This is a genomic window from Rhizobium sp. OAE497 (assembly GCF_040546565.1).
Classification (GTDB): Bacteria; Pseudomonadota; Alphaproteobacteria; order Rhizobiales; family Rhizobiaceae; genus Rhizobium.
In genome coordinates this window covers 3,306,220-3,418,239 of sequence record NZ_JBEPOA010000001.1, presented here as the reverse complement: position 1 = coordinate 3,418,239, position 112,020 = coordinate 3,306,220, and the positions used below count along the sequence as shown (strand labels likewise).

102 protein-coding genes and 2 pseudogenes (1 of these 104 only partly in view) are annotated in these 112,020 nt (G+C 61.7%); 61 read left to right on the top strand and 43 right to left on the bottom strand.

Features of this window, described 5'->3' with window-relative positions; genetic code table 11:
* Window positions 1–50: 50 nt before the first annotated feature.
* Window positions 51–1,238 (bottom strand): phytanoyl-CoA dioxygenase family protein, encoded by a 1,188-nt coding sequence (locus tag ABIE40_RS17115; protein ID WP_199628901.1) that lies wholly within the window; start codon window positions 1,236–1,238, stop codon window positions 51–53.
* Between the two features lie 94 nt (window positions 1,239–1,332).
* Here ABIE40_RS17115 and ABIE40_RS17110 point away from each other — a divergent pair, with 94 nt between their 5' ends.
* The 3 genes from ABIE40_RS17110 (at window position 1,333) to ABIE40_RS17100 (ending at window position 4,404) form a co-directional block, all read left to right on the top strand.
* On the top strand, window positions 1,333–2,394 hold the full coding sequence (locus ABIE40_RS17110; protein WP_199628902.1) for a LacI family DNA-binding transcriptional regulator: 1,062 nt from the start codon (window positions 1,333–1,335) through the stop codon (window positions 2,392–2,394).
* A 15-nt stretch (window positions 2,395–2,409) separates the two neighbouring features.
* Window positions 2,410–3,633, top strand: a complete 1,224-nt coding sequence (locus ABIE40_RS17105) for an adenylate/guanylate cyclase domain-containing protein (protein ID WP_199628903.1) — start codon at window positions 2,410–2,412, stop codon at window positions 3,631–3,633.
* Between the two features lie 105 nt (window positions 3,634–3,738).
* Window positions 3,739–4,404, top strand: a complete 666-nt coding sequence (locus ABIE40_RS17100) for a methyltransferase family protein (protein ID WP_199628904.1) — start codon at window positions 3,739–3,741, stop codon at window positions 4,402–4,404.
* A gap of 28 nt (window positions 4,405–4,432) precedes the next feature.
* Here ABIE40_RS17100 and dgoD read toward each other — a convergent pair whose 3' ends face one another.
* Both dgoD and ABIE40_RS17090 read right to left on the bottom strand, forming a co-directional pair.
* Complete coding sequence (dgoD, locus tag ABIE40_RS17095) at window positions 4,433–5,581, bottom strand: galactonate dehydratase (protein WP_130282319.1); 1,149 nt, start codon at window positions 5,579–5,581, stop codon at window positions 4,433–4,435.
* Between the two features lie 55 nt (window positions 5,582–5,636).
* On the bottom strand, window positions 5,637–6,392 hold the full coding sequence (locus ABIE40_RS17090; RefSeq protein ID WP_112719816.1) for a FadR/GntR family transcriptional regulator: 756 nt from the start codon (window positions 6,390–6,392) through the stop codon (window positions 5,637–5,639).
* Between the two features lie 212 nt (window positions 6,393–6,604).
* Between ABIE40_RS17090 and ABIE40_RS17085 the strand changes: the two genes are divergently transcribed.
* From ABIE40_RS17085 to ABIE40_RS17045, 9 genes are all read left to right on the top strand, one after another.
* Window positions 6,605–7,588, top strand: coding sequence for an arabinose ABC transporter substrate-binding protein (locus ABIE40_RS17085; RefSeq protein WP_112719815.1), 984 nt, complete (start codon window positions 6,605–6,607; stop codon window positions 7,586–7,588).
* 69 nt (window positions 7,589–7,657) lie between these two features.
* Complete coding sequence (gene araG, locus ABIE40_RS17080) at window positions 7,658–9,163, top strand: L-arabinose ABC transporter ATP-binding protein AraG (protein ID WP_199628905.1); 1,506 nt, start codon at window positions 7,658–7,660, stop codon at window positions 9,161–9,163.
* A 16-nt stretch (window positions 9,164–9,179) separates the two neighbouring features.
* A complete protein-coding gene (gene araH, locus ABIE40_RS17075; RefSeq protein WP_199628906.1) occupies window positions 9,180–10,130 on the top strand; it encodes an L-arabinose ABC transporter permease AraH in 951 nt (316 codons plus the stop codon).
* Window positions 10,127–10,996 (top strand): aldose 1-epimerase, encoded by an 870-nt coding sequence (locus ABIE40_RS17070; RefSeq protein WP_199628907.1) that lies wholly within the window; start codon window positions 10,127–10,129, stop codon window positions 10,994–10,996. The genes araH and ABIE40_RS17070 overlap by 4 nt, the downstream gene beginning before the upstream one ends.
* A 10-nt stretch (window positions 10,997–11,006) precedes the next feature.
* Window positions 11,007–11,786, top strand: a complete 780-nt coding sequence (locus ABIE40_RS17065; RefSeq protein WP_199628908.1) for an SDR family oxidoreductase — start codon at window positions 11,007–11,009, stop codon at window positions 11,784–11,786.
* Window positions 11,787–11,907: 121 nt separating this feature from the next.
* A complete protein-coding gene (locus ABIE40_RS17060; RefSeq protein ID WP_199628909.1) occupies window positions 11,908–12,339 on the top strand; it encodes an OsmC family protein in 432 nt (143 codons plus the stop codon).
* A 143-nt stretch (window positions 12,340–12,482) separates the two neighbouring features.
* Window positions 12,483–13,088 (top strand): TetR/AcrR family transcriptional regulator, encoded by a 606-nt coding sequence (locus tag ABIE40_RS17055; protein WP_130282311.1) that lies wholly within the window; start codon window positions 12,483–12,485, stop codon window positions 13,086–13,088.
* Between the two features lie 49 nt (window positions 13,089–13,137).
* Window positions 13,138–14,274 carry an efflux RND transporter periplasmic adaptor subunit gene (locus ABIE40_RS17050; protein WP_112719808.1) on the top strand — a complete coding sequence of 379 codons (1,137 nt, stop codon included), beginning with the start codon at window positions 13,138–13,140 and terminating at the stop codon, window positions 14,272–14,274.
* 24 nt (window positions 14,275–14,298) lie between these two features.
* Window positions 14,299–17,439: an efflux RND transporter permease subunit gene (locus ABIE40_RS17045; protein WP_199628910.1), complete on the top strand. Its 3,141-nt coding sequence runs from the start codon at window positions 14,299–14,301 to the stop codon at window positions 17,437–17,439.
* Between the two features lie 41 nt (window positions 17,440–17,480).
* On the opposite strand, the gene ABIE40_RS17040 is transcribed toward ABIE40_RS17045, so the two are convergent.
* The 3 genes from ABIE40_RS17040 to ABIE40_RS17030 are packed head-to-tail and all read right to left on the bottom strand — an operon-like array spanning window position 17,481 to window position 20,442.
* Window positions 17,481–18,392: an ROK family protein gene (locus ABIE40_RS17040; protein WP_199628911.1), complete on the bottom strand. Its 912-nt coding sequence runs from the start codon at window positions 18,390–18,392 to the stop codon at window positions 17,481–17,483.
* 59 nt (window positions 18,393–18,451) lie between these two features.
* On the bottom strand, window positions 18,452–19,786 hold the full coding sequence (locus ABIE40_RS17035) for a sensor histidine kinase (RefSeq protein WP_199628912.1): 1,335 nt from the start codon (window positions 19,784–19,786) through the stop codon (window positions 18,452–18,454).
* Window positions 19,783–20,442: a response regulator gene (locus tag ABIE40_RS17030; RefSeq protein WP_130282305.1), complete on the bottom strand. Its 660-nt coding sequence runs from the start codon at window positions 20,440–20,442 to the stop codon at window positions 19,783–19,785. The genes ABIE40_RS17035 and ABIE40_RS17030 overlap by 4 nt, the downstream gene beginning before the upstream one ends.
* 267 nt (window positions 20,443–20,709) lie before the next feature.
* On the opposite strand from ABIE40_RS17030, the gene ABIE40_RS17025 reads away from it, so the two are divergent.
* The 9 genes from ABIE40_RS17025 (at window position 20,710) to ABIE40_RS16985 (ending at window position 30,642) form a co-directional block, all read left to right on the top strand.
* Window positions 20,710–21,279, top strand: coding sequence for an exopolysaccharide biosynthesis protein (locus ABIE40_RS17025; RefSeq protein ID WP_354541084.1), 570 nt, complete (start codon window positions 20,710–20,712; stop codon window positions 21,277–21,279).
* Between the two features lie 148 nt (window positions 21,280–21,427).
* Window positions 21,428–22,381: a sugar-binding transcriptional regulator gene (locus tag ABIE40_RS17020; protein ID WP_130282301.1), complete on the top strand. Its 954-nt coding sequence runs from the start codon at window positions 21,428–21,430 to the stop codon at window positions 22,379–22,381.
* Between the two features lie 145 nt (window positions 22,382–22,526).
* Window positions 22,527–23,837, top strand: coding sequence for an ABC transporter substrate-binding protein (locus ABIE40_RS17015; protein ID WP_199628914.1), 1,311 nt, complete (start codon window positions 22,527–22,529; stop codon window positions 23,835–23,837).
* 139 nt (window positions 23,838–23,976) lie between these two features.
* Complete coding sequence (locus ABIE40_RS17010; RefSeq protein ID WP_112719801.1) at window positions 23,977–24,849, top strand: carbohydrate ABC transporter permease; 873 nt, start codon at window positions 23,977–23,979, stop codon at window positions 24,847–24,849.
* Window position 24,850: 1 nt separating this feature from the next.
* Entirely contained in the window at window positions 24,851–25,681 is an 831-nt protein-coding gene (locus ABIE40_RS17005) for a carbohydrate ABC transporter permease (RefSeq protein ID WP_112719800.1), read from the top strand.
* Between the two features lie 18 nt (window positions 25,682–25,699).
* A complete protein-coding gene (locus ABIE40_RS17000; protein WP_199628915.1) occupies window positions 25,700–26,728 on the top strand; it encodes an ABC transporter ATP-binding protein in 1,029 nt (342 codons plus the stop codon).
* A gap of 73 nt (window positions 26,729–26,801) precedes the next feature.
* Window positions 26,802–28,283 (top strand): mannitol dehydrogenase family protein, encoded by a 1,482-nt coding sequence (locus ABIE40_RS16995; protein ID WP_199628916.1) that lies wholly within the window; start codon window positions 26,802–26,804, stop codon window positions 28,281–28,283.
* Between the two features lie 89 nt (window positions 28,284–28,372).
* On the top strand, window positions 28,373–29,056 hold the full coding sequence (locus ABIE40_RS16990) for an HAD family hydrolase (protein WP_199628917.1): 684 nt from the start codon (window positions 28,373–28,375) through the stop codon (window positions 29,054–29,056).
* The gene (locus ABIE40_RS16985; protein WP_199628918.1) at window positions 29,056–30,642 is read left to right on the top strand and encodes an FGGY-family carbohydrate kinase; all 1,587 of its coding nucleotides are present in this window, start codon (window positions 29,056–29,058) and stop codon (window positions 30,640–30,642) included. Before ABIE40_RS16990 ends, ABIE40_RS16985 begins: the two co-directional genes overlap by 1 nt.
* Here the strand turns inward: ABIE40_RS16985 and ABIE40_RS16980 are convergent.
* Window positions 30,639–31,496: a MurR/RpiR family transcriptional regulator gene (locus ABIE40_RS16980; RefSeq protein ID WP_130282295.1), complete on the bottom strand. Its 858-nt coding sequence runs from the start codon at window positions 31,494–31,496 to the stop codon at window positions 30,639–30,641. The two genes, ABIE40_RS16985 and ABIE40_RS16980, sit on opposite strands and share 4 nt — an antisense overlap.
* A gap of 237 nt (window positions 31,497–31,733) precedes the next feature.
* Here ABIE40_RS16980 and ABIE40_RS16975 point away from each other — a divergent pair, with 237 nt between their 5' ends.
* Entirely contained in the window at window positions 31,734–32,447 is a 714-nt protein-coding gene (locus ABIE40_RS16975) for a sulfate transporter family protein (RefSeq protein WP_199628919.1), read from the top strand.
* Between the two features lies 1 nt (window position 32,448).
* Here the strand turns inward: ABIE40_RS16975 and ABIE40_RS16970 are convergent, their stop codons facing one another.
* Complete coding sequence (locus ABIE40_RS16970; RefSeq protein ID WP_199628920.1) at window positions 32,449–32,874, bottom strand: VOC family protein; 426 nt, start codon at window positions 32,872–32,874, stop codon at window positions 32,449–32,451.
* 81 nt (window positions 32,875–32,955) lie between these two features.
* Here ABIE40_RS16970 and ABIE40_RS16965 point away from each other — a divergent pair, with 81 nt between their 5' ends.
* The gene (locus ABIE40_RS16965; RefSeq protein WP_199628921.1) at window positions 32,956–33,531 is read left to right on the top strand and encodes a TetR/AcrR family transcriptional regulator; all 576 of its coding nucleotides are present in this window, start codon (window positions 32,956–32,958) and stop codon (window positions 33,529–33,531) included.
* On the opposite strand, the gene nth is transcribed toward ABIE40_RS16965, so the two are convergent.
* Window positions 33,496–34,299: an endonuclease III gene (gene nth / locus ABIE40_RS16960; RefSeq protein WP_199628922.1), complete on the bottom strand. Its 804-nt coding sequence runs from the start codon at window positions 34,297–34,299 to the stop codon at window positions 33,496–33,498. The genes ABIE40_RS16965 and nth overlap by 36 nt on opposite strands.
* Here nth and ABIE40_RS16955 point away from each other — a divergent pair.
* Both ABIE40_RS16955 and ABIE40_RS16950 read left to right on the top strand, forming a co-directional pair.
* Window positions 34,298–34,795 carry a DUF2244 domain-containing protein gene (locus ABIE40_RS16955; protein ID WP_130282387.1) on the top strand — a complete coding sequence of 166 codons (498 nt, stop codon included), beginning with the start codon at window positions 34,298–34,300 and terminating at the stop codon, window positions 34,793–34,795. The genes nth and ABIE40_RS16955 overlap by 2 nt on opposite strands.
* 69 nt (window positions 34,796–34,864) lie before the next feature.
* Window positions 34,865–35,737: a methylated-DNA--[protein]-cysteine S-methyltransferase gene (locus ABIE40_RS16950; RefSeq protein ID WP_112719790.1), complete on the top strand. Its 873-nt coding sequence runs from the start codon at window positions 34,865–34,867 to the stop codon at window positions 35,735–35,737.
* Between the two features lie 122 nt (window positions 35,738–35,859).
* Here ABIE40_RS16950 and ABIE40_RS16945 read toward each other — a convergent pair whose 3' ends face one another.
* Window positions 35,860–36,840, bottom strand: coding sequence for a sugar-binding transcriptional regulator (locus ABIE40_RS16945; protein WP_199628923.1), 981 nt, complete (start codon window positions 36,838–36,840; stop codon window positions 35,860–35,862).
* A gap of 435 nt (window positions 36,841–37,275) precedes the next feature.
* Here ABIE40_RS16945 and tal point away from each other — a divergent pair, with 435 nt between their 5' ends.
* Both tal and ABIE40_RS16935 read left to right on the top strand, forming a co-directional pair.
* Window positions 37,276–38,241, top strand: coding sequence for a transaldolase (gene tal / locus ABIE40_RS16940; protein ID WP_112719788.1), 966 nt, complete (start codon window positions 37,276–37,278; stop codon window positions 38,239–38,241).
* 92 nt (window positions 38,242–38,333) lie between these two features.
* Window positions 38,334–38,999, top strand: a complete 666-nt coding sequence (locus ABIE40_RS16935) for a DUF1345 domain-containing protein (protein WP_112719787.1) — start codon at window positions 38,334–38,336, stop codon at window positions 38,997–38,999.
* A gap of 25 nt (window positions 39,000–39,024) precedes the next feature.
* Here the strand turns inward: ABIE40_RS16935 and ABIE40_RS16930 are convergent, their stop codons facing one another.
* Window positions 39,025–39,198, bottom strand: a complete 174-nt coding sequence (locus ABIE40_RS16930; RefSeq protein WP_112719786.1) for a DUF1328 domain-containing protein — start codon at window positions 39,196–39,198, stop codon at window positions 39,025–39,027.
* Between the two features lie 276 nt (window positions 39,199–39,474).
* On the opposite strand from ABIE40_RS16930, the gene ABIE40_RS16925 reads away from it, so the two are divergent.
* On the top strand, window positions 39,475–40,107 hold the full coding sequence (locus ABIE40_RS16925) for a YjbE family putative metal transport protein (RefSeq protein ID WP_199628924.1): 633 nt from the start codon (window positions 39,475–39,477) through the stop codon (window positions 40,105–40,107).
* Here the strand turns inward: ABIE40_RS16925 and ABIE40_RS16920 are convergent.
* The 7 genes from ABIE40_RS16920 to ABIE40_RS16890 all read right to left on the bottom strand — a co-directional run bounded on the left by ABIE40_RS16920 (window position 40,104) and on the right by ABIE40_RS16890 (window position 47,987).
* A complete protein-coding gene (locus tag ABIE40_RS16920) occupies window positions 40,104–41,201 on the bottom strand; it encodes a helix-turn-helix transcriptional regulator (RefSeq protein ID WP_130282283.1) in 1,098 nt (365 codons plus the stop codon). The two genes, ABIE40_RS16925 and ABIE40_RS16920, sit on opposite strands and share 4 nt — an antisense overlap.
* A 172-nt stretch (window positions 41,202–41,373) precedes the next feature.
* Window positions 41,374–42,801, bottom strand: a complete 1,428-nt coding sequence (locus ABIE40_RS16915; protein WP_112719852.1) for a gamma-aminobutyraldehyde dehydrogenase — start codon at window positions 42,799–42,801, stop codon at window positions 41,374–41,376.
* Window positions 42,802–42,850: 49 nt separating this feature from the next.
* Window positions 42,851–43,666: an ABC transporter permease gene (locus ABIE40_RS16910; protein ID WP_199628925.1), complete on the bottom strand. Its 816-nt coding sequence runs from the start codon at window positions 43,664–43,666 to the stop codon at window positions 42,851–42,853.
* Window positions 43,656–44,618, bottom strand: coding sequence for an ABC transporter permease (locus ABIE40_RS16905; RefSeq protein ID WP_130282279.1), 963 nt, complete (start codon window positions 44,616–44,618; stop codon window positions 43,656–43,658). Before ABIE40_RS16905 ends, ABIE40_RS16910 begins: the two co-directional genes overlap by 11 nt.
* A complete protein-coding gene (locus ABIE40_RS16900) occupies window positions 44,615–45,598 on the bottom strand; it encodes an ABC transporter ATP-binding protein (protein ID WP_199628926.1) in 984 nt (327 codons plus the stop codon). The genes ABIE40_RS16905 and ABIE40_RS16900 overlap by 4 nt, the downstream gene beginning before the upstream one ends.
* A 197-nt stretch (window positions 45,599–45,795) precedes the next feature.
* Entirely contained in the window at window positions 45,796–46,956 is a 1,161-nt protein-coding gene (locus ABIE40_RS16895; protein WP_199628927.1) for an ABC transporter substrate-binding protein, read from the bottom strand.
* Window positions 46,957–47,075: 119 nt separating this feature from the next.
* Window positions 47,076–47,987: a LysR family transcriptional regulator gene (locus tag ABIE40_RS16890; RefSeq protein ID WP_112719779.1), complete on the bottom strand. Its 912-nt coding sequence runs from the start codon at window positions 47,985–47,987 to the stop codon at window positions 47,076–47,078.
* Between the two features lie 179 nt (window positions 47,988–48,166).
* On the opposite strand from ABIE40_RS16890, the gene ABIE40_RS16885 reads away from it, so the two are divergent.
* Window positions 48,167–48,967: a hypothetical protein gene (locus ABIE40_RS16885; RefSeq protein WP_199628928.1), complete on the top strand. Its 801-nt coding sequence runs from the start codon at window positions 48,167–48,169 to the stop codon at window positions 48,965–48,967.
* A 73-nt stretch (window positions 48,968–49,040) separates the two neighbouring features.
* Here ABIE40_RS16885 and lysS read toward each other — a convergent pair whose 3' ends face one another.
* The 4 genes and pseudogenes from lysS to ABIE40_RS16865 all read right to left on the bottom strand — a co-directional run bounded on the left by lysS (window position 49,041) and on the right by ABIE40_RS16865 (window position 54,822).
* Window positions 49,041–50,537: a lysine--tRNA ligase gene (gene lysS / locus ABIE40_RS16880; RefSeq protein ID WP_112719777.1), complete on the bottom strand. Its 1,497-nt coding sequence runs from the start codon at window positions 50,535–50,537 to the stop codon at window positions 49,041–49,043.
* 16 nt (window positions 50,538–50,553) lie between these two features.
* Entirely contained in the window at window positions 50,554–52,011 is a 1,458-nt protein-coding gene (gene gltX / locus ABIE40_RS16875) for a glutamate--tRNA ligase (protein ID WP_199628929.1), read from the bottom strand.
* Between the two features lie 191 nt (window positions 52,012–52,202).
* Window positions 52,203–53,974: pseudogene (locus tag ABIE40_RS16870) on the bottom strand (SLC13 family permease).
* A 92-nt stretch (window positions 53,975–54,066) separates the two neighbouring features.
* Window positions 54,067–54,822 carry a bestrophin-like domain gene (locus tag ABIE40_RS16865; RefSeq protein ID WP_162708769.1) on the bottom strand — a complete coding sequence of 252 codons (756 nt, stop codon included), beginning with the start codon at window positions 54,820–54,822 and terminating at the stop codon, window positions 54,067–54,069.
* Window positions 54,823–54,956: 134 nt separating this feature from the next.
* Here ABIE40_RS16865 and ABIE40_RS16860 point away from each other — a divergent pair, with 134 nt between their 5' ends.
* Complete coding sequence (locus ABIE40_RS16860) at window positions 54,957–55,502, top strand: glutathione peroxidase (protein WP_199628930.1); 546 nt, start codon at window positions 54,957–54,959, stop codon at window positions 55,500–55,502.
* Here the strand turns inward: ABIE40_RS16860 and ABIE40_RS16855 are convergent, their stop codons facing one another.
* Window positions 55,503–56,333 (bottom strand): helix-turn-helix domain-containing protein, encoded by an 831-nt coding sequence (locus tag ABIE40_RS16855; RefSeq protein ID WP_199628931.1) that lies wholly within the window; start codon window positions 56,331–56,333, stop codon window positions 55,503–55,505.
* A 93-nt stretch (window positions 56,334–56,426) separates the two neighbouring features.
* On the opposite strand from ABIE40_RS16855, the gene ABIE40_RS16850 reads away from it, so the two are divergent.
* Window positions 56,427–57,341, top strand: coding sequence for a phytanoyl-CoA dioxygenase family protein (locus ABIE40_RS16850; RefSeq protein ID WP_199628932.1), 915 nt, complete (start codon window positions 56,427–56,429; stop codon window positions 57,339–57,341).
* 30 nt (window positions 57,342–57,371) lie between these two features.
* Here ABIE40_RS16850 and ABIE40_RS16845 read toward each other — a convergent pair whose 3' ends face one another.
* Entirely contained in the window at window positions 57,372–58,121 is a 750-nt protein-coding gene (locus tag ABIE40_RS16845; protein WP_199628933.1) for a TerC family protein, read from the bottom strand.
* 150 nt (window positions 58,122–58,271) lie between these two features.
* Complete coding sequence (locus ABIE40_RS16840) at window positions 58,272–58,949, bottom strand: TetR/AcrR family transcriptional regulator (RefSeq protein ID WP_112719771.1); 678 nt, start codon at window positions 58,947–58,949, stop codon at window positions 58,272–58,274.
* A 155-nt stretch (window positions 58,950–59,104) separates the two neighbouring features.
* On the opposite strand from ABIE40_RS16840, the gene ABIE40_RS16835 reads away from it, so the two are divergent.
* From ABIE40_RS16835 to xylA, 6 genes and pseudogenes are all read left to right on the top strand, one after another.
* Window positions 59,105–60,325 carry an HlyD family secretion protein gene (locus ABIE40_RS16835; protein WP_112719770.1) on the top strand — a complete coding sequence of 407 codons (1,221 nt, stop codon included), beginning with the start codon at window positions 59,105–59,107 and terminating at the stop codon, window positions 60,323–60,325.
* A 22-nt stretch (window positions 60,326–60,347) separates the two neighbouring features.
* A pseudogene (locus tag ABIE40_RS16830) lies at window positions 60,348–61,938 on the top strand (DHA2 family efflux MFS transporter permease subunit).
* 91 nt (window positions 61,939–62,029) lie between these two features.
* Window positions 62,030–63,022, top strand: a complete 993-nt coding sequence (locus tag ABIE40_RS16825) for an alpha/beta fold hydrolase (protein ID WP_199628934.1) — start codon at window positions 62,030–62,032, stop codon at window positions 63,020–63,022.
* Between the two features lie 100 nt (window positions 63,023–63,122).
* Window positions 63,123–64,148, top strand: coding sequence for a LacI family DNA-binding transcriptional regulator (locus tag ABIE40_RS16820; RefSeq protein ID WP_199628935.1), 1,026 nt, complete (start codon window positions 63,123–63,125; stop codon window positions 64,146–64,148).
* Window positions 64,149–64,166: 18 nt separating this feature from the next.
* A complete protein-coding gene (xylB, locus tag ABIE40_RS16815) occupies window positions 64,167–65,621 on the top strand; it encodes a xylulokinase (RefSeq protein WP_199628936.1) in 1,455 nt (484 codons plus the stop codon).
* 180 nt (window positions 65,622–65,801) lie between these two features.
* Complete coding sequence (xylA, locus tag ABIE40_RS16810; RefSeq protein WP_199628937.1) at window positions 65,802–67,112, top strand: xylose isomerase; 1,311 nt, start codon at window positions 65,802–65,804, stop codon at window positions 67,110–67,112.
* Between the two features lie 66 nt (window positions 67,113–67,178).
* On the opposite strand, the gene ABIE40_RS16805 is transcribed toward xylA, so the two are convergent.
* The 3 genes from ABIE40_RS16805 to ABIE40_RS16795 form a co-directional block, all read right to left on the bottom strand.
* Entirely contained in the window at window positions 67,179–67,562 is a 384-nt protein-coding gene (locus ABIE40_RS16805) for a response regulator (protein WP_199628938.1), read from the bottom strand.
* A 1-nt stretch (window position 67,563) separates the two neighbouring features.
* A complete protein-coding gene (locus ABIE40_RS16800; protein ID WP_354541044.1) occupies window positions 67,564–69,570 on the bottom strand; it encodes a GAF domain-containing protein in 2,007 nt (668 codons plus the stop codon).
* Window positions 69,571–69,804: 234 nt separating this feature from the next.
* Window positions 69,805–70,836: a LacI family DNA-binding transcriptional regulator gene (locus ABIE40_RS16795; RefSeq protein WP_112719763.1), complete on the bottom strand. Its 1,032-nt coding sequence runs from the start codon at window positions 70,834–70,836 to the stop codon at window positions 69,805–69,807.
* A 168-nt stretch (window positions 70,837–71,004) separates the two neighbouring features.
* Here ABIE40_RS16795 and ABIE40_RS16790 point away from each other — a divergent pair, with 168 nt between their 5' ends.
* The 6 genes from ABIE40_RS16790 to ABIE40_RS16765 all read left to right on the top strand — a co-directional run bounded on the left by ABIE40_RS16790 (window position 71,005) and on the right by ABIE40_RS16765 (window position 77,791).
* Complete coding sequence (locus ABIE40_RS16790; protein ID WP_199628940.1) at window positions 71,005–72,528, top strand: sugar ABC transporter ATP-binding protein; 1,524 nt, start codon at window positions 71,005–71,007, stop codon at window positions 72,526–72,528.
* Between the two features lie 73 nt (window positions 72,529–72,601).
* Window positions 72,602–73,612: an ABC transporter permease gene (locus ABIE40_RS16785; RefSeq protein ID WP_199628941.1), complete on the top strand. Its 1,011-nt coding sequence runs from the start codon at window positions 72,602–72,604 to the stop codon at window positions 73,610–73,612.
* A gap of 87 nt (window positions 73,613–73,699) precedes the next feature.
* Window positions 73,700–74,647 carry a substrate-binding domain-containing protein gene (locus tag ABIE40_RS16780; protein ID WP_112385616.1) on the top strand — a complete coding sequence of 316 codons (948 nt, stop codon included), beginning with the start codon at window positions 73,700–73,702 and terminating at the stop codon, window positions 74,645–74,647.
* 248 nt (window positions 74,648–74,895) lie between these two features.
* Window positions 74,896–75,948, top strand: a complete 1,053-nt coding sequence (locus tag ABIE40_RS16775) for a sugar phosphate isomerase/epimerase family protein (protein ID WP_112719761.1) — start codon at window positions 74,896–74,898, stop codon at window positions 75,946–75,948.
* A gap of 174 nt (window positions 75,949–76,122) precedes the next feature.
* The gene (locus ABIE40_RS16770; protein ID WP_199628942.1) at window positions 76,123–77,310 is read left to right on the top strand and encodes a Gfo/Idh/MocA family protein; all 1,188 of its coding nucleotides are present in this window, start codon (window positions 76,123–76,125) and stop codon (window positions 77,308–77,310) included.
* 115 nt (window positions 77,311–77,425) lie between these two features.
* Window positions 77,426–77,791: a hypothetical protein gene (locus ABIE40_RS16765; RefSeq protein WP_199628943.1), complete on the top strand. Its 366-nt coding sequence runs from the start codon at window positions 77,426–77,428 to the stop codon at window positions 77,789–77,791.
* A gap of 45 nt (window positions 77,792–77,836) precedes the next feature.
* Here the strand turns inward: ABIE40_RS16765 and ABIE40_RS16760 are convergent, their stop codons facing one another.
* A complete protein-coding gene (locus ABIE40_RS16760; RefSeq protein ID WP_199629058.1) occupies window positions 77,837–78,244 on the bottom strand; it encodes a DoxX family protein in 408 nt (135 codons plus the stop codon).
* A 247-nt stretch (window positions 78,245–78,491) separates the two neighbouring features.
* Here ABIE40_RS16760 and ABIE40_RS16755 point away from each other — a divergent pair, with 247 nt between their 5' ends.
* The 3 genes from ABIE40_RS16755 to ABIE40_RS16745 all read left to right on the top strand — a co-directional run bounded on the left by ABIE40_RS16755 (window position 78,492) and on the right by ABIE40_RS16745 (window position 84,154).
* Window positions 78,492–80,090 (top strand): ABC-F family ATP-binding cassette domain-containing protein, encoded by a 1,599-nt coding sequence (locus ABIE40_RS16755; RefSeq protein WP_199628944.1) that lies wholly within the window; start codon window positions 78,492–78,494, stop codon window positions 80,088–80,090.
* Between the two features lie 162 nt (window positions 80,091–80,252).
* Entirely contained in the window at window positions 80,253–81,626 is a 1,374-nt protein-coding gene (locus tag ABIE40_RS16750) for a GH1 family beta-glucosidase (RefSeq protein ID WP_199628945.1), read from the top strand.
* Window positions 81,627–81,946: 320 nt separating this feature from the next.
* Entirely contained in the window at window positions 81,947–84,154 is a 2,208-nt protein-coding gene (locus ABIE40_RS16745) for a bifunctional diguanylate cyclase/phosphodiesterase (protein ID WP_199628946.1), read from the top strand.
* A gap of 19 nt (window positions 84,155–84,173) precedes the next feature.
* Here ABIE40_RS16745 and trhO read toward each other — a convergent pair whose 3' ends face one another.
* The 4 genes from trhO to ABIE40_RS16725 form a co-directional block, all read right to left on the bottom strand.
* Window positions 84,174–85,103: an oxygen-dependent tRNA uridine(34) hydroxylase TrhO gene (trhO, locus tag ABIE40_RS16740; protein ID WP_112719754.1), complete on the bottom strand. Its 930-nt coding sequence runs from the start codon at window positions 85,101–85,103 to the stop codon at window positions 84,174–84,176.
* A 75-nt stretch (window positions 85,104–85,178) separates the two neighbouring features.
* Complete coding sequence (locus ABIE40_RS16735) at window positions 85,179–85,673, bottom strand: VOC family protein (protein WP_199628947.1); 495 nt, start codon at window positions 85,671–85,673, stop codon at window positions 85,179–85,181.
* Between the two features lie 74 nt (window positions 85,674–85,747).
* Complete coding sequence (locus ABIE40_RS16730; protein ID WP_199628948.1) at window positions 85,748–86,656, bottom strand: CHAD domain-containing protein; 909 nt, start codon at window positions 86,654–86,656, stop codon at window positions 85,748–85,750.
* Window positions 86,634–87,122 carry a CYTH domain-containing protein gene (locus ABIE40_RS16725; protein ID WP_130282226.1) on the bottom strand — a complete coding sequence of 163 codons (489 nt, stop codon included), beginning with the start codon at window positions 87,120–87,122 and terminating at the stop codon, window positions 86,634–86,636. The genes ABIE40_RS16730 and ABIE40_RS16725 overlap by 23 nt, the downstream gene beginning before the upstream one ends.
* Window positions 87,123–87,273: 151 nt before the next feature.
* Here ABIE40_RS16725 and ABIE40_RS16720 point away from each other — a divergent pair, with 151 nt between their 5' ends.
* The 4 genes from ABIE40_RS16720 to ABIE40_RS16705 all read left to right on the top strand — a co-directional run bounded on the left by ABIE40_RS16720 (window position 87,274) and on the right by ABIE40_RS16705 (window position 89,712).
* Window positions 87,274–87,912, top strand: a complete 639-nt coding sequence (locus tag ABIE40_RS16720; protein WP_112719751.1) for a 2-dehydro-3-deoxy-phosphogluconate aldolase — start codon at window positions 87,274–87,276, stop codon at window positions 87,910–87,912.
* A gap of 104 nt (window positions 87,913–88,016) precedes the next feature.
* A complete protein-coding gene (locus ABIE40_RS16715; protein ID WP_199628949.1) occupies window positions 88,017–88,739 on the top strand; it encodes a tellurite resistance TerB family protein in 723 nt (240 codons plus the stop codon).
* Window positions 88,740–88,819: 80 nt separating this feature from the next.
* A complete protein-coding gene (locus ABIE40_RS16710; RefSeq protein ID WP_199628950.1) occupies window positions 88,820–89,509 on the top strand; it encodes a GNAT family N-acetyltransferase in 690 nt (229 codons plus the stop codon).
* Entirely contained in the window at window positions 89,506–89,712 is a 207-nt protein-coding gene (locus ABIE40_RS16705) for a hypothetical protein (protein ID WP_112719749.1), read from the top strand. The genes ABIE40_RS16710 and ABIE40_RS16705 overlap by 4 nt, the downstream gene beginning before the upstream one ends.
* A 3-nt stretch (window positions 89,713–89,715) precedes the next feature.
* On the opposite strand, the gene ABIE40_RS16700 is transcribed toward ABIE40_RS16705, so the two are convergent.
* From ABIE40_RS16700 to ABIE40_RS16690, 3 genes are all read right to left on the bottom strand, one after another.
* Window positions 89,716–90,795, bottom strand: a complete 1,080-nt coding sequence (locus ABIE40_RS16700; protein WP_199628951.1) for a nickel/cobalt transporter — start codon at window positions 90,793–90,795, stop codon at window positions 89,716–89,718.
* Complete coding sequence (locus ABIE40_RS16695; protein WP_112719747.1) at window positions 90,789–91,430, bottom strand: DUF1007 family protein; 642 nt, start codon at window positions 91,428–91,430, stop codon at window positions 90,789–90,791. Before ABIE40_RS16695 ends, ABIE40_RS16700 begins: the two co-directional genes overlap by 7 nt.
* Window positions 91,431–91,532: 102 nt before the next feature.
* A complete protein-coding gene (locus ABIE40_RS16690) occupies window positions 91,533–92,426 on the bottom strand; it encodes a LysR family transcriptional regulator (protein WP_112719746.1) in 894 nt (297 codons plus the stop codon).
* A gap of 526 nt (window positions 92,427–92,952) precedes the next feature.
* Here ABIE40_RS16690 and odc2 point away from each other — a divergent pair.
* Both odc2 and ABIE40_RS16680 read left to right on the top strand, forming a co-directional pair.
* Entirely contained in the window at window positions 92,953–94,086 is a 1,134-nt protein-coding gene (odc2, locus tag ABIE40_RS16685) for an ornithine/lysine decarboxylase (protein ID WP_112719745.1), read from the top strand.
* An 88-nt stretch (window positions 94,087–94,174) separates the two neighbouring features.
* Entirely contained in the window at window positions 94,175–94,765 is a 591-nt protein-coding gene (locus tag ABIE40_RS16680) for a GNAT family N-acetyltransferase (RefSeq protein ID WP_199628952.1), read from the top strand.
* 45 nt (window positions 94,766–94,810) lie between these two features.
* Here ABIE40_RS16680 and ABIE40_RS16675 read toward each other — a convergent pair whose 3' ends face one another.
* Window positions 94,811–95,767 (bottom strand): NAD-dependent epimerase/dehydratase family protein, encoded by a 957-nt coding sequence (locus ABIE40_RS16675; RefSeq protein ID WP_199628953.1) that lies wholly within the window; start codon window positions 95,765–95,767, stop codon window positions 94,811–94,813.
* Between the two features lie 175 nt (window positions 95,768–95,942).
* Here ABIE40_RS16675 and ABIE40_RS16670 point away from each other — a divergent pair, with 175 nt between their 5' ends.
* Window positions 95,943–96,908: a serine hydrolase domain-containing protein gene (locus tag ABIE40_RS16670; RefSeq protein ID WP_502944808.1), complete on the top strand. Its 966-nt coding sequence runs from the start codon at window positions 95,943–95,945 to the stop codon at window positions 96,906–96,908.
* Window positions 96,909–96,924: 16 nt separating this feature from the next.
* Here ABIE40_RS16670 and ABIE40_RS16665 read toward each other — a convergent pair whose 3' ends face one another.
* The 3 genes from ABIE40_RS16665 to ABIE40_RS16655 form a co-directional block, all read right to left on the bottom strand.
* A complete protein-coding gene (locus ABIE40_RS16665; protein WP_199628955.1) occupies window positions 96,925–97,914 on the bottom strand; it encodes a WD40 repeat domain-containing protein in 990 nt (329 codons plus the stop codon).
* Entirely contained in the window at window positions 97,914–99,023 is a 1,110-nt protein-coding gene (locus ABIE40_RS16660) for a CobW family GTP-binding protein (protein WP_199628956.1), read from the bottom strand. Before ABIE40_RS16660 ends, ABIE40_RS16665 begins: the two co-directional genes overlap by 1 nt.
* 127 nt (window positions 99,024–99,150) lie before the next feature.
* The gene (locus ABIE40_RS16655; protein ID WP_199628957.1) at window positions 99,151–99,942 is read right to left on the bottom strand and encodes a creatininase family protein; all 792 of its coding nucleotides are present in this window, start codon (window positions 99,940–99,942) and stop codon (window positions 99,151–99,153) included.
* A gap of 72 nt (window positions 99,943–100,014) precedes the next feature.
* Here ABIE40_RS16655 and ABIE40_RS16650 point away from each other — a divergent pair, with 72 nt between their 5' ends.
* From ABIE40_RS16650 to ABIE40_RS16640, 3 genes are all read left to right on the top strand, one after another.
* Window positions 100,015–100,527, top strand: a complete 513-nt coding sequence (locus ABIE40_RS16650) for a MarR family winged helix-turn-helix transcriptional regulator (protein WP_199628958.1) — start codon at window positions 100,015–100,017, stop codon at window positions 100,525–100,527.
* A 121-nt stretch (window positions 100,528–100,648) separates the two neighbouring features.
* A complete protein-coding gene (locus tag ABIE40_RS16645) occupies window positions 100,649–101,671 on the top strand; it encodes a LacI family DNA-binding transcriptional regulator (protein WP_112719739.1) in 1,023 nt (340 codons plus the stop codon).
* Between the two features lie 28 nt (window positions 101,672–101,699).
* Window positions 101,700–102,662 (top strand): 2-hydroxyacid dehydrogenase, encoded by a 963-nt coding sequence (locus ABIE40_RS16640; protein ID WP_199628959.1) that lies wholly within the window; start codon window positions 101,700–101,702, stop codon window positions 102,660–102,662.
* Here the strand turns inward: ABIE40_RS16640 and ABIE40_RS16635 are convergent.
* A complete protein-coding gene (locus tag ABIE40_RS16635) occupies window positions 102,659–103,429 on the bottom strand; it encodes a gamma-glutamyl-gamma-aminobutyrate hydrolase family protein (RefSeq protein ID WP_199628960.1) in 771 nt (256 codons plus the stop codon). The genes ABIE40_RS16640 and ABIE40_RS16635 overlap by 4 nt on opposite strands.
* 292 nt (window positions 103,430–103,721) lie before the next feature.
* On the opposite strand from ABIE40_RS16635, the gene ABIE40_RS16630 reads away from it, so the two are divergent.
* Window positions 103,722–104,828, top strand: coding sequence for a TRAP transporter substrate-binding protein (locus ABIE40_RS16630; protein WP_130282204.1), 1,107 nt, complete (start codon window positions 103,722–103,724; stop codon window positions 104,826–104,828).
* Window positions 104,829–104,885: 57 nt separating this feature from the next.
* Here the strand turns inward: ABIE40_RS16630 and ABIE40_RS16625 are convergent, their stop codons facing one another.
* Together ABIE40_RS16625 and ABIE40_RS16620 are read right to left on the bottom strand one after the other, a co-directional pair.
* Window positions 104,886–106,424 (bottom strand): TRAP transporter large permease, encoded by a 1,539-nt coding sequence (locus ABIE40_RS16625; RefSeq protein ID WP_112719735.1) that lies wholly within the window; start codon window positions 106,422–106,424, stop codon window positions 104,886–104,888.
* A 21-nt stretch (window positions 106,425–106,445) separates the two neighbouring features.
* Complete coding sequence (locus ABIE40_RS16620; RefSeq protein ID WP_112719734.1) at window positions 106,446–106,985, bottom strand: TRAP transporter small permease subunit; 540 nt, start codon at window positions 106,983–106,985, stop codon at window positions 106,446–106,448.
* A 323-nt stretch (window positions 106,986–107,308) separates the two neighbouring features.
* On the opposite strand from ABIE40_RS16620, the gene ABIE40_RS16615 reads away from it, so the two are divergent.
* The 4 genes from ABIE40_RS16615 to ABIE40_RS16600 form a co-directional block, all read left to right on the top strand.
* Window positions 107,309–109,606: a putative bifunctional diguanylate cyclase/phosphodiesterase gene (locus ABIE40_RS16615; RefSeq protein WP_199628961.1), complete on the top strand. Its 2,298-nt coding sequence runs from the start codon at window positions 107,309–107,311 to the stop codon at window positions 109,604–109,606.
* Between the two features lie 144 nt (window positions 109,607–109,750).
* Complete coding sequence (locus ABIE40_RS16610) at window positions 109,751–110,503, top strand: N-acyl amino acid synthase FeeM domain-containing protein (protein WP_112719844.1); 753 nt, start codon at window positions 109,751–109,753, stop codon at window positions 110,501–110,503.
* A 178-nt stretch (window positions 110,504–110,681) separates the two neighbouring features.
* Complete coding sequence (locus ABIE40_RS16605) at window positions 110,682–110,906, top strand: aa3-type cytochrome c oxidase subunit IV (RefSeq protein WP_112719732.1); 225 nt, start codon at window positions 110,682–110,684, stop codon at window positions 110,904–110,906.
* A gap of 97 nt (window positions 110,907–111,003) precedes the next feature.
* Window positions 111,004–112,020 carry the 5' portion of a Re/Si-specific NAD(P)(+) transhydrogenase subunit alpha gene (locus tag ABIE40_RS16600; protein WP_199628962.1) on the top strand. It continues 132 nt past the right edge of the window, so the window shows 1,017 of its 1,149 coding nt (coding positions 1–1,017); its start codon is at window positions 111,004–111,006; its stop codon lies off the right edge, out of view.

Genomic DNA, 112,020 nt, shown 5'->3' with positions numbered 1-112,020 from the left:
AGCCCCTCGTCGAAACGAGAGGCTTCAATGGTGTCGTTCTTATGAGCTGATCAGGTCAGCTTCTTCTCCGCCTGATCGGCGAGGGCCTTGGTGAAGGCCTCGTCGCTCCAGCCTTCCTTCAGCGCCTCATGCATCAACTGCGCCTGCGTCTTCGGCGCCAGGCCGCCGACCGGTGGGTCGCGGTCGAGGTTGGTGGGGAAGGAATAGCCTTCGGCGCAGGAGGCGACAGCGTTGGCGATGCCCGTTTCCGAGAGCTTACCTTTCAGCGTCTTCAGCGCCGGGAAGAGTTTCGCGCTCATCCGTTCGCGGTTGACCGTCTCCATGGCGCGGCCAAAGGCTGAGGATACCTGCAGCAGATTGGCGACGCGCTTGATGTCAGCCGAGCGGTTGGTGCCTGCGGCATGGAAGAGCGCCGGATTGAAGAACACGACGTCGCCCTTCTTCAGCGGCAGTTGGATGTGGTGCTTGTCGAAGTAGTCGCGGAACTCCTGGCGTTTGAGCGCGAGGTAGCCGGGCACATAGGTCTGGCTATGCGGCAGGAAGAGGGTCGGGCCGCTTTCGATCGGCATGTCGCAATGGGCGACGGCGCCTTGCAGCGTCAGCACCGGCGAGAGCTTGTGAACATGGGCGGGAAACTGCTCGATCACCTTGGAGGACTGGAAGCCCAGGTGGTAGTCGCGATGCGCCGATTGCGCGGCGCCGCCCGGATTGACCCGGTTCACCTGCGCCGTCATTTGATAGCTCGGGCCGAGCCAGGCTTCGCTGGCGATCGCGACGATCGGGTTGGCGTAATAGAGCGCGAAATTTTCGGGATCGGCAAGGCAGTGCTTTTCGAGCGAGTTCCATATGCGGTCATTGGCGCCGGGCTTGGCGAAATGGTCGCCGCCGCCAGTCGAGGTGCGGTGCTGCTCCTCGATGATCTCGTCGAAGATCTGGCTGGCGCGGTCGATGATCGAGGTATCCTCGTAGGCGCGCTTAAAGACGACGACGCCCGGGCCTTCGCCGAAGGCTTCGCAGATCTCGGCCAGCACGGCGCGGCGGCCTTCCGGATCGGAGATCGCCTTGGTAACCTTGCGGCTGTCGTAGATCAGAACGTTTTTCTCAACACTATCGGCCGTCGGGTAATCGGCCAGCGCCGTGGTCTTTTCGGCCAGGGCGCGGAAGTCGCCGAGATCGCAGGCATCTTCCGTCAGCCAGACGCGGTCGGCGCGCATTTTCTGCAGGTTGTCGGTTTTCATCAGGTGCTCCTCCAAATCTGATGAAGGAACTATACGCCGCAGGATTTGCTGATATAGATCAAAAATCCATCAAAAAACCATCAGAATGGCAGCCATGGCCCATCCCTTTCTCGTCAAGGACATCGCCTTTCAGGCCGGTCTCAGCACGGCAACCGTCGACCGGGTACTGAACGGACGGACAGGTGTGCGCCGCCAGACGGAGCAGCGGGTGAAGGCGGCGATTGCCGAGCTCGAGAAGCAGCAGGCCGGTGCCGAAGTGGCAGGACGAAAGCTGGCAATCGATATCGTCATGGAAACGCCGGTGCGGTTCAGCGATGCCGTGCGCGCCGCCTTCGAGGCGGAGGTCGCAACGCTGCTGCCGACCGTTTTCCGCTGCCGTTTCCATTTCGCTGAGGTGATGAAGCCCGCTGAGCTTGTGCAGCTGCTCGACCGCATCCGGCTGCGCGGCACGCATGGCATCGTCCTAAAGGCGCCCGATGTGCCGGAAGTGGTTGCCGCCGTCCGGCGCGCCGATGACGCCGGTATCCCCGTGGTAACGCTGGTGACCGATCTGCCGAACTCGCCGCGGGTCGCCTATACCGGTGCGGATAACAGGGCTGCGGGCGAGACGGCCGCCTATCTGATCGGCTCGGTATTCGGGGGCACTCCGGGCCATGTGCTGGTCACTCTCTCGAGTGGGCGGTTCCGCGGCGAGGAGGAGCGCGAGATCGGCTTTCGCCGTGTGATCCGAGAACATTATCCGGCTATCGGTGTTACCGAGATTAGCGAAGGGCATGGCACCGATGCGGCAACGGGCTCGCTGGCGGCCAGGGCACTGGCATCGGATGCGAGCATCGATGCCGTCTATTCGATTGGTGGCGGCAACCGCGCGGTGCTGGCGGCCTTCGAGGCGGCCAGCCGGAAGCTCCGCGTCTTCGTGGCGCATGATCTCGATGCCGATAACCGGTCACTGCTCGCATCCGGCAAGATCAATTTCGTGCTGCATCACGATCTGCGCAGCGATGCGCGATCGGCGTTTCGTGCCATTCTCGACCGCGTCTCGAAAGCGGCGCGGGGTGGGCCGGGGCCACTCTCCGCCGTCGAGATCATCACGCCGTTCAATATGCCGGACCACCATGCTTCCGCAAAGGATGAAATCGGGGTAGTGGTGGGCTGAAGCGAGGTGGACGGGATGGAATATAGCGACATCGGAACCATTGCGACCTGGTTGACGGAGCAGGGGCTCAAGGGCGCGACCGAGTCCGAGCTGCTCGACGGCTTCTGCATCGCCTGCCGCGAGAAGGGCCTGCAGATCGACCGCGGCATGGCGCTGATGGATACCCTGCATCCCGTTCACGAAGGCCGCGCCTTTCGCTTCGACAGCGAGCAGGAGGTCGAATCCGAATTCGAATATGGCCCGACCGGCGAAGGCGAGGCGCTGGAGAGCTGGAAGCGCTCGGCCTTCTATTATCTCTGGGCCGGTACGGAAAATGAGGTCCGCCGCCGTCTCGGTTTTGGTGATCCCGCCGATTTCCAGATGCTCGAGAAGATGGCCGAGCTGGGCCATACCGACTATGTCGCGATGATCCACCGCTTCGAGAAGCAGGGCACGATCGGCGAGATGGATTGCTTCTTCTCGCATTTTTCGACACGCCATCCCGAAGGCTTTTCGGACCACGATCTTGTCATCCTGCGCAAGCTGGTGCCGGTGCTCGGTCTTGCCATCAAATGCATCGGGCTCGGCCGCATCGCCCGCACGATTGCCGAGGTCTATCTCGGCGAGGATGCGGCCCGGCAGGTCATGGAGGGGAAGATCAGCCGCGGTAAATCGGAACGGATTTCGGCGGCGCTGTGGTTCTCAGACCTCTTGAATTACACCAAGATTTCGGACAACGCCTCGCCCGAGGAAATCCTGCCCTTCCTCAACGAATATAGCGAAGTCGTGATTTCGGCGATCCATGAGGCGGGTGGCAACGTCTTGAAGCTGATCGGCGACGGCGTGCTGGCGATCTTCAAAGCGGATGATCCATCGGACGCCTGCTGTGCGGCGCTGGAGGCGGAGCGGCTATTGCGCGGCAAGCTCGCGACGCTGAACGCGGCGCGCCAGATCGATGACCGCCCGACGACCGATGTCTATCTCGGCCTGCATATCGGCGATGTCTTCTACGGCAATATCGGCAGCCAGGAACGGCTGGATTTCACCGTCATCGGTCCGGCGGTCAACGAAGTCAGCCGCATTGCATCAATGTGCCGGTCGGTGGATTTCAACGTGCTGATCTCCTCGGAATTCGCCGAGACCATTCCGCAGGCGGATCGCGACGTGCTCGCCTGCATCGGCCGCTACGCGCTGCGCGGCGTCAAGCGGGCGCAGGCGCTCTATACGCTGGAGACGGCGCGGCTCGGCGGCGATCTCTGAGCGATCGCCATTCTGCCCATGCCTGCCCGCTTTTCCCTGGCGGCGAGAGGGAACAATCCGGTGCGGCGAATTGTTCGGTGTCCGTGATCATCGCATAGCAGAACCATGGAAAAGTCATCCGCATTGACACTGACGCTTCTGTCGCTGTTCGGCACGTCAGTCTTTCTCATCCTTGCCATCACGGGGCTCGGAGGCTTTGGACCGTTCTTCAGCCACCCGCCGCTCGTGGTGCTGACGGTGGTGACCATCGCGCTGGCGGTCGCGGCCGGTTTCAGCAAGGGCAATCTCAGTGGTGGCGAGCGGGAGGACAGATCGAACCGCTGGGTGCTTGTGGCATTCGCTATCCTCGGTTTTCTGCTCGGCTACCTGCCTGCCTACACGGACAGGCTGGATTTCTGGACATTCGGCGGAGACGGCGTGCGTTGGGCCGGCGTCATCATCTATGCCGCCGGCGGCTCGTTGCGGCTCTGGCCGGTCTTTGTGCTTGGCCGCAGGTTCAGCGGCCTTGTGGCCATCCAGCCAGGGCATGAACTGGTGACGGCAGGGCCTTACCGGTTTATCCGGCATCCAAGCTATGTCGGGCTGCTGGTCACATCGCTCGGCTGGGCGCTGGCCTTCCGTTCGATGGTTGGGGTGATCCTGGTGCTTGTGACACTATGGCCGGTGATCGCGCGGATCCGTGCGGAAGAAGCCTTTCTGAAATCGCAGTTCGGTGCAGAGTATGAAGCCTATCGCGGCCACACCTGGCGGCTCATCCCCGGCATCTACTGAAAAGGGCCGCTTTCGCGGCCCTTCTATCTCACCATTCGGCGAAGCTGCCATCTTCGTGGCGCCAGATCGGGTTGCGCCAGCGGTGGCCTTCCTTGGCGCGCTCGATGACATAGGCTTCGTCCACTTCGACGCCGAGGCCGGGGCCCTGCGGGATCGAGACGAAACCGTCGGCATACTGGAACACCTCCTTGTTGGAGATGTAGTCGAGGATGTCGTTGCCCTTGTTGTAGTGGATGCCGAGGCTCTGTTCCTGGATGAAGGCGTTGTAGCTGATCGCGTCGACCTGCAGGCAGGCGGCAAGCGCGATCGGGCCGAGCGGGCAATGCGGGGCGAGCGCCACGTCATAGGCTTCCGCCATCGACGCGATCTTGCGGCATTCGGTGATGCCGCCGGCATGACTGAGATCCGGCTGGATGATGTCGACATAGCCGTCAGCCAGGACCGACTTGAAGTCCCAGCGCGAATAGAGCCGCTCGCCGAGCGCGATCGGCGTCGAGCAATGATTGGCGATTTCCTTCAGCGTCTCGCGGTTCTCGGAGAGGACGGGCTCTTCGATGAACATCAGCTTGTAGGGCTCGAGCTCCTTGGCGAGCACCTTGGCCATCGGCTTGTGGACGCGACCGTGGAAATCGACGCCGATGCCGACATGCGGGCCGATTGCCTCGCGGATGGTGGCGATGGTCTCGACCGCCTTGTCGATCTTCTCGTTGGTATCGACGATCTGCATTTCTTCGCAGCCGTTGAGCTTGATCGCCTTGAAGCCGCGGGCGACGACTTCCTTGGCGTTGCGGGCGACATCGGAAGGGCGATCGCCGCCGATCCAGCTGTAAACCTTGATGCGGTCGCGCACCTGGCCGCCGAGCAGCGAGTGGATCGGCTGGCCGAGCGCCTTGCCCTTGATATCCCAGAGCGCCTGGTCGATGCCCGAGAGAGCCGACATGTGGATCGCGCCGCCGCGGTAGAATCCGCCGCGATACATCACCGTCCAGTGGTCTTCGATCAGGAAGGGGTCCTTGCCGATCAGGTAGTCGGCGAGTTCATGGACGGCGGCCTCGACTGTCAGCGCACGGCCCTCGACGACAGGCTCGCCCCAGCCGACTACGCCCTCATCGGTTTCGATCTTCAGAAACAGCCAGCGCGGCGGAACGATGTAGGTCGTGAGCTTGGTGATCTTCATGAGATGGGGCTTTCGCTATTGTCGTGTTGCGTCTGCGGCGGTGCCGCCTGTCTGTCTATTTGGTCCGGCCGATCGCCTTTTCGGCAGCCGCGAGGTCGCGCACGGCAAGGTCCAGCATGCGGTTGGCGCATTCGCGGGCCTTGGCGCGGTTGCGCAGCCGCAGCGCCTCGACGAGCTCGCCGTGGACGGCGACGGCATCCTCGCGGCTCTCGACGGCGATGTTCGAGGCGTGGAGCGCATATTTGAGTGCGGCGTGGATGGCGCTCAGAAGCCGGCGGAAGACCTGGTTGTGGCTCGCCTTCAGGAGCACGGCGTGGAACATCACGTCGGCATCGGTGAAGGCTTCGGGATCGCCGGCGGAATCGCGCATCTGGCGCCAGGCGCTGTCGAGATCGGCGATCTCCTGGGTGGAGGCGCGCTCGGCGGCATATTCGGCAGCGGCGGGTTCAATGGTGCGACGTGCCTCGAGGATGCAGCCGAGCAGGTCGAAGTCCTTGATATAGGGGCCCATCCATTCGAGCACCTCGGCATCGAGGATGTTCCAGTCGTCGCGGTCGCAGACCGAGGTGCCGATCCGCGGCTTGCCGCGCACCAGGCCCTTCGATTCCAGGACCTTTAGAGACTCGCGGATGACGGTGCGGCTGACACCATAGATCTCGCAGAGATCGTTCTCGCGCGGCAGCGGCGAGCCGGCCGGATAGCGCTCCGAGAAGATGTCTTCGGCAATGGCCGCCGTTACGCTTTTGCGCACGCGCGGACGGCTTCCCGTGCGTGGATTTGCATCCCCACTCTGCCGTTCGATGGAATCCAAAATGAACCTCTCCGCTTTCTCTGCCCGCGAAGCAAACCGAACCCTCTTAGCTGAATTCGATTGCCTTTGCGACGCCTCCTCCTGGCAGGCTTGATATTATCTTATTATTCCAATCATCATACAAAGGCAATTGACTGGTATGATGATTTAACTTAATTCTAGCGCACTGCCTGGGAGGCAGATGCTCATTTTTGAGAGTTAGGGAGAGAGACATGCGCTTGTTCAAAGCAGCCATCCTGGCTGGCACGTTTGCCATTCTGGCCGCCGGCTCCGCCTTCGCCGAGGACGTCAAGATCGGCTTCATCGTCAAGCAGCCGGAAGAGCCGTGGTTCCAGGACGAATGGAAGTTCGCCGACCAGGCCGCCAAGGAAAAGGGTTTTACCCTCGTCAAGATCGGCGCTGAGGACGGCGAAAAGGTTCAGTCGGCGATCGACAACCTCGGCGCCCAGGGCGCGCAGGGCTTCATCGTCTGCACGCCGGACGTCAAGCTCGGCCCCGGCATCGTCGCCAAGGCCGCTGCCAACCAGCTGAAGCTGATGACCGTCGACGACCGTCTCGTCGATGCAGAAGGCAAGCCGCTGGAAGACGTTCCGCATATGGGTATCTCCGCCACCAAGATCGGCGAAACCGTCGGTCAGGCGCTTGTCGACGAAATCAAGAAGCGTGGCTGGGACATGAAGAATGTCGGCGCCATCCGCATCTCCTACGATCAGCTTCCGACCGCCGTCGACCGCGTCGAAGGCGCGATCTCCGTGCTGAAGGCTGCCGGCTTCCCGGCCGAGAACATCTATGACGCGCCGCAGGCAAAGACCGATACGGAAGCCGCCCTCAACGCTGCGACCACCGTTCTCAACAAGCATGCCGACGTGAAGTACTGGGTTGCCTTCGGTCTCAACGACGAAGCCGTTCTCGGCGCCGTCCGCGCCTCGGAATCGGTCGGCATCGCCGCCGACAACATGATTGGCGTTGGCATCGGTGGCGCAGACTCGGCGATCAACGAGTTCAAGAAGCCTTCGGCTACCGGCTTCTTCGGCACCGTCATCATCTCGCCGAAGCGTCACGGCTACGAAACCGCGCTCAACATGTACGACTGGATCGCTAACGACAAGGAACCGGCAAAGCTGACGCTGACCTCCGGCTCGCTGGCGCTGCGCGGCGACTATGAAAAGGTTCGCAAGGACCTCGGCATCCAGTAATCATCCTCCCAAGGTGATTTCACCCCGGCGGCCTTGAAAGCCGCCGGGCTCTTTCTCCATGGAGCTGGCATGGCCTTCCTCGAATTCAACAACATCTCCAAAGGCTATCCCGGGGTCCGGGCGCTTTCCAATGTCTCCTTCGACGTTGAGAAAGGTGCCGTCCACGGGCTGATGGGCGAGAACGGCGCGGGCAAGTCGACGCTGATCCGCGTGCTCTCCGGCGACCAGTCCGCGGACGAGGGCAGCATCGTCATCGATGGCGAGGAGCAGAAATACGGTTCGGTGCGCGATGCCTTCCATGCCGGCGTCATCGTCATTCACCAGGAACTGCAGCTGGTTCCGGAACTGACCGTCGCCGAAAATCTCTGGCTCGGCCGCTTCCCCGGCAAGGGCGGCGTCATCAACAGCAAGACGCTGATCGAGACCGTTCGCGCCAAGCTGGACGAGATCGGTATCGATGTCGATCCGTCGGCCAAGGTCGCGACGCTGTCGATCGGTGCGCGGCAGATGGTCGAGATCGCCAAGGCCGTCATGCTCGACGCGCGGGTCATAGCGCTTGATGAGCCGACGTCGTCGCTGTCGTCGCGGGAGAGCGAAATCCTCTTCTCGCTGATCGAGAAGCTGAAGGCCAAGGGCACCGTTATTCTCTATGTCTCGCATCGCCTGGAGGAGATCTTCCGGCTTTGCGACAGCCTCACCGTTCTTCGCGACGGCAAGCTTGCGGCGCATCATCCCAAGGTCGCTGATACGACACGCGACCAGATCATCGCCGAGATGGTTGGGCGAGAGATCAGCAATATCTGGGGCTGGCGCGAGCGGCCGGTCGGCGAAATCAGGCTGGAGGTCAAAAACCTTTCCGGCTCGAAGCTGCGCAATCCGATCAGCTTCTCCGTCCGCAAGGGCGAAATTCTCGGCTTCTTCGGCCTGATCGGTGCCGGGCGCAGCGAAATGGCCCGGCTGCTCTATGGAGCGGATCATCGCCATCAGGGCACGGTCGAGATCGACGGCGTCGCCGTTTCTGCCGACAATCCGAAAGCAGCGATCAATGCCGGCATGGTGCTCTGCCCCGAAGACCGCAAGTTCGACGGCATCATTCAGGGGCGGTCGATCGAGGAGAATATCGCGATCTCGTCGCGCCGCCATTTCTCGCCCTTCGGCATTCTGAGCCCGAAGAAGGAAGCGTCGGTCGCCGACCAGTTCATCGCCAAGCTTCGGGTTCGCACGCCCTCGCGCAAGCAGGACATCATCAATCTCTCCGGCGGCAACCAGCAGAAGGTCATTCTCGGCCGCTGGCTTTCGGAGCAGGGCGTCAAGCTGCTCGTCATCGACGAGCCGACGCGCGGCATCGATGTCGGCGCCAAGTCGGAGATCTACGAGATCCTCTATGAGCTCGCGGCAGGGGGGATGGCGATCGTCGTCATTTCCAGCGAACTGCCCGAGGTGATGGGCATTTCCGATCGCATCATGGTCATGTGCCAGGGCCGCGTCGCCGCCAATGTGGCGCGCGCCGATTTCGACGAACGCAGCATTCTGACCGCGGCTCTGCCCGACAAGAATGCCGCCGGCATACTCTAATTCGGGAACGGTAGTGATGAACTCGTTGAAAAAAATCCTTCTCGGCGAACAGGGCCTCGTGGTGATCTTCGCGATCGCCTTCGTCATCGTCTCGCTGACCGTTCCGAGCTTCCTGACGGAACGCAACATGCTGGGCCTGCTGCAGTCCGTCGTGACAATCGGCATCGTCGCCTGCACGATGATGTTCTGCCTTGCCTCGCGCGACTTCGACCTCTCGGTCGGTTCGACCGTCGCCTTCTCCGGCATGATCGCCGTCATGGTGTCGAACTCGACGGGATCGATCCCGCTCGGGCTGCTGGCCGCGCTGATCTGCGGCAGCATCGTCGGCGTCGTCAATGGCGTGGTCATCGCCAAGTTCCGCATCAACGCGCTGATCACGACGCTGGCGACCATGCAGATCGTTCGCGGCCTGGCGCTAATCGCCTCGGATGGCCGTGCCGTCGGCATCAACGATCCGGCTTTCTATCAGCTGGCGCTGTCGCGCTTCCTGACAGTGCCGACGCCGATCTGGATCATGATCGCGCTGTTCATCGTCTTCGGCTTCGTGCTGAACCGCACCGTCTTCGGCAAGAACACGCTGGCGATCGGCGGTAATCCGGAGGCCTCGCGTCTGGCCGGCGTCAATGTCGTCAACATGCGCATCTGGATATTCGCCCTGCAGGGCCTTGTCTGCGCCATCGCCGGCATCCTGCTTGCCTCGCGCATCACGTCCGGCCAGCCGAATGCGGCGACCGGCCTCGAGCTCTCGGTCATCTCGGCCTGCGTTCTCGGCGGTGTATCGCTCGCCGGCGGGCGCGCGGCGATGACCGGCGTCATCGTCGGCGTGCTGATCATGGGCATTGCCGAAAACGTCATGAATCTGCTGAACATCCAGGCCTTCTACCAGTATGTCGTGCGCGGCTTGATTCTGCTGATCGCGGTGTTGCTCGACAATCTCCGCTCTTCGGCAGCGGGCCGGCGCGGGTGAGCGAGGTCGCGGATATCGACGAGATCAGGATCGCCGATGGCGGTCTCGAAATCTCCGTGTCCCGGCAGGGCGGCGCGATACGCAGCGCTACATTCCACGGCCGCGCCTTCCTACAGCCGCGGGGCGGACCGGATGACGGCATGGCGAGCTTCCCACTGGTGCCCTTCGGCAATCGCGTCGAATACAACGTCATGACCGTTCATGGGCGCGACTATTCGTTCCAGCCGAATACCGATGATCCGCTTTACCTGCATGGTGATGGGTGGCTTGGGCTCTGGAATATCGAGATGCACGATGAACGGTCTCTGACACTGAGCTACGAGCAGGAGGCGGGGCGTTCGCCCTATCGCTATTCGGCATCCCAGGGCTTTTCGGTTTCTGACCGTCGTCTCGAGAATGTCCTGTCCGTCACCAATCGCGGTGTCTCACCGATGCCCTTCGGGCTCGGCTTTCACCCGTTCTTTCCGCTGACGCCGAACGCGACGCTGCTCGCTCCGGCATCACGGCTCTGGACGGAGCGGCAGGGCTATCTGCCGGATGCGCCAGTCACCATTCCTGAAGAGCTTGACTTCTCGACCCCGCGACCGGTTCCCGATCGATGGATCAACAATGCCTTCGAAGGTTCGAGTGGTGCGGCTTCCATCCGGTGGCCGGAGCTTGATCTCGTCGCTAAAATCGAGATGGACGGCATCTTCGGCAACTACATGATCTATACGCCGGGCAATGCGGACTTCTTCTGCTTAGAGCCGATGAGCCACTTGCCGAACGGCCATCATATGCGGGATTTTGGCGGGATGATTATGCTGGCGCCCGGCGAGAGCCTTGCGGGGCGAATGACGATCAGCCTTTCGGCTGCGGGAATTTGAGGAGAGAGCTTTGGTAGAACGTCTGGCAGGCAAGCGCGTGTTCATCACCGGTGCGGCACAGGGCATCGGCCTGGCGATTGCCGAGGCTTTCGTTCGCGAAGCGGCGGCCGTCTTCCTTATCGATATGGATGGCGCCCTCCTTGCGGCTGAGGCTGAAAGGCTTCGGGCACAGGGCGCTGCAGTCGGCCATATGGCGGCTGATATCACCGATGCGAAGGCGATCGGCGACGCAGTTGCCCAAGCCGAACGCGAGATCGGGCGGATCAATGCGCTGGTTAACAATGCCGGTGTCAACGTCTTTGCCGAGCCGCTGGAAACCAGCGACGAAGAATGGAACCGCTGCTTTGATATCAATCTGAAGGGCGCCTGGAACTGCTCGAAGGCCGTTCTGCCGGGACTGATCGGGGAGGGGGGCGGCGTCATCCTGAACATCGCTTCGACCCATGCCTTCACGATTATCCCGCATACCTTCCCCTATCCGCTCGCCAAGCATGCGCTTCTCGGGATGACCAAGTCCCTCGGTCTCGAATATGCGCCGAAGAATGTTCGCGTGAATGCGCTGGCGCCGGGTTATGTCGCGACGCAGAAGGTCATCGATTACTGGAATGGCTTTGCCGATCCGGAAGCGGCGAGGGCCGAGACGATGAAGCTGCATCCCGGCGGGCGGATCGCGACACCGCAGGAAATCGCCATGGCGGCGGTGTTCATGATCTCCGACGAGTGCCCGTTCATGAACGCGACCTGCCTGACAGTCGACGGCGGCCTCAGCGTCCAGCAGCATCCGGCCTGAATGATTTTCGTATAGCTGTGTTCAACACGCGATAGAGCCTTATATTGCCGGGCAGGAAGGTTTCGCCTTCCCAGGGTGGCGGCGTTGACCGCCTTAAGCTTCAATCGCAACGGAGGACGGCATGCAGATCAATCGTACAGCTTCAGCCCAATGGTCCGGCGGGCTCAAGGACGGCAAGGGCAAGATTTCGACGCAGAGCGGCGCGCTCAAGGAGCAGCCCTATGGCTTCGCGACCCGCTTCGAAGGCGTTCCCGGCACCAACCCGGAAGAGCTGATCGGCGCGGCCCATGCGGGATGCTTCACCATGGCGCTGTCGCTGATCCTCGGCGAAGCCGGGCTGACGGCGGAAAGCATGGAAACCACGGCAAAGGTGACGCTTGAAAGCGTCGAGGGCGGCTTCGCGATCACTGCGATCCATCTGACTCTCACCGGAAAGGTACCCGGTGCCGACCAGGCGAAATTCACCGAGCTTGCCAACAAGGCAAAGGCCGGTTGCCCGGTCTCCAAGGCGCTGTCGGCGGTTCCGATCACGCTCGACGTCACGCTCTCCTGACCGCTTCAAAACCGCCTGTTGAATGCCGCGCGCCTTTGGCCGCGGCATTTTTGTATTCGCCAATTCGGTTGACATCTGACGAATGATATCTTACGACTGACGAAATTCGAAAATCGTCAGTCGTAAGTGAGGCCGCCGAAAACATGGTCGAAACCGCCGAAAACGTATTGGACAGCACCCGCCAGGAGAATGTCACCCGCATTCTCGACTCGGCCGAAAAGCTGTTCCGGCACTACGGATATGCCAAGACGACGGTTGCCGACGTGGCGCGCGATCTCGGCATGTCGCCGGCCAATATCTATCGCTTCTTTGCCTCCAAGGTGGAGATCCACCAGGCGATCTGCGGCCGCATGCTGGCCGCCAGTTACAAGCAGGCCTACGACGTCTGCCACATGCCGGTCAGCGCTTCCGAGCGGCTGCGGCTCTTCGTACATGGCCAGTATCAGATGACCGTGGACACCATGCTCGACCGTGAAAAGGTTCACGAGATGGTCATCGTTGCGATCGAGCGCGACTGGCATGTCATCGACAAGCATATCGACAGCATTCAAGCATTGACCGCCGACGTGATCCGCGAGGGGATCGCCGCCGGTGAGTTTGCCGAACAGGACGCGGATGCGGCTTCGCGTTGTTTCGGTGCGGCGACGGTGACCCTGTGTCACCCGCAGATCGTGGCCCAGTGTCTTGCAAAGACCAATCGGGCGACGATCGACGAACTCGTCGAATTCTCTCTGAAAGCACTGAAATAACAGGCGGCTCAGCTGTCTGAGAACATCAAAAAAGATTGGGAGTGCGAACATGATTTCGCAAGAAAGCCGCCGCGTGCCGTCCATCCTCAGCATTGCGCTCGTTGGCGCGCTCGGCTTCGGGCTTGCCGCCTGCAGTGACGAGAAAAAAGCCGAGGCTCCGGAGATCATCCGTCCGGTCAAGGTCGTCGAGATCGCCAAGGCCGGTGACACGCGGGTCCTCGATTATTCCGGCGCCGTCAAGGCGCGCACCGAGATGAACCTCGGTTTCCGCGTTGCCGGCAAGATCACCGAGCGCCGCGTCAATATCGGCGACAGGGTGAAGCCCGGCGATATCCTCGCCACCATCGATTCCACCGATTACGAACTTGCCGTGAAGAGCGCCGAGGCCAATCTGGCCGCCGCCGAAAAGGGTGTGCAGACCGCCGATCTCGCCAACAAGCGTGCCGAGCAGCTCTTCGACAAGAGCGTCGCCTCCAAATCCCAGCTGGAACAGGCTTCGCTGAGCTACGACCAGTCGGTTTCGACGCGCGATGCGGCGCTCTCCTCTCTCGATCAGGCCAAGAACCAGGTCAGCTATTCGCAGCTGAAGGCCGACCAGAACGGCATCGTCACCACGATCAACGCCGATACCGGCCAGGTGGTCTCGGCCGGTACGCCCGTCGTGACCGTCGCGGTCGATGGCGAAAAGGAAGTGCAGATCGCGGTGCCGGAGAACGACATCGCTGAATTCAAGCCGGGCAAGAAGGTAAAGGCGAGCTTCTGGTCCGATGACAAGCTGGTTCTCCAGGGCAAGGTTCGCGAAGTCTCGGGCGCTGCCGATCCGCAGTCACGCACCTTCTCGGTCCGCGTCAGCCTGCCGAACGATCCCCGCGTGCTCTTGGGCATGACGGCGACTGTCGAAGCCAACGTCACCAACGCCAATCCCTACGTCGCCGTGCCGCTCAGCGCGCTGGCCGAGAAGGAAGGCAAGAAGATCGTCTGGATCGTCGACCGCCAGGCGGCGACGGTTCATGCCCGCGAGATCAAGGTTGCCGATTTCACCGGTGACGGCGTCAACGTCACGGAAGGCCTTTCGACCGGCGATATCGTCGTTGCGGCCGGCACGCAGTTCATGAGCGAAAACCTCAAGGTCAAGCTGCCGGAATTGCAGGCCGCCTCGGCCGATGTGACGAGCTCCGTCGAGTAGAGCGCCGGGAGAGGGATCAAGGTCATGGACACAAACACCACCGAGAAGCGCCCGTTCAACCTGTCGCGCTGGGCAATAGGCCATCCGAGCATCGCCCGCTTCCTCTTCGGCCTCATCCTGATCACCGGCGTGCTCGGGCTGATGCGCATGGGCCAGAAGGAAGACCCGGATTTCACCTTCCGCGTCATGGTCGTCCAGGCCGTCTGGCCGGGCTCCTCCATTCAGGAAATGGAAGACCAGGTCACCAACAAGATCGAGCGCAAGCTGCAGGAAACGCCGCATCTCGACTGGGTGAAGTCCTATACCCGCGCCGGCAGCTCGATCATCACCGTACAGGTGAAGGGCGATACCAATGCGGCCGACGTTGCCGACGCCTTCTACCAGGTGCGCAAGAAAGTCGGCGATATTTCCAGCGAGCTGCCGCAGGGTCTGCTCGGGCCGTATTTCAACGATGAGTTCGGCGATACGTTCATCACGCTGCATTCGATCAGCGGCGACGGCTATTCCTATCCGGAGCTGAAGAAATTCGCGATCCAGGCGCGTGACATGTTGCTGACGACGCCGGGCGTCGAGAAGGCGGTTATCATCGGCGACCAGCCGGAGAAGATCTATATCGACGTGTCCTCCAAGGCGCTGGCCGAGCGCGGCATGACGGTCGTCGACCTGCAGAACGCCATCAAGGGTCAGAACAGCGTCGATCCCGCCGGCTCCGTCGATACCGGTCTGCGGTCTGTGCGGATTTCCGTCGAGGGCGATGTGCGCAAGCTGGACGATATCCGCGAGCTGCGGCTGCGCTCCGGCAATCAGGTGACCCGCCTTGGCGATATCGCCACCGTCTATTCCGGTCTCGAAGATCCCTATCAACGCAAGTACCGCTTCAACGGCCACGAAAGCGTCCAGGTCGGCGTCGTCATGGCCAAGGGCTTCAAGGTCACCGATGTCGGCAAGGATGTCGAAGCGACCTATGAGCGCTTCGAGAAGTCGCTGCCTTACGGCGTGGCTGTCGACCAGATTTCCAACCAGCCAGATGTCGTGACCGATGCGATCAGCGAGTTCATGCATGCGCTCGGCGAGGCCCTGGTCATCGTTCTCATTGTCTCGTTCCTGTCGATCGGCTGGCGGTCGGGTCTGGTGATTGCGATCGCCATTCCCCTGGTGCTCGCCGCGACATTCGCGATCATGTACGAACTCGGCATCGATCTGCAGCGTATCTCGCTCGGCGCGCTGATCATTGCGCTCGGCCTTCTGGTCGATGACGCGATGATCGTGGTCGAGATGATGGAGCGAAAGCTTGAAGAAGGGCTCGTCAAGATCGAGGCGGCAAGCTTTGCCTATTCGTCGACCGCGTTCCCGATGCTGACCGGCACGCTGATCACCACGGCGGGCTTCATTCCCGTAGGCTTCGCGGCCTCGACGGCCGGTGAGTATGTGCGCTCGCTGTTCTATGTCGTCGGTATCGCGCTCATCGTTTCATGGTTCGTCGCGGTCTATTTCACGCCGTGGCTCGGCTACATGATCCTGAAGCAGCGCCACCATGCGGGTGAGCATCACGATGTCTTCGACACGCGCTTCTATCGCGGCCTGCGCAACAGCGTCGGCTGGGCGGTGCGCCATCGCGCAATCGTGCTCTTGATCACCGTCGGTGCCTTCGTCACCAGTCTCTGGAGCTTCCAGTTCATTCCGCAGAACTTCTTCCCGCAGTCCTCGCGGCCGGAAATCCTGGTCGATCTCTGGCTGCCAGAGGGTACCAGCATCAAGGATGTCGAGACCAAGGCGAAAGCCCTCGAGGCCAAGATGATGGACGACAAGGACAAGAAGTTCATCGCCACCTATATCGGCGAGGGCGCGCCGCGCTTCTTCCTGCCGCTCGACCAGCAGCTTGCCAATCCGAACTTCGCTCAGCTGCTGATCATGGCGAATGACGAACCGGCGCGCGAACGGCTGATCACCAAGCTGCGCACCATCCTGGCCGAAGACTTCCCGGATATCCGCGGCAAGGTCGATCGCCTGTTCCTGGGACCGCCGACCGGCTGGCCTGTGCAGATGCGCGTCATGGGTCCGGATCGCCAGGAAGTGCGGCGGATTGCCGATCAGGTGAAGGCGAAGTTTGCCGAGAACCCTGAGCTTGGCGCCATCCATGACGACTGGCTCGAGCCGGTGCCCGCCATGAAGCTGGTCATCGACCAGGATCGTGCCCGCTCGCTCGGTGTGACCTCGCAGCGCGTCCGCCAGATGCTGCAGACGGCAATGTCCGGTGCACCGCTCGACGATTTCCGCGATGGCGAGGAAACGGTCTCGATCGTTGCCCGCGAGCCGGATGCCAGCCGCTCGCTGCTGTCAGCCGTCAACTCGGTCTATGTGCCGACGGATTTCGGTGGCTTCGTGCCGGTCTCGCAGATCGCCAAGGTCGTGCCTGTGATGGAGCAGGGCGTCGAGTGGCGGCGTGACCGTCTGCCGACGATCACCGTGCGCGCCACGTTGCCCGACGGCGTTCAGCCGAACGACGTGGCGATGAAGATGTATGCCGACATGAAGGGCCTGCGTGACAGCCTTCCGGCCGGCTATCAGGTTCAGATCCAGGGCGGCGCGGAAGATGCGGCCGAGAGCCAGGATTCGATTGCCGCCAAGGCGCCGATCATGCTCGTCGTGATCATGATCCTGCTGATGGCGCAGCTGCAGCACTTCGGCAAGGCGATGCTGGTCTTTGCGACCGGTCCGCTCGGCATCATCGGTGCGGCAAGCGCGCTGCTGATCAGCGGTGCCCCCTTCGGCTTCGTGGCGATCCTCGGTGTCATCGCGCTGCTCGGCATCATCATCCGCAATTCGATCATCCTCGTCGACCAGATCGACCAGGATATCAAGGCGGGGATGCATCGCCAGGAAGCGATCGTCGGCGCTGCCGTCCGCCGCTTCCGGCCGATCATGCTGACGGCGCTGACGGCCGTGCTGGCGCTGATCCCGATCTCGCGCGGCGTATTCTGGGGTCCGCTTGCCTATGCAATGATGGGCGGCATTCTGGTTGCCACCCTGCTGACGATCTTCGTTCTGCCCGCAGGCTACGCACTGTTTTTCGGCCGCGAGCCGAAGGACGCGACGAGCGGGCAGGCCAGCGCCGACCAGGAAGACGCGGATGAGCATCATCCGCCGGCGATGGCTGCTGAGTGAAGATGGCGCGGTTTCGGCCGCGCCGTTTTCGCTTTTGGGCTTTAGGCGGCCTCGGCCTTCAGGCCGAGGATGGCCGCACCGATGAGGCCGGGCTCGACGCGGCATTCGCTGCGAACCACCAGCGGGCGGTCGAACTTGCGCAGGATCCGCTGGCGGACCGCTTTGTCGAGTTCGGCAAGCAGCTGCTCGACATTCGACAGACCGCCGCCGACGGGCACGATGGTCGCGCCGGTGATGTTGACCGTCAGCGCCAGCGGCGAGGCGACGAGGTCGGTATAGACGTCGATCGTGCGCGTCGCTTTCTCATCGCCCTGCTGCCATTGCGTGATGATCTCTTCGCTGGAGAAATCGAGATCGTGCAGCGTCTTGTGCAGGCGCTCGAGGCCGCGGGCGCCGCCGACCGTATCGACGCAGCCCTTCTGGCCGCAGCCGCAGGGATAGGCGGGGATCTTCGCAGGCGGGTTTCCGGCTTCCGACGCGATGATCGGGCCATGGCCCCATTCACCGGCAAAGCCGCCCGAGGCGTTGATCAGGCGGCCATCGGAGACCAGACCGCCGCCGACGCCGGTGCCGAGGATGGCGCCGAGAACGATGCGGTGGCCGCGACCGGCGCCGAGTTCGGCTTCGGCCATGGCAAAGCAATCCGCATCATTGGCGATCAGCACGGGCAGGCCGAGTTCGGCCTGAAGATCGGCAGCAAGATCGCGGCCATGGATGCAGGGAATGTTGGCGCAGGTCAGGCGCTGGGTATCGGGATCGACAACGCCGGCGATCGACAGCGCGACGCGCGAGGGCTGTTCGCCGCTTTCGTTGATGAAGCTGCGGATGATCTCGACGAAGGCGGCAAAATCATCCTTCGGGGTCGGCTTGCGGCCCATGGGAGTGATGTCCGCTTCCGAGCGGGCGATGCCGCCCTTGATAGCCGAGCCGCCGATATCGAAGGAAATGATCATGTCTTGCCGCCTCGCGATTACTGGCGTCTGCTCGCACCGTTTGATGTGATTTGCAAGTCCTATGCGGGCAGGGTGACGCGCGCTTCGAAGCCGGATCGGCTGCCGCTAGCGGGTGAGATCAGCTCCAGCGTGCCGCCCATCTGTGTGGTGATGCGGTCGGCGATCGCCAGGCCGAGGCCGGAGCCCGGCGCGTTGGTCGCGCCGCGGCGGAAGCGGCGCTTCAGATTTGCAAGATCGGCTGCGGCGATGACGGAGCTGTCGTTGACGACCCGGATCGTGCCATTGCCATCGATCGAGACCTCCACCGGCTGTTCGGGATCGCCATGAGAGAGCGCGTTCTCGACGAGATTGCGGATGACGATGCCGAAGGCGTCGATATCGGCATTGCGCACCATGGCAGCACCGGGTTCTGCCTGATAGGCGACGCGGCCTTCGGTGCGGCTGTCGCGGGCGTAGTCGACCATCAGCATGTCGAGGATCGCCTTGAGATCGGATGGCGTGTCGCTTCGGCCGATGCCGGCCTCAGCGCGGGAGAGCTGAAGCAGCTTTTCGGCAAGGCGGCCGAGATTGGTAAGCGATGCTTCTACCTGCTGCGCCCGCTGGCGGACGGGGCCTGCAGGCAGCTCCTGCGCAAGGCGCTGTGTCTGCGCCAGCGCACCGGCGATCGGGGTGCGCAGCTCGTGGGCGCTGTTGGCGGTGAATTCGCGCTCGGCTTCGAGGGCTGCGCGCAGCCGGGCAAGCAGCAGGTTGACGGAACGGGCGATCGGTTTGATCTCGCGCGGCAGGCGGCCGCTCTCGATCGGCGCCATGTTGCCGCCGTCCTTGGTGGCAATGTCCTGCCGCAGAGTCTCGATCGGTTTCAGCGCGCGGCCGACCACGAACCAGACGGCGAAGATGCTGGCGGGGATCAGGACGATCAGCGGCCAGAGAAGTGTCGCGGCACTTTCGCGCACCGCTTCGCGGCGATTGCCAAAGCGGTCGGCGACCTGCATGAACAGCGTGCCATCTGCTGTCGCCTCGGTGTAGATGCGGTGGGATTGCGTGTCGTGGAAGCCTTGGGTCAGCGGCGCGCTGAAGGGCTCGGACGGCGCGTCGTTGGAGCGCAGCACGACTTTCCCCGTCTTGTCGCGCAGCTGATAGGTCAGATATTCGCGGCTGGCGGCCGTGTTCAGCATGGCGATGCTGCGCGGGTCGCTGACGGTCCGTTCGCCGAGATCGTCGACGATCAGCGCCAGCAGGCGCTGCGTCGTTTCTTCCTGCGCGCTATCGAAAATCTCCGAGAATTCGTGTTGCATGACGCGGATGCTGAGGCCGATGGCGATCAGCCAGAAAAGCACGAGGATGCTCGTCAGCGCCAGGATCAGCGGCCGGGTGATGCTCGGTTCACGTCTCATGCTTCGCCCAGTGTGTAACCGATGCCGCGGGCGGTACGGATGCGGTCCTTGCCGATCTTCTTGCGCAGGCGGCTGACATAGACCTCGACCGTATTGCTCTCGATCTCTGAGCCGAAAGCATAGAGCGCCTCCTCGATCCGGTCCTTGGGAACGATGGCGCCCGGCCTTGCGATCAGGAGATCGAGAACGGCCCATTCGCGGCTCGTCAGTACGATCGGCTCGCCGGCGACCGCAAGCTTGTGCTGCGGGCGGTCGATCTCGATGTCGGCGATCTTGATGATCGGGTGCGGGTTGGCGCCATAGCGGCGCGCGACCGCCATGATGCGGGCCTCGAGCTCGCCGAGATTGAAGGGTTTGACGAGATAGTCGTCGGCGCCGGCGTTCAGCCCTTCGATGCGGTCGGAAATCTGGTCCCGGGCCGTCAGGATGATGACCGGAACCGATGAGCCGCGGCCGCGGATCTCCTTGAGGAAGGCGATGCCGGTGCCGTCAGGCAGCTGCAGGTCGAGCAGAATCAGGCCGTAGTCGACGGATTTCGCCGCCACATGCGCGTCGGTGATGGTGCGCATCCAGTCGATCGCGTGACCGGCGGCGGCCACATGGTCGCGCACCGCTTCGCCGATCATTCCGTCGTCTTCAACCAGCAAAATCCGCACGCAAATTTCTCCTTGGCGAATGAGTAGCGCCCGGTCGCTGCACGGGTCAAGCGGGGCGTGACGGCGAAAAATGGCCTTGCAATGGCCGTGATCGCGAACCCCTGCCGTCATGATGGCGGCACATTCAGCAGAGAAGCTTCATATTTGGATGGTATCAGTAAGCCGAAATTGAGAAGCTGGGGTTTTATGACGATCGATAGCATGGACATGGCGCGGGGGCGCCTGCCGCGTAATCCACGTCCGCGGGCGCGCCGCCTGTCGGCAATTTTGAGGCAGATGGCGAACGACCGTTCGCGCGAACGCATCTCCATCCGGGATATTTTCGAGACCATGGGTGACCGGGCAATCGGCGCTTTGATGCTGGTCTTCGCATTGCCCAATCTCGTGCCGACACCGCCGGGAACCTCGGCGATCCTCGGCGCGCCTCTGCTCTTTCTTGCCGCGCAGCTGACATTTGGCCTAAAGCCCTGGCTGCCGAAGGTGATTGCCGACCGTTCGATGCGGCGGGAGGATTTCGAGGCGATCATTTCGCGGATCCATCGCTGGCTGGCCTTTGCAGAGCGGATGCTGAAGCCGCGGCTTTCCGTGCTGGTCGAGCCTCCGGCGGAATATGTCGCGGGCTTCCTCTGTCTTGTCATGGCGATCATTCTGACGCTGCCGATCCCGCTCGGAAACATGCTGCCGGCGCTGGCGATCTGCCTGTTCTCCTTCGGCATTCTCGGGCGTGACGGGCTGTTCGTGATCCTCGGCGTAATTGCCACGGCGCTGTCGGCGACGATTGTCGGCGGCATGGTCTACGGGATCGTCAAGGCGGCGGCTTTCGTTATCGCGAACTAGTTTGCGTGACGGCTCAGACAACGAAATCTGTCACGCATTTCTTCAACGCACTCGACATTTGCCCATTTTTGTTTTGATCTGGCGCATTAGAGATTCATGGTCATTTCACCCGGTAAAGCACCGGCTTATTTTGCGCGGTAGAAGCTAGATGGCAAAGAGAACCGATACTCCTGGACGGCTGGACGACGCGGCGCGGGCGGGTTGGCTCTATTACGTTGCCGGCCGCACGCAGGACGAGATCGCCTCCACCATGGGGATTTCGCGCCAGTCGGCGCAGCGGCTGGTTTCGCTCGCCGTTGCCGAAAAGCTGATCAAGGTGCGGCTCGACCATCCGATCGCCGCCTGCCTCGAACTCGGCAACCAGCTGCGCAAGAAATTCGACCTGCGCTATGTCGAGGTCGTGCCCAGCGATCCGGGCTCCTCCTCGACGACGATCGGCATTGCCGAGGCGGCGGCGGCGGAAATCGAGCGCTGGCTGAAGCGGCCGGAGCCGATCGTGCTTGCCGTCGGCACCGGACGCACGCTGAAGGCCGCGGTCGATCAGCTGCCGCTGCTCGAATGTCCCGATCACCGCATCGTCTCGCTGACCGGCAACATCACGCCCGACGGGTCGGCGGCCTATTACAACGTCATCTTCAGCATGGCCGATGCCGTCAAGGCGCGGCATTTCCCGATGCCGCTGCCGGTTCTCGTCACCTCTTCGGAAGAGCGAGAGATGCTGCACAGCCAGCAGCTGGTGCGCTCGACGCTGGAGATCAGCTCGCAGTCGGATGTCACCTTCGTCGGTATCGGCGAGCTCGGCATCGACGGCCCGCTCTGCGTCGACGGTTTCCTCGAGAAGGACGAGATGATGGAGCTGATGCGCAACGGCGCCGTCGGCGAGATCTGCGGCTGGATTTTCGACGGTGACGGCAAGCTTCTGGATAATCCGATCAACGAGCGGGTGGCGTCTGCGCCGATCCCGCCGCGCGAGTCTTCGACGGTGATTGGAATCGCCAAGGGCAAGCGCAAGTTCAAGGCGATACGGGCGGCGATCGTTGGTCGGCAGATCAATGCTTTGATCACCGATGAGGCAACTGCCGAGTTTTTGCTCACAGGCTGAGCAAAAATTATTTTGTTTTAAATCATATAGTTAAGTGTGCCGTTCGCTGATGCAGCAACGAATGCGGATTGACATTTTGTAATGTTTTGTGAGTAATTGCCCATGAGCAAAGCGAATGCTCACACTCATCTTCTGGGAGGAAGATATGACATTGAGAACTCTCCTGCTGGGCGCCTGCTCGGCACTTGCGTTTGCGGGCATGGCTTCGGCTGAAACGCTCACGATCGCGACCGTGAACAACGGCGACATGATCCGGATGCAGAAGCTGACGGACGACTTCAAAAAATCCAACCCCGACATCGATCTGGAATGGGTCACGCTCGAAGAGAACGTGCTGCGCCAGAAGGTCACCACCGATATCGCGACCAAGGGCGGTCAGTATGACGTTCTGACCATCGGCACTTACGAAGTTCCGATCTGGGCAAAGCAGGGCTGGCTGATGCCGCTCGACAATCTCGGCGCCGACTACGATGCCGACGACCTGCTGCCGGCTATCCGCAGCGGTCTGACCGCAGACGGCAAGCTCTATGCAGCTCCGTTCTACGGCGAAAGCTCCATGGTCATGTACCGCAAGGATCTGTTCGACGCTGCCGGCCTGAAGATGCCCGACGCTCCGACCTGGGACTTCATCGCAGACGCTGCGAAGAAGATCACCAACAAGGACAAGGAAATCTACGGCATCTGCCTTCGCGGCAAGGCTGGCTGGGGCGAAAACATGGCCTTCCTGACGGCTATGTCGAACTCCTTCGGCGCTCGCTGGTTTGACGAAAAGTGGGCACCGCAGTTCGATCAGCCCGAGTGGAAGGACACGCTGAACTTCTACGTCAACCTGATGAAGGAAGCCGGCCCTCCCGGTGCTTCTTCGAACGGCTTCAACGAAAACCTGGCGCTCTTCCAGACCGGCAAGTGCGGCATGTGGATCGACGCGACCGTTGCTGCATCTTTCGTCAGCAACCCGAAGGAATCGCAGGTTGCCGACAAGGTCGGCTTCGCTCTGGCTCCGGATAAGGGCCTCGGCAAGCGCGGCAACTGGCTCTGGGCCTGGAACCTCGCCATCCCGGCAGGCTCGCAGAAGGTCGAAGCGGCTGAAAAGTTCGTCGCCTGGGCTACCAGCAAGCACTACACCGAGCTGGTCGCCGAGAAGGAAGGCTGGCTGAATGCACCTCCCGGTACGCGCTCTTCGCTCTATGCGAACGCCGATTACCAGAAGGCAGCTCCTTTCGCGAAGATGACGCTGGACTCGATCAACTCGGCTGACCCGACCAAGCCGACCGTAAAGCCGGTCCCCTATGTCGGCGTCCAGTTCGTGGCGATCCCGGAATTCCAGGGCATCGGTACGGCCGTTGGCCAGCAGTTCTCCGCAGCGCTTGCCGGCCAGATCTCGGTCGACCAGGCTCTCCAGAGCGCACAGCAGCTGACCACTCGCGAAATGACCAAGGCTGGTTACATCAAGTAATAACCTCCTGAGAACGGGTTGGAATGCTTGACATTCCACTCAACTGGGCCGCCGAATTGCCCGAACTGCATCGGCGGCCCCTTTTTTTCTTTGCTGCCCTGCAGCCGTTCGCCACTCCAAGACAAGATCGGTAATTGCCATGGCAACGTTACACACCCGCTCTGCGGCGCGCATGATGATGGCGCCTTCGGTCATCCTCCTGCTGCTCTGGTCGCTCATCCCGCTGGCGATGACGATCTACTTCTCGCTGCTGAACTACAATCTGCTCAGCCCGGGCATGGAAACCTTCGTCGGCTTCCTGAACTACAAGTACTTCCTCACGGATCCGGCCTTCTTCTCGGCGCTTGGCAATACGTTGCTGCTCGTGCTTGGGGTGCTGTTGATCACCGTCATCGGCGGCATTGCCTTCGCCATCCTGCTGAACCAGGACATCTACGGGCAGGGCATCGTGCGCATCCTGGTGATCGCGCCGTTCTTCGTCATGCCGACGGTCGCGGCGCTCGTCTGGAAGAACATGTTCATGAACCCGGTCAACGGGCTCTTCGCGCATCTCGCCAAGGCGCTCGGATTGCAGCCCTATGACTGGCTGGCGAACGCGCCGCTGTTCTCGATCATTCTGATCGTTGCCTGGCAGTGGCTGCCCTTCGCGACGCTCATCATGCTGACGGCCCTGCAGTCGCTCGACGAAGAGCAGCAGGAAGCCGCCGAAATGGACGGCGCAGGGGTTGTCTCGAAATTCATCTATATCGTGCTGCCGCACATGGCCCGCGCCATCACCGTGGTCATCCTGATCCAGACGATCTTCCTGTTGTCCGTCTTCGCCGAAATCCTGGTCACGACCAATGGCGGTCCCGGTACGCAGAGCACGAACCTGACCTACCTGGTCTATGTGCAGGCGCTTCTGCAGTTCGATATCGGCGGTGCTTCGGCAGGCGGTATCGTCGCTGTCATCCTCGCCAATATCGTCGCGATCTTCCTTGTCCGCCTCGTCGGCAAGAACCTGGAGGCGTAAGATGGCTCGCAAAGTCACAACACAGCGCAAGGTCATCATGACCGCGATTGCCTGGACGCTCGGGATCCTGATCTTCTTCCCGATCCTCTGGACCTTCCTGACGAGCTTCAAGTCGGAAGCCGATGCGATCGCCTCGCCGCCGCAGTTCCTGTTCTTCCACTGGACGACAGAGAATTATTCGGAAGTGCAGAGCCGGTCGAACTATCTCGGCCACTTCATGAACTCGGTGATCATCTCCTTCGGCTCGACGCTGCTTGGCCTGATCATCGCCATCCCGGCCGCCTGGGCCATGGCGTTCTCGCCGACCAAGCGCACCAAGGATGTCCTGATGTGGATGCTGTCGACGAAGATGATGCCGCCGGTCGGCGCGCTCATCCCGATCTACCTGATGTTCCGCAACAGCGGCCTGCTCGACAGCCGCTTCGGACTGGTGATCGTGCTGACGCTGATCAACCTGCCGATCATCGTCTGGATGCTCTACACCTACTTCAAGGAAATCCCCGGCGAGATCCTCGAAGCCGCCCGCATGGACGGCGCCTCGCTCGCCAAGGAAATCATCTATGTGCTGACGCCGATGGCCGTTCCCGGAATTGCCTCGACGCTGCTGCTCAACATCATCCTTGCCTGGAACGAAGCCTTCTGGACGCTCAACCTCTCTGCCTCAAAGGCGGCGCCGCTGACGGCCTTCATCGCTTCCTATTCCAGCCCCGAAGGCTTGTTCTACGCAAAGCTTTCGGCAGCATCGACAATGGCGATCGCCCCGATCCTTATCCTCGGCTGGTTCTCGCAGAAACAACTCGTCCGCGGCCTGACCTTCGGCGCGGTGAAATAAGACTACAGGGAGAGAAACATGGGCAGCATTACCCTTCAGAAAGTCTCGAAGGTCTTCGGCGAAGCCAAGGTCATCCCTTCGATCGATCTCGATATCAAGGACGGCGAGTTCGTCGTCTTCGTCGGCCCCTCCGGCTGCGGCAAGTCCACGCTGCTCCGGCTGATCGCCGGGCTTGAGGACGTCTCGGGCGGCAAGATCGTCATCGACGGCAAGGACGCGACCGAAAGGGCCCCGTCCGAACGCGGTCTGGCGATGGTCTTCCAGTCCTACGCGCTCTATCCGCATATGAGCGTGCGCAACAACATCGCCTTCCCGCTGAAGATGGCGGGCATGGACAAGGCCGAAATCGACAAGAAGGTCGCCGATGCGGCCCGGGTGCTGAACCTGACCGACTATCTGGAGCGCAAGCCGCGCCAGCTTTCGGGTGGTCAGCGCCAGCGCGTCGCCATCGGCCGCGCGATCGTCCGCCAGCCGTCGGCCTTCCTTTTCGACGAGCCGCTGTCGAACCTCGATGCCGCGCTGCGCGTCAACATGCGCATCGAGATCAGCGAGCTGCACCAGCAGCTGAAGACCACGATGATCTACGTCACCCACGACCAGGTGGAAGCCATGACCATGGCCGACAAGATCGTGGTGCTGAACAAGGGCAATATCGAGCAGGTCGGCTCGCCGCTGGAGCTCTACAAGAACCCGCGCAATCTCTTCGTCGCCGGCTTCATCGGCTCGCCGAAGATGAACTTCGTCAAGGGGCAGACGGCAGCACAGCTCGGCGCACACACGATCGGCATTCGTCCGGAGCATGTGATGCTGTCGAACGAGAGCGGTGAGTGGAAGGGCAGGGTCACGGTCGCCGAGCATCTCGGCTCCGATACGTTCCTGCATATCGACGTCGATGGCATTGGTCCGGTGACGGCGCGCGGCGGTGGCGAGTTCGCGGCCAAGGCCGGCGACACCGTCTACCTGACGCCGGACAAGACCCGCATCCATAAATTCAACGAGGGCGGCCTCGCCATCTCAGGCGACGACCGGGCCGGGGTGGCCATGTGAAGCGGGCAGGGTGTCCGCTTCACCGATACCCGGAGCGGCTGCCGTTCCGGAAGACCTCAAGAGGACTGAGATCATGACGTGCAAACTATCGCTGGCAACGCTTACCGAAGCGGCAAAGACCGCTGCAATTCCGGCCTATGACCGGGCGTCGCTCACGGCCGGCATCGTGCACTTCGGCGTCGGCAATTTTCATCGCGCCCACCAGGCGATCTATCTCGACGACCTGTTCAACCAGGGGCAGGATCACGACTGGGCGATCGTCGGCGCGGGCATGCTGCCGTCTGACGCGGCCATGCGCGAGAAGCTCGCGGCCCAGGATTTCCTGACGACCGTCGTCGAGCAGGACAACAACAAGACCGCGGCCCGGGTCACCGGACCGATGGCCGACATTCTGCCGATCGGCGACGCCAAGGCGATCATCGCCAAGCTCTCCGATCCCGCAATCCGCATCGTCTCGATGACGATCACCGAAGGCGGCTATTTCATCGACGCTTCCGGCAAGTTCAATCCGGAGCATCCGGCGATTGCCGCCGACGGCAAGAACCCGACGGAGCCGAAGACCGTCTTCGGCCTGATCGTTGCCGGTCTGAAGGCGCGCAAGGACAAGGGCATCGTGCCGTTCACGGTCATGTCCTGCGATAACATTCCACATAACGGCGTCGTCACCACCAATGCCGTCGTCGGCACCGCGAAGCTTTCTGATCCGGCGCTTGCCGACTGGATCAAGGCCAATGTCTCCTTTCCGAACGCCATGGTCGACCGCATTACGCCGGCAACCGGGCAGCGTGAAATCGATCTCCTCAAGGATCAGTTCGGCATCGAGGACAACTGGCCGGTCTACTGCGAAGAGTTCAAGCAGTGGGTGCTGGAAGACAAGTTTACTGCGGGCCGCCCGGCGCTCGAAAAGGTCGGCGTCACCTTCGTTCCCGATGTCACGCCTTACGAACATATGAAGATCCGCATCCTGAACGGCGGCCATGCGGCGATCGCCTATCCGGCGGCTCTGATGGACATTCACTTCGTGCACGACTCGATGGAAGATCCGCTGATCCGCGCCTTCCTGGCAAAGCTCGAAAAGGATGAGATCATCCCGATCGTTCCGCCGGTGCCGAACACTTCGCTGCAGGATTATTTCCAGCTGATCGAGCGGCGCCTGCTCAACCCGAAGATCGCCGATACCATTCCGCGCCTGGCGCAGGATGGTTCGAACCGTCAGCCGAAGTTCATCCTGCCCTCGACGCTCGACAATCTCAGCCAGGGCCGTGATGTCGTCGGCCTGTCGCTGGTCTCGGCGCTCTGGTGCCGCTATTTCGCCGGCAAGACCGACAGCGGCAAGGACATCGTCTTCAACGATGCCAGCGCCGACCGTCTGCATGCCGCGGCGCTGAAGGCCAAGGACGATCCGATGGCGTTCCTCGCCTTCGACGACATCTTCGGCGAAGTGGCGAAATCGGAAGTCTTCCGCAAGCGCTTCGCACATGCCCTGAAAACGCTGTGGGAAAAGGGCACCCGCGAGACGCTGAAGCTCTATCTCGACGGCAAGCTTGCAGTGTAAGCAATTGCGATGGCGGCGGATGACGCCGCCATCGACCCGCCTTGCGGCAAGCGGGCCGGCAACGCGTCCGAGAACATGGTTGGTCTTTCATGACTGAGACACGGCTTGTCATTTTCGATTGCGACGGCGTGCTCGTCGACAGCGAGCCGATATCCGTCAACGTTCTCGTCAAGGCGATGAACGATCTTGGTGTTCCGATCACGGAAGAAGAGGTCTATGGCCGGTTTCTCGGCAAGAGCCTCGCAACCGTCATCGAAACCATGAGAAACGACTATCACGTCCATGCCGGGGAAGAGTTTCTTGAGCGGATGCGGGTCGATCTCTACAGCCGGTTCCGCAACGAGCTGAAGCCGATCGAGGGGATCGGCGAGACGATCGACGCGCTGCATCTTCCCTGCTGCGTGGCCTCGTCCAGCCAAGTCGAGCGCATCAAACTTTCGCTTTCCGTCACTGGGCTGATCGACAAGCTGCCGAACATCTTTAGCGCCAGCATGGTCAAGAACGGCAAGCCGGCACCGGACCTTTTTCTGCATGCAGCGCGGGAAATGCATGTCGCGCCGGAGAACTGCGTCGTCATCGAAGACAGTCCCGCAGGCATCGAGGCCGCGAAGGCCGCAGGCATGCGCGTCTTTGCCTTCACCGGCGGCTCACACGCCAATTTCGAAGGCTATCGTGCTGAACTTGACCGGCTTTCGCCCGAAGCGGTGTTTGACGTGATGCCGGATTTGATACACCTTATCCAGAAACAAAAGCTGGATGGGATGCGCCCCTGATGCATGATCACGTGGTTGCGGTGGATGTCGGCACCGGCAGTGCGCGCGCCGGTGTCTTCGATGCCACCGGCCGGTTGCTTGGCAAGGCCGAGCATCCCATCATCATGAACAGACCGCGTGAAAACCACGCCGAGCACGATTCCGAAAATATCTGGTCCGCCGTCTGCATCTCGGTCCGCAAGGCCGTGGAGCAATCCGGCGTGGCGCCCGCCTCGATCGGCGCGATCGGCTTCGACGGGACCTGCTCGCTTGTCGTGCGCGATGTCGAGGGGCGGCAGATTTCCGTTTCGACCGGTGGCGAAAAGCGGTTCGACACGATCGTCTGGCTCGATCACCGGGCGCTACAGGAGGCTGATTTCTGCACGGCGACCGAACATGCGGTGCTGGAGCATTCCGGGCATTTCATGTCGCCCGAAATGGAAATGCCGAAACTGATGTGGCTGAAGAAGAAGCTGCCGGGCACCTGGATGAATGCCGGCTACTTCTTCGATCTGGCCGACTTCATGACCTGGAAAGCGACGGGATCGCTGAACCGCTCGCGCTGCACGCTGACGGCCAAGTGGAATTATCTCTCCCATGAGGAACAGGGCTGGCGGAAAGACTTCCTGGCGAGGATCGGCCTTGAGGACCTGCAGGAGCGCGGGCATCTGCCCGACGATACAATTCCGGTCGGCTCCAGCGTCGGCACGCTGACGCAGGAAGCGGCCTCGGCCCTCGGTCTGACGACGGCATGCCACGTCTCGGCGGGTATGATCGATGCCTATGCCGGTGCGCTCGGAACGCTCGGCGGCTTTGCCGATGACCCGCGTGCGCTCGAACGCCAGCTGGCGCTGATTGCCGGCACATCGAGCTGCATCGTCTCCTTTTCCCGCCAACGGCGGCCGAGCCATGGCATGTGGGGGCCGTATTACGAAGCGGTGTTTCCGCAGTCCTGGCTTGTCGAAGCCGGACAGTCGGCGACCGGCGCGCTTCTCGATCATATCGTGCGCATGCATGCTGCAGGCGGCGAGCCGACGGCAGCACTTCACCAGAAGATCGCCGCCCGCGTTGCGCAACTTCGCGCCGAGGAGGGCGATGACGCCTTCGGCGCCCGCATCTTCGTGCTGCCTGATTTCCACGGCAACCGCTCGCCGCTTGCCGATCCGCATGCCGTCGGTGTCGTCAGCGGATTGACGCTCGACACGTCCTTCGACGGTCTCTGCGCGCTCTATTGGCGCACGGCCGTCGGGATCGCGCTCGGCATCCGCCATATCCTCGAGAAGATGAAGGAATACGGCTATGTGCCGGATACGCTGCATGTGGCAGGTGGCCATGTGAAGAACCCGGTGCTGATGGAGCTCTATTCCGATGCGACGGGATGCAAGGTGGTGGTGCCGAAGATGAACGAGGCCGTGCTGCTCGGCACGGCAATCGCCGCATCCGTCGCCTGCGGCCTGCACCGCGATCTCGCAGCCGCCGGAACCGCCATGTATCCCGGCGGCGACGAGCGCAGCCCGAATGCCGGGAAGCGGGCGATGTACGATCGGGAATACCGCCGGCTGCTGGCGATGTATCGCCACCGCGCCGAGCTGGAGGCGATGGATTAACCTCCGCCGCGGCCCTCGCCCAGGATGGCGCCGAATTCGGCCATGCGGCGTTCGCGCTGCTGTGCTTCGTCGCCGGTGGCGGCGATCACCGTTTCCGAGAGGCAATCGAGCAAGGCCATCAGCGGCGGCAGGTTGTCGTCATCAGGGACGCGGGAGGGCGGCAGCGTCAGCATGATGTTGGATTGATCCGGCATCCAGTCATTGTTCTCGGCAGCGATCAGGACGACCTTGTATCCATAGCGCCGCGCCGTTCTGGCGAGCAGCCGGGCGCGGGCGAAGCGGCGGCTGTCGACGATGACGAGGAGCGCGCCTTCGCCGGTCTGGCGGGCAAATAATTCGGCGAAACGGCTGCCGGAGCCATCAAGGGCCCGGACACCATCGCGGGCGCGGGTCAGCCGCTGGGCGAAATGCGAGGCGAAGCCGGCCATGCGGGCATGCGTGGCGATGAAGACTTCGCGCGCGCCGGAGATCATCGCCACGGCTTCGGCCCATTGGGGCTGGGCGGTGAGATGGTAGATGTGGTGCAGGGCCTGGATTTGTTCGGTGACCAGCAGAGCCAGCGGCTTGCCGCTCGATGCGTCGGTCTGCAGTTCGGTGAGTGAGGTCTGCAATTGCACCGGCGAGGTGACCGCGGTTTCGCGGATGTGGATCTTGACGCTGTCGAGGCCTTGATAGCCAAGCGCCCGCAGAAAACGGCCGACGGTCATCGGGCTGAGGTCCAGCCGGTCGGCGACGGATGCCGCGGTTTCGAAGGGTAGATCGTTCAGATGCTCGGTAAAATATTTCGCGATCCGGCGCTCCGCTGGGGTGCCGGATTTCACGTAGTGCCTGAGCTTCTGGACGAAGTCTTCCACGCGGGCATCCCCTCACTGGCAGAGGCGCGGAGGCTTCCGATGCGCTTAGGCGAGACTTGCCGTTTGCAACTATTTCCGGAAGCTGCGTCTCAGGCTCAAGTTTAGATCGAATAGTTTGCAGTATATATTAGTGTCTAGTTGCAGACAAGTTTTCCATTGTTGCATGTAATTTTATTTCCGCTTGCCGTTCTGCGCGGGGATTCCTACATCCGGGACAACACATGGAGACGCCAAAGCATGATCCTTGACGCCGCTCGTCTGTCTTTCCGCAATCTTCTCGCCTCCGAGACCCGTTCGGTTTTCTGGAAGGTTCTCGGGCTTACGCTGTTGGTGCTGGTGGGGCTGTGGTTCGTGCTGCGCAGCCTGTTTGCCACGCTGCTGTTTCCCTGGGTCGCGGGCTTCTTTCCGCAGATGCCGGAATGGGCCGGATGGCTGAGCTTCGTCTTCGCCATCCTTGCCGGTCTCGGGCTGGCGCTCGGTCTCGCGCTGCTGCTATCGCCGGTCACGGCGCTGATCGCCGGACTGTTTCTCGACGATGTGGCCGAGGTTGTGGAAAAGCGGGACTATCCAAATGACCGGCCGGGCAGCGCCATGCCCTTCGGGCCGGCTCTCGCGAGCTCGATCAAGTTCCTCGGCGTGGTCATCCTCGGCAATATGATCGCGCTGTTCCTGCTCTTCATTCCCGGCGTCAACCTGATCGCCTTCTTTATGGTCAACGGCTATCTGCTGGGGCGGGAATTCTTCGAGTTTGCGGCGATGCGCTTCCGGCCGCCCGAGGAGGCCCGTGCGTTCCGGGCCAAGCACGGATCGACGGTCTTCCTGGGCGGCCTTGTCATCGCGGCCTTTCTTGCGGTGCCGTTCCTCAATCTCCTCACGCCGCTCTTTGCCGCCGGCATGATGGTGCACCTGCACAAGCTGGTGTCGCAGAAGGATCCGGCCTTCAGAGGCTAGGTCAGGCGGGCAGCGCCGAGGCTTCGTACATGGCGGCAAACTCGGCGCTCGGCGGGATCGGCTTGATGATGTCGATCAGCACGCCGTTCGGATCGGCGGTGATGAAATGCCGCTGGCCGAAATCCTCGTCGCGCAGATCGCGCATGATCGGCAGCCCGGCCGTCTTGCATGCGGTATAGATCGTATCGACATCCTCGACCTCGAAATTCAGAAGCAGGCCGGAGACCTTGCCGCGCGCCTGCTCGGGAATGGTCTCGTGGCTGCCGTCGAGGACTGCAAGGGTGACGTTCTCATTTTCCATGGACTGGAGATGGACGTACCAGTCGGCTTCAAATAGCGCCTGAAAGCGGAAATGCGTGATGTAGAAGGCTGCCGTGGCCGCTACGTCATCGGTCATGATCACCGGATAATAGCTCGTCGATTTCATTTCGTTGCTCCTCTTTAATTTGCGTACAGCTTGTATGTTTTTTCGTTTAACATACATGCAGCGTGTATGTAAATAGAGGATATGAGCAGGACCAATCGCGAACGAACCGAGCAGACACAGCAGGCGCTGATTGCGGCCGCGCGCCGCCTCTTCGTCGACAAGGGCTATGCCGAGACCGCGACGCCGGACATCGTTTCGGCGGCGGGTGTGACGCGCGGGGCGCTCTATCACCATTTCGAGGACAAGCGGGCGCTGTTCCGGGCGGTCATCGAACAGGAAGCGGAGAGGGTGGCCGAAGAGATCGAGAGCCGCTCTGCGGATGCGCAGTCGCCGCGCGATGCGCTGCTTTCGGGGGCTTCGGCCTATTTCGATGCCATGGCGGCGGAGGGGCGCACGCGGCTTCTTTTGCTGGAAGCACCGGCCGTTCTCGGCGCCGAAGCGTCGGCGATCGACCGCGAGAATGCCGAGGAAAGCCTGCGGCGGGGATTGGCGGCGATGCTGCCGGCCGCCGGGGCGCAGCTTGGAGCGCTGACATCACTCTTGTCAGCCGCCTTTGACCGCGCGGCGATCGAGATTGAGCAGGGCGGGGTGCGGAAGGACTACGAGAGGGCGATTGCCAGCCTACTCGACGGCCTCGCCGATCACCTGCGGCGGTAGCTCGACCAGCGGTGCCGGCATTTCCCAGGTCTTCTCCGCCGACTTACAGATATCGGCGATGATACAGTGTTCGCATTCCGGGCGTCTGGCCTTGCAGGTATAGCGCCCATGCAGGATCAGCCAGTGATGGGCGTGGTAGAGATACTGTTTCGGCACCACCTTCATCATCCGCTCTTCGACCTCATCCGGCGTCTTGCCGGGGGCGAGCCTGATGCGGTTGGCAATGCGGAAGATATGGGTATCGACGGCCATCGTCGCCTGGCCGAAGGCCATGGAGAGCACGACATTCGCGGTCTTGCGGCCGACGCCCGGCAGGCGAATGAGCTCTTCGAGCGTCTGTGGCACGACGCCGCCGAAATCATTGACCAGCATCTGCGACAGAGCCATGACGTTCTTCGCCTTGTTGCGATAGAGGCCGATGGTCTTGATGTAGTCGCGCACCCGGTCTTCACCGAGAGCCAGCATCTTCTCGGGGGTGTCTGCCGCCTTGAAGAGGGCGCGGGTCGCCTTGTTGACGCCGGCGTCGGTCGCCTGCGCCGAAAGCGCCACGGCGACCACGAGCGTGAAAGGATTGCTGTGCTCCAGTTCGCCCTTCGGCTCCGGCCGCTGGATCGAAAAGCGGCGGAAGATCTCTTCGCGCTCGGCCTCGGAATAGGCGGTGCGCACCGCGGTCTTCTTGCGGCGGACGATCACTTTTGAGTTTGCGGAAGTCCGGGAAGCGGATTTGAGTTTCGGTTCGGCCATGGACAATCTATACTCGCCAGCCATGACGGAAAGCAACGCCGACAGCGCGCGCGAACAGCCTGTTTTCGCAGCCGAACTTTTCCCTTACCGCTCTCTCGGCCGCAAGGGCTTCCGCATCCTGCTGGCGATATCCGGCGGTATCTGCTTCCTCTACGGCATGTTCTTTATCGTCACCGGCGCCTGGCCGATCGGCTTCTTCTTCGGGCTTGATTTCGCGCTGCTCTACGGCGCTTTCTGGCTGAACTACCGGTCGGGGCGGGCACGCGAGGAAGTGACGGTGTCGCGTACAGATGTGGCGATCCGCAAGTTCGCGCCGTCGGGCAAGATGGTCGAGCATCATTTCAATCCCTTCTGGACCCGCTTTCTCGTGCGGCGGCATGAAGAGATCGGCATTCTTTCGATGCATGTCTCGGGGCAGGGGCGGCGCACCGATATCGGCTCTTTCCTCAATCCTGACGATCGCGAGAGTTTTGCGAAGGCCTTCAAGGGGGCGCTCGCCACCGTCAAGCAGCGGTTATGAAAGTGGCGCAAGAAACGGGTGGCTTGCGAGATCGCCCTTGATTATCTCCTTGTTACAAGGAGAAATACGATGAACATGATCGCAAATCTGAACAGAGACATCACGCCTGACGGTCCCGACTACGAGACCGTGCGGCAGGTCATCGAATTGATCACCGAGGATTACCGCGACCAGCCTTCGCTGGACGATATCGCCGCGCGCCTCAACCAGTCGCCGACGCAGCTGCAGAAGACTTTTACGCGCTGGGCCGGGCTTTCGCCGAAAGCCTTCCTGCAGGCGGTGACGCTCGATCATGCCAAGCGGCTGCTGCGGCAGGAAGAGCTGCCGCTGCTGGAGACGTCGTTCGAAGTCGGCCTATCCGGGCCGAGCCGCTTGCACGATCTCTTCGTGACGCACGAGGCGATGTCGCCAGGGGAATGGAAGGCAAGGGGTGGCGGGCTGACAATCCGCTATGGCTTCCACCATTCGCCGTTCGGCGTGGCCTTGGTCATGGCCACCGATCGTGGTCTGGCGGGCCTTGCCTTCAGCGATCTCGGAGACGAGGCGGCCTGTTTCGACGATATGGCCTGCCGCTGGCCGAATGCCGAATATGTCGAGGACAATCAGGCGACGGCGCCCTATGCCGAACGCATCTTCCAGCCGGGCAAGTGGTCGTCAGAGCAGCCGCTGCGGGTGGTGCTGATCGGCACGGACTTCCAGGTGCGCGTCTGGGAAAGCCTGCTGAAGATCCCCTTCGGCAAGGCCGTCACCTATAGCGATATCGCCAATGACATCGGCAATCCGAAGGCGATGCGGGCTGTCGGGGCTGCTGTTGGCGCCAACCCGATTTCCTTCGTCGTGCCCTGCCATCGTGCGCTCGGCAAGAGTGGTGCGCTGACGGGCTATCATTGGGGTCTGACGCGCAAGCGTGCGATGCTTGGGTGGGAGTCGGCGCACGCCTGATAGTTTTGCGCGAGCAGCCCTCTATAACTTCGAGCGAGCAGCCCCCTCATCCGGCTGCCGCCACCTTCTCCCCTCGGGGAGAAGGTGCCCGAAGGGCGGATGAGGGGGCCAGATCCGCAGAGCTAGCCTTCCGTCAATTCCAGCAGCGCCTTCGCGGCACTCTCATCGGTGATCAACGTGTTGCAGCCGATGCGCTTGATCGTTGCGCGGATGGCGGTGGCGCGGTGGGCGCCGCCTGAGGAGAGCACGATGTGCTTGGCCTTCTTCAGCGTATCGAGATCGACCGACATGACGCGGCTGTTGATCGAGTGATCGATGGTGTTGCCGTCCTTGTCGAGGAAGTTGAACATCGTATCGCAGACGCAGCCGGCGTCGATCAGTTCCTGCAGTTCGGCCTTGGAGATCCAGCCCTCCGACAGGGAGGTGGAGTGCGGGCCGATATCGCCGCAGGAGACGATGGCGAGATCGAGATTTTCGGCGAGGCGGTAGATGGTTTCCAGCCCGCATTTGTCGATCAGGTTCCGCTTCGTCTCGGTGGAGTCGACGAGCAGTGGCGCCAGGAACATGTAGCATTCGGCGCCGAGCTGGTTTGCCAGGCGCCAGGTATAATCGATCGGGTTCGTCTGATGTACCGCGACGATGCCGCCGAGCAGCGACACCACCTTGCAATTGTCGCGTCGGGGCGGGCGGAAGCTTGAAAGCGATGCCGTCATTGTGCGGCCCCAGCCGACGCCGATCGTGTAGTCGTCGGGGATTGCCTCGGAGAGAAACTGGCCGAGCGCCAGGCCGACGCTTTTTGCCAGAGCATTGACGTCGTTGTTGACGGGCGAGGGAACGACGATTGCCTCGTCGAGGCCATAGGCGCGTTCCAGCTTGACCGAAAGCTCGACGCAGTCGCCGATGGAATCGTTGATCCAGATCTGCACTTCGCTGCGCTTCATCGCCTCGTCGAGGAGGCGGATCACAGTCGTGCGGCTGATGCCGAGCTGCTCGGCAACATCCTTCTGGGTCAGGCCCTGATTGTAATAGAGCCATGCCGCCCGCAGACGCAGCGACGAGGCTTCGGAATAGGCGGTATGCGTGCCGCGCTTCAGCTTGACCACATCTTCTCTCGCGAAAATTTCACCCTAGTTTGCTTCAGCAAGCGAAAGGGGTGCAGGCATTCCTTTGTTCCCCGGCGATAATGACGGGTGTGACACTTATGTCAATTGAAATGCACAAATGTCCTTGACTTTCGATGAACTGGATTGCCATATTATCGATGACAGAAGTCGTTCTTGTCCGTCCGAGGAGGACAGTGTGCGGGCATGCGGGAAGTCAGGACCGGCCATGGTGCCGCGGGCATTGCCTGCGCGGAATTATCGCGCCATTCTTTCCCTCCGCACCGGGAACACTGCGGGTGTTCCTCACGTTAGCCCAATAGCCGTGATGGAGCCGCGCCTTTTCGCCTGCAACACGAACGTCAGCATTCCGTAGATTACCTCTTTTCCGGGCGAAGATCGCGCCGGTCCGCAGCTCAGTCACAAAGGATTTTGACCATGACATCCAAGCTTGACCAACTCCGCGAGATAACCACGGTGGTTGCCGATACCGGCGACATCGAGGCTGTTGCCCGTCTGAAGCCGGTCGATTGCACCACGAACCCGAGCATCGTTCTGAAGGCATTGGGCACGCCGATGTTTGCCGATGCGATCAAGGAAGGCGTTGCCTGGGGCAAGAAGCAGGGCGGCAATGCCGAGGCCGTTTCGGCTGCCGTTGCCGATCGTCTGGCGATCTCCGTTGGTGCGGCTCTCGTGAAGCTCGTTCCGGGTCGCGTTTCGACGGAAGTCGATGCCGACCTTTCCTTCGACACCGAGGCATCGCTTGCCAAGGCTCGTTCGATCATCGCTGCCTACAAGGAGCGCGGCATCGAGCGTGACCGCATCCTGATCAAGCTCGCTTCCACCTGGGAAGGCATCCGCGCTGCCGAAGTGCTGCAGAAGGAAGGCATCGACTGCAACCTGACACTTCTCTTCTCGAAGGCCCAGGCCGTTGCCTGCGCCGACGCCAAGGTGTTCCTGATCTCGCCCTTCGTCGGCCGTATCCTCGACTGGTACAAGAAGTCGACCGGCAAGGAGTTCACCCCTGAGGAAGATCCGGGCGTCATCTCCGTTCGCGACATCTACAACTACTACAAGGCCAACGACATCAAGACGATCGTCATGGGCGCCTCGTTCCGCAGCGCCGGCGAAATCGAAGCGCTGGCCGGTTGCGACCGCCTGACGATCGCTCCGAACCTGCTCGACGAACTGTCCAACGACCAGGGCAAGCTGGAGCGCAAGCTCTCGCCCGAGACCGTCAAGCCGGCTGCGAAGATCAGCGTCGACGAAAAGACCTTCCGCTGGATGATGAACGAAGATGCGATGGCGACCGAAAAGCTCGCCGAAGGCATCCGCGCCTTCGCCAAGGACCTCGGCACGCTGCGCGGCATGGTTCAGAAGGAACTGCAGCTCGCCGCTGCCTGATCCTGCCGGATAAGTGTTTGAAAAGGCCCGGACGCCGATGGTGTCCGGGCCTTTTTCATGGTGATATCGTCAGCCGAGGCAGGAGAAGCGAAATGGCAGGCAGCAAGCGCTCCGGTTTTATGACCTACGCAATCAGACACGGCAGTTTCATCATCGCCTTCGCCGCCGGGTTCGCCGTTTTCCTGCTGCTGACATCGCGTGACGTGAACGCCAAGAACGTCCTGGTCGGCTGGAATGTCACGGCTATCGTCTTCATCGGCATCAGCTGGCGCAAGATGCTGCGTGCAACCGTCTCGGATATCCGGCGGCGCTCGGAGGATCTGGATTTCTCCGATACGTTCGTGCTGTTCCTGTCGATCGCCGCCGCAGTGGCCAGCATTGCCGGCATCGGCCTCGAGCTGCATTCCGTCAAGGATGCTCCCCCTGACGTCGCCTTCGCACGGGCGATCGCGGCGGTCGTTACGATCTTGATTTCATGGGTGTTCCTGCACACGCTCTTCACCATCCACTATGCCCACCGCTTCTATGGCGGGCCGGATAAGGGCGAGGGGCTGATGTTTCCGGACAAGATAGAGGAGCCCACCTATTGGGACTTCCTCTATTTCTCCTTCACCATCGGAGTGGCGGCGCAGACCGCCGATGTGGCGGTGTCATCGCGGATCATGCGCAAGATCGCCCTGCTGCATGCGATCCTGTCGTTTCTTTTCAACACGACGATCCTGGCATTGGCGATCAATGTCGGGGCGAGCCTGCTTTAGGCCCGCCCGTGAGACGCGGTGGGTGCTAGAGAATGGCTTGTCCCGCCATCAGCGCGAGGATGAGGAAGATCAGGAAGATCACCAGCGCGATGCCGAAGAGGACGCGCGCGATCGTCGCGGTGGCGGCCGAGATGCCGGAGAAGCCGAAGAAGCCGGCGATCAGCGAAATGACGAAAAATATGAGAGCCCACTTAAGCATGGAAGTTTCCTCTGTGTTGGACGCAGAAGATGACGCGGCAGACGGCGATTTGTTCCCGCATCAGAATAAAATCGATTGAAATAACAGGCGATTTTCTAATGTTCCGGCATCGCCGGGTTGCGGGGCTTTTCAACTGGGCTTCGATCTGTTTCAAACTTTGCCCAGGAAGCGCCCCCAATTCCTAAGGATGACGATCTGCCGCATATTTGTGCGTGGCAGGCGGGCTGAAGGCGTGGGGATTTTCCATCGATTTGCCCCATCGACGAAAGTGCCTTGATGTCCTCCCTCTTTGATCCCGCCGTCATTTCCATCTATCTCGAAGTCATCATGATCAACATCATCCTCTCCGGGGATAATGTGATCGTCATCGGCATGGCTGCCGCCGGTCTTGCGCCTGAACTGCGCGGTAAGGCGATCGTGTCCGGTATCGCCGCTGCCGCCGTCATCCGCATCGTCTTCGCCGTCATTGCCGCGGAGCTGCTCGTCATCAAGGGCATCAACCTGATCGGCGGGCTGCTGCTCCTCTGGATCTGCTGGACGATGTTCAAGGAGCTGCGGGAAGCCGGCGACGAAGAAGAGGGTGGCGACGAGGCCGGGCATCATGCCCACAAGCCGAAGCTGCTGCGCCAGGCGATCGGCCAGATCATCTTCGCCGATCTTTCCATGTCGCTGGATAACGTGCTGGCCGTCGCAGGGGCGGCGAAGTCGAACATGACGGCGCTGATCTTCGGCCTCATCCTCTCCGTCGTTCTGATGGGCGTTGCCTCGAATTTCGTTGCGAAGCTGCTCAGCCGCTTCCGTTGGATCGGCTGGATCGGGCTGGCGATCATCGTCTATGTCGCGCTCGACATGATCTGGGAAGGCGGCTGGGAAGTCTGGACCCTCTATGGGGCGCAGATCGCCGGTTAGGGCTTCAGGCCGGAGAGCAGCGCGATCAGCTGTGCCTGGCGCTGCGTTCCGGTTTTCGAGAGCACGCGTTTCACATAGCCGCGCGCCGTCTCATATTGCAGGCCGCAGATCGTGGCGATCTCGCGCGGCGAGGATCCGTCGAGCAGCAGCCGTGCCACCGTCGCCTCCTGGGGCGTCAGCGAAAAGGTGCTGCGCAAGAGCTCGATGCTCGGGCCGTCGCGCTCGCCGAGATCGGTGATCAGCGCCACGACACTCGAATGGGCGAAGAGATCGGCCGCAAAGCCCTGCAGCTTCTGAACGCGGGCCACGAGCGGCGGCTTTCCCGTCCGGGTGATGCGAATGGCAGGCAGTTCGATGAACAGCGCGCCGTCGGCGGCCGAGAGCACCTGGCGCTGCAGCTGTGCCGCCTCGCTCTGCTTCAGGGTGAAAAGCTCTCCCCCGGCGATACGGATTTCCTCGTCGAGCAGGCCTTCGGCCCGGGCGTTGAGATGCGTAATGCGGCCCTTGCGGTCGAAGAAGATCGCTGCCGCAGCCGTCATATCGAAGGCTTCGCCCATGCCGCCGACCTTCGCCGCATCCAGCGTGCGCACCAGTTCGGCTGCTGATGACAGGCTCGATTGCATGCCGAGAAGCGCCGCCTCGTCATTGCGGTCGAAGGGGGCATCATGGATGCCGCGCTGCAGGTTGATGCTGAGCGTCGTGCCGCGGGCCTGAAACAGCACCATCGCGGAATAGCGCATGCCGAAGCGCGCCAGGAAGTCGGCATAGAAGGCGTGCTGCGAGAAATCGCTACTGGTGGCAATGTCATGCTCGATGACGACGCCCTTGGTCAGGCCGATCTGCAGGCCGCGCTCGCGAAAGTCCCGCTTGTACCAGCCTTCCGAGAAATAGATGTCGAAGGCCTCTAGAAAATTAGGGGTGGTGAGGACGCCGGCCTCGAATTTTCCACGCACCGGCATGATGTGGGTGCCGACCGAGCCGGTGGCCCGGCTGATCGCCTCCAGCGTGCCGTCCCATTGTTCCGGCATCAGCGCCGAATCCATCAGGCCGCCAAGGGCGCGCTGGAGTTCCGGAATATTAATCTGCGATGCCATTGAAAGTAATCAGCCTTTTTAGCCCCCCGCGGCTATTGCCAAGGCTTTGCTCAAATATGGAGCATATATTCGTTCAACGCAATATTGAAATATATCCACAAAAAGACCGCCGTAGTTGTTTACGGCGGTCTGAAATCACAAATATGTTATCTCAATAACCCGTTTGGGTTATTCAGCCGTGGTTGATCATTACATGGCGCACGGCGGTATAATCTTCGAGCGCGTAGACCGACATGTCCTTGCCATAGCCGGATTGCTTCAGGCCGCCATGCGGCATTTCGTTGGTGAGCATGAAGTGGGTGTTGATCCACGTGCAGCCATATTGCAGGCGGGCGGCGGTCTTCATGCCGCGGCCGATATCCTTGGTCCAGACGGAGGAGGCGAGGCCGTAATCGCTGTCGTTCGCCCAGGTGACGGCGTCCTCGACATCGCTGAAACGGGTGACGGAGACGACCGGGCCGAAGACTTCGCGACGGACGATCTCGTCGTCCTGCGTGGCGCCGGCAATCACGGTCGGCGTGTAGAAGAAGCCCTTGTCGCCCGAGGTCTTGCCGCCTGTGGTGATCTCCATGTGCTTGTGCTCGGAGGCGCGGGCGACAAAGCTCTCGACGCGGTCGCGCTGACGCTTGGAGATCAGCGGGCCGATCTCGTTTTCGGTGTCGTCGGCCTGGTTGAACTTGATCGACGAGACAGCCGAAGACAGGTCGGCGACGAAGCGGTCATAGACCTTGGCATCGGCATAGATGCGGCAGGCGGCGGTGCAATCCTGGCCGGCATTGTAATAGCCGAAGGTGCGGATGCCGGCGACGACCGCATCGATATCGGCGTCGTCGAAGACGATGACGGGAGCCTTGCCGCCAAGTTCCAGATGGGTGCGCTTGACGGTCTTGGCGGCGGCCTGCAGCACCTTCTTGCCGGTCGCGACATCGCCGGTGATCGAGACCATGCCGATCTTCGGATGGTTGATCAGCGCGTTGCCGACGCTTTCGCCGCGGCCGAGGATGACGTTGACGACACCTTCGGGCAGGATCTCGGAGAGCAGCTTTGCCATTTTCAGCGCCGTCAGCGGCGTCTGTTCTGAAGGCTTGAAGACGACGGTGTTGCCGCCGGCGATTGCCGGTGCCAGCTTCCAGGCCATCATCATCAGCGGGTAGTTCCAGGGCGCGATCGAGCCGACGATGCCGATCGGGTCGCGGCGGATCATTGAGGTGTGGCCCGGCAGGTATTCGCCGGCGGCGGGGGCGTGCAGGTTGCGCACGGCGCCTGCGAAGAAGCGGTAGCAATCGACGATCGCCGGGATTTCGTCATTGAGGACGGCGTTGATCGGCTTGCCGCAGTTCAGCGCCTCGAGCGCGGCGAAACCCGCGGCATCCTTCTCGATCGCATCGGCAATCTTCAGGAGATAAGAAGAGCGCTCGCCGGGCGTCGTCTGCGACCAGCTCTTGAAAGCCTTCTCGGCGGCATCGACGGCGTTGTCGATCTGGCCGAGCGAGGCTTCCGGCAGGTCGACGACCTTCTCGCCGGTCTTGGGGTTGAGGACGTGTTCCTCCGTCTCCGTGCCCGCTTCGAAACGCGAACCGATCAGCATTTGGGTGTCCATGATGTTCTCCCTTTCGTTCATCGAGCGGATGGGGGCATCCCACTCTGGTTTATTTTCCGGCCCCGGCGATCTGGTCGCCGTCGCGGGTGAGGTAATAGGCTGCCAGGATCGGCAGGAAGGTGACGAGCACGACGACCATGGCGACCACGTTGGTCACCGGGCGCTGGCGCGGACGGATCAGCTCTTCCAGCATCCAGATCGGCAGCGTCGATTGCTGGCCGCCGGTGAAGGTGGTCACGATGACTTCGTCGAAAGACAGCGCGAAGGCAAGCATGCCGCCTGCCAAGAGCGCCGTGCCGATATTCGGCAGCACGACATGGCGGAAGGTCTGGAAGCCGTCGGCACCGAGATCCATCGAGGCTTCAATCAGCGATCCCTGCGTGCGGCGGAAGCGGGCGACGGCGTTGTTGTAGACGACGACGACGCAGAAGGTGGCGTGGCCGAGGACGATCGTCCAGACCGAGAAGGGAATGTCGAACAGGCTGAAGGCGGAGCGCAGCGCAATGCCGGTGATGATGCCGGGAAGGGCAATCGGCAGGATGACGAGCAGCGAGATCGCCTCCCGGCCGAAGAATTTCGTCTGGCTGACAGCGGCAGCGCAGAGGGTGCCGAGCACGAGCGCAATCGCCGTTGCGATGCAGGCGACCTGAACGGACAGGCCGAGCGCCGACCAGACATCCGGGCGGTTCCAGGCAATGGCGAACCACTGGAGCGTCAGGCCCGGTGGCGGCCATTGATAGCTCTTTTCCTCCGTCGTGAAGGCGTAGACGAAGATCAAGAGGATCGGCAGGTGCAGGAAGAGCAATCCGGCACCGGCGGCAATCTTCAGGAGAAGCGGGGATTTCTGTCCGCGGTCAGAGCGCATCGAAAGCCCCCATGCGTTTGGCAAGCCAGAGATAGACGGCCATGATGACGATCGGCACGACCGAGAAGGCGGCGGCAAGCGGCACGTTGCCGGCCGTGCCCTGCTGCGTATAGACCGCCTGGCCGATGAAGAGGCGCGACGAGCCGATGATCTGCGGGATGATGTAATCGCCGAGCGTCAGCGAGAAGGTGAAGATCGATCCGGCGACGATTCCCGGCAGCGCTAGCGGGAAGAGCACCGTGCGGAAAGTCTGGCGCGGGGTGGCGCCGAGATCCGACGAGGCCTCGATCAGGTTTCCGGGCACGCGCTCGAGCGCTGCCTGCGTCGGCAGGATCATGTAGGGCAGCCAGATATAGACGAAGACGATGAAGGTGCCGAGGTAGCTGACCGAGAGCGAATTGCCGCCGACCACGGGCAGGTTCAGGATGCCGTCGAGCAGCCAGGAAAGGTAAAGCTTGTCGAAGAACCAGGTGAGGATGCCTTCCTTGGCGAGGATCAGCTTCCAGGCATAGATCTTGACGAGATAGCTCGACCAGAGCGGCAGCATGATGCCGAGATAGAAGAGTACCTTCCACTTTCCCTTGGCATAGCGCGCCGCATAATAGGCGATCGGGAAGGCGATGACGGCGGAAGCGAGGGTGACGAGCGCCGCCATCAGGATGGTGCGGACGATGATGTCGAAATTGGTCGGGTTCAGCAGCTGCGCATAGGTCGACAGCGTGAACTCGTAGCTGATCATCCCGGAGAAATCGTCGATCGAGAAGAAGCTCTGCAGCAGCAGCGCGATCAGCGAGCCGATATAGATGATGCCGAGCCAGAGCAGCGGCGGTGTCAGCATCAGGAAGAGCAGCAGTTTCGGATGGCGCCAGAAGGCGTCCGAGAGGCGGCCGAAGAAGCCGCCGCGCCCCGGCAGGATCGATGTGTCCTTGCCTGTCATCGCAATGGCGCTCATGCCGCATCATCCATGTAGTGGACGTCGCCCGGCTGCCAGCCGAGACGAACGTTGGAGCCGACATCAGGCACGTCCGCACCGGCGGGCAGCATGACATGCAGGCGCGTGCCGCGGATATCGACGGTCAGGCGTGTCGCAGCACCGAGGAAGCTTGCGTTATCGACGCGGGCCTCCGTGCCGTCGCCGAGACGGATCGCCTCGGGGCGCAGGCTCGCCCAGCGCTTCTCACCGCCGAGCGAGGCCATGAAATCCGGGGCGATGACGTTCGATGAGCCGACGAAATCGGCGACGAAGCGGGTCTTCGGGCGGCGGTAGATATCGTGCGGTGTGCCTTCCTGGACGATGCCACCATTGTTGAAGACGGCGACGCGGTCGGCCATCGACAGGGCCTCGCCCTGATCGTGGGTGACGAAGATGAAGGTGATGCCGAGGGCGCGCTGCAGGCTCTTCAACTCTTCCTGCATCTGTTCGCGCAGCTTCAGATCGAGCGCGCCGAGCGGTTCGTCGAGGAGCAGCACCTTCGGCTTGTTGACGAGGGCGCGGGCGAGCGCCACGCGCTGCCGCTGGCCGCCGGAGAGCTGGCCCGGACGACGGCTGCCATAGCCCGGCAGCTTGACGAGTTCGAGCGCCTTTTCCGCTTCGCGCAGGCGTTCGGCCTTGCCTGTTCCCTTGACCATCAGGCCGTAGGCGACGTTGTCGAGAATGTTGAGATGCGGGAAGAGCGCGTAGTCCTGGAAGACGGTGTTGACGTTGCGCCGGTAGGGCGGCACGCCTTCGGCCTTCTCGCCGAAAATCTGGATATGGCCGCCAGTCGGCTGCTCGAAGCCGGCGATCAGGCGCAGGCATGTCGTCTTGCCGGAGCCGGACGGACCGAGCATGGCAAAGAATTCGCCGGGCGCGATCTCGAGATCGACGCCGTCAACGGCGCGAACCTGGCCGAAATGACGCGAGACCTGCTGGAAACGGACGGCGGGTGTCATGGGTGGGCTCCAGTCTTGGCATTCAGTCTTGGATTTCAATTGCGGTGTTCAGACCCCGCCCCAAACCCCTCCCCACAAGGGGGAGGGGCTTAAACCCCGCCTTGTCCCTCTCGGAGAACGCAGACGCTGAGATTGGAACGAGGCGGTGCCGCTTGCTGGCCCCTCCCCCTTGTGGGGAGGGGTTGGGGAGGGGCGCTTTACCGCCCGCCGATCACGCCGACATAGTCGGAAACCCAGCGGTGATAGGGCACGCATTCGCTCTGTGTCGTGCACTTCGCGACCGGGGTCTTCCAGAACTTGATCTTGTCGAAGTGGTCGAAGCCGTTGGTGGCGCAACCGGTGTCGCTCATCAGTTCGTTGCCCTTGCAGGCGGCCGGGACCGAGGGAACGGCGCCGAACCAGGCGGCGGCATCGCCCTGGACCTTGGCAGACAGCGAGTGTTCCATCCACATATAGGCGCAGTTCGGATGCTCGGCGTCGGCATGCAGCATGGTGGTGTCAGCCCAGCCGGTGACGCCTTCTTCCGGGAAGGTCGAGGCGATCTTCTGCTTGTCGGCCTGCATCAGGTTGACCTGGAAGGGCCACGAGCCGGAGGCGACGACGCCTTCGTTCTTGAAGTCGTCGATCTGGATCATCGCATCGTGCCAGTAGCGGGAGACGAGCTTGCGCTGGCCGCGCAGCAGGTCGAGGGCCGCCTTGTACTGGTCTTCGTTCAGCTCGTAGGGATCCTTGATGCCAAGCTCAGGCTTGTGCGCCATCAGATACATGGCGGCATCGGCGATATAGATCGCGCCGTCATAGGCCTGGACGCGGCCCTTGTTGGACTTGCCGTCAGGCAGGGTTTCTTCCTCGAAGACAACCTTCCAGCTGGTCGGCGCCTTATCCTTGAAGGCGTCGGTATTGTACATCAGGACGTTCGGTCCCCAGAGATAGGGAACGCCGTAGTGGACGCCGCCGACCGTGTACCACGGGCCGTTCTGCAGGCGCGGATCGACATTCTTGAAGCCGGGGATCAGATCGGTATTGATCGGCTGGACGCGCTTGCCGGCGATGAGACGAAGCGAGGCATCCCCCGATGCCGTCACGAGGTCGAAGCCGCCTTCGTTCATCAACGAGACCATTTCGTCGGATGTGGCGGCCGTCTTGACGGTCACCTTGCAGCCGGTGTCCTTTTCGAAGCCGGTTACCCAGTCGTAATTCTTGTCGGTTTCGCCGCGCTCGATATAGCCGGCCCATGCGACGATGCTGACTGCACCTTCGCCCTTGCCCAGTTCCTTCAGCGGTTCGGCGGCAATCACCTGCGTTGCGAAGCTCAGGCACGCGAGCGCGGCCGTGCAGGATTTCAAGAGATTCGTCATCGTCTGTCTCCCGGTTTGAGCCGCTTGCTGCGGCATTTTGTTCCCGGTTGAAAAGTTGCGATGAAAAATCCGCTTTCGCAAATTCATTTATCAGAAAGACGTTATCGGAAATTCCGATATCAGGAGCGGACGCGGCCGGAGCGCATGCTTTCGGCGATACCGACGAAGTCGCGCGCCGCCTGCGGCAGGCTCGATCCCTTGCGCCAGACCATGCCGACCTGAACGACGGGGAGCGATCCCGAAACATCGCGGCTTTCGATGCGGTCGCCTTCCAGCGACCAGGGGCGGTAGACGAGATCGGGCAGCAGGGCAACACCGGCGCCGGTGGCGACAAGGCTGCGGACCGCCTCGACCGAGCGGGTGCGGAACGCCACATGCGGGCGGGCGCCGAGGGCCGAGAGCAGCTTGCCGGTATTCTCCTCGATTTCGTCGACCGTCAGCATGATCAGCGGTTCGCGGGCGATATCGGCAACGGAGATGATATCGGCGGAGACCAGCGGATGGCCCATCGGCAACCAGAGGCGATAGGGCGAGGTTTCCAGGATTTCCGCCTGCAGCGCCATGCGGTCGCGCAGGTTGGAGATGACCATGACGGCGACATCGAGCTCGCCGCCGACAAGCAGATGTTCGAGATAGCCGCCATTGTCCTCGATGGCGCTGACATCGACGCCGGGGCAGGCGCGGCGGTAGCGGGCGAGGAGATCGGAGAGCACATAGCCGGCGACGAGCGAGGTGACGCCGATGTTCAGCGTTCCCGATAGTGCGCTTTGCTGGCCGGAAAAGCTGGTGCGCGCGTCCGAGACGGTCGCCAGGATCTTCGTGGCGTGGCGCAGGAACTGGTGGCCGTTATGGGTGATGGTCAGGCCGCGCGGATGGCGATCGAAGAGCGAGACGCCAAGATCGGTTTCCAGCTCTTTCAGCGCCTCTGTGACCGAGGATTGGGAGATGGAGAGGTTCTGCGCCGCACGCGTCACCGAACCCTGCTCGGCGACTGCGACGAAATATTGAAGCTGACGAAGCGTGAAGGCCATGCGGCTTTAGAGCATGCCGAAATACACGCTGACAAGTCTGTGAACTACCGGACCTTTTTTGGCCTTTTATTCTCACCCCTGCGTTTTTACTGGCCGCACTTAAGCATTCCGAAACGTCGCTTGAATAGTTTTCCGAGCATGTATCGAGTTGGAGTTTTGCCGATGACGGAGCAGTTGGCGTGAAGGCCTTACTGCGCATATTCCGGCCGTCCCGGAAACTGGCCTTCGTTATCGGCGGTGTAGCGCTTTTCGCAGGCGCCTCCGGCGGTGCGGCGCTTTATGTCGGCAAAGATGCGATCCTTGGTCCTCCGGCAGAAGAAGTGAATGGTGCCTCCTGCACCGACGTCAATCTCGTGACGATCAAGAAGCAGGAGCATGTCTGGATCCGCAAATACATCAAGACCGAACCCACCGACGGGATGACGCGCGTGCGGACCGCTCTGCGGGTGGCGCAGGCGATCTATGCCGACAGCAAACCGGATCTGGTGCAGGTCGTGGTGCTCGACCAGAACGGCCCGACATTGCGCTCCGACATTCGCGGCCGGGCGATCGGCGCCGACGTCGTCTATATCCCGCATCCGGAAAAGATGATCGAGGGCATCGACGACAAGCCCTATACCGCCCGCTACTACGACGGCCAGGCCAGCCAGAACGGCCTGTTCTTCGGCGAGCGCGTCGACCTGCCGGAAGACGAGATCAAGACGCTGAACGCGTCCTTCAAGGAATATTCCGACTGCATCGATCCGACGGCCGTTGCCTCGACTGAGGGTGGCGAAGGCGGTGAGGGCGGCAAGAAGGGCGCCAAGGCCGAGAAGGCCAAGGGCGGCGAGGGCGAAGGCGAGGCCAAGGCGGAAGGCGGAGAAGCCAAGGCCGAGGGCGGCGAAGCCAAGGCTGAAGGCGGAGAAGGCGAGGCAGCGCCCGCCGAGGCTCCGGCCGAAGGTGGCGGCGAGGAAGCCGCGCCCGCCAAGAGCGGCCACTAACAAAAATCACCGGACATAAAAAAGCGGAGCGTCCTTTCGGGCGCTCCGCTTTTGCATTCGAAGTTCGTCAGTCTCAGTCCGTCTTGCTGCGGCGGGCCGGGAAGAGGATGACGTCGCGGATCGACGGCGCGTTGGTGAGCAGCATGATCAGGCGGTCGACGCCGATGCCGAGACCGCCGGCGGGCGGCATGCCCTGGTCGATCGCATCGAGGAATTCGTCGTCCAGCTGCTTTTCCTTCTCGCCGCGGGCATGGGCCTGCTCGAGCTGCTCGACCATGCGGCGACGCTGCTCTTCCGGATCATTGAGTTCGGAGAAAGCGTTGCCGAGTTCCCAGGCGTTGCAATAGGTCTCGAAGCGCTCGACGAGGCGCGGCTCGCCCGGCACTTCCTTGGCGAAGGGCGAGATGTCCTTCGGGAAATGGGTGACGTGGCTCGGCTGGATCAGCGTGCCCTCGACCTTCTCTTCGAAGATGAAGGCCAGGCATTCGCCCCAGGTCCAGTCCTTCTCGACTTCGAAACCGGCGGCCTTGGCGGCGGTGCGGGCTTCTTCATCGGTCTTCATCGCAAGGAAGTCGATGCCGGTCACTTCCTTGACGGCGTCGGGCATCGGCACGCGCTTGAACGGACCCTTGAAGGAGATTTCCTTGTCGCCGAAGGCAAATTCGGTCTTGCCGTGGATCGACAAAGCGAGCGTCTCGAACAGCCGCTCGACGAGGTCCATGATGTCCTCGTAGTCGGCATAGGCCCAGTAGCACTCCATCATCGTGAATTCAGGATTGTGCCGGGTGGAAACGCCTTCGTTGCGGAAGTTGCGGTTGATCTCGAACACCTTGTCGGTGAGGCCGGAGACCAGCGTGCGCTTCAGGAACAGTTCCGGCGCGATGCGCAGGTACATGTCGAGCTTCAGCGTGTTGTGATGCGTCTTGAACGGCTCGGCGGTGGCACCGCCATAAACCGAGTGCAGCATCGGCGTCTCGATTTCCATGAAGCCGTCACTTTCCATGAAGCGGCGGATACCGGAGACAATCTTCGAACGCTGCTGGAAGCGGAGCTTCGATTCCTCGTTGCTCATGATGTCGAGGTGGCGCTTGCGATAGCGGATCTCGACATCCGCAATACCATTCCACTTCTCCGGCATGGGAAGAAGCGACTTGGTCAGCATGGTGATTTCGCGGGCGTTGATCGAGAGTTCGCCGCGCTTGGTGCGGCGGACGGTGCCGGTGACGCCGATGATGTCGCCGATGTCGATCATGGCGAGCATGTTGCGGGCTTCCTCGGGCGTCACGTCCTTGTGGCTGAAGATCTGGATCTTGCCGCCGGCGTCATGGATATCCATGAACATGCCGGAATTGCGCGAGGAATAGACGCGGCCGGCAACGGTCACGACATCGGTCGTCTCGACGTCGGATTCGAGATCCTTGTACTTCTCGGCGAGCTCGGCATTGGTGATGGTCCGGTGGAAATGCGCCGGATAGACATCGCCGATCTGCTCGCGCAGCAGCTTCAGCTTCTGGGCGCGCACTTCGGTTGCGTCGGAAGAAAGGGTCGCTGTTTCGGTCTTTTCGGTCATGGTGCAGATGTCCGGTTCAGTTCTTCGGGCCGACGAGAGAGGCGACTGCCTGCGAGGCGAGTTTCAGACGCTGGCGCACGACCGAGCGGCCGAGGATCGCCATGGAATCGAAGAGCGGCAGCGAGCGCGACGAGCCGGATACGGCGACGAAGAGCGGGGCCACAACGACCTTCAGCTTCTTGCCCATCCGGTCGGCGATAGCGCGCAGTTCGGCTTCGATCGTCTCGACGTTCCATTCGAGGATCTTTTCGAGGTCCGGCTGCACGGTGTTCAGAATCTCGAGGATCTCTTCCGGCGGCGACTTGATCTTGGCGAAGGCCGACGGGTCGAGGCCGAGGTCGGACTTCAGCAGGAAGCCTGCGAGCTCCGGCAGTTCACCGAGCTTGGAAATGCGCGACTGCGACAGGCGCAGGCCTGCCTTCAGGCGATCATTTTCCATCGCCCAGGTCAGCACGCGGGCCTGGAACTCGTCTTCCGACAGCTTCTCGCGGATCCAGCGGCCATTCAGCCAGTCGAGCTTCTGGATATCGAAGATGGCGCCGGCCTTGGAGAGGTTTTCCGGGTCGAACTTGTCGGAGAGCTCGTCCATCGTCAGCAGCTCTTCGCCTTCGGCGATCTGCACGAAGAACAGGCCGAGGAAGTTCATCAGTGCTTCCGGGATGTAGCCGAGAGCGGAGTAGTAGGAGATCGAGGTCGGGTTCTTGCGCTTCGACAGCTTCGACTTGTCGGCGTTGCGCATCAGCGAGAGATGCATGAACACCGGCTGTTCCCAGCCGAAATAGCGATAGAGCAGGATGTGCTTCGGAACCGATGCCAGCCACTCTTCGCCGCGGGCGACGTGGGTGATCTTCATCAGATGGTCGTCGATGACGTTTGCCATGTGATAGGTCGGCATGCCGTCGCCCTTGATCAGGACCTGCATGTCGACGCTGTCCCACGGGATCGACACGTCGCCATAGACGCCGTCGTTGAAATCGCAGGAGCCTTCGGTCGGGATCTTCATGCGGATGACCGAGCTTTCGCCCGCTGCCATCTTGGCGCTGACTTCCTCGGCCGAATATTTCAGGCAGAGTCCGTCATATTTCGGCGCCTTGCCGGCGGCACGCTGGGCTTCGCGCATCTGTTCCAGGCGCTCGGGGGTGCAGAAACAGCGGAAGGCATGGCCCTTGTCCAGCAATTCCTGGCCGTAGGGCGTGTAGATGTCCTTGCGGTCGGACTGACGATAGGGGCCGTAGGGGCCGCCGATATCCGGGCCTTCCTTCCATTCGAGCCCGCACCACTTCAGGGCGTCCAGCACCTTCTGCTCGAATTCCGGGGTCGAGCGCGTCGCATCGGTATCTTCGATACGCAGGATGAACTCGCCGCCGTTCTTCTTGGCGAAAAGGTAGTTGAAGAGTGCGATATAAGCGGTGCCGACATGCGGCTCGCCGGTCGGCGAGGGAGCAATGCGGACGCGGACGCCGGAAGCTGTCATTTTATGTGCCCGTCAAATGAATGCCGACGGCTTTTGATGGCAAAAGCGGCGTGCGGCGGGAAGAATGCAGATAACTGGATCAGGAAACCGGCCGGATAAGGGCAAATTGCGCACTTCCCCGGCGATTGTCCATTTGGCTGGCCTTAAGGCCATATTCGGCCGCTTGCGTCAAGGAAAATGGGCATCAGCGCTCATCGCACCGGCCAGACGTAGAGCAGCATCGGCACGCTGACGAGAATGATGATGAAGGAGAGCGGCAGGCCGAGGCGGGGATAATCGCTGAAGCGATATCCGCCCGGGCCGAAGACCAGCGTGTTGCACTGGTGGCCGATGGGGGTGAGGAAATCGCAGCCGGCGCCAATCGCAACCGCCATCAGGAAGGCTTCCGGCTTGTAGCCGAGCGTCTGCGCAAAGCTTGCGGCGATCGGCGCCATGACCAGCACTGTCGCGGCATTGTTGAGGAACGGCGTCACCGCCATTGCGGTGATCAGGATCAGCGCCAGGGCGCCAAAGGGTGGCATCTGCGCTGCGAAATGGCCGAGCCAGCCGGCGATAAGCTCGCTGCCGCCTGTTGTCCTGAGCGAATCCGATACGGGAATGAGGGCGGCGAGCATGATCAGGATCGGGCCATCCAGCGCCTTGTAGACATCGGCAAGCGGGATGACGCGGAAGACGACCATGGCGAGCGCGGCACAGAAGAAGGCGACGGCAACGGGCGCTAGGCCCGCGGCTGTCGCGCCCATGGCGGCGGCGAGGATGATCAGCGGCACATAGGCGCGGCGCTGGGTGCCGAGCAGGATGTCGCGTTGCGCCAGCGGCAGGCAGGAGAATTCCTGCAGGAAGGCCGGCAGGTTTTTGCGGCTGCCCTGGAGCACGAGCACATCGCCGCCCTTCAGCGTCACCTCGCTGAGGCGCTCCGTCAGGCGATGACCCTGGCGACTGACGGCGAGCAGGTTGACGCGGCGGCGGTTGAAGAGCGACAACTGCCGTGCCGACCAGCCGATCAGCGTCGATTCCGGCGAGACCACTGCTTCGATAGAGGTGATGTCGCCATCCTGCGTATCCGCCGGAATCTGCTTGCCAGCGAGCTTCAGCTTGGCGTTGGTGACGACACGGTCGAGCGGTTCGGGGCCGCCTTCGAGAAGCAGGGTGTCGCCCGCTTTCAGGATAAGGTCCGGGATCGGCGACAGGCGGGAATGGCCGCGCAGGATCGCGGTCGCGCGACCACTTCGCCATCGCCGAGCTTCAGGATCTCGTTCAACATCTTGCCGTCGAAGCCGGAGCCCTCGACGACCGTTGCCTCCGAGAAATAGTTCTTGAGATCGAGCGCTTCTTCGAGCGACGGATTTTCGTTTTGCCGCTCGGGTACCAGCCAGTGAAAGAAGATCAGGAAGATGATGCCGACCAGCGCCAGCGTGGCGCCAACCGGCGTGAAGTCGAACATCGTGAAGGATTTGCCGGTGATTTCTTCGCGCAGCCGCGACACGACGATGTTCGGCGAGGTGCCGATCTGCGTCATGAGCCCGCCGAGCAGGGCGGCGAAGCTCATCGGCATCAGATAGAGCGAGGGCGACTTTCCTGTCTTGCGCGAAAACTGGAAGGCGACGGGGATCATGATCGCCAGCGCGCCGATATTCTTGATGAATGCGGAGAGCACGGCGACGACGATCAACAGCAGCGCGAGCTGCGTATGCAGCGAGTTCAGGTTCGGAAAGAAGCGCTTGATTGCGCTGTCGACGATGCCGGAGCGGGCGACGCCGGCGCTGACGACAAGCGCGCTGCCGACGATGATGACGATATCGTCGCTGAATCCGGAGAAGGCCTTTTCGAAGGGCACGATGCCGACGCAGACGGCGAGCACCAGCGCGCAACAGGCGACGAGATCATAACGGAAGCGGTCCCAGATGAAGACGGCCATCATCAGGCCAATGACGCCGAAGGCGAGAATCTGCGGGGTGGTCATGCTGCTCCAGGGGCTGGAATTCCGAACGCAGACGATGCTCTGCGACAGGAATAACTGTAACGCCGCCTGCGCTTATCAATCCCGCACGCGCATCATTGCTGCAGTTCGGCTAGCGCCCGGCGAAGCGGGGCGTCGGAAATCTGGATCATGCCCGCGAAGGGGATATCCATGTCGAGCACGAGATAGATCGATGCGGATATGAGAAAGGCGGCCACCAGGAACATCGACATGACGATGATGTTTTTGGGCGCGCGGAATCCGAAACTCGCGAAGATCAGCGTCAGCCAAGCCATCAGCATGAAGACCAGCGGCATTGGAATGACGCCTTCCGATTGCTCGACGATCACCCATCGCCGCTCGACGATGGTCTTGTATTGCTGCCGGGCGTCGGTCCAGAGCGCGACGTGGTTGGGATCGGTCGGCATCATGACGGCGATGTTGTTGCCAACCGCGTTGAGTGCCATTTCGGATTTCGGATCACTCTGCAGCACGGGATCGACAACGTGCATCGGGCCCGACAGGGCCTGTTGCACGTAACGGAGCAGGCTGGCGCGGGTGTCATCGGCTTCCAGCCCGTAGGTTCGCAGCGTGCGGTCGAGCAGGATGATTTCAGTGGCGAAGGAATGAACGCTGTCGTCGATGCCGGCAAAGGTGTTCTTCGAGGAGTTGATCATCAGGCCGAAGACGAGCGAGGTCATGACCACGAAGATGTTGGCGACGAGGCGAACGACCGTGTTCGTTTCCTCCTCGCGATGGCGGGCCGGCAGCCGCGGATAGATCATCATCGTGCCGATCGAGGCGACGGCCAGACACACAAATACCGATCCCGCGACAACGATCTCACGCACCCGAGATTTCCCCTCTCATCTCTCCGTGAGGCACGTTAGCGCATGCTGAGGATTTTGGCATCAGGCCGGTTTTGAAGGCTGGACAAAGCGCGGCACGGGTATAGCTTCACGGCCCGACGTGAATGGAGACTGACATGACCGAGATCCTCGACATCCCCGTGAAGCTCGCCGATGGCCGCGAGACAAGCCTCAACGAACATCGCGGCAAGGTGATGCTCGTCGTCAACGTTGCCTCCAAATGCGGGCTGACGGCGCAGTATGAAGGTCTCGAAAAACTCTACGAGGACAAGCGCGAGCGCGGCTTCGTCATTGCCGCCTTCCCGGCTAACAACTTCAAGGGTCAGGAGCCGGGGACGGATGCCGAGATCGTCGAGTTCTGCCAGCTGACCTATGACGTGAAATTCCCGATCTATTCGAAAATCTCGGTCAAGGGCGACGACAAGCATCCGCTCTATCGCCAGCTGACGGCTGCAGCGGTGCCGACGACCGGCGAGGGGCCGATGCGTGACCGGCTGCGCGATCGTGGTCTGGCCGATGACGACGGCAAGGAAATACTCTGGAACTTCGAGAAGTTCCTGATCGGCCGCGACGGTAAGATCATCGCGCGTTTTGCGCCTGACGTGACCGCCGAGGATCAGCGGCTGGTGACGGCGATCGACAAGGAATTGTCGAAGGCCTGATCACTGCCTGCGATAGCGGCTGCGGAAGGCGCTCGGCGCCAGGCCCTCGCGGTTCTGGAAGAGCCGCGAGAAATAGAAGGCATCATCGATGCCGATCTCCCGGGCAATCGCTTCGATCGGGAAATCCGAGGTGGTCAGCAATTGCTTGGCATGATCGATCCGCAGCCGTAGCTGGAATGCTTTCGGCGAGAGACCGGTTGCGGCCATGAAGCGACGGCGGAAGGTCGCCGGCGACATGTCGAATTCGGCGGCGAGCTGCTGCATGTCGATTTCCCTGAAGGCGCGCTCCGCAAGGGCGGAAACAGCTGCTTCGATCCTGGCGCCAGCCAGGGTATCAGTGGCAGCATCCGCCTGCCTCGCTGACTGGACGACGATGCGGTGAAGCGTGGCGGCGGCCGAGTTCAATGCCAATGCACTGCCATCGGTAAAATCGGCGCGGAGCGCGGCAAAGAGCTGCAGCATCTCGCGCAGATTGCTCAGTGCCACATGCGGTGCCGTCTCCGAGATCAGGCGCTGCCGGACGAGGCTCGAGGCGAAAGGGCCCTCGAACAGCGCCCATTGCTCCTCCCAGCTTTCACCCTCGGTGGGCCCGTAGGAATGCAGGCCGCCCGGCGTCAGCCAGAAAAGCGCCGGTCCCTCGATTGCGAGCCTGCCTGCCGCTTCGGTTTCCAACATGCCGCGTCCCGTTTCGACGAGCACCACCGCATGGCATGGCAGGCGGCGCTGCCGGACATGCACGGCGATCCGCTGCCGTCCGAAGCCGGTCACCGACAGTGCGGGCGGGTTGACCGATGGCGGCGACCGGTAGAGCGCGAGCGGCGGCGAAGTCATGAGCGAAAAGTCCAGCTGTGTTTTCTGTCCATGGTCATTCGCCCTCCTGAGTCGCAGCATCGCCACATAAATTCGAAGGGAATGGCGATCGAAATGTCAAGTTTGGCTGTGAAGACGATGCCGGTGTTGAGGGCAGGTGGCAAGGTGCTCTCGACAGCGGAGAACCGGCTTGGCCATCTCGTTCCTACCGATCCGACGATCGGCATCGCGGCGATCTGGGAGCGCTATGAGGAGCATGGCTATGTCTGGCTGAAGCGGTTTCTCGATCCCGATGCTGTGAATGCGTTTCGCGGCTGGGTGTTCGGGCATCTGGCGGGCGCAGGGTTGATCGAGCCGGGATCGGATCCGCGTCTTGGTCTGGCCGCCGCTGGAGGAGGGGACCCGCAGCAGGCCAACCGCATCCTCATGTCGCTCGTCCGCTCCGTGGCCTATGAAGGCTTCTGTGCCCAGCCGCGGCTCGCGGCCTTCATGGACGAGTTCCTGTCCGGCATCTCCTATCTGCACAAGCGCAAGATCATGCGCCACACGATGCCCGGTAGCGCCACGGCGACGCCGGCGCATTATGATCTCGTCTATCTGCGCGGCGGGACCAACCGGATCGTCACGGCATGGATCCCGCTCGGCGATGTGCCGGTCGACATGGGCGGGCTCGTCTATCTCGAGGGATCGCATGCGATTGGCAGAAAGATGGAGAGTGAGTTCGCGGCGCAGAGTGCCGAACTTTCAGCCGAAGAGCGGATCAGCGCCTATAATCGCAACATGACCGAGGGCGGTTGGGTATCGAAAGATTTGCCCGATATGGCCGAACGCTTCGACGCCCGCTGGCTGATCGCCGGCTATGAGGCCGGCGATTTGATGCTGCACAGTCCCTACATGATCCACGCCTCGACGGCGAACGAGAGCGCCGGGCGACTGATCCGTCTGTCGACCGATATCCGCTACCAGAATGTCGATGACGAGATCGATGCGCGCTGGGCCAATCACTGGAGCCTGGGAGACATGCTGTAGGCGCGGCCGGAGCCGCGCCTGCTGCAGAAGCTAGTGGCTCCCGCTCTTCTTTCGTTTTCGGGCGTTTCTGGCGAACATGTTCAACACCTCGACGAGCGCCGAGAAGGCCATGGCGGCGTACACGTAGCCCTTCGGAACATGGAAGCCCATGCCCTCGGCGATCAGCGTCGTGCCGATCATCATCAGGAAGGCGAGCGCTAGCATGACGATGGTCGGGTTCTTCTCGATGAAGTTCGCAAGCGGCGTCGCGGCGACCAGCATGACGGTCACGGCGGCCAGAACAGCGATGACCATGATCGGCAGATGCGGGGTCATGCCGACGGCGGTGATGATGCTGTCGACCGAGAAGACCAGGTCGAGGATCAGGATCTGCACGATCGCCGAGCCGAAGGTCGTCGTCGCCGAATTGGCGATGAAGTCCTCGTTGTGATCGGTCGGATCGACATTGTGGTGGATTTCCTTCGTCGCCTTCCAGAGCAGGAAAAGACCGCCGGCAATCAGGATCATATCCTTCCACGAGAAGCCGTGGCCGAAGAGTTCGAAGACCGGAGCCGTGAGCTTGACGATCCAGGCGACGGTGCCGAGCAGGGCGAGGCGCATGATCAGCGCCAGGCCGATACCGACCTTGCGGGCCTTTTCACGGTGCTCGGGCGGCAGCTTGTTGGTGAGGATGGAGATGAAGATAAGGTTGTCGATACCAAGAACGACTTCCATGACGACCAGGGTCACCAGCGCCACCCAGGCAGCCGGGTCCTGAACCAGCATCATGATATCTTGCATGAATTGTTTTTCCCTTGCGCCACAGACAGCCGACGCCGAAATCTAGAGTGAAGGCGCTGAGATGCAAGCGCCGCAAGGGGTATACGAAAGCCGGACGGCATTTATTCCGCCGGGTGATGGGGAGAATGAAGCGGGGACGCCGCCGATCCCTCAGGCGGGCTCGTTGTGCTTGGCGCCATAGGCGGCCATGAAGACGCGGATGGCGCCGTCGATGACGCGCTTTCTCTCAGCCTCGGACGGCGGCTCCGGCATGCTGCCGAAGAGGCGGAACTTGAAGAAGCTGCCGCTGGCGAGATCGAGGAACTGCCCGGCTGCCAGATCGACGTCAGCGATCTCGAGCTTGCCCGAGTTCACGTAGCGCGTCAGATACGAGTGCAGCACCGTACGCAGGTTCTCCGGTCCGTTGAAGAAACGCTGACAGAGCTCCGGCATGCGGTCGCGCACGCCAAGAACAGTGCGCATGGCGCTGATCACCTTCTCGCTTGTGATATGCGAGATGAAGCTCAGGCCAAAATCGTGCAGGCCTTCCTCGACATTGTCATGATGTTCGAGAGCGACGCGCAGTGCGGCCACGAAGGCGGCGCGCTCGGTCTCGATCATCGCGGTGAAGAGCTCTTCCTTGTTGGCGAAGTAGACATAGAGAGTGCCCTTCGAGACGCCGGCTTCGCGGGTCACGTCGTTCATGCTCGCTGCGTCGAAACCCATCTTCATGAAGACGCTCTTGGCGCCCTCGAGGATTTGCGTGCGCTTGGCCGGGTCTTCTCCGGCTGCCCAGCGGCCAGTGGCCACGGGCGTTTCGGCGGCTGAAACCTTGGACACTTCGGTCATCTTCTCCTTAACCATTTTTCGCACTTGCGAAGATTCTTTACTAAAATCGAACCGCTCGGTTCGATATGACTTGATATGGATGCAAAAAGGGCCTATGTCAACTGAACCGAACCGTTCAGTTCGATTAAATCTACTTCACAAAGCGGTGTTCGTCTATGTCCAGTCAGAAAACCAATGTTGCGCGCATCGTAAGCGATTCCGCTGAAGCCGAAGCGGCTCAGCCGGAAACTGCAGCCTCCGCGGATACCCCCACCGCGGAGGCTCGCAGTGCTCCCCAGCAGGCGCCAGCACCCGAGGTAAAGGTTGCCGAGCAGCCGCCGGTGAAAAAGAAGCGCAGCCGCGTTCTGCCGATCGTCGCCCTTGCCATTCTCGCCGGTGGCGGCTGGTACGGCTATGAATGGTGGACGAATGGCCGCTTCATGGTCTCGACCGATGATGCCTATATCGAAGGCGATATCGCGACCATCTCGCCGAAGGTCACCGGTTACGTTGCCAAGGTCAATGTCGTTGCCAACCAGCTGGTAAAGGCCGGCGACGTGCTCGCAACGCTCGATAACGGCGACTATCAGAACGCTCTTGATCAGGCCGAAGCGCAGATCGCCACCGAAAAGCTTTCGCTGAGCCGCATCGATGCTCAGGTCGATGGCGCCAAGGCGGCTCTCGCCCAGGCACAGGCACAGAAGGTGTCGCTCGATGCCGCCGTCCGCGGCGCCGAGATCACCCAGAAGCGCCAGAGCGACCTGCAGGCAAAGTCGGTCGGCACCGCTGCCGATCTCGACACCGCCAACATCGCGCTCGATCAGGCCAAGGCAAACCTCGTTGGCGGCGATGCCAACATCAAGTCGGCCGAAGCCAACATCACCATCCTGGAAGCACAGCGCAAGGAAGCCGAAGGTTCGGTCCGTACGCTTGAGCTGCAGCGCGACAAGGCCGCCCGCGACCTGTCGTTCACGATCCTGAAGGCACCGTATGACGGCGTCGTCGGCAATCGCTCGGTTCAGGAAGGCGACCTCGTATCGCCCGGCCAGCGTCTGATGGCGCTCGTCCCGACCCGCCAGCTCTATATCGATGCGAACTTCAAGGAAACGCAGATCCAGCATCTGGTTCCGGGTTCGAAGGTCAATGTCCATGTCGACGCTTATGACGATCACGCGATCGTCGGCACCGTCGAGTCGATCTCGCCGGCCTCCGGCTCGGTCTTCTCGCTGCTGCCGCCTGAGAATGCGACGGGCAACTTTACCAAGATCATCCAGCGCGTGCCGGTTCGCATCGCGCTCCCGCAGGATGCGCTTGATACCGGCCGTCTGCGCGCAGGCCTGAGCGTCGTCGTCGATGTCGACACGCGCACGGCGCCGGACGCACAGCAGGCAAAGTAATCAGCCAGCCGGAGTAAGGCCAATGGCCGCAACCACCACTGCAGGAACCGTTCCCGGCGTAGGAGCCGAGGAACGGATGGACCCGCGCAAGCTCATCGCATTCTTTGCGATGGTGCTCGGCATGTTCATGTCGATCCTCGACATTCAGATCGTCTCGGCCTCGCTCGCTGAAATCCAGGCCGGCCTTTCCGCCGGCTCGGATGAAATCGGCTGGGTGCAGACCTCCTACCTGATCGCGGAAGTCATCATGATTCCGCTGTCGGGTACGCTCGCTCGCATCGTCTCGACGCGTTATCTCTTCGCCTTCTCGGCGGCGGGCTTTACGCTGTCGAGCGTGCTCTGCGCCACGGCGACGAATATCGACCAGATGATCGTCTACCGCGCCATCCAGGGCTTCATCGGCGGCGGCATGATCCCGTCGGTCTTCGCGGCCGCCTTCACGATCTTCCCGCCCTCCAAGCGCAGCGTCGTTTCGCCGATCATCGGCCTGATCGCTACGCTGGCGCCGACGATCGGCCCGACCGTCGGCGGCTATCTCAGCCACGCCTTCTCCTGGCACTGGCTGTTCCTGGTCAACGTCATCCCCGGCATCATCGTCGCGACCGTTACCTGGAACTTCATCGACTTCGACAAGCCGGAACTGTCGCTTCTCAAGAAGTTCGACTGGTGGGGCCTGATCTCGATGGGCGTTTTTCTGGGCGCGCTGGAATATGTGCTCGAGGAAGGCAATTCGAACGACTGGTTCAACGACAACTATATCGTCATCGGTGCAATTGCATCGGCGATCGGCTGCGTGGTCTTCTTCTACAGGGCGTTTACTGTCGATTTTCCGGTCGTTGACTTGAGAGCCTTCGCCAACCGCAACTTCGCTTTCGGCTCGGTCTTCTCTTTCGTCATGGGTATCGGTCTCTACGGCCTGACCTACATCTACCCGGTCTATCTCGGACGCATCCGCGGCTACGACTCGCTGATGATCGGCGAGACGATGTTCGTCTCCGGTCTTGCGATGTTCTTCACCGCGCCGCTCGCCGGACGTCTATCGACGAAGATGGACCTGCGCCTGATGATGGTCATCGGTTTCGTCAGCTTTGCGGCCGGCACCTATATCATGACCGGGCTGACCGATGACTGGGACTTCTACGAACTGCTGATCCCGCAGCTGTTCCGCGGTTTCGGCCTTATGATGTGCATGGTGCCTATCAACAATATCGCGCTCGGCACGATGCCGCCGGCCCGTATGCGGGGCGCCTCAGGTCTCTTCAACCTGACCCGTAACCTCGGTGGTGCCGTCGGTCTTGCGATCATCAATACGGTTCTGACCAACCGCCAGGACGTGCATTACGAGCGCCTGCGCGAGAATATGGACTGGGGCCATCCGGCTGCGATCGACCAATTGAACAACCTGACCGCGCAACTTCAATTCCTACGGGATGGACGGCGCGTCGGTGGCGATCAAGCAGATGGTCGGCATGGCAACCAAGCAGGCAGTCATCCTGTCCTTCAGCGATATCTTCCTGATGCTGACCGTGCTGTTCATGGTCATGGTTCTCGGTGTGGCGATGATTGCCAAGCCTGCGCCGCAAGGCGGCGGAGGCGGTGGCGGCGGCCACTGATCGTCTGGTGTTCGAAATAACGGCCGGCTTGGGAAACCAAAGCCGGCCGTTTTCCGTATATCGTGCATCTCTTTCGACCGGATGCCGCTTCATGCTTCAGTCTTCCGCCAGGGCAATCGCCTGGCTCTGCATCGTCCTGCCCCTATTTGCATCCGCATCCGCGCGGGCGGCCGCCGAGGAGGAGAGGATAGACATCGGCGGCTACAAGCTGAACAGCGTCTTCATCCCGGCTTCCGGCAAGGCAAGGCTGCCGCCGATCGTCTTCATTCATGGCGCCAGCGCCAATCTCTACGACCCGATGCTGTCGTTCCGGGAAAAGCTGGAAGGCAAGGCCGATCTGCTGTTCGTCGATCGTCCGGGCCACGGCCGTTCCGATCGCGGCGGTCCCGAGAACGCCTTTCCGGACGGGCAGGCCGACGCGATTGCGGCGCTGATGAAGAAGCGGGGAATCCGCCGGGCGATCATCGTCAGCCATTCCTTCGGCGGTGCCGTTGCGGCCGCCTTTGCGCTCGATCATCCCGATATGGTCGCCGGTCTGGTGTTCCTGTCGCCGGCCGTCTATCCTTGGCCGGGCGGCATTGCCTGGTACTATGATGCGGCGACCGCGCCGTTGACTGGCCCGCTCTTCAGCGCGCTGGTCGTGCCGCCCGTCGGCCTTGCGATGGTGGATGGTGCGACACGCAGTGTGTTTGCGCCGAACCGGCGGCCTCCTGGGTATATCTCGAAGGCTCGCACGCTTCTCGCCCTGCGCCCGGCCGAGTTTCACAACAACGCCGCTGATGTTGCCAACCTGCTCGAATGGACGAAGAAAGCCTCGCCGCGCTACCGGCAGATCAAGGCGCCGACGATCATCATCACCGGCGACACCGATAGCGTCGTTTCGCCGAAGATCCACTCGGTGCATCTCGCAAAGGATATCCGAGGGGCGCGGCTGATCGTCGTCCGAAACCTCGGCCACAAGTCGGATTACGTCGCAAGCGACCTTGCCGTCGGCGCCATTGAAACGCTGGCTGGCGAGCACCCCAATCTGCGAGGGATCGCGCAGGCGATCGAAGCGCGTATTGCCGGTGACGGCAAGAAATAATCCATGTTTTTCAAACGCGGCCAGATGAGTTTCGGTCGATCCGGCATTTTCTGATTTACGTACATCAGAATTGGCGGTAAAGGCTTCGTCAGGAGGAGCGATGAAGCCTACGGTTCACGATATCGCCGCGCATGCGGGGGTCAGCCTTGCGACTGTCGATCGCGTGCTGAACCAGCGCCCTGGCGTGCGCCATGTGACGCGCGAGAAGGTGGAAAACGCCATTCGCGAGATCGGCTATGTCAGGGATGTGGCGGCCGCCAACCTCGCCAAGGGCCGCACCTATCCGCTGGTCTTCATCCTTCCGGCATCCGACAATTCCTTCATGCATGGGCTGACCGGCGAGATCCGCGAGGCCGTTGCCCGCGCTCCAGTCGAGCGCACGCAGATCCAGACCATCGAGGTTCCGGCCTTCGATCCGGCCGCACTGGTCGAAGCGCTGCGGAAGCTCGCTGCCGAACGGCCTGCCGGCATCGCGCTTGTGGCGACCGATGCGCCTGAGGTTGCCGAGGCAGTCGATGCACTGGTGCGCGATGGCATTCCCGTCGTGACCCTGGTTTCCGACCTCACGGGCTCGCTCCGCCATCACTATGCCGGTGTCGATAACATCGCAGCCGGGCGCACGGCGGCTCGCCTGCTTGGCCGTTTCCTCGGTGGCGCCAAGGGCGAGATTGCGGTGCTCGCCGGCTCCATGCTGGTGCGCGACCATCGCGAACGTCTGGAAGGTTTCGCTGCGCTGATGGCGCGGGAGTTTCCCGGCCTTTCCATCCTGCCCGTCATCGAGGGGCGCGACGATCCTGAAATGGCGCATATGCTGGTTTCGGATGCGCTTTCGAAGAATGATCGCATTGTCGGCATATACAGCTTGGGCGCCGGTAACCGCGGCCTGATCAGGGCGCTGAAGGCCAAGAGCGCCGGGCGGCAGGTCACTGTCGTTGCCCATGAACTCACGCCGCATACGCGGGCGGCATTGATCGACGGAACGATTGACGCAGTTCTCAATCAGGATGCCGGTCATGAGGTGCGCAGCGCCATTCGCGTCTTGAAGGCGAAGGCCGACGGGCTTGCCGTCATCGATGCGCAGGAGCGCATCCGCCTCGATATCTTTTTGAAAGACAACCTGCCGTAACGGCAAAGGGAGAACGACATGTATCTGGGTCTCGATCTCGGAACTTCGGGCGTCAAGGCGATGCTCATCGACGGCGATCAGAAGATTATCGGTTCGGCCAACGGATCGCTGGACGTTTCGCGTCCGCATTCCGGCTGGTCCGAACAGGATCCGGCGCACTGGATCCGCGCGACCGAAGAAGCGGTTGCCGGTCTGAAGGCCAAGCATCCGAAGGAGCTTGCGGCGGTCAGGGGTATCGGCCTTTCCGGCCAGATGCATGGCGCGACGCTGCTCGATGCCGACGACAAGGTGCTGCGGCCCTGCATTCTCTGGAACGATACGCGCAGCTATCATGAAGCCGCGGCGCTCGACGCCGATCCGCGCTTCCGCAAGCTGACCGGCAACATCGTCTTCCCGGGCTTCACCGCGCCGAAGCTCGTCTGGGTCGCCAAGAACGAGCCGGAGATCTTCGCCAAGGTCGCCAAGGTTCTGCTGCCGAAGGATTATCTGCGCCTGTGGCTGACCGGCGAGCATATTTCGGAAATGTCGGATTCGGCCGGTACGTCTTGGCTCGATACCGGCAAGCGCGCCTGGTCTTCGGAACTCCTGGCCGCAACGGGCCTCGATGAAAAGCAGATGCCGTCGCTTGTCGAAGGTACTGAGCAGGCGGGCAAGCTGCGAAGCGAGCTGTCGTCTAAGTGGGGCATTACCGGAGACGTTGTCGTTGCCGGTGGGGCAGGGGACAATGCGGCCTCGGCCTGCGGCATGGGTACGGTCAGCCACGGCGCGGCCTTCGTTTCTCTCGGCACATCGGGCGTGCTCTTCGCCGCCAACGGCTCTTACCTGCCGAAGCCGGAAAGCGCCGTTCATGCGTTCTGCCACGCGCTTCCCAACACCTGGCACCAGATGGGCGTCATCCTCTCGGCCACTGACGCGCTGAACTGGCATTCGCATGTGACCGGCAAGTCTGCCGCCGATCTGACCGGCGAACTCGGCGAGACCCTGAAGGCGCCGTCGGGCGTCACCTTCCTTCCCTATCTCTCCGGTGAACGTACGCCGCACAATGATGCTGTCATCCGCGGCGCCTTCATCGGCCTCGAGCATGAAAGCAGCCGCGCCGTTCTGACCCAGGCGGTTCTCGAAGGCGTGTCCTTTGCGATCCGCGACAATCTCGAAGCGTTGCGTTCGGCCGGTACCGATATCGCCCGTGTGACGGCGATCGGCGGCGGTTCGCGCTCGCGCTACTGGCTGGCCTCGATCGCAACGGCGCTCGGCGTTCCCGTCGATCTCCCGGCGGACGGCGATTTCGGCGCGGCGTTTGGCGCTGCCCGTCTCGGCTTGATTGCGGCGACCGGTGCGGATCCGGTCGCAGTCTGCACGCCGCCGGAGACGGATGGGACGATCGAGCCGGTTACCGAGCTGAGCGGCGCCTATGAGGATGCCTACAAGCGCTACCGCGCGCTCTATCCGGCGATCAAGTCGCTGGCGCATTGAGAACCTGAGCCGGCGGCCCCCTCATCCGCCTGCCGGCACCTTCTCCCCGCTGGGGAGAAGGGGATTTGCAACAGCCGCCTCATTTCCCTTCTCCCCTCGGGGAGAAGGTGGCCCGGAAGGGTCGGATGAGGGGGCCGCACGCTACAACGAACAAGATTGACCAACCCAAGGAGGACCAACATGAGCACCGGATTTTTCGGCGATATTCAGAAGATCAAGTATGAAGGCCCGGAGAGCACCAATCCGCTCGCCTTCCGTCATTACAACAAGGACGAAGTCGTTCTCGGCAAGCGCATGGAAGACCATCTGCGCTTTGCGATCGCCTATTGGCACACCTTCACCTGGCCGGGCGGCGACCCCTTCGGCGGCCAGACCTTCCTGCGCCCGTGGTTCGAAGACACGATGAAGGCTGCGAAGCTGAAGGCTGATGTTGCCTTCGAATTCTTCTCGCTGCTTGACGCACCCTATTACTGCTTCCACGACGCCGACGTGCGCCCCGAAGGTCAGAACTTTGCCGAGAACACCAAGAACCTGAACGAGATCGTCGATTACTTCGCCGAGAAGCAGGCCGCGACCGGCACCAAGCTGCTCTGGGGTACGGCGAACCTGTTCTCCAACCGCCGCTACATGTCCGGCGCTGCGACCAATCCGGATCCGGATGTCTTCGCTTTTGCTGCGGCAACCGTGAAGACCTGCATTGATGCGACGCAGAAGCTCGGCGGCGAGAACTACGTTCTCTGGGGTGGCCGCGAAGGCTACGAAACGCTGCTCAACACCGACCTGAAGCGCGAGCTCGATCAGCTCGGCCGCTTCCTCAATCTCGTCGTCGAGTACAAGCACAAGATCGGCTTCAAGGGCACGATCCTGATCGAGCCGAAGCCGCAGGAGCCGACCAAGCACCAGTACGACTACGACGTCGCGACCGTCTACGGCTTCCTGAAGAAGCACGGTCTCGAGAACGAAGTGAAGCTCAACATCGAGCAGGGCCATGCGATCCTCGCCGGCCATTCCTTCGAGCACGAGCTGGCGCTGGCCAACGCGCTCGGCATCTTCGGCTCGATCGACATGAACCGCAACGACTACCAGTCCGGATGGGATACCGACCAGTTCCCGAACAACGTTCCGGAAATGGCGCTCGCCTATTACCAGGTTCTGCAGGCAGGCGGCTTCACCACCGGCGGCACGAACTTCGACGCGAAGCTGCGCCGTCAGTCGCTCGATCCGGCAGACCTGCTGATCGGCCATATCGGCGGCATGGATTGCTGCGCTCGTGGCCTCAAGGCTGCTGCGAAGATGGTCGAAGACAAGGCTCTCTCGCTGCCGCTCGCAGACCGCTACGCCGGTTGGGATTCGGCCGAAGGGCAGAAGCTCTTCCGCGGCGAGTATTCGCTCGGTGAAATCACCAGCTGGGTCGAAGGCAAGGACGTCAATCCGCAGCCGCGCTCGGGCAAGCAGGAACATCTCGAAAACGTCGTCAACCGTTACGTCTGATCGACAGCTTATCGAAATACAGGCCGGGGAGCGCAAGCTTCCCGGCTTTTTCACGCGTGGATTTTGTCACTGAGACAACCCGAAGGCGACGAGCTGCTGGCTGAGGCGGCGGGTGTCGTAAGGCTTGGGGAAGAACACGCCGCGGATCGGCATCTCCACTTCCTGCTCACGGATATGGCCGGAGGTGATGATGATCTCGATCGGCGGCCAGCGGTCGCGGATCGCTGCGGCCAGCATCATGCCATCCATGCTGCCCGGCATATCGATATCGGTGAAGACGATGCGGATATCGGCCCGTGCCTCCAGGATGCGTACCGCCTCATCCGCATCCGCAGCCTCGATCGCCTCGAAACCGGCCTCCTCGACGAGATCGACTGCCATCATCCGCTGTAGCGGTTCATCTTCGACCACGAGGACAGCAGGCCTTTGGGCTGCATAACCTTCCCTCATGTCATTCGGTCCTTTGCATCTGCGAGAGAGACGCGGACATGCTGACCGAGAAGCCATCGGGGCCGTAGCGGCTTTCCGTTCCGCCGGAGCCGATCAGTCCCATCTTGATCAGTTTGGAGCCGAAGCCCTTTTTGGTCGGTTCGCCGACAGCAGGGCCGCCCTCTTCACGCCAGGTGAGGTGGAAGGTAGCCGCCTCGCCGCGGCCTTCAATGGTCCAGCGCACATAAACTTTACCGCCCTCGGCAGAGAGCGATCCGTATTTGATGGCATTGGTCGCCAGTTCGTGCAGCAGCAGCGAGAGCGAAAGCGACCCCTTGGCGCCAAGCGCCAGGCTTGGTCCTTCCATCGAAACCTGCTCGCCGACGCCGAGCGGTTCGACGGCCCGGGCGGCGAGATCGTGGACACTGGCACTCAGCCAGTTGTCCTGCAGGAGTATGTCGTGGGCGCTGCTGAGGGCATGCAGCCGCCGCTCGAAATTCTCGACATGCTCGCGTTCGGCCACTGGGCGTAGCGTTTGCGTGGCGATCGCCTGGATCATGGCAAAGGTGTTCTTGAGCCGGTGGTTGATCTCGCGGTTCAAGAGGTCCTGTTCGGCCTCGGCGCGCACCCGGGCAATGGCGATCTGGATACGGTCGCCGAAGCTGCGCACGAAGGACACTTCCTCGCCCGTCCACTCGTAGGGATGATCGTGATGCACGAAGACGACGAGGCTGAAGCGGCCGTGATCGAAGATCGGCACGTTGACGAGCACGCGGATATCGATCGCAAGCAGCTGCTCGGCATTGCCATCGGTGCGCGGATCGTTGCTGACATCCTCGATGATGACGGTTTCGCCGAGTTTCAGATCGTCGATGAAGCTGCCGTAGTCGCGGAAATGGTGGAGGCCGGCAAGCGACGTGACGCCCGGCGCACACCATTCCGGCTGCATCAGTACGGTTTCGCTGCCGGCATCGACGACGCCAAAGCCGGCGCGGCTGGCATCGAGCGCCTTGGCCATCAGATCGGCCGCGGCGATCGCCATCGATTCCACGTCGTCGAGGTCGCGCAGCCGGTCACCGAGATCAAGCAGCGCCTGAACGCGGGCGGCGGCCCGCCGTTCGATGGTCACGTCCTGCACCGTCCCGCGCAGAAGCGCCGGCCGGCCATCCGTCGTTGCCATGAAAGCGGCATGACGCGAGATCCAGCGGGTACCGCGATGCTCGGTGTTGATGCGGTATTCGACATCGAGGGCGGCGCTGCCGTCCGCCCGCGTCGATGCGGAGGAGCGGATATCCTGATCATCCGGGACGACCATGTCTTCGAAGATCGAGGCCGGGTAGCTGTCGGCCACCGGCACGTCGAAGATGCGGCAGAATTCCGGGGAGACGCGCATCTGGCCGCTGGCAATATCGAGCTCGAACGTGCCGACACGTCCGGCCTCTTGCGCAGCCATGCTCTGTTGCGCCGTAGAGCGCATCGTCGAGCTGATATGCTTCTGGCGGCGGAAGAGCTCGTCCTTGCGGCTCGATATGCGGCGGGCCTCCAGAAGGGCGGCCACCTGCCGCGACAGGGCCTGGAGGATCTTCAGCTGGTCAGGCGTCAAGCCTTCGGGGCGCGGGACGGTGTCGATGACGCAGAGCGTGCCGATGATCGTGCCGTCATAGGTGACGAGCGGTGCGCCGGCGTAGAAGCGGATGCTGGGTGGCGCGGTGACCAGCGCGTTCGTCCGCGTCCGTTCGTCTTTCGTGAGATCTGTGATGACAAGCGGTTGCGGGCTTGAGAGTGCGTGGGCGCAGACGGATTGATCGATGGGGGTCTCGCAGGCTTCGAAGCCGACCTTTGCCTTGAACCATTGCCTGTCGGCGCCGACAAGGCTGATCAGGGCAACCGGCGTGCGACAGGCCGAGGAGGCGACGAAGACGATGTCGTCGAATTCGGGCTCGGGAGCGGTGTCGAGAATGTCGAATGCCTCGAGCGCCTCAAGGCGTTTCTGGTCCTCGATGACGGCTGGATCGGACGTCGGCGACACTGAATCTATGGGTCCCATGTTCATCTTAGCGATCAATGATGTAGGCGGTCGGTTGATTTTTCCAGCGACGGAAACGCCGATGACCAAAATAAGTCCGGGATAGAATGAAGCTGCCGCAAACGCGGACTTTTCAGCTGAGCTGGACGCCAGCTGCCGGTGCAAACCACAAATCTCAGATTGTGCAGCCGGCGTCCGGCAAGGCAACGGCCTGGGGCGGGAATTGTTCCGCCCGGGTTAGCGTCTTTGCCAGTTTTTCGGCGGCGCGGAGACGGAGTTGCGGACGACGAGATCGGGGCGCAGCAGGATTTCCGTTTCGGCCGGCCGGCCATCGCCGAGAAGCTCCAGCAGCAGTGCCATCGCCTGCTTGCCGATCGCCGTGCGCGGCTGGCGGATGGTGGTCAGCGATGGGCTCATGAACACGGCCTGCGGCACGTCGTCGAAGCCTGTCACCGAGAAGTCGCGCGGGATATCGTAGCCGCGGGCATTGAGGCCGATCATCACGCCGATCGCCGTCTGGTCGTTGACGCACATGAAGGCGGTCGGCAGCGTGTCGCGCATGAAGAGTTGCTCGACGGCGTGGCGGCCGCTTTCGATGGTGCCGTCGCCTTCGAGAACGATCCGCGTTTCCTTCGGCACACCGGCTGCATCGAGCCCGGCTTCGTAGCCCTCGCGACGGCGGGTATAGGCAAGGCGGGTGCGCGAATCGCCGATGAAGGCGATCTTGCGGTGGCCTTCGGCAAGCAGCAGATCGACCGCCTTGCGGGCACCCTCGGTATCGTCGACGCCGACATAGGGAATGCCGCCGTTGAAGACCGGTTCGAAGACGCCGACGCTCGGCGGCAACCGTGCCGTCATCGTCTGGTGGCCGAAGGGCAGGATGCCGGTGAAGAGGATCAGGCCGGCCGCCTGGTTCGAGTTGAAGAATTTCAGATATTCGAGGCCGCGCTGGGCGTCGTTCTGGGTGTGGCCGATCAGGATGCCGTAGCCATGGGCGCGGGCTTCGTTCTCCAGGCCGACGAGAATGTTGGAGAAATTCGGGTCACCGATATCGGGTGCCACGACCAGGATCATATTGGAACGGCCAAGCCGCAGGCTGCGCGCCATGGCGTTGGTCGTATAGCCGGTAATGGCGATCGCCTGGTTGACCTTCAGCCGCGTCGAGTTCGCAACTTTCTCCGGCGTATGGATCGCACGGGACACGGTCGCGATGGAAACCTCGGCGATCCGGGCGACGTCTTCGATCGTTGCAGGCGTGGAATTCGACACTGGGGGCTCTGCCATGGGGCTGTCTTCGCCGCGACACTACACAGACTTGCTAATCCGTCAAAGCGGGCTTTCGCCAGATTTGTGCATATCCATGATGTAAACCTTTACATGGCCGATGTAAAGGTTTACACAAATGCTCAAGCGGTCGGGAGCCGCAGGGAGGAAATGATGAATCTGGAGACGGCCGAGACCGCACCCGTGGTGCTGTCCGCAAAGCGAATCTGTAAATCCTTCAATGGGGTACAGGTCCTCTTCAGCGTCAATTTCGATCTCCGCGCCGGTGAAGTTCATGCCCTGATGGGCGAGAATGGTGCCGGGAAATCCACTCTCGTCAAAGTTCTCTCCGGTTTCGAGCAGCCGACCTCCGGCGAAATCCTTCTCGACGGCAAGCCGATCGTGCTGCCGCCGAACGGTGGCGCCGAGGCGCTCGGCATCGTCATCATCCACCAGGAATTCAATCTCGCGGAACATCTGACCGTCACCGAGAGCCTGTTCCTCGGCCGTGAAGTGACGCATTTCGGTGTGCTCGACCGGCGCTACATGCGCAAGGAAACGCGCCGCGTGCTGGATATGCTCGGTTCGCATGTCGATGAAGACGCGCTGATCAGCACGCTGTCGATCGCCGACAAGCAGATGGTCGAGATCGCCAAGGCAATCAGCCGTGATGCGCGCGTCGTCTTCATGGACGAGCCGACCGCTGTTCTGTCGCGCGAGGAAACCAATATCCTCTTCGAACAGGTCCGCAAGCTGCGCGACAAGGGCACCAGCTTCGTCTTCGTCTCGCACAAGCTCGATGAAGTCATGGAACTGACCGACCGGGTCACCGTACTGCGCGACGGCCAGTGGGTGAAGACGGCGCCGACCTCGATCCTTGACGGCGAGTCGATCGCCCAGCTGATGGTCGGGCGCGAGCTTTCCAGCCTCTATCCGGCGAAGGTCGAGCCGAATGTGGATGAAGAAGTCGTCCTGCAGGTCACCGGCGTTTCGACCGGTTATGTCCAGGACGCAAGCTTCGAAGTGCGCAAGGGCGAAGTGATCGGCTTCTCAGGCCTGATCGGTTCTGGCCGCACCGAGCTGATGGAAGCGATTGCCGGCCTGCGGTCACGCACGGCCGGTGAGGTGGTTATCAAGGGCGATACCATTGCCTCCGGCGACGTTCACGCCGCCAATCGCGCCGGTCTTGCCTACATGACCAAGGACCGCAAGTCGAAGGGACTGCTGCTGCGCTCCAACATGGTCACCAACCTGACGCTGCAATCGCTTGGACAGCATGTGGCGCACGGCTATCTCAGCCCCAACAGCGAGGCGGCGGCCCTTGCCAAGGCGAAGCGGCGCTTCGACATCCGCGTGCGCGATGCCAATATCGTTGCCGGCCGCATGTCGGGCGGGAACCAGCAGAAGCTGCTGCTCGCCAAGGTGATGGAGACCGAGCCCGATATCATCATCATCGACGAGCCGACGCGCGGCATCGATGTCGGCACCAAGCAGCAGATCTATCATTTCATTTCGGCGCTGGCCCGCGATGGCCGGTCGATCATCGTCGTCTCGTCGGAAATGCCTGAGGTCATCGGCCTCTGCACGCGGGTCTGTGTCATGCGCGAGGGGCGCATTGTCGGCGTGCTCGAGGGCGACGAGATCTCGGAACAGGAAATCATGCGCTATGCCGCGGGGCTGAAGAGGAAGGCCGCCTGACAGTTTCAGGCGCCGCATCGCTTCGCGGTTTCAACGATAAGATACCCACAGGGTTTGGGTCGGGAGGTTGGTTTTGACTACTGATATCAACGAGGAGACCAGGCAGATCCGGCGCCGCTCCTGGCGGGATGTCGATCTGCGCGCAGTGGCGCCGTTCGCAGCCTTGATCCTGCTTTTGATCGTCGGCGCGCTCGTCAACCCGAACTTCATCGGCATCACCAATCTCGCCAATGTCGCGACCCGCTGTGCGTTCATCGCCATCATCGCCGTCGGCGCAACCTTCGTCATTTCGGCCGGCGATCTCGATCTTTCCGTCGGCTCGATGGTGGCCTTCGTCGCCAGCCTGATGATCCTGCTGCTCAATTCGGGCGTCATTGCCGATCCGACAATGATGCTTGTCGTCGCCGTCGTCTTTGCTGTTGTTGCCGGTGCGCTCTGTGGACTTGCGAACGGCCTCATCACCACGGTCGGCAAGATCGAACCGTTCATCGCGACGCTCGGCACCATGGGCATTTACCGCGGCTTGACCACCTGGCTGTCGCAGGGCGGCGCCATCACGCTGCGCTCGCCGGAAATCCAGACGCTCTACCGTCCGGCCTATTTCGGCAGCATTCTCGGCGTGCCAGTTCCGATCGTGGTGATCCTCGCGGTCACTGCCGTCGCCGCCTTCATTCTCTATCGCACGCGCTATGGCCGCCATGTCGTCGCCGTCGGTTCGAACAGCGATGTGGCGCGCTATTCCGGCATCGCCGTCAATCGCGTCCGCACCATCGCCTTCGTCATCCAGGGTCTCTGCGTGGCGATTGCCGTGCTGCTCTACGTGCCGCGTCTCGGCTCCACATCCGCGACAACGGGCATCCTCTGGGAGCTGCAGGCGATCACCGCCGTCGTTGTCGGCGGCACGGCGCTGAAGGGCGGGGCAGGGCGCGTCTGGGGCACGATCTGCGGCGCCTTCATTCTCGAACTCGTCGGCAACATCATGCTGCTGTCGAACTTCATCAGCGAATATCTCATCGGTGCGATCCAGGGCGCGATCATCATCATCGCCATGCTGGTGCAGCGCTCTCTGGTCCGGAAGGCATAACGGACCTCAACAGGAATTGGCCGGGCTCACAGGGCGTCCGGTTCACGGGTAGGAAAGTCCCTGAAGTTATGTTGGGAGGAGAATAGCATGCGCAAACTCATGTTGGGTCTTGCCGTTGCGGCCGTCGCTGTGGCGGGTTCCGCATACGCACAGGACAAGAAGTTCACCATCGGCGTGTCCATTCCGGCCGCTGACCATGGCTGGACCTCGGGTGTGGTCTTCCATGCCGAACGTGTCGCCAAGAAGCTGATGGAAGAACATCCGGGCCTGAACGTCATCGTCAAGACCTCGCCGGATGCCGCAAGCCAGGCAAACGCGGTGCAGGACCTCGATACGCAGGGTATCGACGCTCTCGTCATCCTGCCGTCGGATCCGGATCCGCTGGTCAATGCCATCAAGGAAGTCAAGGGCAAGGGCAAGTATGTCGCTCTCGTCGACCGTGCACCGTCCACCAACGACGACTCGGTTCGTGACCTCTACGTTGCCGGTAACAACCCGGCGCTCGGCGAAGTCGCCGGCAAGTACATTGCCGCTCAGACGCCGGATGCACAGGTCGTCGTTATCCGCGGTCTGCCGATCCCGATCGATCAGCAGCGCCAGGACGGCTTCGACAAGGGTATTGCAGGCTCCAACGTCAAGGTTCTCGACCGCCAGTACGGCAACTGGAACCGCGACGATGCCTTCAAGGTAATGCAGGACTATCTGACGAAGTACCAGAAGATCGACGTCGTATGGTGCCAGGACGACGACATGGCTGTCGGCGTTCTCCAGGCCATCGAGCAGGCCAAGCGCACCGACATCAAGTATGTCGTCGCCGGTGCAGGCTCCAAGGACATGATCAAGAAGGTCATGGACGGCGACAAGATGATCCCGGTCGACGTTCTCTATCCGCCGGCAATGGTCGGTACGGCTATGGAACTGACGGCTGCCGGTCTCTACGACCAGGTACCGGTTCGCGGCACCTTCGTTCTTGATGCGACGCTGGTCACCAAGGACAATGCCAAGGACTTCTATTTCCCGGATTCTCCGTTCTGATCATTCGTATCGGATGCGCCCATTCGAAAGGATGGGCGCATTTTTTATGTCTTCAGGTTGCATGCGGACGAATTTGCGGCACGTACCTCTTGCAGCTGTCGGTGAGGCGTGTTTAGTTCGCCTACCGTTTGACTTCCGGCTTTCCAGCCACATCTGCCGCAAGTGCGTGGAGGCGCCTTGCTTCCGCCAGAAGCGTGTTGAAGACTACCATAAACGTTTACGGTCGCTAATCAGGGAGGATTTCTGACATGAAGACGATCAAGGGGCCAGGCCTGTTCCTAGGCCAGTTCGCAGGCGATACCGCGCCTTTCAACTCATGGGATGCAATCACCAAATGGGCGGCCGACATCGGCTACAAGGGCGTGCAGGTTCCGACCTGGGCAAGCCAGCTCATCGATTTGAAGAAGGCTGCTTCTTCCAAGGATTATTGCGACGAGTTTGCCGGCAAGGCGCGTGAAAACGGCGTCGAGATCACCGAACTGTCGACACATCTGCAGGGCCAGCTGGTTGCCGTTCATCCGGCCTATGACGAAGCCTTCGACGGCTTTGCGGCACCCGAAGTGCGCGGCAATCCGAAGGCGCGTCAGGAATGGGCTGTCGAGCAGGTCAAGATGGCGCTGACGGCGTCGAAGCATCTCGGCATCAAGGCGCATGCGACCTTCTCGGGCGCGCTTGCCTGGCCGTTCATCTATCCCTGGCCGCAGCGCCCGGCCGGTCTCGTCGAGACCGCCTTCGACGAGCTTGCCAAGCGCTGGACGCCGATCCTCAACCATGCCGAAGATTGCGGCGTCGACGTCTGCTACGAAATCCATCCGGGCGAAGACCTGCATGACGGCGTCACCTTCGAGATGTTCCTGGAGCGCGTGAAGAACCACAGCAGAGCCAACATGCTCTACGATCCCTCGCACTACGTTCTGCAGTGCCTGGATTACCTCGACAACATCGACATCTACAAAGACCGGATCAAGATGTTCCACGTCAAGGATGCCGAGTTCAACCCGACCGGCCGCCAGGGCGTTTACGGCGGCTATCAGGGCTGGGTCGAGCGTGCCGGCCGCTTCCGCTCGCTGGGCGACGGCCAGGTCGATTTCGGCGCCGTCTTCTCGAAGATGACCGCCAACAATTTCGATGGCTGGGCCGTGGTCGAATGGGAATGCGCGCTGAAGCATCCAGAAGACGGTGCCCGTGAAGGCGCCGAATTCGTCAAGGCGCACATCATCCGCGTTACCGAGAAGGCGTTCGACGACTTCGCCGGCAGCGGCACCGACCAGGCAGCCAACCGGCGCATGCTGGGGATTTAATTTTTCTCCCCTTCTCCCCCGCGGGGAGAAGGTGGCCCGTAGGGTCGGATGAGGGGGCCAGTGACGCCTTCGCTTGCCGCTCAGGCGCTCGCTACGCTCACCCCCCGCATCTGTCCTTCGGACATCTTCTCCCCGCTGGGGGAGAAGGGAAGAGCACCGATTGAGGAGGACACAATGGCAATCGAAGCATCAAACGAACAGACCCGCGAGCCGCGCATCCGGCTCGGCATGGTCGGCGGCGGGGCTGGCGCATTCATCGGCGCGGTACACCGCATGGCCGCCCGTCTCGACGATCAATATGAACTGATCGCCGGCGCTTTGTCGTCGACGCCGGAAAAGGCGCAAGCCTCCGGCCGCGATCTCGGTCTCGATCCGTCGCGCACCTATTCCAGCTATCGCGAGATGGCGATCCGCGAAGCGAAGCTGAAGAACGGTATCGAGGCCGTCTCGATCGTCACGCCGAACCATGTGCATTACGACGCTGCCAAGGAATTCCTGCGCCGCGGCATCCATGTCATCTGCGACAAGCCGCTGACGTCGAACCTTGCCGATGCCAAGAAGCTGAAGAAGATCGCCGACGAAAGCGGCGCGCTCTTCATCCTGACGCATAATTACACCGGCTATCCGATGGTCCGCCAGGCGCGCGAAATGGTCGCCAATGGCGAGCTCGGCGATATCAGGCTGGTTCAGGCTGAATATCCGCAGGACTGGCTGACCGAGGCCGTCGAACAGCAGGGCGCCAAGCAGGCCGTCTGGCGCACCGATCCGGCGCAGTCGGGTGCAGGTGGCTCGACGGGTGATATCGGCACGCATGCCTATAATCTCGGCTGCTTCGTTTCCGGCCTGGAGCTCGACAGCCTCGCCGCCGATCTCGACAGCTTCGTAGAGGGACGCCGTCTTGACGACAACGCGCATGTGATGCTGCGCTACAAGGCGAAGGGCAAGGAAAAGCCGGCCAAGGGCATGCTCTGGTGCAGCCAGGTGGCGCCGGGCCACGAAAATGGTCTGAAGGTTCGCGTCTACGGTACCAAGGGCGGTCTCGAATGGGTTCAGGCCGATCCGAACTACCTGTGGTTCACTCCCTTCGGCGAGCCGAAGCGGCTGATCACCCGCAATGGCGCCGGGTCGGGCGCGGCAGCGGCGCGCGTTTCGCGCGTTCCGTCCGGTCATCCGGAAGGCTATCTCGAAGCCTTCGCGACGATCTATACCGAGGCAGCGCTTGCTATCAACGCTGCCAAGAAGGGCAAGCCGGTCGACAAGGCCGTGGTTTACCCGACCGTTGATGACGGCGTGAAGGGCGTAGCCTTCGTCGAAGCCTGCGTCGCCTCGTCGAAGAAGAACGGCGGCTGGGTCAAGGTCTAATCCTGGACCCCATAGCTGATCATTTGAGCGCATTCCCTCCAATCTTAGGGAATGCGCTCATTCGCGTTTAAGGGGATTATGAAAAAAGAAGGGCGCAACCATTTCGGGAGGCCCGATGACATTCTCTGCCCGCTATCTGACGTGCATTCTGGCGCTTGCCGCGCTTCCTGCTTCGGCGCAGCAGGCTTTCATGCCCGGCGTAAGAGTACCCGGCACCATCAACATCCAGTCCAGCCTGTCGATGACCGTTCCGGCCGATATGAGTATGAACCCGGCAGAGCAGATCGAGGTGGCGCAGAAGGCGTTCTACGCGATGGCGCAGCGCCAGTGCCAGCTGGTGCTCGATACTCTCGGCGAGACCTGCCAGGTCACCAATCTCACCAATAATGCGGATTTGAACCGTTCCGGCGGCAGCTTCATCAGTGTGCGCGGCACGGTCACCATGGCGGTGAAGCTGAAGAATAGCGCGCAGAAGCCGTGATCTCTGCCGGCTGAAGCGCGCGCCTCAGCCAGACAGGATTGCCGGTCAGGCTGCGATGGCAGCCTGCTTGCGCTTCAAGAGCGCATCGACGCTGTAGGGACCGGCGCCGGCAGTGACGAAATACAGCATGACGAAGCAGAACAGGATCGCGGCGACGCCGCCGTTCTGGGCCGGATAGAAGCTCTTCGGCGCATGGGCGATGAAATAGGCGAAGGCCATCAGGCCCGAGAGAACAAAGGCTGCGGCGCGCGTCTTGAAGCCGATCAGCACCAGGAAGCCGAGCACGAGCTCCAGCATGCCGGCGATCCAGGACATCGAGCCGACGGGCGGCACGCTCGCGGCGGCGGGGAAATGCAGGATTTTCTGCGTTCCATAGCTGAAGAGCACGAGCGACGAGACGATGCGCAGCAGGCTGAGAAGATGGGGCTGTAGCAGGTGGATGGAGGCGAGCATCGGGTTCCTTTCGTTGTAATCTCCCATTCCGCTCTCACCCGGCATACCGCCGATCTCAAGTCACGTCTTCTGACATCAGCGTTATCGCGTTGCGAGCAGCGCGGGCCTTCGACCGGCACACGCCTTGATTTGACCCATTTGCCCGCCTAGATTGAAGCCATCCGCAATACCAACAGGATGTGTGCCACCATGGATTTCACCCAGATCGCAATGCCGTCTCGCCTTGCCATCCGGGAGTTCTCTATCCATGCCTGCCTCCATTACCATTTCCAATCTTTCGTGGTCGACGCCTGACGGCCGGCCGCTTCTCTCCAATCTCGATCTGAGTTTCGGTGCCGAGCGCACCGGGCTTGTCGGCCGCAACGGCGTCGGCAAGACGACGCTCTTGAAGCTGGTGGCCGGCGAGTTGCAGCCGTCATTGGGCAGCATCGCTTTCGACGGACGCTTCGGCATTCTCCGCCAGGCGGTGCAGATCGATGCGGGAGCCGCGATTGCCGATCTCTTTGCGGTGCGTGATACGCTCGCGATCCTCGAACGCGCCGAGCGCGGCGAGGCGACCGGTGAGGAACTGGCTCATGCCGACTGGACGCTGGAAGCCCGCCTGGCTTCGGCGCTTGAGCGCGTCGGGCTTGAGGCGACGCCCGGGACGCCGCTGTCATCGCTTTCCGGCGGTCAGCGAACACGAGCTGGGCTGGCGGCTTTGGTGTTTGCCGAACCTGATTTCCTCATCCTCGACGAACCGACCAACAATCTGGACCGCGAGGGCCGGGAAGCGGTAATCGCGTTGCTGCGCGATTGGCGCGGTGGGGCGCTTGTTGTCAGCCATGACCGCGAGTTGCTGGAGGCGATGGATGCGATCGTCGAGCTGACAACGCTTGGCGCCAGGCGCTATGGCGGCGGCTGGACCGCTTTTCAGGAACGCAAGGCACTTGAGCTTGCTGCCGCCGAACACGATCTCGCCGATGCTGAAAAGCGTGTCGACGACGTCAATCGCAGCGCCCAGCTTGCCGCCGAACGACAGGCGCGCAGTGATCGCGGTGGCCGGATCAAGGCGGCGCGCGGCGACATGCCCCGTATTGTTGCCGGAGGGCTGAAACGCAAGGCGGAGAACACCCGCGGCGACCGGGTTCGCCTCGGCGAGAAGCGGCGGGAGCAGGCGCTTGATGAGGCGACGTCAGCACGCGGCAGGATCGAGGTCCTGCAGCCTTTTACCGTCAGGCTCGAGCCGACAGGCCTGCCCGCCTCACGCGTAGTGCTGCGGCTCAATGGTGTGACGGCCGGCTACGATTCGGAACGGCCGGTTCTTCACAACCTCTCGCTTGCGCTGACGGGGCCTGAAAGGGTCGCGATCACGGGGCCGAACGGATCGGGCAAGACGACGCTGCTGGCGTTGGTCACAGGTGCGCTTGTTCCCTGGCAGGGGACGGTCTCCGTTCTGGTCGCGCATGTGTTCTTCGACCAGAGCGTCAGCCTGCTCGATCCAAGGCTCAGCGTCCGGGAGAACTTCCGTGCCCTCAATCCGGGCGCGGACGAGAATGCCTGCCGGACGGCGTTGGCGCGGTTCATGTTCAGGGCGGATGCAGCGCTGCAGCAGGTTTCGACCCTAAGCGGCGGGCAGTTGCTCCGGGCCGGCCTCGCCTGCGTGCTCGGCGGGCGGAAGCCGCCGCAACTGCTGATCCTCGATGAGCCGACCAATCATCTCGATATCGATTCGATCGCTGCGGTGGAGGCTGGCCTGTCCGCCTATGACGGCGCGCTTCTGGTCGTTAGTCATGACGAGGTGTTCCTGGAAAATATCGGCATCACCAGGCGGATCATGATGCCTTCGGGCACCACTGTGCTTTGACGGCGGTGACATGGCATGGGAACGTCGCCTTCCGGCAGGAATCTATCTGCAACGTTGCAGTTTTGACATTCAGACCCTGTACAAGGCATTCCGGCTTGGCTAAACCGCCGCCAACGATGGCCGCGCCGGCCGACCTGAACAGCAATAAAGACGGAAAACATCATGATCGATCCGAAGCTTCTCGCAGCCCGCTTCCCGGGCGATTTCACCTTCGGTGTGGCGACCGCCGCCTTCCAGATCGAGGGCGCTTCCAAAGCCGACGGCCGCAAGCCGTCCATATGGGATGCGTTCTGCAACATGCCGGGCCGCGTCTATAACCGCGACAATGGCGATGTTGCCTGCGATCACTATAACCGGCTCGACGAAGACCTCGACCTGATCAAGGAGATGGGCGTCTCTGCCTACCGCTTCTCGATCGCCTGGCCGCGCATCATCCCTGACGGCACCGGCCCGGTGAACGAGGCCGGCCTCGATTTCTACGATCGCCTGGTCGACGGCTGCAAGGCGCGCGGCATCAAGACCTTCGCGACGCTCTATCACTGGGACCTGCCGCTGCTGCTCGCCGGTGACGGCGGCTGGACGGCGCGCTCGACGGCCTATGCCTTCCAGCGCTATGCGAAGACGGTCATGGCCCGCCTCGGCGATCGTCTCGACACCGTCGCGACCTTCAATGAGCCCTGGTGCATCGTGTGGCTCAGCCACCTCTACGGCATTCACGCGCCGGGCGAACGCAACATGCAGGCGGCGCTGCACGCCATGCACTACATGAACTTGGCCCACGGTCTCGGCGTCGAGGCGATCCGCTCGGAGGCGCCGAATGTTCCCGTTGGTCTCGTACTCAACGCCTCGTCGATCATTCCGGGTTCCGACAGCGCGGCTGATCTTGCCGCTGCTGAGCGTGCCCATCAGTTCCACAACGGCGCCTTCTTCGATCCGGTCTTCAAGGGCGAGTATCCGAAGGAGTTCGTCGAGGCGCTCGGCGACCGCATGCCCGCTATCGAGGACGGCGATCTCAAGATCATCAACCAGAAGCTCGATTGGTGGGGTCTCAACTATTACAAGCCGGACCGGGTTCATGACGACGCGTCTAAGAAGGGCGATTTCCCCTGGACCACGGAAGCTGCACCCGCAAGCGACGTGAAGACCGATATCGGTTGGGAAGTCTATGCGCCGGGCCTCAAGCATCTGGTCGAGGACCTCTACCGTCGCTACGAGCTGCCGGAATGCTACATCACCGAGAACGGCGCCTGCGACAATACCGATGTCGTCAATGGCGAGGTGAATGACACGATGCGCCTCGACTATGTCGGCGACCACCTCGATGTCGTCGCCAACCTGATCAAGGACGGCTATCCGATGCGCGGCTATTTTGCCTGGAGCCTGATGGACAATTTCGAATGGGCGGAAGGCTACAAGATGCGCTTCGGCCTCGTCCATGTCGATTACAACACCCAGGTCCGTACTGTGAAGAAGAGCGGCAAGTGGTATCGCGAGCTCGCCGGCCAGTTCCCGAAGGGCAATCACAAGACGGCCTGAGCGGAGCTTCCGTTCCACTCTGGGGTTTATCGAAAATCGCTGAAATCACCCCTGGGTTTCAGGGGTGGTTTTGGCCTCCCGAACGAGGGCCGGAAATCGGTTTCTGATGCCTGTTTTTCCGCTTCGAAGCGCCGATCAAGCGGCATGCCATGACTACAAAATGTGCAGTAAAGTCAGCCGCTTCCGGTGTTCTGGGGGCGGCTTTTGCATAGATAGCGAAATTTATTTGTAAAACACGTACTGATTAATCGTTTTGCCGTGATTTTTAACAGTTTCTTGAAGGCTTGACTGTCACAGTCCCTGCCATCGGGGAGCAATGAATGCCTAAGTCAATCGGGCAAAAAAATCAGGCCTTGGGGATAGGCCGGCACACGACCGTCACGGGCGTGCTGCTGACCTTCGCCGTCATCGTCGCGATCGTCACTGTGATGATCCTGACTGCCATTTCGCGCGTTGCAGACAATGCCAATGTGCTTGACGACGAGCGATCGCGGGAAACGACTGCCGGTGCGCTGAAGACCTTCGAGGAACAGCTCGGCGCGACACTCAACGATTATGCCGCATGGGATGATGCCGCCACCAATGTCTATGCCAAGGATGGCATGGCCTGGACGGTGAGCAACTACGGCGAGATGTCCGTCAACAGCTCGCTGTTCGACATGGCGATCGTCATCGATGGCGACCGCAAGCCGCTGATGATCTATCGCAACGGCCAGCCGATGGACGGCAAGCTCGACGATTTCTTCGCGCCGTCGCTGTGGGCGCTGTTCGACCAGGCGCGTGCCGCCGGAGCGGACAAGCCGGAAGCCGTCGGTTTCGTCGGTACGAAGAGCGGCATTGCCGCAGCCGGTATCGCGCTCGTGCGTGAAAAATCCGGCGCGCTGGACAAGTCTGCCGATCAGCGCCGCTACCTTATCTTTGCCCGCCATCTCGACGATGAGAAGGTGAAGGGTCTCGGCGAGACCTATGTGATCCATGGCATGAAGCTGGTGCCTGCGGATACACCGGCTAAGTATTCCGTCAATATCGACGATGCCTCGGGCGTGACGCTCGGCAAGCTCGTCTGGACGTCGCGTTCGCCCGGCGATATCGGCTACGATCAGGTGCGCCCGACGGTGGTCAAGGCGCTCGGTCTGGTCGGCCTGTTCTTCGCCGTGCTGCTCGTCATCGGCTGGATGGCCGGGCGGCGCATCAAGGCCGAGGAGATCGGCGCGCGCGAGGAAGCGCTGCGCGACCGGCTGAGCGGCCTCTGGAACCGTGACGGTCTCGGTGTTGCCATCGACGCGATGGTCGAGGAAGCGCAGCAGGCCAAGAAGAACATCCTTATTCTCTATCTCGATCTCGACGGCTTCAAGGAAGTCAACGACAGCTATGGCCATGGCACCGGCGACCAGCTGATCCGCGCCGTCGCTGCGGGTCTCAAGGTGCTGATCCCGCCTCATGCCGTTCTCGCCCGCATCGGCGGCGACGAGTTCGCCATCGCCTTCCACACGGATGGCGGCAATGCGGAGGCGCTGCAGCTTTCCGAGCAGATCCTCGATTTCCTGGCGGAGCCGCTGGAAATCGGCCGCCGCGTCGTCGTCATCGGCGCCAGCATCGGTATCGCCATGTCGCCAGAAGGCGCCGTCGGCCGCGAGGAATTCGTCCGCCGCGCCGATCTCGCGATGTACAAGGCCAAGGAAGCCGGCCGCGCTCGGATGATGCTCTACGATCCGGCGATGGATGCCGACCGCGAGGAGCGCAATGCGCTTGAAATCGATCTTCGCGCCGCCATCGAAAGCGGCGACCTGACGCTGGCCTATCAGCCGCTGATCGATGCCGAGACCTATGAGATGAACGGGGTCGAGGCGCTGGTGCGCTGGAACCGTCCGGGCTTCGGGCCGATCTCGCCTGACGTTTTCATTCCGGTTGCCGAAACCAGCGGTCTGATCGAAGCGCTCGGCCTCTTCGTGCTGCGCAAGGCCTGCGAGACAGCCAAGCAATGGCCGGAGCTGCGCATATCCGTCAACGTCTCGCCCGGCCAGTTCCGCAACCCGGCCTTCACCGACTATGTCCGCTATGTGCTGAAGCAGACGGAGATCGAGGCGTCGCGCGTGACGCTGGAGATCACGGAAGGCTACATGATCCAGAACCCGCAGCGCACCCGCCAGTCGATCGAGCGCTTGAAGACGCTCGGCGTGAAAGTGGCGCTTGACGATTTCGGGTCCGGCTTCTCGTCGATCGGCTATCTCCGCCAGTTCGGCTTCGACCGCATCAAGATCGACCGCTCGCTGGTCGATGGCGTGACGGAGAGTGAAAGCCAGCGCGAAATGCTGCAGGCGACCGTGGCGCTTGCTCGCTCGCTCAACATTCCTGTTACGGCAGAAGGCATCGAGACCGAGGCCCAGGCGGTTGCCGTCCGCCTCTTCGGTTGCGACAGCCTGCAGGGCTACTATTTCAGCAAGCCGGTTCCGGCCGACAAGATCAGCGACATGCTGGAGACGCGGCGGGAAGAAAACAGTAAGCCGCGCCGGACCAGCGCGGCCTAAAGCTCTTCGCAGCTAAAGTTTACGTGCCGATATGCTTCTGGCCGCGCTTCTTGGCGAGCGCGATCTGGTGCTGTCGCTGGCGGTAGCGCAGACGGTCTTCCTCGGTGCGCGTGCCGTAGCAGTTGCTGCAGGAAACGCCTTCCTCATAGTGCGGCGAGGTGATCTCCTCGGCGGTGATCGGGTTGCGGCAGGCGTGGCAGAGTTTGTGCTCGCCTTCCTTCAATCCGTGCTCGACCGAGACGCGCTCGTCGAAGACGAAGCAGGCGCCCTCCCAGAGGCTCTCTTCCTGCGGCACTTCCTCGAGATATTTCAGGATGCCGCCCTTGAGGTGGTAGACCTCGTCGAAGCCCTGCTCCTTCATGAAGGCGGTGGCCTTTTCGCAGCGGATGCCGCCGGTGCAGTACATTGCGATCTTCGGCTTGTTGTGCAGGCCGGTATTGTTGCGCACCCATTCCGGAAACTCGCGGAAGGTCTTGGTCTTCGGATCGACCGCGCCGCGGAAGACGCCGATTGCCGTCTCGTAGTCGTTGCGGGTGTCGATGACGATCGTATCGGGGTCGGAGATCAGGGCGTTCCAGTCCTGCGGCGCCACATAGGTGCCGACGACCTTGTTGGGGTCGATATTCTCGACGCCCATGGTGACGATCTCTTTCTTCAGCTTCACCTTCATGCGCAGGAAAGGCATCTTCGATGCGCGGCTTTCCTTGTGCTCCAGGCCGGCGAATTCCGGCTGGGCGCGCAGATAGGCAAGCACCGTCCTGACACCGTCGTCCGGACCGCCGATCGTGCCGTTGATGCCTTCATGGGCAAGCAAGAGCGTTCCCTTCACGCCGTTTTCCTCGCAGAGCGCCTGCAAGGGGTCGCGCAGGCTTTCGAAGCGCGGCACGGAAACGAAATGATAGAGCGCCGCCACCAGGAACGGGCTGGATGTAGTGATGCTGTCGGTCATGGGCGGTGGAAATACAGAATATGGCGCTCCTGCGCAATGACATTACGCGGGAGCGCTGCGCTCTCATGGCGTTGGTCACGGGGGTGAATGCTTCGAAAGACGCGTCTTCCATTCCGTATAAGAGCGCATACCGAAGGCGGGATCCGGCTCATCGTCGAGCACGCTCAGCAATTCGATGGAATGCTTGTCCGGATCGTCAAAATACAGCGAGAGCGCGGGCACCCAGCCGATGACGATTGGCTCGGACACCGGCTCGCCATGGAAGCCGCGAACGTCAATACCTTTGCTCTTCAGCAGAGCGGGTGCTCGAAACATCTCCTCCTGTGATGACCAAAAGGCGATGTGCAGGCGCATCCTTATTGGCGCTGTGCCGGTTTCCCAAAGGCCAAGCATGGCGTTCTCTTTGCCGTTGACCCAGAAGAAGGCGATCCGCCGTTCCGGGAATTCGGCCGCGAGCTCAAGGCCCAGGATATCGCGATAGAAGGGAATGGAGATTCTCAGGTCGGCAACAATGAGATGCGTTTCGTAGATGCCTTGGATTTGCGGCACTTTTGCATTGTTGGCAGGCATAATGTCCTCGGTCAGGATTTCGTTGACCGAGCCAAGCTAGGACCTCAAGTAATATTGAGGTCAACAGCGCAGCTTCATTTTCTCAGTGAGCTCCAGAGTAGCTCTACGCGCCTGGCTTCCTCGTCAGGGCTGTCGGCGAAGATCTCTTCGGCTTGCGCAAGCGCCAGGCGCCGGTCTTCCTGCTGCCTGCGGATGATGGCGTCGAGGAGATGGGCGAGATCGTCGCTGCGGGTGAACAGCTGCGGTTCGGCCTCGACGAGATCGCTGAGGACGGAGAGGTCGTGGACATGGCCGAGGCGGTCGACCAGTTCCTTGGCGGCGGCGCGCTTCGCCTTCATCGCGGATGGCCAGAGCGGGGAGAGCAGCCCGTGATGGGCGCGGTAATCCTGCGTGCGCTTGCGGAGTTCGTGGAACGCGCTGTCCGAGGCTTCGCCATGGCAGGCTTCGAGCGCCTGATGCGCCTTTGCTGCCGTGCGCTTCCAGCCGTTGGCGAGGAGTTTGGCGGCTTTGTTTGGGCTTGATGGAAAGGATATGTCGTCGAGGGCCCAGAGGGCGTGCTTGAGGGCTTCCAATGTTTCCCGGAGCTTCGCCTCAATGCCGGCTTCGGCCTCGGTCATCCAGTTCCGCCGCGTTTCCAGAATGGCTGCGATGCGATCCAGCGAGCTTGCCTCTTCCGGGGCCGGTGCGTGCGACTTGAGATAGCGAACGGTTTCGATCAGCGCTTCGGCATCGCGGATGGCGGACAGCGATCGCGCCATCTCGCGCAGCCTCTCATTCTCCTGCTTCTGGAATTTTCGCGCATCTGCCGCAACCAGGCGGTAGAGCGAGCGCACCTTTTTCAGGTTCTTGCGGAAGGCGTGGATTGCCTGGTGCGTGCCCTCGGGCCGCTGCTCTATGACATCGCGCGCAGCCTGCAACTCGCCGGCGGCGGCCTCTCTAAAACTCTTGGTGAAATCTGCGTCAGGCCGAATGCGGAAGGGCATGCCGGTCGTACTGGTATTCGGTCGCCAGCGCCTGGTTCGAATAGCGGAAATCGCCCGTCACCTCGCGACCGAGCCAGGCGGGAAGGGGCGGGGCGTCGCTTTCGGATTTCATCTCGACTTCAGCGATGATGAGGCCGCGATGCGGCCCTCCGAAGACATCCACTTCCCAGACGAAGCCTTCGTGGGGCACGCGGTAGCGGGTCTTCTCGATGACGATGCCGATGGCGCTTTCCATCAGCTCTTCGGCATCTGCAACGGGGATGTCGTATTCGAATTCGTCGCGGGTCATGGAGCTGCGGCCGATCTTCATCGTCAGCCGCGCACTCTCTCCGTCGAGGACGCGTACCCGCACCGAGCGGTCGTCCATCGAGGCGACATAGGCCTGTTTGAGGATTGCTTTCGATACGGCTTTCGCGCGCCATCCATCGGTGCGTACCAGAAACTTCCGCTCGATTTCCTTCGCCATTACAGTGAACCTTTTGTGACGACGGGGCTAAGCTAGCGCAAAAAAATAATCGTTCAAACCCATTTATGCCAAAGATCGCTTTAGTCTCGACAAAGTGTACCCTTGGGCGTATGCCGAACCCGAATTTCAATCGTTTCAAAGGATCGTGGCCATGGGCGAAAAAACACAAAAGCTCCTTTCCATCCTCAAGCTGCAACCGGTCGTGCCGGTGCTGATCATCGACGACGTGAAGGCCGGTGTTTCGCTGGCCCGCGCGCTGGTCGCGGGCGGCCTGAAGGCGATCGAGATCACCATGCGCACGCCGGTTGCTCTCGATGCCGTCCGTGCCGTTGCCGAAGAAGTCGAAGGTGCCGAAGTCGGCGCGGGCACGATCCTCAATGCTGCACATTGGGAAGCTGCCGTCGCTGCCGGTTCCAAGTTCATCGTCAGCCCGGGCGCAACGCAGGAGCTGCTCGATGCGGCTGCCGACTCCCACGTTCCGCTGCTTCCGGGTGCTGCCACCGTCAGCGAAGTCATGGCGCTTCGCGAAGAAGGCTACCAGGTCCTGAAGTTCTTCCCGGCCGAACAGGCTGGTGGCGCCGCTTACCTGAAGGCACTTTCCTCGCCGCTCGCCGGCATGATCTTCTGCCCGACCGGCGGCATCTCGCTGAAGAACGCCAACGACTACCTTTCGCTGCCGAACGTCGTCTGTGTCGGCGGCTCGTGGGTCGCGCCGAAGGAATTGGTTGCCGCTGGCGACTGGGCAGGCATTACCAAGCTCGCCGCCGAAGCCGCAGCGCTCAAGGCCTGACATTTTATTGATCGCTATTGATGCAGGCGGTTTCCGCCTGCATTTGTATTTACAGTTGCAGTTCCTATCTTCATCCCAGCCTCAAAACAGGGAGAAGACGGGGAATGTTCGACGCAAAGAAGCTTCTTGACCAGTTCCTGGGATCGCAGATTCCAGGTGTCGGCGGTTCGGTTCGCGACCGCGCAGGCGGCGCCGTGCAGATGGCCAAGGACAATCCTTGGAAGGCCGGAGCGCTGGCAACCGTGCTGCTCGGCACCAAGACCGGGCGCAGCATTGCCGGCAATGCGCTGACGATCGGCGGACTGGCCGCGATCGCCGGCCTCGGCTACCAGGCCTACAAGAATTATCAAGCGGGACAGGCGCCCGCCGCTCCTGCCGAGCCCGCCCGGCAGCCATCCACGCCGCTCGTTCTGCCGCCTCCTGTCGATTCCGGTTTTGGTCCGCAGTCGCCGGCGGGCAGCAACGAATTCGTGCTGGTGCTGATCCGGGCAATGATCGCCGCAGCCAAGGCTGACGGCCATATCGACGATGGCGAGCGGGCGCTGATCATGGACAAGATGAAGGCCGCTGATGTCAGCGGCGAAGCGGTCGCCTTCATCGAGAAGGAGCTGGCGTCTCCGACCGATCTCGACTCACTGATTTCGGCTGCGAAGACCGAAGAGCAGAAGGTGGAGCTCTACGCCGCCTCGCGCCTGACGATCGAGCCGGATTCGCGTGCCGAGCGTGGTTATCTCGATCTGCTCGCCGGACGCCTCGGTCTTCCCGATGCGCTCGTCGATCATATCGAGGCGACTGTGTCGTCGGCCAAGGTCACGCTCACGCAGTGATGGCTTTGCCTCAGTGACAATAGGGCCGGTTGCCTTTCCGGGGCGGCTGGCCTATCCACTCTTCGATGAGAGGAGTGACGATGCGCGATCTTTCCACCTACAAGGTTTCCGCCCCCGGCTATGTGACGCTCAAGGGCCGTTATGTGACGGTCGAGCCTTTCGTGCGCGATGAGCATCTGCAGGCGCTCTGGGACGGGCTTGGCGGCATGGGCATCAATCCGCTGCTTCTCTATTTCTCGCAGGACGATTTCGGTGGCATCGAGGATTTCGGCGCCTGGCTCGACAACGCCAAGAAGGGCGGCTGGCTGACGCATATTTTCCGCGACAACGCCACCGGCAAGATCGTCGGGATGGCGAATTACATGCGCGCGGATGCTGCAAACGGCGTCGTCGAAGTCGGCGGTGTGGCGCATGGCGCCGATATGAAGCGCTCGCCGCTATCGACTGAAGCGCATTACCTGATGGCAAAGCACGTCTTCGAAGATCTCGGCTATCGCCGCTACGAATGGAAGTGCGACAACAACAATGAGCCGAGCAAGGTCACGGCCGCCCGCTACGGCTTCACTTTCGAGGGCGTTTTCCGCCAGCACATGATCTCCAAGCGCAAGAACCGCGACACCGCCTGGTTCTCGATGATCGATAGCGAATGGCCTGGTATCAACGACGCGTTCGAGGCATGGCTCGCCCCTGAGAATTTCGGATCCGACGGCAACCAGAAGCGCCGCCTCGAGGACATCCGTGCCGATCTTGAAAAGGAAAGGCTTGTATGAGCCCGGAGAGCCGTTCTCAGGCGATTGCCGCCGCCGTCATTCTGCTTGGCGCGGGGCTCGTCATCTATTTCCTGCCGAGCCTGGTGCTCTGGATCGGCAAATATTCTCCGCCACTGGCTTTTGCCGTCGGCGCCGTGCTGCTCCTCGGATTCTTCGTGATCTTCTGGCTGCGCGCCCGCTATCAGCGCAACAAGGGCCGCTGAGCCTCAGCCCTGCAGCGAGGCGCCGAGAAGCAGGGCGCCGAAGCAGATGACCAGGACTGCGCCGAGGATCTCGATCGTGTTGCCGATCCAGACCGAGGATTTCGAGCCATATCCGGCGATGCGCACAGCGGTGCCCTTCGCAGTGACTGCAAGGGTCGCCAGGATGGCGACGGTGATCGCCGTTCCCAGCGACATGGCGAGAACCGAAAGCACGCCGCCGAGATAGAGACCGTTCAGCAGCGAGAAGGTCATCACCAGCAGCGCGCCGGAGCAGGGGCGAAGGCCGACGGCGATGATCGCCGACCAGGCTTCGCGGATGCTGAACGTATCCGAGCCGAGCAGCGAGGGATCGGGCATATGCGACTGGCCGCAGGTCTCGCAGGCCATGCCGGAGATGAAGTTGTGGCCGGCCTTGCGGGCTTTGGTCTCGCCGAAGGCGTAGACACCAGATTGCTGCGCGCTGTCATTGTCCTTCCAGTCCAGCATCATGCTGACCGGGCCTTCGGCCGTTGCCACGACTTCGCGCTTCGGCAGGCCTGAGATCATCGAGCGCAGCTTGCGAAACAGTAGCCAGCCACCGAAGGCGATGACCATCACGAAGCTTGCGATCTCCATCGCGTGCGTCGCCTGCGTCAGCGTGATGCCGCTGCCGCGCAAGACGAGCCAGGCGGCGCCGACGAGCGCCACGGCAACGATGCCCTGGATGAAGGCAGAGATAAAGGAGATGACGACGCCGCGGCGGAGCTCGACCTCGTTGGCGATCATATAGGAGGAGATGACGGCCTTGCCGTGCCCGGGACCTGCCGCATGGAAGATGCCGTAGGCGAAGGAGAGGCCGATCAGCGAGGTGAGCTGCCAGGGATCATCCCGCATCGCCTTCAGCGCGCCGGTCAGCGCGCGATAGAAGGCCTGCTGCTCGTAGTTCACATAGGCAAAGAGCGGCGCCAGCGGCCCGCCGATCGGCTGAAAGCTCGGTTCCGCCGTTCCGATGCCGAGCGGCGACTGAGCATAGGCGCTGCCAGCGGCGGCAACCAGCATCAGAACCACGGCGGAAAGGATAAGCGGCCTGCCATGCTTCAGCATGAGATTTCCAGCCTCGTGGCGAAGAGCTTCGACATGTTCGTGCCCGTCGGGTCATTGAAGAAGGCGTCGGTCAGCGATTGCTTGTTCTGCGAGATCACCTGATCCGGATCGGGGCGCAGGACATCATGCTTGCAGCCCTTGAAGCCATCGCCGACGAGGACGAGTTCCTTGTCGCTCGGAAAGTCGATGGACGTATAGAGCGTGGGGTCATAGACGCCGAAGGTCAGCCTGCTCTTCAGCGGCATCGGCTGCGACGGCTTGACCGCGAAGAACATCAGGAGCTGCCCTTCCTTGTAGTCGACATGGATGATGTCCGGCTTCTCTACCGTCACGTTCTTACCGTCGACCGTCAGGTTCATGTAGTAATCGTAGTCGGCAAGGGAATCGCGCACTGTCTTGCCGACTTCCGCGAGCTCGTTCGGCTCCAGCTTCAGATCGGTGTTCTTGTCGAAATCCATGACGACGGAGGACGAGAAGACTTCGTCGAAGCGCCAGATGTTTCTCAGCTCCTGGATGTTGCCATCCGGGCCGGCCACCACTTCCAGCCGGGCCTCCACGAAAATATGCGGATGCGCCATGGCCGCGGCCGGTGCGAGTGCCAGCAGCCCGGCGATCAGGAACGTGGATTTCTTCATGCGTCGGCTTACCGCTCTGCCCAAATCGGTTGGTGTTTTCTTGCCTGACAATGGGACGGAATTGGGACCGGTCTCAAGGCGGCAAAGTGAATCAGGCCGGTTTCAGCTGTGCTTGCGGAACCAGCCGTGGAGATAGTCCACGAAGATGCGCACCTTGGCCGGCAGGTAGCGGCGGTGCGGATAAACCGCATAGATTCCGCGATCCGTGGGGAGATAATCGTTGAACAGGGTCACCAGACGCCCGTCCTCGATCGGCTTGCGGGCGATGAAATCCGGGATCAGCGCAATGCCAAGACCTGAAAGGGCCGCGCGCAATGTCGCATGCGGGCTGTTGACCTCCATCGGACCGGCAACGGCGACAGCAAAGGAGCTACTGTCAGGATTGTAGAAGCGGATGCTCGCCTGGGTGCGGGCATTGGTGTCGACGATGAACGGGACGTTCGAGAGGTCGGACGGATGCTCGATATTTGGATGGCGTTCCAGAAATTCCGGCGTGGCGCAGATGTGGACGCGGAAATCCGAGATCTTGCGGGCGATCATGCCGGAGTCTTCCAGCTTGGTGACGCGGATCGCGAGATCGAAGCCTTCCTCGATCAGGTCGACGAAACGGTCGTCTGCGGCGATCTCCAGCTGCAGGTCGGGGTTCTCCTTGGCGAAGTCGATCAGGCACTGGCCGACTTCGGCATCGACGAAGGTGCGCGGCACCGAAATCTTCAGCCGGCCCTTGAGTTGCGCGTTATTCTCACGCACCAGATCGGCCAGATTGTCGATCTCCTTCAGGATGTCGGAAGCGGTGCGATAGTAGGTGTGCCCGGCCTCGGTCATCGAGAACTGGCGGGTGGTGCGATTGAGCAGCAGGGCGCCAAGTTCGTCTTCCAGTTCGCGAACATACTTTGAGAGCAAGGCCTTCGAGCGGCCCGTCCTGCGCGCCGCGGCGGAAAAGCCTTCCGCTTCAACGACATCGATAAAGGCGCGTATGCGGGTAAGCGTGTCCATGGCGACCCCCTGCTTCGTTGCGGAAGATTGAACAAATTGCGGCTCTTCGTTCAATTTATTTTTTAGGCCCGGGGTCAAAAAAATTCTTGATTATGACGCCGAATATTCTTATCTCGTCCTCAGCCCAAAGTCGCACGTGCCCATGGGTGTCCGCCGAACCCTCGAATTGGTGAGGAAATCGGTAAGGTACCTGGAACTAACCCCTCCAGTCGCTATTCCGGCCAACCGGAAAATGCGAGGACGCCTGAAGCAACGACGGTGCGGGCCTTTCTAGTGTCTTTCAGCTTTCCAACAGCTGGAGTCCTTTAGAGGCACACCTTCATTGCCGGAAGTGCGGTAGGGAACACCCTCCAATCCATGGCAGACAAAGCCGAGTCTATGTCGCGTATGCGGCGTCGATTCAACATTCGCGCATCGAGCGCTTGCTATGGTTCCGGGGTCTCCACCGGCTGGTTCCAATGCGAGCAATCGTATGCCCTTTGTCCTCCGGTTTTTGCCGGAGCTCTGGAATTGAAAAGGGATTGATATGACCACTCAGCGCATCCGCGACTTTCTCGCAACCCGACGTCCCGACGGTCCCTGCCTCGTGGTTGACCTCGACGTCGTTCGTGACAATTTCTCCGCTTTCCGCCACGCCATGCCGGACAGCGCCATCTACTACGCCGTCAAGGCAAACCCGGCTCCGGAAGTTCTGAAGCTGCTCGCCGACATGGGCTCCAACTTCGATTGCGCGTCCGTCGCCGAAATCGAAATGGCGCTGAATGCCGGTGCGACCGCTGCCCGTATTTCCTACGGCAACACGATCAAGAAGGAACGCGACGTTGCCCGCGCGCATGCGCTCGGCGTCAGCCTCTTCGCTGTCGACAGCCACGAGGAAGTCGAGAAGATCTCGCGCGCCGCTCCCGGCGCCCGTGTGTTCTGCCGCGTTCTGACCGATGGCGAAGGCGCCGAATGGCCGCTGTCGCGCAAGTTCGGCTGCGTTCCGCAGATGGCCGTCGACGTTCTCGTCTACGCTCATCAGCTGGGTCTGGAGTCCTACGGCGTATCGTTCCACGTCGGTTCGCAGATGACCAAGGTCGATGCCTGGGATTCGGCTCTTGCCGATGCCAAGCGTGTTTTCGTTCAGCTGGCCAAGCAGGGCATTCACCTGCAGATGGTCAACATGGGCGGCGGCTTCCCGACCAAGTACCTGCGTGACGTTCCGTCGGCTGAAGCCTACGGCCGTGCGATCTACCAGAGCCTTCGTGACCACTTCGGCAACAACCTGCCGAAGACGATCATCGAGCCGGGCCGCGGCATGGTCGGCAATGCAGGTGTCATCAAGACCGAAGTCGTGCTGATCTCGAAGAAGTCGGACAACGACGCCGCTCGCTGGGTGTTCCTCGACATCGGCAAGTTCGGCGGCCTCGCTGAAACGATGGACGAAGCTATCCGCTACCCGATCCGCACCGAGCGCGATCAGGACGAGATGGAGCCCTGCGTCATTGCCGGCCCGACCTGCGACTCCGCAGACGTGCTGTACGAGAAGAATCTCTATCCGCTGCCGCTCACTCTCTCGATCGGCGACGAGATCCTGATCGAAGGCACCGGCGCCTACACGACCACCTATTCGGCGGTCGCTTTCAACGGCTTCGAGCCGCTGAAGGCCTACATCATCTGATGGTGCCAGCCCCGTAGCCAGCCGGGGCGGCAAACTCACAATTCCTTTTCATCGCCGCTAACTACGGTATTGGGTACGGGAGGCCACGATGGCCGCTGTTCTTGATTCTGTCCGCGCATTCTTTGCGCCTTCCATTTTCACCATCGATGCCGAGAACCCTTCGGATGTCGTGGCCCGCGAGAATTTGCTCGACCGTGCCATGGGTCCGAACCGCCGCAAGAAGTCGTCGGAAAAGATCCGCCGCGGCCGTATTCCGGCCGAAGGTCTGGCACTGGTCGCCCGCGATGGCGACGGTCATCTGATCGGTACCGTGCGTCTCTGGAACGTCGAGGCCGGCGTCAACAGCGAGGGCACGCCGATCACGGCTCTGCTGCTCGGCCCGCTGGCCGTCGATTCCGCCTATGAAGGCAAGGGCATCGGTGGTGCGCTGATGCGTGCGGCGATTCTCGAAGCGAAGAACCGCGGTCACGGTGCGATCCTGCTGGTCGGCGATGCGGCTTACTACGAGCGTTTCGGCTTCTTTGCCGAGGGTGCTCGCCATCTCGTCATGCCCGGTCCGTTCGAACGCTCGCGCTTCCTGGCGCTGGAGCTGGTCGAGGGCTGGCTTGACGGCGCTGCCGGCATGATCGTGCCCACGGGCCGCATGCTGACGAACGCGCCGGTCCGGAAGGCGGCCTGACCGGCAACAAGCCTCTCTCCCGAAAGGAGAGGGGCTTTTTTGTTTTCAGCCGGCGATCTTGCCGTTCTCGATCAGCCAGCCGACGGAATCCTGCACCGCCTCCAGCGAGCTGTAGCGCGGCCGGAAATTCAGAAGATTGCGGGCCTTCTCCATCGAGCAATTCGGGCTGCGGGCGATGTGTTCCCATGTCGCCGCGGCGTCGACTGGCGGCTGCTCCTTCTTCCATTCGTCATAAGGCTTGAAGGCGAGCTTCGGCTCGTGGCCGAACCAGCGATACATCGCCTCGGAATAGCCGCGCAGTGTCAGCGCCTGCTCGGAGACGGCGTGGAAGCTTTCGCCGGTCGAGGCGCGCCAGTTGCCGATCGCCGCCATGAAGAGAGCGGCGATATCATCGGCGTGGACGTGATGGACGGTTTCCAGGCCGAAATTCGGTAGCGTCAGCTGCTCGCCGCGGGCGATGGTCTCGAAGGCCGAGAGATTGAAATGACCGGCCGGATTGAGCGGCGCCCAGCCGCGGCCGACGATATGGCCGGGATGAATGAGCGTCACCGGCAGGCCGCGGAGCCTGGCTTCCTGCAGGAAGTAATCCTCGATCGTCTTCTTCTGTATGCCGTAGTCGCCGAAGGGCGTCTTTAGAGCATCCTCGCGGGTCGGCACGGCGAGCGAATGTCCATGCGTCCAGATCGTGCCGGTGTGCAGCAGATGACCGACATGGCCGTTCAGGGTTTCGCCGAGCTGGCGGGCGCTTTCCGGCGTGAAGCAGATCTTGTCGATGACGATATCGGCCTTCAGGGCGCGGATCGCGGGGCCGAAACTACCGTCTCGCTCGAGAGCGGCACGGTCCATTTCCTTCCACTCCACGCTCTTCCAGGCGGCATGCGGCGTGTAGGGCTCCGACCGGCCGCGGCTGATCGCGATCACCTCATGCCCGGCCTCCACCAGCCGTGGCACCAGATAGGTGCCGACGTGACCTGTTGCTCCGATAACGGCGACGCGTGCCATAGATATCTCCTCCATCCATCCGGGACTATGTCGCGTCGCGGTGTCCCGCGGCAAGAGGCTTCATAGGTTTTCACGAGCGCGTGATATGCCGAGCCCGGCGGATGATTTGTCGCCGGCAGGGCGTTACTTTGCGGGCATGCAAAGATTTCTCGCCGCCCTCATTGTCGTCGTCACCATGCCGCTGTCCGCCTTTGCGGAAGAGCAGCGCCTGAGCGATCTGCTCGAAAGCCTGCGCACTCGTCAGGATCTGACGCCGCTGAAAACAGTGGTTGTCGCGCGTGATGGCCAGATCGTTGCCGAGCAGGGATATCGTGGTCATAAGACCTCCGATTCCGCCAACATCAAATCGGCCTCGAAGTCGATCATTTCGGCCATGGTCGGCATCGCTATTTCCAAGGGCTTGCTAGAAGGTCCGGACCAGAAGATCGCGCCAATCCTGCGGGCCGATCTGCCTGACAATCCCGATCCGCGGCTGAGCGAGATCACCATCGGCAATCTGCTCTCCATGCAGGCCGGGCTCGGGCGCATGTCCGGGCCGAATTACGGGCGGTGGGTATCGAGCCGCAATTGGGTGCGCTTTGCGCTCGCCCAGCCTTTCGATGACGAGCCGGGCGGGGAGATGCTCTATTCGACGGCCTCGACGCATCTGCTGTCGGCGATCCTCACCAAAGTCGGCGGTAAGTCGACGCTGGCTCTGGCGCGGGACTGGTTCGAGCCGGTGCAGGGGTTCCGCATCGGTGCATGGGAGCGCGATCCGCAGGGCATCTATCTCGGCGGCAACCAGATGGCGATGAGCGCCCGCTCGCTGCTGGCCTTTGGCGAGCTCTACCGCAATGGCGGCAAGACGGCTGATGGTGTGCAGGTCGTGCCTGGCGATTGGATTACGCAGTCATGGCAGCAGCGCACCAATTCACGCTTCTCCGGCGATGGCTATGGTTATGGTTGGTTCGAGCGGCAGATCGGCGGCGAGACCGTGCATTTCGCATGGGGCTATGGCGGGCAGATGCTCTACATCATCCCGTCATTGAATCTGACGGTCGCCATGACTTCGGCCGAGAGCGGCCCCTCGGCGCGCAACGGCTATCGCGATGCGCTGCATAATGTTCTTGGGGAGATCATTGAAGCGGCGCGGCTTTCCTAAAGCCGCGCCTGAAGGATCAGGCCGAGATATCGACCACGCCGCAATCGCCGGCTTCCGAGGCGAAGGCCAGCAGCTTGCCGTTCTTGCTCCAGCTCATGGCGGTGATGGCGCCCTTGCCGGGGCGGCGGATCAGCGCTTCCTTGCTGTCGGCAAGGCGCACGGCGAGGATCATGCCGTCGATGAACCCGATTGCGAGGATATCCTCGGCCGGATGGAACTTCACTGACGTCGCCATGATGTTGGCGCGGGTGCCGAGCTCCAGCGGCGACTTGCCCATCGGGCCGTCCTTGCCCTGGAAGGGCCAGACGATGGCGGCGGGAGCACCTGACGAGGCGAGCCATTTGCCCTTGGCGGACCAGGAGAGCGACTTCACCTTGGCCGGATAGCCGGTCATGCGCATGTGGCGGGCTTCAGAGCCCGGCTTGATATCGAGCTTCCAGCCATGCAGGGCGTTTTCCTGCATCGAGGTGACGAGGAAGTTGCCATCAGGCGAGAAAGTGACGCCGGTGTGCGCGCCCTTCCATTCGAGATCGACCGGCTTGGCGCTCATCGTCACCCAGTGCAGCGACACGCCATTATAGCGGGCAGCGGCGATGCGCAGGCCTTTCGGCGCGAAGGCGAGGCCCTCGACCGTGCGCTCTTCGGTGAATTCCTTGGTCTCGCCGTTCGACAGGCGCACGAAGGCGCTCTTGCCGTAGGAGTAGGCGATGGCGCCCTGCGGGCCTGCGGCAACCTGCGAAATCCACTTGCGCGGCGCGCTGGCGAGTTCGGTGACGCTGGCATCGGCATTGATGCGCAAGACCTTGCCGTCTTCGCCGCCTGATATCAGGCTTTCGCTATAGGGATCACGGATGCAGGTGAGCATGCCCTGATGGGCTTCGGTCACCTTCTCGCTGCCTTCCAGACGATGGAAGGTGCCGTTGGCATTGGCGAAGAAGGGGGTGTCACCTAAAAATTCGACGGCCAGGATATGGCCGTCGAGATCAAGCGGAGCAACTGTTGGCATCAGGCCGCAGCCTCGCACGCCTTGAAGGAGGCTTCGAGCTTTTCGCGGTCGAGTTCCCGGCCGATGAAGACGAGACGCGTCTCATGCTTCTCGCCGTCCTTCCACGGACGCTGATGATCGCCTTCGACGATCATGTGCACGCCCTGAACGACGTAACGCTCGGCATCGTCCTTGAAGGCGATGATGCCCTTGAGGCGCAGGATGTTCGGGCCCTGAGTCTGGGTGATCTTCTGGATCCAGGGGAAGAAGCGTTCGGCGATCATCTCGCCGCCGCGCAGCGAAACCGATTGAACCGTCACGTCATGGATCGGCGACACGGCGCCATGATGATGGTGATCGTGATCATGATCATGGTGGTGATGATCGTGGTCATGGTCATGACCACGCGCGTGATGATGGTGATCGTGATCGCAATCCGGGCCGCAGACGTGATCGTCATGGCCATGCTCCAGGAAATGCGGATCGTTTTCGAGCGCACGCTCGAGATTGAAGGCGCCCTGATCGAGAACGCGGGCCAGATCGACACCGGAGCGGCTGGTCTTGTAGACGCGGGCCGACGGGTTGATGGCGTGGACGATGTCTTCGATCTGCGCCAGTTCTTCCGCGGTCACGAGGTCGGTCTTGTTGATGAGCACGACGTCGGCGAAAGCGATCTGGTCTTCGGCTTCACGGCTGTCCTTCAGGCGCAGCGGCAGGTGCTTGGCATCGACGAGGGCGATGACGGCATCGAGCTCGGTCTTGGCGCGGACATCGTCATCCATGAAGAAGGTCTGGGCAACCGGAACCGGATCGGCAAGGCCAGTCGTCTCGACGATGATGCCATCGAAACGGCCGGGGCGACGCATCAGGCCCTCGACGACGCGGATCAGGTCACCGCGCACGGTGCAACAGACGCAGCCGTTGTTCATTTCGTAGATTTCTTCATCGGACTCGACGATCAGGTCGTTGTCGATGCCGATCTCGCCGAACTCGTTGACGATGACAGCGTATTTCTTGCCGTGGTTTTCCGAAAGAATGCGGTTCAGCAGCGTCGTCTTGCCGGCACCGAGATAGCCGGTGAGCACGGTGACGGGAATAGGCTTCTGCTGCGTGGAAATTGCGTCGGTCATGAGAACCTCGAAGAAATTGGTATACCGCCGATGGGGCTTTAAACGGTCGGTTTCATATAAGGAGTTGGGAGCGGCAGTTCAAAGGGTTTTATAATGTTATAAGATCACATTCTGCCGGTGCTGCGTCTCAGGCTAGTTCGGATGCGTCGAATGCATCGACATCCTGCAGCAACTCGACCAATCCTTTGACTGAATGGGCGATCAGGGCTTCGCCTTTTTCCGCAGTCGCTGCCGCGGCGTTGCCGGCGACGCCGGTGTCGTTGAGATCGGACATCTTCCAGCCGAAAGCATGCGGGCCGTAGGCGCGCAGATGCTTGAAGCGCTTGGCAAATTGGCTCTGGCGCGAGGGGAAGTCGGCGGCCTTCGGCATGTTCACCCTGGATGGATGCAGCGCCAGCATCACCGATGTCTCGATATCGCCACCATGGATATCGATCGCCTTCGCTTCCGGCGAAATGACCCCATCGGGGACGCCGAAGCGGGTCCAACTGGTGGCGACCGCCAGCATGTTGAAGTGGACGCGCGCCTCGGTCGAAACGATCGCCGTCAGCGGCGAGTTGCCGCCATGGGCGTTGAGCAGCACCAGCTTGCGGATGCCAAGATCGTGCAGCATTCCGGCGATGCCGAGCCAGCGGTGGATGGCTTCGGCGTATGTCAGCGTCTTCGTTCCCTCGATATCCATATGCTCGACCGAATAGCCGATCGGCTCCGCCGGTAGGAATGTGACCGGTAGGGAAGGAGGGAGTGCTGCCTTAAGGCGCTCGACGATGCCCTCGGCGATCAGCGTGTCTGTATCGAAGGGCAGGTGGGGCCCATGCTGCTCATGTGCGCCAAGTGGTAAGATGGCGATCCAGCGGCTTCTTTCGTCAGGCGTCAGCGACGGATCGTTGTCCGCAAAGTTTAGTGAGGGGACTGTCATCCGGTTTCAATGCCCCTTGTTTATGACGTGAAGCTGCGCAATGTCATATTGCAGTAAATCAAAGGGATGGCGATGGGCAAGAAGAACAAGGACGGCAAGAAGAACAAGTCCAAGAAGAAGGACCAGACCGAATATACGGTCGCCGATCTCTCGCCCGCCCTGACGCAGGCGGCGCGCTCGATGCGCACCGTGCTGTCGCGCAATCTTCTCGAAAGCGGCCTCTATGCCGGACAGGACGGCGTGATCCTGTCGCTTGCCGAAAGCGACGGCATGACGGCGGGCGGCCTTGCACAGCGGCTCGGCGTCAAGGCGCCGACGATGACCCGCACGATCGGCCGCATGGAGGCGCAGGGCTTCCTCGAGCGCAAGCCGGATGCCGAAGATGCGCGCCTCACCAAGGTCTATCTGACGGAGCTCGGCCGCGGCAGCGTTCAGGCGATCGAAATGGCCGGATCCTCCTGCGACAAGCTGGCGACCCTCGATTTCTCCGACAAGGAAATCCGCAATCTCGTTCGTCTGCTGAAAGCGATCGACAGCAATCTCCAGGCCGAGGTGCAGCATTTCGAAGAGCCGGACGAAAATTAAACCTGGCTGAAATTTAGGTTTGCCTCTCTGCGTTTAATCTTTTAATTAAACATTTTAAGGGGCGTCGTCATCCGGTCTCATATCGCGCTCCACCATCTTGCGCGTTGCCTGGGGAGGATGCGTGGCTCAAAAGATCAAGCTTTCGACGATTGCCGAAACACTCGGTATTTCAACGGCAACCGTCTCTCTTGCCCTACGCGACAGCCCGCTCGTGGCTGGCAGCACCCGAGACAAGATCAAGGAACAGGCCCGGGCGTTGGGCTATATCTATAACCGTCGCGCCGCCAGCCTGCGCACCTCGCGCTCCGGCATCATCGGCGTCGTGGTGCATGACATCATGAACCCGTTCTACGGGGAAATCCTGAAAGCGATCGAGAGCGAACTCGACCGCAGCCGCCACACCTTCATTCTGTCGAACCATTACGACTCCGTCGAAAAGCAGCGCACCTTCATCGAGACGCTGCTGCAGCTCGGCGGCGACGGTGTGATCATGTCGCCGGCGATCGGCACGCCGCCCGAGGACCTGCAGCTGACCGAGGATAACGGCATGCCGGCGATCCTCGTTGCGCGTTCGATGGATGTCATGGACCTGCCGACCTATCGCGGCGATGACAGCTACGGCATCTCGCTTGCCACCAATCACCTGATCGGCCTCGGCCATCGCTCTATCGCCATGATCGGCGGCACCGACCAGACCTCGACCGGCCGTGACCGCTACCAGGGCTATGTCAACGCGCTGCGCAAGGCCGGCATCGAGGTCGATCCGAACCTGCGCATTCCCGGACCGCGCTCGAAGCAGGGCGGGTTCGAGGCAGCCGTTCACTTCCTGTCTCTGCCACAGAAGCCGACGGCCGCCGTCTGCTGGAACGATCTCGTCGCCATCGGCCTGATGAACGGTATTTCCCGCGCCGGTCTTGTTCCCGGCCGCGACATCTCGGTCACCGGCTACGACGACCTTGAGGAAGCATCGATCGCGACACCGGCGCTGACCACCGTCTGGAACGGCCAGGCGGAAGTCGGCCGGCTTGCGGCGCGCGCGCTGCTCGATCGCCTTGCCGGTAGCCACGAGCCCGATGGTATCCACCTGATCAAGCCGGAGATGCGCATCCGTCAGTCGACGAGTCCCGTTAACTCCCGCTCATAGCCCCAGCCCACAGCCAAGAGGAAAAGCCATGTCCCGCATTGCCATTCTCGTTCCCGGGAAGATACACGATCGCGTTCCTGCCAGACTGCAGGAACATTTCGAGGTGGTTCCGGCGGGGCGCGATGCAAATGGCAGGCTGGCGATCGATGCCGAGACGGCGAAGCGCATCCGCGGCGTGGCTGTCTCGGGCACGATCAATGCAGCCGATATCGACGGGCTTCCCGCGGTCGAGGTGATCTCGAGCTTCGGCGTCGGCTATGACGGCGTCGATGTGAAGCATGCGGCCTTGAAGAACGTCATCGTCACCAATACGCCCGATGTGCTGAACGACGAGGTCGCCGACACGGCGCTGGCGCTGCTTCTCAACACCGCCCGCGAATTCCCGCGTGCCGAAAACTGGCTGCGCGACGGCAACTGGAAGCCAGGCGTCAATTATCCGCTGTCGCGCTTTTCGCTGAAGGGCCGCCATGTCGGGATGTTCGGCCTCGGCCGTATCGGCCAGGAGATCGCCTCGCGGCTGGAGCCATTCAAGGTCAAGATCAGCTACCACACGCGCAGCCGCAACCCGGATGTCGCCTACGATTACTATCCGTCGCTGAGGGAGCTGGCCGCAGCCGTCGATACGCTGATCGCCATCGTCCCGAAGACGCCGCAGACCCACAAGGTCGTCGATGCCGATATCCTGTCGGCGCTCGGATCCGACGGCATCTTCATCAATGTCGGGCGTGGCTGGAGCGTCGACGAGGATGCGCTGATTACAGCTCTTAAGAACGGCGTCATCGGCGCTGCCGGTCTCGATGTCTTCTATGACGAGCCGAATGTGCCTGCCGGTCTGCTCGACCTGCCGAACGCAGTGTTGCTGCCGCATCTCGCATCGGGCTCGGTGCCAACGCGCAATGCCATGGCCGACCTGGTCGTGGACAATCTGATCAACTGGTTCCAGCAGGGCAAGCCGCTGACGCCGGTGCCGGAAACGCCTGTGAAGGCTTAAGCGACCACCTTCGAACCGGCCTTCTTCGCTACGTACTCGCGGACCGCATCGCCGAAAGCGGCGAAGATCTGGTTCGAGGGCTTGTCGGTTTCGGCCCAATATTCCGGATGCCACTGGACGCCGACGGCGAAGGCCTTTGCGTCGATGACGGAAACGGCTTCGACCGTGCCGTCTTCGGCAAGTGCCTCGACCTGCAGGCGCGGCGCGGTCTTGGCGATCGCCTGGCGGTGCAGCGAATTTACCTGCACTTCGCCGGAGCCGATGATGCCGGCGATGCAGGATCCTTCCTTGACGAAGACGCTCTGGCGGATGGCATACATGCCGTCGCGGTCGACGCCTTCGGGTCTGCGGTGGTCCCAGATACCCGGCTGTTCCTGGATTTCGCTAGCGAGCGAGCCGCCGAGCGCAACATTCAGCTCCTGGATGCCGCGGCAGATGGCGAGCAGCGGGATACCGCGGTCGATGGCACGGCGGATCAGCGGCAGGCTGGTCGCGTCACGCGCCGGATCGAAGGGGCCGTCGCTGTCCCGGGCCTCGACGCCATAAAGCGAAGGGTGGACATTGCTGGCCGAACCGGAGACGAGCACGCCGTCGATGCGGTCGAGGATAGCGTCGATGTCATAGCCCTTCTCGAAAGCCGGCACGATCAGCGACATGACTTCGGCGGCATTCAATGCTGCGCGGACATACTGGTGCTGGGCGGCGTGCCAGACGGCGCCATCGAGGGTGCGGATATCGGCGGGAACGGCAACGATCGGCTTGGTCATGGTCTATCCGGAAAATCTCTTGGTAATCGCTATTTGAGAGCCGAGAACGGCTGCAAAGTCAACTTCTCGGCGCAATGGCTGGCCAAATTGCGGCAATGGCCTCCGTCCCTCCCGTAAATCGGCTAAACTGCTGATTTTGATGGAAAGCCCGCCTGTGCCGCATTGCTGCCGTGATGCCAAAGTCTCATAGACTAACGCTTGAAACGCGAACGGCTGCATGCTTAGCTCGTCGCCATTGCGACGGGTAGGGAAGAGTTTAGCCGCGCATTGCCATCTATACGGGAGGTTTTTGATGGATCGTCGTTCATTTATCAAGAAGGCGGGTGCAACGGGGGCAGGCGCCGTCGCGGCTGGCGCATTGGCTGCACCTGCGATCGCGCAGGAAAATCCGAAGATCTCGTGGCGCATGACGTCGTCGTTCCCGAAGAGCCTCGACACGATCTATGGCGGCGCCGATGACGTTGCCAAGCATGTTGCCGCGGCGACCGACGGCAACTTCCAGATCCAGACTTTTGCTGCGGCCGAAATCGTGCCGGCTCTCGAAGCGGCCGATGCCGTCAGCTCCGGAACCGTCGAAGCGGCTCACACCTGCTCCTATTACTTCGTCGGCAAGGACCCGACCTACGCGATCGGCACCGCCATTCCGTTCGGTCTCAACGGCCGCCTCACCAATGCCTGGTTCTACGAAGGCAACGGCAATGCGCTGATGAACGAATTCTACGCGACGCAGGGCATCTACGCGATGCCGGCCGGCAACACCGGCGCGCAGATGGGCGGCTGGTTCCGCAAGGAGATCAACACGCTCGACGACCTCAAGGGCGTCAAGATGCGTATCGCCGGCATTGCCGGCCAGGTCATGTCGAAGGTCGGCGTCATCCCACAGCAGATCGGCGGCGGCGACATCTATCCGGCGCTCGAAAAGGGCACGATCGATGCGGCCGAATTCGTCGGTCCCTATGACGACCTGAAGCTCGGCCTGCACAAGGTTGCGAAGTATTACTACTATCCGGGTTGGTGGGAAGGTGGCCCGACGGTCCACGCCTTCTTCAATCTCGAAAAGTGGAACAGCCTGCCGAAGCACTATCAGGCGGCCCTCACCGACGCCTGCGCTTACGCCAACACCAACATGATGGCGAAGTACGACATGAAGAACCCGGGCTCGCTGAAGCAGCTCGTCGCCGAAGGCGCGACGCTGCGTCCGTTCAGCCAGGAGATCATGGAAGCCTGCTTCCAGGCATCGATGGACCTCTACAAGGACATCTCCTCGAAGAACCCGTATTTCAAGAAGATCTACGAGGACCAGGCCGCCTTCAAGCGCGACGCCTATCTCTGGATGCAGCTGTCGGAATACACCTTCGATACGTTCATGATGATCCAGCAGCGCGCTGGGAAGCTCTGAGCTTAGAAAGCCACTTACCAATAAAAAGCCCCGGAGAAATCCGGGGTTTTTTGCTGCCTACTTGATGACCGGCGGCTGGCTGAGGTCGGGCTGCGCCGGTGCTGCCGGGGCGGGGGCTGCCGGCGGTTGGCCGGGCGTGCCGAGCGGCGGCAGGGTGAGGCCCGGGATCTGCGGCGATGCACCACCCGGAGCGCCCATCGGCGGCAAGCCGAGTTGGCCGCCGAAGCCGGGCACCTCGATCTTGATGGTGTTCGGATCGACCTGCGGACCCTTGTCCAGCCAGTAGGTGACGGACTGCGGCCAGAAGATGATGATCGCGACGAGGATCAGCTGCATGCCGACCCAGGGTATCGCGCCCATGTAGATATCCTTCGTCTTCACGTCGCGGCTGGCGATCGAGCGCAGGTAGAAGAGCGCGAAGCCGAAGGGCGGGTGCATGAAGCTCGTCTGCATGTTCACGCAGATCAGTACGCCGAACCAGATCAGGTCGATGCCGAGGCTGTGGGCCACCGGCGCCAGCATCGGGATGACGATGAAGGCGATCTCGAAGAAATCCAGGAAGAAGGCGAGGATGAAGATGAAGATGTTGACGAAGATCAGGAAGCCGACAGGACCGCCCGGAATGCCCGAGAGCATGTGCTCGATCCAGCGCGAGCCGTCCATGCCCTGGAAGACGAGGCTGAAGCAGGTGGAGCCGATCAGGATCATCACCACCATGGATGTTATGTGCATGGTCGAGGTCATCGCCTCGCGGATCAACGGCCAGGTGAGGCGGCGGTGCAGGGCGGCAAGCGCGATGGCGCCGACGACGCCGAGTGCGCCGGCTTCGGTCGGCGTCGCCAGGCCCATGAAGATGGTGCCGAGCACCAGGAAGATCAGCACGATCGAGGGGATCATGCCCCAGAGGACGGTGGCAAGCAGCTTCCAGTCGAAGTCGCCGCGCACTTCCTTCGGCAGCGGCGGCATCGACTTCGGATTGATGATCGACAGGATCAGGATGTAGCCGACGAAGATCGCCACCTGCAGGATCGAGGGGCCGATGGCGCCGAGATACATGTCGCCGACGGAGCGGCCGAGCTGATCGGCGAGAACGACGAGAACCAGCGACGGCGGGATGACCTGGGTGATCGTGCCAGAGGCGGCGATGACGCCGGTCGCAAGCCGCGGGCTGTAGCCGTAGCGCAGCATGATCGGCAGCGAGATAACGCCCATGGTGATGACCGAGGCAGCCACCGTTCCGGTGATGGCGCCGAGCACGGCGCCGACGAGGATGACGGCGTAGGCCAGGCCGCCGGGAATGGCGCCGAACAGCTTGCCGGTGCCCTCAAGCAGGTCTTCCGCCAATCCGCATCGCTCGAGCACCGCGCCCATCAGCGTAAAGAAGGGGATTGCCAGCAGTAGGTCGTTGGAGACGATGCCGAAGAAGCGCAGTGGCAGGGCCTGCAGGAACACTTCGCCAAAGTGGCCGGTCGCGATGCCGATCAGGCCGAAGAACAGGCCGACGGCTGCGAGCGAAAAGGCGACAGGGAAGCCATAGAGCATGAAGATGATCATGCCGACGAACATGGCGGGCGGAATAATACCGTAATCGAACACGTGCTTTCTCCCCCAGTCGTCTTATTGCAGCGGCTTTTCGTATTTCGTGTCGATCTGGATATCGCCGACGAGCGCCGCGATCCTCTTGATCAGCTCCGAAATGCCCTGAAGGGTGAGAAGCGCGAAACCGGCAAACAGCATGAACTTGACCGGCCAGCGGATCAGACCGCCGGCATTGGCCGAGACTTCGCCCTGCTGGAAGGAGTGCATGAAATAGGGCCAGCAGAGGATCGACAGGAAGATGCAGGCCGGGATCAGGAAGACGATCAGGCCGATCGCGTCGATCCAGAGCCGGGCGCGATCGGAGACCGATCCGTAGATCAGGTCGACGCGCACATGCTCGTTGTTGCGCAGCGTGTGAGCGGCGCCGAGCACGACGACATAGGCAAAGAGATACCACTGGATCTCAAGCCAGCCATTCGAGCTGTAATTGAAGGTATAGCGGACGATGGCATTGGCTGCGCTGATCAGGCAGCAGAAGAGCACCATGTAGTCTGCAATCTTACCGATAACTTGGCTGAATCGATCGATCAGCCGGCTGACACTCAGCAGAGCCGCCATTCCTCTCCCCATGTTTGCCTTTACGGCAAGTTCTCCTCGTTGAAATTTGTGTAAACGAAGGGTTTCTAAAATGAAAGATTAAATGGGCCGTCTAGGAGTTTAGTCGTAGGCGCGGCGCCCGGCGCCCGCATCCGGCCGTCCCGGCGGCGGCAACCTATGAGCGGAATATCAGTCGGAAATAATACATCCCGCGGCTGCGTATAACGCGTCAATATTTTGGATTTCGTCTCAAAGTTTTAGAAAAACCGGCCAAATACATAGGGTTCATGCAATCAATTTTTAAAAGGTTCTGAGTATCTTGCCCGCGCACAGGGAAAATATGGATGAAGCCACATAACCCGAACAGGGTCCCTAAGGATGTGTATCTGTCATTCGTGAGTTCCCTCTTCGGGAACCGCATGACGCTCGTGGCCGGCGTTATCGTCCATGTCGTTGCCTTCGTTGCCGTCGCCGCCAAGGCGGATGCGCCGCTCTACTATCTCCTCGCTCTCGCCTTCCTGCTGACCTTCGTCGGCCGCATGCTGACCTTCCGCCAGTTCGACAAGGTGGAGAAGCAGTCGCTGACGCGCGCCGATATCGAGCGTTGGGAGACATTCTATGTGATCGGCGCAACCTCGACCGCGGCAATCCTCGGTATCGGCAGCGGTTATGCGATCTTCATTCTGCGCGATCCCTTTGCCGAGCTCGCCTGCATCGCGGTGACGATGGCATCGATGGTGTCGGTCGTCGGCCGCAATTACGGTTCGCAGCGGGCGATCGACCTGCAGACGCTTGCCTGCTGTCTGCCGATGATCGTCTGCAGCCTGATGGCGCTCGATTTCTATCGCGCCATTCTTTCCGCCTTCCTTATTCCCTTCGGCTTGACGACGCGGGCGATGGCCAATGGCGTTCGCGAATTCCTCTATGAGAATGTCATCGCCCACCGGCAGATCTCGCTGATCGCCGACCGTTTCGATACGGCGCTCAACAACATGCCGCATGGCCTCGTCATGGTGGATCCCGGCAACCGGATCCAGGTGATCAACCGCAAGGCCTGCGAGCTCCTGAAGATCGGCGACCCCGACAGGCTGAAGGATCGCGATCTCGGCGCGGTGCTGCGCTATGGCGCGCGCTACAGCTTCGTCGATGCCTCGCAGCCGGATCTGATCCTGCGGCAGCTGTCGCAGGTGGCCGAAGGCAGCATGTCGCGCGTGCTGATCCATCTGCCCGAGGACCTGTCGCTTGAGTTCTCCGCCAAGCGCCGTATCGATGGCGGGGCGGTGCTGATCTTCGAAGACGTCTCCAGCCGCGTGAAGGCCGAGCAGAAGATCCTGCATATGGTTCGCTTCGATGCGCTGAGCGGGCTGCCGAACCGTGAATATTTCGGCCAGCTCGTCCAGGACTATCTGAACCGCCATCCGCGCCGCAAAGGGCCGCTCGGCTTCATGGTCATCGACATTGATGAGTTCAAGCATGTCAACGACATGCGCGGCCATATCACCGGCGACAAGCTGCTCTGCGCCATTGCCGAACGAGTCAAGGAAAAGGCCGGAAGCGCGATCGTCGGGCGCCTGATGGGCGACCAGTTCGTGATCTTCTTCCCACATGCGAAGAACCGGGAAACGCTGGAGGCGGAGATCCGCTCCGTGCACACCGCCATCCAGGGCCACTACGAGGCCGATGAGGTGACGTTCCTGATCTCGCTCAGCGCCGGCTATGCCGTGCTCGAGGGCAATGCCTTCGCGATGGACGAGTGGAGTATCAAGGCGGATCTGGCGCTCTTCGAAAGCAAGTCGCGCGGCCGCGGCGGCATTGCCGGTTTCGAGCGCGAAATGGATGGCCGCTATGTCGAGCAGCAGAAACTGAAGGCCGACCTTCGCGATGCCGTTGCCGCCGGTGCGCTGAACGCCGTCTACCAGCCGATGTATCGCGCCGATGGCTCGCGGATCGACTGTGCCGAGGCGCTGGCGCGCTGGGTGCACCCGGAGCGCGGCTCGATCCCGCCCGATGTCTTCATCCGGCTGGCCGAGGAGATGGGTATCATCTCCGACATCACCCGCTTCATCCTCGTGCAGGCCTGCAGCGACTGCATGACCTGGCCGGAGCATATTGCCGTCTCGGTCAACCTGTCGGCGCGCGACCTGCGCGACAACGATATCCTGTTGCTGGTCTCCGAGGCGCTTGCCAAGACGGGCTTGCCGGCCTCGCGCCTGCATCTCGAGATCACCGAGAGCTGCCTGATCGATGAGCCGGCCGCAGTGCGCACGATCCTTGCGGAGCTACGCTCGCGCGGCATCACCATTGCCATCGACGATTTCGGCACCGGCTTCTCCAGCCTCAGCTATCTCGACACGCTGCCGCTCGATATCGTCAAGATCGACCGTTCCTTCGTGCGCAACATCGCCCAGGATACGCGGCGGCTGAAGCTGCTGCGCGGCACGGTCAACCTTGCCCGCGAGCTCGGTCTGAAGATCGTCATCGAAGGCGTCGAGACGACGGATCAGCTGGCGATCATCAACAAGGAACGCAGCGCCGACCTCATCCAGGGCTATGTGTTCTCTCCGCCGGTACCCTCGCAGAACATCGGCATCCTCTCCGGAAATCTCCGCCCGGCATCGCGCCGCAAGGCCGGCGCCGCCTGAACCCCAACACCTGACCGGTATTTTTCTCGGCGCCTTTTCCGGCCGCCGTTAACCTTATTGATTCAAATGTGATTAAGATTGTTTGCAATCATTGCGCGAGAAGAAGCCGTATGCTTAATAGTCCGTTAACAAACGGTGGGCGTGATGGCGGACGGGTTTTCGACAGTCAGCGATTTCAGCATGAAGCTCATGGAGGTTCTCGATCACGTCGAATACCGGCGTATCGAGAGCACCGAGGACATGGAGGATGTCGAGCGTCTGCGCTTCCGCGCCTATAAGGCGCGTGAGGTTCTGCCTGTCGCCGCCAAGACCCTGATCGACGATGTCGACTTCGACAGTCAGGCCTATGTCTTCGGCCTCTACTACTATGAAGAGCTCGTCAGCACGATCCGCATCCACCATGTGACGCCCGATCATCGCGTCTCGCAGTCGGGCGGGATCTTTCCCGCCGAGATGGATGCCTTTCTCGATGCAGGGATGACGCTGATCGATCCGGCGCGGTTTGCCGCCGATCCGCAGGCTGCGGCCGAGCTTCCCTGGCTTCCCTATCTGACGCTGCGGCCGAATATCGTCGCGGCCGCGCATTTCCGGGCGGACCGGGTGCTGCAGCATGTCCGTCCGGCGCACGCGGCTTTCTACAAGCGCGTCTTCTATGCCGATACGGTCGTCGCCTCGCGCATGACCGAGATGTACGGCTTCGACCTGACGCTGATGGCGACCAATGTGCTGGAGGTCGGGCGCAAGCTGCTGACCCGCTATCCGTTCTTCATCTCGAGCGCTAGCGAGCAGCGGATGATGTATGGCAGGGCGCCGGGCAAGGGCGCTCCGGCGCTGACGATCGTGCCGACGGCGCGTTTCGTTCCGGATGGGCAATTGGGCACCGATCTGCCGCTCTGATTGCGTGTCGCAAGAAAGCCTTTGGCCGTACTGCATGCGGCATTCTCATGCATTGCGCTTTCTCAAAGCTTTGTGTAAGCCCTGAACAGGGATTGTTCCGCCGCAAGTGCTGCGGAATCATGGCATTCAGGCGGTCTGCCGCACTGTGCGGGCCGGGCATTTGAGGGAGACGAAATTCATGGCCGAACATCACACCGGACCCGCCGAAGTTGGCGCCCCGATGGACTACAAGGAACATGAGTCCACTTACAACCTGTTCATCGCTGGCGCGAAATACGGCACGATGTTCCTCGTTGCCCTGCTGCTCGGCATGACGGCTGGTTTCTTCACCGGTGGCGGCCTGCTCGGCGGCATCCTGGTTTTCCTCATCATTCTCGTTGCCGGTATCGTCCTGCTGCGTTGATCGCGGCAGGGGGAGGGCATTCCCAGAACGTAAGCTGACGCTTGGGCCATAAGCGGGGAGACCCGTGGCGGTCTGGCTGACCCGGAGGAGGGGGCAGTTGGGCAATATCGTTTTCGTCGCAAAGGAAGCGGCGGACTTGGAAACGCGCGTATCCGCGTCTGCCGAGACCGTCAAGAAAATGAAGAACCTCGGTTTCGACGTCGTCGTCGAGGCCGGGGCCGGCGCGTTGTCCCGCATCCCTGACGGGGAGTTCGAAGCGGCGGGTGCGCGGATCGGAACGATTGCCGATGCCGCGACGGCCGATGTCGTCTTGAAGGTGCGGCGTCCGGCGGAAGCCGAGATTGCCGGCTACAAAAGCGGTGCCGTGGTCATCGCCATTATGGATCCCTACGGCAACGACGAAGCGATCGCCGGCATGGCGAAGGCCGGGCTCTCGACCTTCGCGATGGAACTGATGCCGCGCATCACCCGCGCCCAGTCGATGGACGTGCTCTCCTCCCAGGCCAATCTTGCCGGCTACCAGGCGGTTATCGAGGCGGCTGCGGTCTATGATCGGGCCATGCCGATGATGATGACGGCGGCAGGCACAGTGCCTGCGGCCAAGGTCTTCGTCATGGGCGCCGGTGTCGCCGGTCTGCAGGCGATCGCCACCGCACGCCGTCTCGGGGCTGCGGTTTCTGCAACCGACGTTCGCCCGGCCGCCAAGGAACAGGTGGCGTCGCTCGGCGCCAAGTTCATCGCCGTCGAGGACGAAGAATTCAAGGCAGCGGAAACGGCCGGCGGCTATGCCAAGGAAATGTCCAGGGAGTATCAGGCGAAGCAGGCGGCGCTGGTTGCCGAGCATATCGCCAAACAGGACATCGTCATCACCACCGCTCTGATCCCCGGCCGTCCTGCACCGCGCCTCGTTTCGCGCGAGATGCTGACCTCGATGAAGCCGGGTGCGGTCGCGGTCGATCTGGCCGTCGAACGCGGCGGCAATATCGAAGGTGCCGTGGCTGATCAGGTGGCCGAGGTCGAAGGCGTGAAGGTCATCGGCTTTGCCAATATGGCCGGCCGCGTCGCGGCCAGCGCCTCGGCGCTCTATGCCAAGAACCTCGTCACCTTCCTGGAG

What these genes read in the sequence shown, in the direction of transcription:
- ABIE40_RS17115 (WP_199628901.1), bottom strand. Translation starts at nt 1,238, where the DNA reads ATGAAAACCGACAACCTGCAGAAAATGCGCGCCGACCGCGTCTGGCTG.
- ABIE40_RS17110 (WP_199628902.1), top strand. Translation starts at nt 1,333, where the DNA reads ATGGCCCATCCCTTTCTCGTCAAGGACATCGCCTTTCAGGCCGGTCTC.
- ABIE40_RS17105 (WP_199628903.1), top strand. Translation starts at nt 2,410, where the DNA reads ATGGAATATAGCGACATCGGAACCATTGCGACCTGGTTGACGGAGCAG.
- ABIE40_RS17100 (WP_199628904.1), top strand. Translation starts at nt 3,739, where the DNA reads ATGGAAAAGTCATCCGCATTGACACTGACGCTTCTGTCGCTGTTCGGC.
- dgoD (WP_130282319.1), bottom strand. Translation starts at nt 5,581, where the DNA reads ATGAAGATCACCAAGCTCACGACCTACATCGTTCCGCCGCGCTGGCTG.
- ABIE40_RS17085 (WP_112719815.1), top strand. Translation starts at nt 6,605, where the DNA reads ATGCGCTTGTTCAAAGCAGCCATCCTGGCTGGCACGTTTGCCATTCTG.
- araG (WP_199628905.1), top strand. Translation starts at nt 7,658, where the DNA reads ATGGCCTTCCTCGAATTCAACAACATCTCCAAAGGCTATCCCGGGGTC.
- araH (WP_199628906.1), top strand. Translation starts at nt 9,180, where the DNA reads ATGAACTCGTTGAAAAAAATCCTTCTCGGCGAACAGGGCCTCGTGGTG.
- ABIE40_RS17060 (WP_199628909.1), top strand. Translation starts at nt 11,908, where the DNA reads ATGCAGATCAATCGTACAGCTTCAGCCCAATGGTCCGGCGGGCTCAAG.
- ABIE40_RS17055 (WP_130282311.1), top strand. Translation starts at nt 12,483, where the DNA reads ATGGTCGAAACCGCCGAAAACGTATTGGACAGCACCCGCCAGGAGAAT.
- ABIE40_RS17050 (WP_112719808.1), top strand. Translation starts at nt 13,138, where the DNA reads ATGATTTCGCAAGAAAGCCGCCGCGTGCCGTCCATCCTCAGCATTGCG.
- ABIE40_RS17045 (WP_199628910.1), top strand. Translation starts at nt 14,299, where the DNA reads ATGGACACAAACACCACCGAGAAGCGCCCGTTCAACCTGTCGCGCTGG.
- ABIE40_RS17040 (WP_199628911.1), bottom strand. Translation starts at nt 18,392, where the DNA reads ATGATCATTTCCTTCGATATCGGCGGCTCGGCTATCAAGGGCGGCATC.
- ABIE40_RS17035 (WP_199628912.1), bottom strand. Translation starts at nt 19,786, where the DNA reads ATGAGACGTGAACCGAGCATCACCCGGCCGCTGATCCTGGCGCTGACG.
- ABIE40_RS17020 (WP_130282301.1), top strand. Translation starts at nt 21,428, where the DNA reads ATGGCAAAGAGAACCGATACTCCTGGACGGCTGGACGACGCGGCGCGG.
- ABIE40_RS17015 (WP_199628914.1), top strand. Translation starts at nt 22,527, where the DNA reads ATGACATTGAGAACTCTCCTGCTGGGCGCCTGCTCGGCACTTGCGTTT.
- ABIE40_RS17010 (WP_112719801.1), top strand. Translation starts at nt 23,977, where the DNA reads ATGGCAACGTTACACACCCGCTCTGCGGCGCGCATGATGATGGCGCCT.
- ABIE40_RS17005 (WP_112719800.1), top strand. Translation starts at nt 24,851, where the DNA reads ATGGCTCGCAAAGTCACAACACAGCGCAAGGTCATCATGACCGCGATT.
- ABIE40_RS17000 (WP_199628915.1), top strand. Translation starts at nt 25,700, where the DNA reads ATGGGCAGCATTACCCTTCAGAAAGTCTCGAAGGTCTTCGGCGAAGCC.
- ABIE40_RS16995 (WP_199628916.1), top strand. Translation starts at nt 26,802, where the DNA reads ATGACGTGCAAACTATCGCTGGCAACGCTTACCGAAGCGGCAAAGACC.
- ABIE40_RS16990 (WP_199628917.1), top strand. Translation starts at nt 28,373, where the DNA reads ATGACTGAGACACGGCTTGTCATTTTCGATTGCGACGGCGTGCTCGTC.
- ABIE40_RS16985 (WP_199628918.1), top strand. Translation starts at nt 29,056, where the DNA reads ATGCATGATCACGTGGTTGCGGTGGATGTCGGCACCGGCAGTGCGCGC.
- ABIE40_RS16975 (WP_199628919.1), top strand. Translation starts at nt 31,734, where the DNA reads ATGATCCTTGACGCCGCTCGTCTGTCTTTCCGCAATCTTCTCGCCTCC.
- ABIE40_RS16970 (WP_199628920.1), bottom strand. Translation starts at nt 32,874, where the DNA reads ATGAAATCGACGAGCTATTATCCGGTGATCATGACCGATGACGTAGCG.
- ABIE40_RS16965 (WP_199628921.1), top strand. Translation starts at nt 32,956, where the DNA reads ATGAGCAGGACCAATCGCGAACGAACCGAGCAGACACAGCAGGCGCTG.
- ABIE40_RS16955 (WP_130282387.1), top strand. Translation starts at nt 34,298, where the DNA reads ATGACGGAAAGCAACGCCGACAGCGCGCGCGAACAGCCTGTTTTCGCA.
- nth (WP_199628922.1), bottom strand. Translation starts at nt 34,299, where the DNA reads ATGGCTGGCGAGTATAGATTGTCCATGGCCGAACCGAAACTCAAATCC.
- ABIE40_RS16950 (WP_112719790.1), top strand. Translation starts at nt 34,865, where the DNA reads ATGAACATGATCGCAAATCTGAACAGAGACATCACGCCTGACGGTCCC.
- tal (WP_112719788.1), top strand. Translation starts at nt 37,276, where the DNA reads ATGACATCCAAGCTTGACCAACTCCGCGAGATAACCACGGTGGTTGCC.
- ABIE40_RS16935 (WP_112719787.1), top strand. Translation starts at nt 38,334, where the DNA reads ATGGCAGGCAGCAAGCGCTCCGGTTTTATGACCTACGCAATCAGACAC.
- ABIE40_RS16930 (WP_112719786.1), bottom strand. Translation starts at nt 39,198, where the DNA reads ATGCTTAAGTGGGCTCTCATATTTTTCGTCATTTCGCTGATCGCCGGC.
- ABIE40_RS16925 (WP_199628924.1), top strand. Translation starts at nt 39,475, where the DNA reads ATGTCCTCCCTCTTTGATCCCGCCGTCATTTCCATCTATCTCGAAGTC.
- ABIE40_RS16920 (WP_130282283.1), bottom strand. Translation starts at nt 41,201, where the DNA reads ATGGCATCGCAGATTAATATTCCGGAACTCCAGCGCGCCCTTGGCGGC.
- ABIE40_RS16915 (WP_112719852.1), bottom strand. Translation starts at nt 42,801, where the DNA reads ATGGACACCCAAATGCTGATCGGTTCGCGTTTCGAAGCGGGCACGGAG.
- ABIE40_RS16910 (WP_199628925.1), bottom strand. Translation starts at nt 43,666, where the DNA reads ATGCGCTCTGACCGCGGACAGAAATCCCCGCTTCTCCTGAAGATTGCC.
- ABIE40_RS16905 (WP_130282279.1), bottom strand. Translation starts at nt 44,618, where the DNA reads ATGAGCGCCATTGCGATGACAGGCAAGGACACATCGATCCTGCCGGGG.
- ABIE40_RS16900 (WP_199628926.1), bottom strand. Translation starts at nt 45,598, where the DNA reads ATGACACCCGCCGTCCGTTTCCAGCAGGTCTCGCGTCATTTCGGCCAG.
- ABIE40_RS16895 (WP_199628927.1), bottom strand. Translation starts at nt 46,956, where the DNA reads ATGACGAATCTCTTGAAATCCTGCACGGCCGCGCTCGCGTGCCTGAGC.
- ABIE40_RS16890 (WP_112719779.1), bottom strand. Translation starts at nt 47,987, where the DNA reads ATGGCCTTCACGCTTCGTCAGCTTCAATATTTCGTCGCAGTCGCCGAG.
- lysS (WP_112719777.1), bottom strand. Translation starts at nt 50,537, where the DNA reads ATGACCGAAAAGACCGAAACAGCGACCCTTTCTTCCGACGCAACCGAA.
- gltX (WP_199628929.1), bottom strand. Translation starts at nt 52,011, where the DNA reads ATGACAGCTTCCGGCGTCCGCGTCCGCATTGCTCCCTCGCCGACCGGC.
- ABIE40_RS16860 (WP_199628930.1), top strand. Translation starts at nt 54,957, where the DNA reads ATGACCGAGATCCTCGACATCCCCGTGAAGCTCGCCGATGGCCGCGAG.
- ABIE40_RS16855 (WP_199628931.1), bottom strand. Translation starts at nt 56,333, where the DNA reads ATGACTTCGCCGCCGCTCGCGCTCTACCGGTCGCCGCCATCGGTCAAC.
- ABIE40_RS16850 (WP_199628932.1), top strand. Translation starts at nt 56,427, where the DNA reads ATGTCAAGTTTGGCTGTGAAGACGATGCCGGTGTTGAGGGCAGGTGGC.
- ABIE40_RS16845 (WP_199628933.1), bottom strand. Translation starts at nt 58,121, where the DNA reads ATGCAAGATATCATGATGCTGGTTCAGGACCCGGCTGCCTGGGTGGCG.
- ABIE40_RS16840 (WP_112719771.1), bottom strand. Translation starts at nt 58,949, where the DNA reads ATGACCGAAGTGTCCAAGGTTTCAGCCGCCGAAACGCCCGTGGCCACT.
- ABIE40_RS16835 (WP_112719770.1), top strand. Translation starts at nt 59,105, where the DNA reads ATGTCCAGTCAGAAAACCAATGTTGCGCGCATCGTAAGCGATTCCGCT.
- ABIE40_RS16825 (WP_199628934.1), top strand. Translation starts at nt 62,030, where the DNA reads ATGCTTCAGTCTTCCGCCAGGGCAATCGCCTGGCTCTGCATCGTCCTG.
- ABIE40_RS16820 (WP_199628935.1), top strand. Translation starts at nt 63,123, where the DNA reads ATGAAGCCTACGGTTCACGATATCGCCGCGCATGCGGGGGTCAGCCTT.
- xylB (WP_199628936.1), top strand. Translation starts at nt 64,167, where the DNA reads ATGTATCTGGGTCTCGATCTCGGAACTTCGGGCGTCAAGGCGATGCTC.
- xylA (WP_199628937.1), top strand. Translation starts at nt 65,802, where the DNA reads ATGAGCACCGGATTTTTCGGCGATATTCAGAAGATCAAGTATGAAGGC.
- ABIE40_RS16805 (WP_199628938.1), bottom strand. Translation starts at nt 67,562, where the DNA reads ATGAGGGAAGGTTATGCAGCCCAAAGGCCTGCTGTCCTCGTGGTCGAA.
- ABIE40_RS16790 (WP_199628940.1), top strand. Translation starts at nt 71,005, where the DNA reads ATGAATCTGGAGACGGCCGAGACCGCACCCGTGGTGCTGTCCGCAAAG.
- ABIE40_RS16780 (WP_112385616.1), top strand. Translation starts at nt 73,700, where the DNA reads ATGCGCAAACTCATGTTGGGTCTTGCCGTTGCGGCCGTCGCTGTGGCG.
- ABIE40_RS16775 (WP_112719761.1), top strand. Translation starts at nt 74,896, where the DNA reads ATGAAGACGATCAAGGGGCCAGGCCTGTTCCTAGGCCAGTTCGCAGGC.
- ABIE40_RS16770 (WP_199628942.1), top strand. Translation starts at nt 76,123, where the DNA reads ATGGCAATCGAAGCATCAAACGAACAGACCCGCGAGCCGCGCATCCGG.
- ABIE40_RS16765 (WP_199628943.1), top strand. Translation starts at nt 77,426, where the DNA reads ATGACATTCTCTGCCCGCTATCTGACGTGCATTCTGGCGCTTGCCGCG.
- ABIE40_RS16760 (WP_199629058.1), bottom strand. Translation starts at nt 78,244, where the DNA reads ATGCTCGCCTCCATCCACCTGCTACAGCCCCATCTTCTCAGCCTGCTG.
- ABIE40_RS16755 (WP_199628944.1), top strand. Translation starts at nt 78,492, where the DNA reads ATGCCTGCCTCCATTACCATTTCCAATCTTTCGTGGTCGACGCCTGAC.
- ABIE40_RS16750 (WP_199628945.1), top strand. Translation starts at nt 80,253, where the DNA reads ATGATCGATCCGAAGCTTCTCGCAGCCCGCTTCCCGGGCGATTTCACC.
- ABIE40_RS16745 (WP_199628946.1), top strand. Translation starts at nt 81,947, where the DNA reads ATGCCTAAGTCAATCGGGCAAAAAAATCAGGCCTTGGGGATAGGCCGG.
- trhO (WP_112719754.1), bottom strand. Translation starts at nt 85,103, where the DNA reads ATGACCGACAGCATCACTACATCCAGCCCGTTCCTGGTGGCGGCGCTC.
- ABIE40_RS16735 (WP_199628947.1), bottom strand. Translation starts at nt 85,673, where the DNA reads ATGCCTGCCAACAATGCAAAAGTGCCGCAAATCCAAGGCATCTACGAA.
- ABIE40_RS16730 (WP_199628948.1), bottom strand. Translation starts at nt 86,656, where the DNA reads ATGCCCTTCCGCATTCGGCCTGACGCAGATTTCACCAAGAGTTTTAGA.
- ABIE40_RS16725 (WP_130282226.1), bottom strand. Translation starts at nt 87,122, where the DNA reads ATGGCGAAGGAAATCGAGCGGAAGTTTCTGGTACGCACCGATGGATGG.
- ABIE40_RS16720 (WP_112719751.1), top strand. Translation starts at nt 87,274, where the DNA reads ATGGGCGAAAAAACACAAAAGCTCCTTTCCATCCTCAAGCTGCAACCG.
- ABIE40_RS16715 (WP_199628949.1), top strand. Translation starts at nt 88,017, where the DNA reads ATGTTCGACGCAAAGAAGCTTCTTGACCAGTTCCTGGGATCGCAGATT.
- ABIE40_RS16710 (WP_199628950.1), top strand. Translation starts at nt 88,820, where the DNA reads ATGCGCGATCTTTCCACCTACAAGGTTTCCGCCCCCGGCTATGTGACG.
- ABIE40_RS16705 (WP_112719749.1), top strand. Translation starts at nt 89,506, where the DNA reads ATGAGCCCGGAGAGCCGTTCTCAGGCGATTGCCGCCGCCGTCATTCTG.
- ABIE40_RS16700 (WP_199628951.1), bottom strand. Translation starts at nt 90,795, where the DNA reads ATGCTGAAGCATGGCAGGCCGCTTATCCTTTCCGCCGTGGTTCTGATG.
- ABIE40_RS16695 (WP_112719747.1), bottom strand. Translation starts at nt 91,430, where the DNA reads ATGAAGAAATCCACGTTCCTGATCGCCGGGCTGCTGGCACTCGCACCG.
- ABIE40_RS16690 (WP_112719746.1), bottom strand. Translation starts at nt 92,426, where the DNA reads ATGGACACGCTTACCCGCATACGCGCCTTTATCGATGTCGTTGAAGCG.
- odc2 (WP_112719745.1), top strand. Translation starts at nt 92,953, where the DNA reads ATGACCACTCAGCGCATCCGCGACTTTCTCGCAACCCGACGTCCCGAC.
- ABIE40_RS16680 (WP_199628952.1), top strand. Translation starts at nt 94,175, where the DNA reads ATGGCCGCTGTTCTTGATTCTGTCCGCGCATTCTTTGCGCCTTCCATT.
- ABIE40_RS16675 (WP_199628953.1), bottom strand. Translation starts at nt 95,767, where the DNA reads ATGGCACGCGTCGCCGTTATCGGAGCAACAGGTCACGTCGGCACCTAT.
- ABIE40_RS16670 (WP_502944808.1), top strand. Translation starts at nt 95,943, where the DNA reads ATGCCGCTGTCCGCCTTTGCGGAAGAGCAGCGCCTGAGCGATCTGCTC.
- ABIE40_RS16665 (WP_199628955.1), bottom strand. Translation starts at nt 97,914, where the DNA reads ATGCCAACAGTTGCTCCGCTTGATCTCGACGGCCATATCCTGGCCGTC.
- ABIE40_RS16660 (WP_199628956.1), bottom strand. Translation starts at nt 99,023, where the DNA reads ATGACCGACGCAATTTCCACGCAGCAGAAGCCTATTCCCGTCACCGTG.
- ABIE40_RS16655 (WP_199628957.1), bottom strand. Translation starts at nt 99,942, where the DNA reads ATGACAGTCCCCTCACTAAACTTTGCGGACAACGATCCGTCGCTGACG.
- ABIE40_RS16650 (WP_199628958.1), top strand. Translation starts at nt 100,015, where the DNA reads ATGGGCAAGAAGAACAAGGACGGCAAGAAGAACAAGTCCAAGAAGAAG.
- ABIE40_RS16640 (WP_199628959.1), top strand. Translation starts at nt 101,700, where the DNA reads ATGTCCCGCATTGCCATTCTCGTTCCCGGGAAGATACACGATCGCGTT.
- ABIE40_RS16635 (WP_199628960.1), bottom strand. Translation starts at nt 103,429, where the DNA reads ATGACCAAGCCGATCGTTGCCGTTCCCGCCGATATCCGCACCCTCGAT.
- ABIE40_RS16630 (WP_130282204.1), top strand. Translation starts at nt 103,722, where the DNA reads ATGGATCGTCGTTCATTTATCAAGAAGGCGGGTGCAACGGGGGCAGGC.
- ABIE40_RS16620 (WP_112719734.1), bottom strand. Translation starts at nt 106,985, where the DNA reads ATGGCGGCTCTGCTGAGTGTCAGCCGGCTGATCGATCGATTCAGCCAA.
- ABIE40_RS16615 (WP_199628961.1), top strand. Translation starts at nt 107,309, where the DNA reads ATGAAGCCACATAACCCGAACAGGGTCCCTAAGGATGTGTATCTGTCA.
- ABIE40_RS16610 (WP_112719844.1), top strand. Translation starts at nt 109,751, where the DNA reads ATGGCGGACGGGTTTTCGACAGTCAGCGATTTCAGCATGAAGCTCATG.
- ABIE40_RS16605 (WP_112719732.1), top strand. Translation starts at nt 110,682, where the DNA reads ATGGCCGAACATCACACCGGACCCGCCGAAGTTGGCGCCCCGATGGAC.